The sequence below is a fragment of the Pseudomonas umsongensis genome, from assembly GCF_002236105.1.
Classification (GTDB): Bacteria; Pseudomonadota; Gammaproteobacteria; order Pseudomonadales; family Pseudomonadaceae; genus Aquipseudomonas; species Aquipseudomonas umsongensis.
Genome location: NZ_NIWU01000006.1, coordinates 114213 through 226175, shown reverse-complemented (window position 1 = coordinate 226175; position 111963 = coordinate 114213). Strand labels below are relative to the sequence as shown.

The 111963-nt window shown below is 60.3% G+C and carries 109 protein-coding genes and 1 pseudogene (2 of these 110 running past the window's edge); 55 read left to right on the top strand and 55 right to left on the bottom strand.

The genetic code is table 11. From position 1 onward, the window contains the following. Positions 1-118: the end of a YfaP family protein gene (locus tag PSUM_RS25475; RefSeq protein WP_083349794.1), read on the top strand. Its footprint begins 695 nt before the window's first position; 118 of the gene's 813 nt are visible here — the last part of the coding sequence; its start codon lies off the left edge, out of view; it ends in the stop codon at positions 116-118. A 405-nt stretch (positions 119-523) separates the two neighbouring features. Here PSUM_RS25475 and PSUM_RS25465 read toward each other — a convergent pair whose 3' ends face one another. The 9 genes from PSUM_RS25465 to exaC all read right to left on the bottom strand — a co-directional run bounded on the left by PSUM_RS25465 (position 524) and on the right by exaC (position 9890). Beyond that, entirely contained in the window at positions 524-1270 is a 747-nt protein-coding gene (locus PSUM_RS25465; RefSeq protein WP_033045470.1) for a S24 family peptidase, read from the bottom strand. A gap of 229 nt (positions 1271-1499) precedes the next feature. Beyond that, positions 1500-2027 carry an inorganic diphosphatase gene (gene ppa, locus PSUM_RS25460; RefSeq protein ID WP_020796295.1) on the bottom strand — a complete coding sequence of 176 codons (528 nt, stop codon included), beginning with the start codon at positions 2025-2027 and terminating at the stop codon, positions 1500-1502. A gap of 113 nt (positions 2028-2140) precedes the next feature. Beyond that, positions 2141-2953 (bottom strand): M90 family metallopeptidase, encoded by an 813-nt coding sequence (locus tag PSUM_RS25455; protein WP_020796296.1) that lies wholly within the window; start codon positions 2951-2953, stop codon positions 2141-2143. Between the two features lie 4 nt (positions 2954-2957). Beyond that, positions 2958-3614: a DedA family protein gene (locus tag PSUM_RS25450; protein ID WP_020796297.1), complete on the bottom strand. Its 657-nt coding sequence runs from the start codon at positions 3612-3614 to the stop codon at positions 2958-2960. A 203-nt stretch (positions 3615-3817) separates the two neighbouring features. After that, positions 3818-4279: a GNAT family N-acetyltransferase gene (locus tag PSUM_RS25445; RefSeq protein WP_020796298.1), complete on the bottom strand. Its 462-nt coding sequence runs from the start codon at positions 4277-4279 to the stop codon at positions 3818-3820. A 116-nt stretch (positions 4280-4395) separates the two neighbouring features. Further along, entirely contained in the window at positions 4396-5232 is an 837-nt protein-coding gene (gene eutC / locus PSUM_RS25440) for an ethanolamine ammonia-lyase subunit EutC (protein ID WP_371106601.1), read from the bottom strand. After that, complete coding sequence (locus PSUM_RS25435; RefSeq protein ID WP_020796300.1) at positions 5229-6623, bottom strand: ethanolamine ammonia-lyase subunit EutB; 1395 nt, start codon at positions 6621-6623, stop codon at positions 5229-5231. The genes eutC and PSUM_RS25435 overlap by 4 nt, the downstream gene beginning before the upstream one ends. Positions 6624-6734: 111 nt before the next feature. Next, on the bottom strand, positions 6735-8105 hold the full coding sequence (gene eat / locus PSUM_RS25430) for an ethanolamine permease (protein WP_083349793.1): 1371 nt from the start codon (positions 8103-8105) through the stop codon (positions 6735-6737). Positions 8106-8369: 264 nt separating this feature from the next. Then, a complete protein-coding gene (gene exaC / locus PSUM_RS25425) occupies positions 8370-9890 on the bottom strand; it encodes an acetaldehyde dehydrogenase ExaC (RefSeq protein ID WP_083349792.1) in 1521 nt (506 codons plus the stop codon). A 386-nt stretch (positions 9891-10276) separates the two neighbouring features. Here exaC and PSUM_RS25420 point away from each other — a divergent pair, with 386 nt between their 5' ends. The 4 genes from PSUM_RS25420 (at position 10277) to PSUM_RS25405 (ending at position 14633) form a co-directional block, all read left to right on the top strand. Next, a complete protein-coding gene (locus PSUM_RS25420; RefSeq protein ID WP_083349791.1) occupies positions 10277-12190 on the top strand; it encodes a sigma-54-dependent Fis family transcriptional regulator in 1914 nt (637 codons plus the stop codon). A gap of 187 nt (positions 12191-12377) precedes the next feature. After that, positions 12378-13727, top strand: a complete 1350-nt coding sequence (gene mpl, locus PSUM_RS25415; protein WP_083349790.1) for a UDP-N-acetylmuramate:L-alanyl-gamma-D-glutamyl-meso-diaminopimelate ligase — start codon at positions 12378-12380, stop codon at positions 13725-13727. Continuing rightward, positions 13724-14356 carry a flavin prenyltransferase UbiX gene (gene ubiX / locus PSUM_RS25410; RefSeq protein WP_020798771.1) on the top strand — a complete coding sequence of 211 codons (633 nt, stop codon included), beginning with the start codon at positions 13724-13726 and terminating at the stop codon, positions 14354-14356. Before mpl ends, ubiX begins: the two co-directional genes overlap by 4 nt. Further along, positions 14349-14633: a YceK/YidQ family lipoprotein gene (locus PSUM_RS25405; protein ID WP_020798770.1), complete on the top strand. Its 285-nt coding sequence runs from the start codon at positions 14349-14351 to the stop codon at positions 14631-14633. The genes ubiX and PSUM_RS25405 overlap by 8 nt, the downstream gene beginning before the upstream one ends. Before the next feature lie 85 nt (positions 14634-14718). On the opposite strand, the gene PSUM_RS25400 is transcribed toward PSUM_RS25405, so the two are convergent. The 3 genes from PSUM_RS25400 to PSUM_RS25390 all read right to left on the bottom strand — a co-directional run bounded on the left by PSUM_RS25400 (position 14719) and on the right by PSUM_RS25390 (position 17674). Continuing rightward, positions 14719-15360 (bottom strand): oxidoreductase, encoded by a 642-nt coding sequence (locus PSUM_RS25400; RefSeq protein ID WP_033045415.1) that lies wholly within the window; start codon positions 15358-15360, stop codon positions 14719-14721. A gap of 27 nt (positions 15361-15387) precedes the next feature. Next, positions 15388-17106, bottom strand: coding sequence for a C13 family peptidase (locus PSUM_RS25395; protein ID WP_033045413.1), 1719 nt, complete (start codon positions 17104-17106; stop codon positions 15388-15390). A 112-nt stretch (positions 17107-17218) separates the two neighbouring features. Further along, a complete protein-coding gene (locus PSUM_RS25390; protein WP_020798767.1) occupies positions 17219-17674 on the bottom strand; it encodes a MaoC family dehydratase in 456 nt (151 codons plus the stop codon). A gap of 194 nt (positions 17675-17868) precedes the next feature. Between PSUM_RS25390 and PSUM_RS25385 the strand changes: the two genes are divergently transcribed. Genes PSUM_RS25385 through PSUM_RS25375 form a run of 3 tightly spaced genes read left to right on the top strand, consistent with a single transcriptional unit; the run spans position 17869 to position 19546 of the window. Further along, complete coding sequence (locus PSUM_RS25385; protein WP_020798766.1) at positions 17869-18231, top strand: CidA/LrgA family protein; 363 nt, start codon at positions 17869-17871, stop codon at positions 18229-18231. Beyond that, a complete protein-coding gene (locus PSUM_RS25380; protein WP_008065952.1) occupies positions 18228-18944 on the top strand; it encodes an LrgB family protein in 717 nt (238 codons plus the stop codon). The genes PSUM_RS25385 and PSUM_RS25380 overlap by 4 nt, the downstream gene beginning before the upstream one ends. Positions 18945-18955: 11 nt before the next feature. Beyond that, entirely contained in the window at positions 18956-19546 is a 591-nt protein-coding gene (locus PSUM_RS25375; protein WP_020798765.1) for an LON peptidase substrate-binding domain-containing protein, read from the top strand. A gap of 93 nt (positions 19547-19639) precedes the next feature. Here the strand turns inward: PSUM_RS25375 and PSUM_RS25370 are convergent, their stop codons facing one another. Both PSUM_RS25370 and PSUM_RS25365 read right to left on the bottom strand, forming a co-directional pair. Further along, positions 19640-20956, bottom strand: coding sequence for a bifunctional DedA family/phosphatase PAP2 family protein (locus tag PSUM_RS25370; protein WP_083349789.1), 1317 nt, complete (start codon positions 20954-20956; stop codon positions 19640-19642). A 159-nt stretch (positions 20957-21115) separates the two neighbouring features. Continuing rightward, positions 21116-21811, bottom strand: coding sequence for a DNA-3-methyladenine glycosylase (locus PSUM_RS25365; RefSeq protein WP_020798763.1), 696 nt, complete (start codon positions 21809-21811; stop codon positions 21116-21118). 189 nt (positions 21812-22000) lie between these two features. Between PSUM_RS25365 and PSUM_RS25360 the strand changes: the two genes are divergently transcribed. From PSUM_RS25360 to PSUM_RS25300, 13 genes are all read left to right on the top strand, one after another. After that, the gene (locus tag PSUM_RS25360; RefSeq protein ID WP_020798762.1) at positions 22001-23272 is read left to right on the top strand and encodes a glutamate-5-semialdehyde dehydrogenase; all 1272 of its coding nucleotides are present in this window, start codon (positions 22001-22003) and stop codon (positions 23270-23272) included. After that, complete coding sequence (gene nadD / locus PSUM_RS25355) at positions 23241-23963, top strand: nicotinate-nucleotide adenylyltransferase (protein WP_033044782.1); 723 nt, start codon at positions 23241-23243, stop codon at positions 23961-23963. The genes PSUM_RS25360 and nadD overlap by 32 nt, the downstream gene beginning before the upstream one ends. Before the next feature lie 73 nt (positions 23964-24036). After that, positions 24037-24531 (top strand): ribosome silencing factor, encoded by a 495-nt coding sequence (gene rsfS, locus PSUM_RS25350; RefSeq protein ID WP_020798760.1) that lies wholly within the window; start codon positions 24037-24039, stop codon positions 24529-24531. Between the two features lie 9 nt (positions 24532-24540). Further along, on the top strand, positions 24541-25008 hold the full coding sequence (gene rlmH / locus PSUM_RS25345) for a 23S rRNA (pseudouridine(1915)-N(3))-methyltransferase RlmH (protein WP_007937439.1): 468 nt from the start codon (positions 24541-24543) through the stop codon (positions 25006-25008). Between the two features lie 10 nt (positions 25009-25018). Continuing rightward, positions 25019-26914 carry a penicillin-binding protein 2 gene (gene mrdA / locus PSUM_RS25340; RefSeq protein WP_020798759.1) on the top strand — a complete coding sequence of 632 codons (1896 nt, stop codon included), beginning with the start codon at positions 25019-25021 and terminating at the stop codon, positions 26912-26914. 31 nt (positions 26915-26945) lie between these two features. Beyond that, a complete protein-coding gene (gene rodA / locus PSUM_RS25335) occupies positions 26946-28049 on the top strand; it encodes a rod shape-determining protein RodA (protein WP_050511646.1) in 1104 nt (367 codons plus the stop codon). Positions 28050-28066: 17 nt separating this feature from the next. Then, positions 28067-29077, top strand: a complete 1011-nt coding sequence (gene mltB, locus PSUM_RS25330; RefSeq protein WP_020798757.1) for a lytic murein transglycosylase B — start codon at positions 28067-28069, stop codon at positions 29075-29077. Then, the gene (locus tag PSUM_RS25325; RefSeq protein ID WP_033044785.1) at positions 29077-30087 is read left to right on the top strand and encodes a septal ring lytic transglycosylase RlpA family protein; all 1011 of its coding nucleotides are present in this window, start codon (positions 29077-29079) and stop codon (positions 30085-30087) included. Before mltB ends, PSUM_RS25325 begins: the two co-directional genes overlap by 1 nt. A gap of 183 nt (positions 30088-30270) precedes the next feature. After that, positions 30271-31428, top strand: coding sequence for a D-alanyl-D-alanine carboxypeptidase family protein (locus PSUM_RS25320; protein WP_020798755.1), 1158 nt, complete (start codon positions 30271-30273; stop codon positions 31426-31428). An 83-nt stretch (positions 31429-31511) separates the two neighbouring features. Beyond that, on the top strand, positions 31512-31787 hold the full coding sequence (locus PSUM_RS25315) for a DUF493 domain-containing protein (protein WP_020798754.1): 276 nt from the start codon (positions 31512-31514) through the stop codon (positions 31785-31787). Next, positions 31787-32434: a lipoyl(octanoyl) transferase LipB gene (lipB, locus tag PSUM_RS25310; protein ID WP_020798753.1), complete on the top strand. Its 648-nt coding sequence runs from the start codon at positions 31787-31789 to the stop codon at positions 32432-32434. Before PSUM_RS25315 ends, lipB begins: the two co-directional genes overlap by 1 nt. Positions 32435-32459: 25 nt before the next feature. Further along, the gene (lipA, locus tag PSUM_RS25305; protein WP_162276382.1) at positions 32460-33458 is read left to right on the top strand and encodes a lipoyl synthase; all 999 of its coding nucleotides are present in this window, start codon (positions 32460-32462) and stop codon (positions 33456-33458) included. Positions 33459-33628: 170 nt separating this feature from the next. Next, positions 33629-34576, top strand: a complete 948-nt coding sequence (locus PSUM_RS25300) for a S66 peptidase family protein (protein ID WP_033044786.1) — start codon at positions 33629-33631, stop codon at positions 34574-34576. 110 nt (positions 34577-34686) lie between these two features. Here the strand turns inward: PSUM_RS25300 and PSUM_RS25295 are convergent, their stop codons facing one another. From PSUM_RS25295 to leuS, 5 genes are all read right to left on the bottom strand, one after another. After that, a complete protein-coding gene (locus PSUM_RS25295) occupies positions 34687-36009 on the bottom strand; it encodes a lytic murein transglycosylase (protein ID WP_083349788.1) in 1323 nt (440 codons plus the stop codon). Positions 36010-36071: 62 nt separating this feature from the next. Beyond that, positions 36072-36236: an alternative ribosome rescue factor ArfA gene (arfA, locus tag PSUM_RS25290; protein WP_020798749.1), complete on the bottom strand. Its 165-nt coding sequence runs from the start codon at positions 36234-36236 to the stop codon at positions 36072-36074. Positions 36237-36388: 152 nt separating this feature from the next. Continuing rightward, positions 36389-37426, bottom strand: a complete 1038-nt coding sequence (gene holA / locus PSUM_RS25285) for a DNA polymerase III subunit delta (RefSeq protein ID WP_020798748.1) — start codon at positions 37424-37426, stop codon at positions 36389-36391. Between the two features lie 39 nt (positions 37427-37465). Then, a complete protein-coding gene (locus PSUM_RS25280) occupies positions 37466-38071 on the bottom strand; it encodes an LPS-assembly lipoprotein LptE (RefSeq protein WP_020798747.1) in 606 nt (201 codons plus the stop codon). Positions 38072-38159: 88 nt separating this feature from the next. Further along, positions 38160-40766, bottom strand: coding sequence for a leucine--tRNA ligase (gene leuS, locus PSUM_RS25275; protein WP_020798746.1), 2607 nt, complete (start codon positions 40764-40766; stop codon positions 38160-38162). A gap of 282 nt (positions 40767-41048) precedes the next feature. On the opposite strand from leuS, the gene PSUM_RS25265 reads away from it, so the two are divergent. Together PSUM_RS25265 and PSUM_RS25260 are read left to right on the top strand one after the other, a co-directional pair. Further along, positions 41049-41369, top strand: coding sequence for a hypothetical protein (locus PSUM_RS25265; protein ID WP_020798745.1), 321 nt, complete (start codon positions 41049-41051; stop codon positions 41367-41369). Positions 41370-41474: 105 nt separating this feature from the next. After that, positions 41475-42236 (top strand): YdcF family protein, encoded by a 762-nt coding sequence (locus PSUM_RS25260; protein WP_020798744.1) that lies wholly within the window; start codon positions 41475-41477, stop codon positions 42234-42236. Positions 42237-42335: 99 nt separating this feature from the next. On the opposite strand, the gene lnt is transcribed toward PSUM_RS25260, so the two are convergent. The 5 genes from lnt to miaB form a co-directional block, all read right to left on the bottom strand. Then, positions 42336-43859: an apolipoprotein N-acyltransferase gene (gene lnt / locus PSUM_RS25255; protein ID WP_033044580.1), complete on the bottom strand. Its 1524-nt coding sequence runs from the start codon at positions 43857-43859 to the stop codon at positions 42336-42338. A gap of 16 nt (positions 43860-43875) precedes the next feature. Further along, positions 43876-44715 carry a CorC family transporter gene (locus PSUM_RS25250; protein ID WP_020798742.1) on the bottom strand — a complete coding sequence of 280 codons (840 nt, stop codon included), beginning with the start codon at positions 44713-44715 and terminating at the stop codon, positions 43876-43878. 5 nt (positions 44716-44720) lie between these two features. Continuing rightward, positions 44721-45215 (bottom strand): rRNA maturation RNase YbeY, encoded by a 495-nt coding sequence (gene ybeY, locus PSUM_RS25245; RefSeq protein ID WP_020798741.1) that lies wholly within the window; start codon positions 45213-45215, stop codon positions 44721-44723. Further along, complete coding sequence (locus PSUM_RS25240; RefSeq protein ID WP_020798740.1) at positions 45208-46212, bottom strand: PhoH family protein; 1005 nt, start codon at positions 46210-46212, stop codon at positions 45208-45210. The genes ybeY and PSUM_RS25240 overlap by 8 nt, the downstream gene beginning before the upstream one ends. Before the next feature lie 183 nt (positions 46213-46395). Beyond that, positions 46396-47721, bottom strand: coding sequence for a tRNA (N6-isopentenyl adenosine(37)-C2)-methylthiotransferase MiaB (miaB, locus tag PSUM_RS25235; protein ID WP_162276370.1), 1326 nt, complete (start codon positions 47719-47721; stop codon positions 46396-46398). Positions 47722-47856: 135 nt separating this feature from the next. Between miaB and PSUM_RS25230 the strand changes: the two genes are divergently transcribed. Then, positions 47857-48186, top strand: coding sequence for a DUF1820 family protein (locus PSUM_RS25230; protein ID WP_008066015.1), 330 nt, complete (start codon positions 47857-47859; stop codon positions 48184-48186). A 104-nt stretch (positions 48187-48290) separates the two neighbouring features. Here the strand turns inward: PSUM_RS25230 and PSUM_RS25225 are convergent, their stop codons facing one another. From PSUM_RS25225 to PSUM_RS25210, 4 genes are all read right to left on the bottom strand, one after another. Next, positions 48291-48845 (bottom strand): tetratricopeptide repeat protein, encoded by a 555-nt coding sequence (locus PSUM_RS25225; RefSeq protein ID WP_020798737.1) that lies wholly within the window; start codon positions 48843-48845, stop codon positions 48291-48293. Between the two features lie 218 nt (positions 48846-49063). Further along, a complete protein-coding gene (gene hemL / locus PSUM_RS25220; RefSeq protein WP_020798736.1) occupies positions 49064-50347 on the bottom strand; it encodes a glutamate-1-semialdehyde 2,1-aminomutase in 1284 nt (427 codons plus the stop codon). A 15-nt stretch (positions 50348-50362) separates the two neighbouring features. Next, a complete protein-coding gene (gene thiE, locus PSUM_RS25215) occupies positions 50363-50986 on the bottom strand; it encodes a thiamine phosphate synthase (RefSeq protein WP_020798735.1) in 624 nt (207 codons plus the stop codon). A 30-nt stretch (positions 50987-51016) separates the two neighbouring features. Beyond that, positions 51017-51814 carry a hydroxymethylpyrimidine/phosphomethylpyrimidine kinase gene (locus PSUM_RS25210; protein WP_008052407.1) on the bottom strand — a complete coding sequence of 266 codons (798 nt, stop codon included), beginning with the start codon at positions 51812-51814 and terminating at the stop codon, positions 51017-51019. A 352-nt stretch (positions 51815-52166) separates the two neighbouring features. Between PSUM_RS25210 and PSUM_RS25205 the strand changes: the two genes are divergently transcribed. From PSUM_RS25205 to PSUM_RS25190, 4 genes are all read left to right on the top strand, one after another. Further along, the gene (locus tag PSUM_RS25205; RefSeq protein WP_083349786.1) at positions 52167-54551 is read left to right on the top strand and encodes a hybrid sensor histidine kinase/response regulator; all 2385 of its coding nucleotides are present in this window, start codon (positions 52167-52169) and stop codon (positions 54549-54551) included. A 74-nt stretch (positions 54552-54625) separates the two neighbouring features. Then, positions 54626-56275: an acyl-CoA dehydrogenase family protein gene (locus PSUM_RS25200; protein WP_020798731.1), complete on the top strand. Its 1650-nt coding sequence runs from the start codon at positions 54626-54628 to the stop codon at positions 56273-56275. A gap of 156 nt (positions 56276-56431) precedes the next feature. Beyond that, positions 56432-57931, top strand: a complete 1500-nt coding sequence (gene amn / locus PSUM_RS25195) for an AMP nucleosidase (protein ID WP_020798730.1) — start codon at positions 56432-56434, stop codon at positions 57929-57931. A gap of 69 nt (positions 57932-58000) precedes the next feature. Further along, entirely contained in the window at positions 58001-58636 is a 636-nt protein-coding gene (locus PSUM_RS25190) for a pseudouridine synthase (RefSeq protein ID WP_020798729.1), read from the top strand. Here PSUM_RS25190 and PSUM_RS25185 read toward each other — a convergent pair. Continuing rightward, positions 58631-58840 (bottom strand): DUF2788 domain-containing protein, encoded by a 210-nt coding sequence (locus PSUM_RS25185; RefSeq protein ID WP_007937369.1) that lies wholly within the window; start codon positions 58838-58840, stop codon positions 58631-58633. The two genes, PSUM_RS25190 and PSUM_RS25185, sit on opposite strands and share 6 nt — an antisense overlap. A gap of 208 nt (positions 58841-59048) precedes the next feature. Continuing rightward, the gene (locus PSUM_RS25180; RefSeq protein ID WP_007894448.1) at positions 59049-59528 is read right to left on the bottom strand and encodes an Lrp/AsnC family transcriptional regulator; all 480 of its coding nucleotides are present in this window, start codon (positions 59526-59528) and stop codon (positions 59049-59051) included. Between the two features lie 435 nt (positions 59529-59963). Between PSUM_RS25180 and PSUM_RS25175 the strand changes: the two genes are divergently transcribed. Then, complete coding sequence (locus tag PSUM_RS25175; protein ID WP_020798727.1) at positions 59964-60953, top strand: DUF6515 family protein; 990 nt, start codon at positions 59964-59966, stop codon at positions 60951-60953. On the opposite strand, the gene PSUM_RS25170 is transcribed toward PSUM_RS25175, so the two are convergent. Both PSUM_RS25170 and PSUM_RS25165 read right to left on the bottom strand, forming a co-directional pair. Beyond that, the gene (locus PSUM_RS25170) at positions 60935-61840 is read right to left on the bottom strand and encodes a cation diffusion facilitator family transporter (RefSeq protein ID WP_020798726.1); all 906 of its coding nucleotides are present in this window, start codon (positions 61838-61840) and stop codon (positions 60935-60937) included. The two genes, PSUM_RS25175 and PSUM_RS25170, sit on opposite strands and share 19 nt — an antisense overlap. Before the next feature lie 29 nt (positions 61841-61869). Continuing rightward, positions 61870-62289: a hypothetical protein gene (locus PSUM_RS25165; protein WP_020798725.1), complete on the bottom strand. Its 420-nt coding sequence runs from the start codon at positions 62287-62289 to the stop codon at positions 61870-61872. Between the two features lie 109 nt (positions 62290-62398). On the opposite strand from PSUM_RS25165, the gene hrpB reads away from it, so the two are divergent. Continuing rightward, positions 62399-64918, top strand: a complete 2520-nt coding sequence (gene hrpB / locus PSUM_RS25160; protein ID WP_083349785.1) for an ATP-dependent helicase HrpB — start codon at positions 62399-62401, stop codon at positions 64916-64918. Between the two features lie 9 nt (positions 64919-64927). Here the strand turns inward: hrpB and PSUM_RS25155 are convergent, their stop codons facing one another. Then, positions 64928-66007, bottom strand: a complete 1080-nt coding sequence (locus tag PSUM_RS25155) for an endonuclease/exonuclease/phosphatase family protein (RefSeq protein ID WP_033043170.1) — start codon at positions 66005-66007, stop codon at positions 64928-64930. 66 nt (positions 66008-66073) lie between these two features. Continuing rightward, a complete protein-coding gene (locus tag PSUM_RS25150; protein WP_020798722.1) occupies positions 66074-66748 on the bottom strand; it encodes a YciC family protein in 675 nt (224 codons plus the stop codon). Positions 66749-66926: 178 nt separating this feature from the next. Here PSUM_RS25150 and PSUM_RS25145 point away from each other — a divergent pair, with 178 nt between their 5' ends. From PSUM_RS25145 to PSUM_RS25135, 3 genes are all read left to right on the top strand, one after another. Then, positions 66927-67682, top strand: a complete 756-nt coding sequence (locus PSUM_RS25145; protein ID WP_033043172.1) for a DUF2076 domain-containing protein — start codon at positions 66927-66929, stop codon at positions 67680-67682. Between the two features lie 128 nt (positions 67683-67810). After that, positions 67811-68290 (top strand): LabA-like NYN domain-containing protein, encoded by a 480-nt coding sequence (locus PSUM_RS25140; RefSeq protein ID WP_007946629.1) that lies wholly within the window; start codon positions 67811-67813, stop codon positions 68288-68290. Positions 68291-68312: 22 nt separating this feature from the next. Beyond that, positions 68313-68918: a 3'-5' exonuclease gene (locus tag PSUM_RS25135; RefSeq protein ID WP_033043174.1), complete on the top strand. Its 606-nt coding sequence runs from the start codon at positions 68313-68315 to the stop codon at positions 68916-68918. Positions 68919-69048: 130 nt separating this feature from the next. Here the strand turns inward: PSUM_RS25135 and PSUM_RS25130 are convergent, their stop codons facing one another. Then, entirely contained in the window at positions 69049-69501 is a 453-nt protein-coding gene (locus PSUM_RS25130; RefSeq protein WP_033043175.1) for an Lrp/AsnC family transcriptional regulator, read from the bottom strand. A gap of 165 nt (positions 69502-69666) precedes the next feature. Between PSUM_RS25130 and yedA the strand changes: the two genes are divergently transcribed. After that, on the top strand, positions 69667-70608 hold the full coding sequence (gene yedA, locus PSUM_RS25125) for a drug/metabolite exporter YedA (RefSeq protein WP_020798717.1): 942 nt from the start codon (positions 69667-69669) through the stop codon (positions 70606-70608). A gap of 65 nt (positions 70609-70673) precedes the next feature. After that, positions 70674-72011 (top strand): RNA helicase RhlE1, encoded by a 1338-nt coding sequence (rhlE1, locus tag PSUM_RS25120; RefSeq protein ID WP_020798716.1) that lies wholly within the window; start codon positions 70674-70676, stop codon positions 72009-72011. 148 nt (positions 72012-72159) lie between these two features. Here the strand turns inward: rhlE1 and PSUM_RS25115 are convergent, their stop codons facing one another. Both PSUM_RS25115 and PSUM_RS25110 read right to left on the bottom strand, forming a co-directional pair. Next, entirely contained in the window at positions 72160-73401 is a 1242-nt protein-coding gene (locus PSUM_RS25115) for a TIGR03862 family flavoprotein (protein ID WP_083349784.1), read from the bottom strand. Between the two features lie 282 nt (positions 73402-73683). After that, on the bottom strand, positions 73684-74604 hold the full coding sequence (locus tag PSUM_RS25110) for a histone deacetylase family protein (RefSeq protein WP_083350195.1): 921 nt from the start codon (positions 74602-74604) through the stop codon (positions 73684-73686). Positions 74605-74679: 75 nt separating this feature from the next. On the opposite strand from PSUM_RS25110, the gene PSUM_RS25105 reads away from it, so the two are divergent. The 3 genes from PSUM_RS25105 (at position 74680) to PSUM_RS25095 (ending at position 76815) form a co-directional block, all read left to right on the top strand. Then, positions 74680-75249, top strand: coding sequence for a GNAT family N-acetyltransferase (locus tag PSUM_RS25105; RefSeq protein WP_083349783.1), 570 nt, complete (start codon positions 74680-74682; stop codon positions 75247-75249). Between the two features lie 106 nt (positions 75250-75355). Continuing rightward, entirely contained in the window at positions 75356-76225 is an 870-nt protein-coding gene (gene tesB / locus PSUM_RS25100; RefSeq protein WP_020798711.1) for an acyl-CoA thioesterase II, read from the top strand. Next, complete coding sequence (locus PSUM_RS25095) at positions 76222-76815, top strand: HAD family hydrolase (RefSeq protein ID WP_020798710.1); 594 nt, start codon at positions 76222-76224, stop codon at positions 76813-76815. The genes tesB and PSUM_RS25095 overlap by 4 nt, the downstream gene beginning before the upstream one ends. Positions 76816-76851: 36 nt before the next feature. On the opposite strand, the gene PSUM_RS25090 is transcribed toward PSUM_RS25095, so the two are convergent. The 5 genes from PSUM_RS25090 to PSUM_RS25070 all read right to left on the bottom strand — a co-directional run bounded on the left by PSUM_RS25090 (position 76852) and on the right by PSUM_RS25070 (position 82434). Further along, entirely contained in the window at positions 76852-77808 is a 957-nt protein-coding gene (locus PSUM_RS25090) for an alpha/beta fold hydrolase (RefSeq protein ID WP_020798709.1), read from the bottom strand. Then, entirely contained in the window at positions 77809-78702 is an 894-nt protein-coding gene (ypfJ, locus tag PSUM_RS25085; RefSeq protein WP_033043176.1) for a KPN_02809 family neutral zinc metallopeptidase, read from the bottom strand. Between the two features lie 148 nt (positions 78703-78850). Then, entirely contained in the window at positions 78851-79720 is an 870-nt protein-coding gene (gene ypfJ, locus PSUM_RS25080) for a KPN_02809 family neutral zinc metallopeptidase (RefSeq protein ID WP_083349782.1), read from the bottom strand. A gap of 148 nt (positions 79721-79868) precedes the next feature. Next, positions 79869-80702 carry an aldo/keto reductase gene (locus PSUM_RS25075; RefSeq protein WP_083349781.1) on the bottom strand — a complete coding sequence of 278 codons (834 nt, stop codon included), beginning with the start codon at positions 80700-80702 and terminating at the stop codon, positions 79869-79871. Continuing rightward, positions 80686-82434, bottom strand: coding sequence for an FAD-dependent oxidoreductase (locus PSUM_RS25070; RefSeq protein WP_083349780.1), 1749 nt, complete (start codon positions 82432-82434; stop codon positions 80686-80688). Before PSUM_RS25070 ends, PSUM_RS25075 begins: the two co-directional genes overlap by 17 nt. Before the next feature lie 176 nt (positions 82435-82610). Here PSUM_RS25070 and PSUM_RS25065 point away from each other — a divergent pair, with 176 nt between their 5' ends. The 4 genes from PSUM_RS25065 (at position 82611) to PSUM_RS25050 (ending at position 86510) form a co-directional block, all read left to right on the top strand. Next, positions 82611-83387, top strand: a complete 777-nt coding sequence (locus tag PSUM_RS25065; protein ID WP_020798704.1) for an IclR family transcriptional regulator — start codon at positions 82611-82613, stop codon at positions 83385-83387. A gap of 242 nt (positions 83388-83629) precedes the next feature. Continuing rightward, positions 83630-84685 carry a Gfo/Idh/MocA family protein gene (locus PSUM_RS25060; RefSeq protein ID WP_033043181.1) on the top strand — a complete coding sequence of 352 codons (1056 nt, stop codon included), beginning with the start codon at positions 83630-83632 and terminating at the stop codon, positions 84683-84685. Between the two features lie 2 nt (positions 84686-84687). Further along, positions 84688-85503, top strand: coding sequence for a sugar phosphate isomerase/epimerase family protein (locus tag PSUM_RS25055; protein ID WP_020798702.1), 816 nt, complete (start codon positions 84688-84690; stop codon positions 85501-85503). Between the two features lie 128 nt (positions 85504-85631). After that, positions 85632-86510 (top strand): DMT family transporter, encoded by an 879-nt coding sequence (locus PSUM_RS25050; RefSeq protein WP_020798701.1) that lies wholly within the window; start codon positions 85632-85634, stop codon positions 86508-86510. A gap of 6 nt (positions 86511-86516) precedes the next feature. Here the strand turns inward: PSUM_RS25050 and PSUM_RS32710 are convergent, their stop codons facing one another. From PSUM_RS32710 to PSUM_RS25040, 3 genes and pseudogenes are all read right to left on the bottom strand, one after another. After that, positions 86517-87305 carry a methyl-accepting chemotaxis protein gene (locus PSUM_RS32710; protein ID WP_428839170.1) on the bottom strand — a complete coding sequence of 263 codons (789 nt, stop codon included), beginning with the start codon at positions 87303-87305 and terminating at the stop codon, positions 86517-86519. Between the two features lie 66 nt (positions 87306-87371). Further along, positions 87372-88139, bottom strand: a pseudogene (locus PSUM_RS32705) (MCP four helix bundle domain-containing protein); the annotation flags it as partial. A 98-nt stretch (positions 88140-88237) separates the two neighbouring features. Further along, positions 88238-89575: an MFS transporter gene (locus PSUM_RS25040; RefSeq protein WP_083349778.1), complete on the bottom strand. Its 1338-nt coding sequence runs from the start codon at positions 89573-89575 to the stop codon at positions 88238-88240. Between the two features lie 595 nt (positions 89576-90170). Here PSUM_RS25040 and quiC point away from each other — a divergent pair. Both quiC and PSUM_RS25025 read left to right on the top strand, forming a co-directional pair. Beyond that, positions 90171-92072, top strand: a complete 1902-nt coding sequence (gene quiC / locus PSUM_RS25030) for a 3-dehydroshikimate dehydratase QuiC (RefSeq protein WP_020798697.1) — start codon at positions 90171-90173, stop codon at positions 92070-92072. Positions 92073-92174: 102 nt separating this feature from the next. After that, positions 92175-92852 carry a TetR/AcrR family transcriptional regulator gene (locus PSUM_RS25025; RefSeq protein WP_020798696.1) on the top strand — a complete coding sequence of 226 codons (678 nt, stop codon included), beginning with the start codon at positions 92175-92177 and terminating at the stop codon, positions 92850-92852. 94 nt (positions 92853-92946) lie between these two features. Here PSUM_RS25025 and PSUM_RS25020 read toward each other — a convergent pair whose 3' ends face one another. The 3 genes from PSUM_RS25020 to PSUM_RS25010 all read right to left on the bottom strand — a co-directional run bounded on the left by PSUM_RS25020 (position 92947) and on the right by PSUM_RS25010 (position 95361). Beyond that, on the bottom strand, positions 92947-93801 hold the full coding sequence (locus PSUM_RS25020; protein ID WP_033040935.1) for a shikimate dehydrogenase: 855 nt from the start codon (positions 93799-93801) through the stop codon (positions 92947-92949). Beyond that, on the bottom strand, positions 93798-94247 hold the full coding sequence (gene aroQ, locus PSUM_RS25015; RefSeq protein ID WP_020798694.1) for a type II 3-dehydroquinate dehydratase: 450 nt from the start codon (positions 94245-94247) through the stop codon (positions 93798-93800). The genes PSUM_RS25020 and aroQ overlap by 4 nt, the downstream gene beginning before the upstream one ends. A 202-nt stretch (positions 94248-94449) precedes the next feature. After that, positions 94450-95361 (bottom strand): LysR family transcriptional regulator, encoded by a 912-nt coding sequence (locus tag PSUM_RS25010; protein WP_033040933.1) that lies wholly within the window; start codon positions 95359-95361, stop codon positions 94450-94452. 105 nt (positions 95362-95466) lie between these two features. Between PSUM_RS25010 and PSUM_RS25005 the strand changes: the two genes are divergently transcribed. From PSUM_RS25005 to PSUM_RS24995, 3 genes are all read left to right on the top strand, one after another. After that, positions 95467-95673 carry a tautomerase family protein gene (locus PSUM_RS25005; RefSeq protein ID WP_020798692.1) on the top strand — a complete coding sequence of 69 codons (207 nt, stop codon included), beginning with the start codon at positions 95467-95469 and terminating at the stop codon, positions 95671-95673. 217 nt (positions 95674-95890) lie between these two features. Further along, positions 95891-96319 carry a hypothetical protein gene (locus PSUM_RS25000; RefSeq protein ID WP_033040932.1) on the top strand — a complete coding sequence of 143 codons (429 nt, stop codon included), beginning with the start codon at positions 95891-95893 and terminating at the stop codon, positions 96317-96319. Beyond that, entirely contained in the window at positions 96316-96762 is a 447-nt protein-coding gene (locus PSUM_RS24995; protein ID WP_020798690.1) for a DUF2442 domain-containing protein, read from the top strand. Before PSUM_RS25000 ends, PSUM_RS24995 begins: the two co-directional genes overlap by 4 nt. Positions 96763-96816: 54 nt before the next feature. Here PSUM_RS24995 and trmA read toward each other — a convergent pair whose 3' ends face one another. Then, entirely contained in the window at positions 96817-97896 is a 1080-nt protein-coding gene (gene trmA, locus PSUM_RS24990) for a tRNA (uridine(54)-C5)-methyltransferase TrmA (RefSeq protein WP_020798689.1), read from the bottom strand. Continuing rightward, positions 97893-99188 (bottom strand): NCS2 family permease, encoded by a 1296-nt coding sequence (locus tag PSUM_RS24985; protein ID WP_020798687.1) that lies wholly within the window; start codon positions 99186-99188, stop codon positions 97893-97895. The genes trmA and PSUM_RS24985 overlap by 4 nt, the downstream gene beginning before the upstream one ends. A 220-nt stretch (positions 99189-99408) precedes the next feature. Between PSUM_RS24985 and PSUM_RS24980 the strand changes: the two genes are divergently transcribed. Together PSUM_RS24980 and PSUM_RS24975 are read left to right on the top strand one after the other, a co-directional pair. After that, the gene (locus tag PSUM_RS24980) at positions 99409-99858 is read left to right on the top strand and encodes a DUF4879 domain-containing protein (RefSeq protein WP_020798686.1); all 450 of its coding nucleotides are present in this window, start codon (positions 99409-99411) and stop codon (positions 99856-99858) included. Between the two features lie 68 nt (positions 99859-99926). Next, on the top strand, positions 99927-100478 hold the full coding sequence (locus PSUM_RS24975) for a DJ-1 family glyoxalase III (RefSeq protein ID WP_020798685.1): 552 nt from the start codon (positions 99927-99929) through the stop codon (positions 100476-100478). Positions 100479-100484: 6 nt separating this feature from the next. Here PSUM_RS24975 and PSUM_RS24970 read toward each other — a convergent pair whose 3' ends face one another. Then, positions 100485-101723: an MFS transporter gene (locus tag PSUM_RS24970; RefSeq protein WP_083349777.1), complete on the bottom strand. Its 1239-nt coding sequence runs from the start codon at positions 101721-101723 to the stop codon at positions 100485-100487. A 400-nt stretch (positions 101724-102123) separates the two neighbouring features. Between PSUM_RS24970 and PSUM_RS24965 the strand changes: the two genes are divergently transcribed. The 3 genes from PSUM_RS24965 to PSUM_RS24955 are packed head-to-tail and all read left to right on the top strand — an operon-like array spanning position 102124 to position 104796. After that, entirely contained in the window at positions 102124-103560 is a 1437-nt protein-coding gene (locus PSUM_RS24965; RefSeq protein ID WP_020798683.1) for a cytochrome ubiquinol oxidase subunit I, read from the top strand. 3 nt (positions 103561-103563) lie between these two features. Further along, entirely contained in the window at positions 103564-104571 is a 1008-nt protein-coding gene (cydB, locus tag PSUM_RS24960) for a cytochrome d ubiquinol oxidase subunit II (RefSeq protein ID WP_008066100.1), read from the top strand. Positions 104572-104628: 57 nt separating this feature from the next. After that, positions 104629-104796 carry a DUF2474 domain-containing protein gene (locus tag PSUM_RS24955; RefSeq protein WP_083349776.1) on the top strand — a complete coding sequence of 56 codons (168 nt, stop codon included), beginning with the start codon at positions 104629-104631 and terminating at the stop codon, positions 104794-104796. Between the two features lie 75 nt (positions 104797-104871). Here PSUM_RS24955 and PSUM_RS24950 read toward each other — a convergent pair whose 3' ends face one another. Both PSUM_RS24950 and PSUM_RS24945 read right to left on the bottom strand, forming a co-directional pair. Further along, positions 104872-105996: a methyltransferase gene (locus tag PSUM_RS24950; protein ID WP_083349775.1), complete on the bottom strand. Its 1125-nt coding sequence runs from the start codon at positions 105994-105996 to the stop codon at positions 104872-104874. Positions 105997-106161: 165 nt separating this feature from the next. Beyond that, complete coding sequence (locus PSUM_RS24945) at positions 106162-106893, bottom strand: helix-turn-helix transcriptional regulator (protein WP_083349774.1); 732 nt, start codon at positions 106891-106893, stop codon at positions 106162-106164. 344 nt (positions 106894-107237) lie between these two features. Here PSUM_RS24945 and PSUM_RS24940 point away from each other — a divergent pair, with 344 nt between their 5' ends. After that, positions 107238-108014: a ferredoxin--NADP reductase gene (locus PSUM_RS24940; RefSeq protein WP_020798679.1), complete on the top strand. Its 777-nt coding sequence runs from the start codon at positions 107238-107240 to the stop codon at positions 108012-108014. A 31-nt stretch (positions 108015-108045) separates the two neighbouring features. Here PSUM_RS24940 and mscL read toward each other — a convergent pair whose 3' ends face one another. Then, a complete protein-coding gene (mscL, locus tag PSUM_RS24935) occupies positions 108046-108459 on the bottom strand; it encodes a large-conductance mechanosensitive channel protein MscL (protein ID WP_020798678.1) in 414 nt (137 codons plus the stop codon). Between the two features lie 624 nt (positions 108460-109083). On the opposite strand from mscL, the gene radA reads away from it, so the two are divergent. Then, on the top strand, positions 109084-110451 hold the full coding sequence (gene radA, locus PSUM_RS24930) for a DNA repair protein RadA (protein WP_020798677.1): 1368 nt from the start codon (positions 109084-109086) through the stop codon (positions 110449-110451). A 134-nt stretch (positions 110452-110585) separates the two neighbouring features. Here the strand turns inward: radA and PSUM_RS24925 are convergent, their stop codons facing one another. Then, complete coding sequence (locus tag PSUM_RS24925; RefSeq protein ID WP_083349773.1) at positions 110586-110954, bottom strand: PilZ domain-containing protein; 369 nt, start codon at positions 110952-110954, stop codon at positions 110586-110588. 160 nt (positions 110955-111114) lie between these two features. Between PSUM_RS24925 and PSUM_RS24920 the strand changes: the two genes are divergently transcribed. After that, positions 111115-111963, top strand: partial view of a carbon starvation CstA family protein gene (locus PSUM_RS24920; protein WP_083349772.1) — the start only. Its footprint extends 1218 nt past the window's final position; the window shows 849 of its 2067 coding nt (coding positions 1-849); the start codon lies at positions 111115-111117; its stop codon lies beyond the right edge, outside the window.

The window sequence follows — 111963 nt, the reverse complement described above, 5'->3', positions numbered from 1 at the left end:
GGCGCAGGTGACGGTGATTACGGAGGAGGGGACGCCGAGTGAGAAGATGGAGACGTTTCTGGTGCCGATGCGGGCGGTGGGGGAGCTGACGTTGGTGAAATCGTTTAGTTATCCGTGAGAGAAAGGGGCGGGATGACATTATTACGGGCATTAAAAAGCCGGCTTGTGGCCGGCTTCTCGGGGACTGGCTTGGTTCATTTTTGGTAAACCGCGCCAGCCTTCAAAACGTACACCCGGATCTTGCGTCCGGCTGTGGGACTTGGCGAGAAAGTCATCTGCCTTGTCGGTGCGATCAGGGCCGCTTGGCGGGTCGATGCGCAAATGTGGGGCGCAGCATACTGATTTTTTTGTGAAATTCCCAGCTTGGTGTGTGAGATGGGGTTCCTGGGTGGGCGAATTGGGTGGTCTGGTGTTTGTTCGCTAGCTCTTGTAGGAGCGAGCATGATCGCGAAAAACCGGAGAACGCTGCGGGGTGCCAGATTTCCCGCGTAATCGTTGACGTCCATCGCGAGCATGCTCGCTCCTACAGGAACGGCAGCGGTGGCCGACGTTTGTTCAGTGTCGACCACCAGAACACCCAGCCCAGTACCCTGATGTTCTGCTCTTCGATTTGCGCGGGCCTGAAGATTTCATCCGGGTAGTCCGCGCGGTTATGGCTGCGCAAGCGCAGGGAGTTGCCCGGCAGTCGGTGCAGGTATTTGATTCGCAGCATGCCGTCATGTTCGATAGCGTAGATTTCGCCATCGACAATCTGGGTCAGCCCGCGATCGATCGCCAGGGTGGAGCCGTCATCGATTTTCTCGGCCATGCTGTTGCCGATCATCGCGGCGCCGATGGCGTCGGTGTGATTGATTTCCAGGAAGTCGAGGTGGCTGCGGGGCAGGCGCAGGCATTGTTCGCGGTCTTCGATGACGTGGGTCTTGTTGGAGCCGGGGGCCGTGATCACTTCCTTGTAGAACGGCAATTCGATGTCGATGGGTTCGACCACGGTGTAGACACCTCGGATCGCCTGGGCGTCGAAGGTGTTGCCGGAGTCGTCGAGGAGGCGCAAGTGCCTGGCGTCTTTCAAGCCTTCGCCGGTTTTCAGCCAGTCGCTGTTGACCGAGAGTTTCCTGGCGACTTCTTCCATGCAGTGGGCGGGCACGCCGCGGCTGTACCAGTTGTGTACATTTTGCGGAGCCGTATCCAGGAATTCGGCGAATCCTGTCGTCGTGATGTTCGCTGCTTCAAGGAGCGCTTTAAACCGAGGGCCGCTAGTGTTCTTTTTCATGACCGGGAGTCTACTGGCGCCGGTCAGGGGTTTGAATAAACGTCCCGTTCAAATTTCGCGGGAAATTTACGACTGGATGTGAGACGTGTTGGGTAAAAAATAAACATGAAAACCTTGGGATGTGGCGAGATAAACAAACTGTTTAAAGCGGCTTTACAGGCGCCCAAAAAAAACCCCGGATCAACCGGGGTTCTTCTTGAAACTGATGGCTCAAAGCCTGCAGCTGCTCTTAACCTTTATAGTTGGCAACCGACTGGGTGATCGCAGCACGGGCGGCGTCTGCGCCGTCCCAGCCTTCGATTTTCACCCATTTGCCTTTTTCGAGATCTTTGTAGTTCGCGAAGAAGTGCTCGATTTGCTGGATCAGCAGTGGAGGCAGGTCGGTGTATTCCTTCACGTCGACGTACAGCTGGGACAGCTTGTCGTGTGGAACCGCGATCACTTTGGCATCGCCGCCGCCATCGTCGGTCATGTTCAGGATGCCGACTGGGCGAGCGCGGATCACCGAACCTGGAGCAACCGGGTAAGGGGTTACGACCAGCACGTCGAGGGGGTCACCGTCGTCTGCCAGGGTGTTCGGGATGTAACCGTAGTTGGCCGGGTAGAACATAGGGGTGGCCATGAAACGGTCAACGAACAGGCAATCGCTGTCTTTGTCGATTTCGTATTTGATCGGCGCGTGGTTGGCCGGAATCTCGATCGCGACGTAGATGTCGTTCGGCAGGTCTTTGCCAGCCGGAATCTTGCTGTAGCTCATTGGGCGTTGCCCCCGTTAGTTGACCAGAAACACTTGGCCGGATTGACCAAAAAGTGGCGGCGATTATAGGCATATTCCTACGGCGACGCCACGTACCAGAGGTCGTGTAGACCTTAGTCGTGTGCCTGATAGACCGGGTTCTCGGCCAGAAGTTGCCGCAGCCTCGCCAGCGGGTCCTGGCGATAGAACAGCTTGAGTTGCTCGTAGACCTGTGGATAAGCCTCGTGCAGCAAATCCGGGGCACTGAAGAAGTATTCGCTGGTGACGGCAAAAAACTCGGCCGGGTTTTCCGCGGCATACGGATCAATGGCAGTCTCGGCGTCTGGATTGCGCTCCAGTTGGCGGTCGAGGTCGTCGTAGGCCTCTTGCATGATCCTGGCCCAGTCGCTGACGCGCATGTTCGCGTGCAGCGGGGGCAAGCCGTTGGCATCGCCATTGAGCATGTCGAGCTTGTGCGCCAGTTCGTGGATCACCAGATTGTAGCCCTCCCAGCCACCGCTGGCCATGACCCCGGGCCAGGCCAGGATGATCGGCCCTTGCTGCCAGGCTTCACCGCTGTGCTCGCCGTCCCATTCGTGCACGACCCCACTGGCGTCGCGATGGCGCTGGGGGCTGAGGAAGTCGTCGGGGTAGAGGACGATTTCGTGAAAGCCCTGATACCAGTTCAGGTCGCCCAGATGCAGCAACGGCAGTTGCGCCTGGGCGGCGAGCAGCAAGCGTTGTTCCTGATGCAGCTCGACACCGGGCAGGGCGGTCAGGTGTTTGTCTTGCAGAAACAGTACGCAGGCTTCACGCAGCCACTGGTCTTCGGCGGCGCTGATGCCATCCAGGAAACTCAGGTGATGACGCACCCGCTGCCACATGTCGTCGGCTATCGGGTGCCTGGCCAGGATGCGTCGACGTCGCCAGGCGGCAAGGGACCACATCCTGTCAGCGCGATGCGGTTTTGGAGTTCGAACTGCCAAAACGGCTGCGCACGACACCAATGATCATCGGCACCAGCGACAGCAGGATGATGCCGACCACCAGCAGCGAGAGGTTCGATTTGATGAAGGGTACGTTGCCGAAGAAGAAACCCAGGGTGACCAGGCCGCCGACCCAGAGCACCGTGCCCAGCACACTGAAGGCGAAGAAGCGCGGGTAAGGCATTTTCGCGACGCCGGCGACGAAGGGGGCAAAGGTGCGGATGATCGGCAGGAAACGCGCCAGGGTCACGGTTTTGCCGCCGTGTTTGTCATAGAAATCGTGGGTTTGTTGCAAGTAGTCGCGCCGGAAGATCTTCGAGTTCGGGTTGCTGAACAATCGTTCGCCCGCCGTTCGTCCGATGATGTAGTTGGTGCTGTCACCGAGGATCGCCGCGAGCATCAGCAAGCCGCCCAGCAATACCGGGTCCATCCCGCCACCGGCCGCGACGGCGCCAGCGATGAACAGTAGCGAATCGCCCGGCAGGAAAGGCATGACCACCAGGCCGGTTTCACAGAAGATCACCAGGAAGAGAATGGCGTAGATCCATGGCCCGTAGTTGTTGACCAGCAAATCGAGGTAGACATCGAGATGCAGGACGAGATCGAGCGGGTTGAAATCCATGGACGGCACCTGTGGTAACGGCCCGGTTCGGCAGGCCTGCGGATGACTTCGCGTAAGACTACAGACAGGAGGTAGTTTTTCTTACAAGCCGGAAAGAACGGAATTATACGGGCTGGGAAGTGAAAAGCGCGTAGGGTTTGTAGCAGGGGATTTCTGCGAGAACCAGATCGCAGCCTTCGGCCGAACGCTGCGATCTTTTTTCCTTACAACTCGTCGCTGATCGGCAATACGTAGTTCTTGAACTCGGTGTCTTCCTTGAATCCGATGGATTCGTAGGTTTTTTGTGCCACTTCGTTGTTGCTGCTGGTGGACACGCGCATGCGCACCGCGTTGGTTTCCTTGGCCATTTTCTTCGCGGTGCGGATCAGGTTGTCGGCGACCAACTGGCGGCGGGCGTCTTCGGCGACGTAGATGTCGTTTAGGATCCAAACGCGCTTGAGCGAAAGCGAAGAAAAGCTGGGGTACAGCTGACAGAAGCCCAACAGTTTGTTGCTGTCGTCATCGGACAGTGCCAGGTAGATCACCGATTCCTTGCGCCGCAGGCGTTTCTCGAGGAACGCCCGGGACGAGTCCGGGTACGCCAGGGAGCCATAAAACTCGCGATATTTGACGAACAATGGGGTGAGCAGGTCCAGGTGTTCGAGGGTCGCTTGAATAATCCGCATGGTAGTTCTCGTCTTCAAGTGGCTGTCTTCACGTGCTTTGGCGGCAAAGGATACTCACTGGCAGCCGTGCATCGATCCTGCCTGAAAAGGATGAGAAAGTGCAATGCGGAAGCGGTTCAGGCTTGCGGTGAATCCAGTAGGAAATTTCCTTTAATGTCCGCTCCTGCGTCTGACTCCAGCGTTTGCACCTGCGCTTCGTCCTTCAGGTTGACTCCGGATAACTGTCGCCGGCACGCCTCGCGCATCAAATAAAGCAAACGGTGTGCCGCCATGCCGTAAGTCAGGCCTTCGAGGCGTACATTCGAGATGCAGTTGCGATAGGCGTCGGTCAGGCCGACCTTTGGATTGTAGGTGAAATATAATCCCAGGCTGTCTGGAGAGCTCAGGCCAGGGCGTTCGCCGATCAGGATCACGGTCATTTTTGCACCCAACAGTTCGCCAATTTCGTCGGCTACCGCGACCCGGCCCTGTTCTACCAGTATCACCGGTGCCATAGACCATCCGTCGGCTGAACTCTGCTCTGCAAAGCGTGCCAGGAACGGCAGTGTGTGGCGATGCACAGCCAATGCCGACAGCCCATCGGCGACCACGATGGCGAGATCGACTCCCCTAGGATTGGCTGCGGCGTATTCACGCAGTTTTTTTGCCGACTCCACGCTCAATTTTCGCCCCAGATCGGGGCGTTGCAGATAGCTGTTGCGATCAGTTGCAGCGCTATGCAGCAACAGGCTGTCACGACCGCATTCGGCCAATTGCTCGCTGAGGGCGACATGATCGAACGGCAAGTGCACCGCGTCTCGCGCCTGGGCGTGGGCAAACTGAAAGTCCAGTTGTGCGCGGGTCGGCAGGCTGGTGCCGGTGCGGCCCAGGGCAATGCGTGCGGGGGTCAGCCGTCGCAGTTCCAGCCACGGGTTGTGCGGATCAAAAGGTGGTTTTTCCATATCGACACTCATCCCAATTGCGCCAAGGCCTGGCGGAAGGCCGGCGGCAGGCTGTTACCGAAGAGGACCTTGCCGTCCGGCTGCGTGAAGATGCCCATTTTCGCCAGCCATTGCTCGAACTCCGGTGCAGGCTTGAGCCCCAGCGTCTGGCGGGCGTACAGCGCATCGTGGAACGACGTGGTCTGGTAGTTGAGCATGATGTCGTCGGAACCGGGGATGCCCATGATGAAGTTGATCCCGGCGACCCCGAGCAGGGTCAACAGGGTGTCCATATCATCCTGGTCGGCCTCGGCATGGTTGGTGTAACAGATGTCGCAGCCCATCGGCACGCCCAGTAGCTTGCCGCAGAAGTGGTCTTCGAGGCCGGCGCGGATGATCTGCTTGCCGTTGTAGAGGTATTCGGGGCCGATGAACCCGACTACGGTGTTCACCAGGAACGGCTTGAAATGGCGGGCCACGGCGTAAGCCCTGGTTTCGCAAGTTTGTTGGTCGACGCCGTGGTGGGCATTGGCCGACAGGGCGCTGCCCTGGCCGGTTTCGAAATACATCAGGTTCTTGCCGAGCGTACCGCGGTTGAGGCTCAAGCCGGCGTCGTATCCTTCCTGGAGTACATTGAGATTGATGCCGAAGCTGGCGTTGGCCGCCTCGGTGCCAGCGATCGACTGGAATACCAGGTCCAGGGGGACGCCGCGATTGACCGCTTCGATCGAGGTGGTGACATGGGTCAGCACACAAGCCTGGGTCGGGATTTCGTAGCGTTGGATGATCGCATCGAGCATTTCCAGCATGGCGCAGATCGAGGCGATGCTGTCGGTGGCCGGGTTGATGCCGATCATGGCATCACCGTTTCCGTGCAGCAGGCCATCCAGAATACTCGCGGCAATGCCGGCCGGTTCGTCCGTCGGGTGGTTGGGTTGCAGGCGGGTAGACAGGCGACCGCGCAGGCCCAAGGTGCCGCGGAACTGCGTAACGACCCGGATTTTCTGCGCGACCAGCACCAGGTCCTGTACGCGCATGATCTTCGACACGGCAGCCGCCATTTCCGGGGTCAGGCCGGGGGCGAGGGCGCGCAGGACCTGTTCGTCGGCGGCGTCGCTGAGCAGCCAGTCGCGAAAACCGCCGACAGTGAGATGGCTGACCACTGCGAAAGCCTGTTTATCGTGGGTGTCGATGATCAGTCGGGTGACTTCATCGGTCTCATAGGGAATCAGGACTTCCTGCAGGAAGTGGCTCAGCGGGATGTCGGCCAACACCATCTGCGCAGCGACGCGCTCGCCGTCATTGAGGGCGGCGACGCCGGCCAGATAGTCCCCGGAGCGTGCCGGGGTGGCCTTGGCCATCACTTCCTTGAGGTTTTCAAAGCGGTAGGTCTGGGCGCCGACGGAATGGGCATAAACGGCCATGGGCGGTGTCCTCTAAATAACTCAAATTCACTGCTTATCCTTTGTAGGCGCTGTCGAGTGCAGCGCCTACAGGGGGGGTGGTATGCACCTTAATAGGGCGGTGCCGGGCTGCTAGATACCTTCGAGCATAGCGTCCGCCGGTGCTTCGGAGCGCTGCCGCGCGGTCAATTGGAAATACAGGTAGCCGGCCGCCATGAAGCCAAGGAAGACCAGGCCGATCAAGGTGTTGAACCACGCCATCGCGACCAGGCACACCAGCGCCAGGAACAGCGCGATCCCTGGTACGATCGGATAACCCGGTGCGCGGAAGGTGCGCTCGAGGTTCGGCTCGGTTTTACGCAGTTTGAACAGGCTCAGCATACTGATGATGTACATGACGATGGCACCAAATACCGACATGGTGATCATCGCCGCCGTCAGCGACATGCCTTGCAGGTTGACCAGGCCATCGCTGTAGATCGCTGCAATGCCGATCACGCCACCGGCCAGGATCGCCCGATGTGGGGTCTGGAAACGCGAAAGCTTGGCCAGGCTGCGTGGCAGGTAACCGGCGCGGGCCAGGGCGAAGAATTGCCGCGAGTAACCGAGAATGATCCCGTGGAAACTCGCCACCAGGCCAAACAGGCCGATCCAGACCAGCATGTGCATCCAGGTCGAATTGTTGCCGACTACCGCTTTCATGGCCTGGGGCAGCGGGTCATTGATGTTTGCCAGTTGACGCCAGTCGCCGACGCCACCGGCCATTACCATTGTGCCGATGGCCAGGAATACCAGGGTCAGGATGCCGCTGACGTATGCCCGGGGAATTGTACGTTTCGGGTCCTTGGCTTCCTCGGCGGCCATGGCGGCGCCTTCGATGGCGAGAAAGAACCAGATGGCGAAGGGAATGGCGGCGAAAATGCCGGGAATGGACGCAATAGTGAATTCACTGGAGCCAGACCAGCCATTGAGCACGAAATTGCTGAAACTGAACCCAGGCGCGACCACACCCATGAACACCAGCAGTTCGGCGACGGCCAGCACGGTCACCACCAGTTCGAAGGTGGCGGCGATGCTGACGCCGAGAATATTGAGGGTCATGAACACGAAGTAGGCGCCGACGGCGGCGATTTTCGGGTCCAGTTCCGGGTATTGCACATTCAGATAGGCACCGATGGCCATGGCGATGGCCGGCGGCGCGAAAACAAACTCGATCAGGGTCGCGATACCGGCGATTAATCCGCCTTTTTCACCGAAGGCTCGCCGACTGTAGGCAAATGGCCCGCCGGCATGGGGAATCGCCGTGGTCAACTCGGTGAAACTGAAGATGAAACAGGTATACATCGTTGCCACCATCAGGGCGGTGACGAGGAACCCCAAGGTCCCGGCGGTGCCCCAGCCGTAACTCCAGCCAAAGTACTCGCCGGAAATCACCAAGCCAACGGCAATGCCCCATAAATGCAGGGTGCCGAGTGTGGGTTTGAGCTGTGTCGAAGAAGTCATAAGTCCTCGCTGTCTTTTATTTTTTGATCTTTTTGGACTTTCGGGAGCTGCGTTTGGGTGAGGTGCGGGCACGCAAAGCCCGTGCCAGAACGGCCAGGCCAGTTGTGCGGTGTCATTGAGGACGCCTTCGCGAGCAAGCCCGCTCCCACAATGGACTTGTGTCGACCCATTCCCTTGGATTCACACAAAACCCCTGTGGGAGCGGGCTTGCTCGCGAAAGCAATTTGGAAGGCGATACAGGGATGCCTGTATCGCCTCGATTTTTTAGAAGAAGCCCAGCGGATTGATGTCGTAGCTCACCAGCAGGTTCTTGGTCTGCTGATAGTGGTCGAGCATCATCTTGTGGGTTTCACGGCCGACGCCGGACTTCTTGTAGCCACCGAACGCAGCATGCGCCGGGTACAGGTGGTAGCAGTTGGTCCACACGCGACCCGCCTTGATCGCCCGGCCCATGCGATAGGCGCGGTTGATGTCGCGGGTCCACAGGCCGGCACCGAGGCCGAACTCGGTGTCGTTGGCGATGGCCAAGGCTTCGGCTTCGTCCTTGAAGGTGGTGATGCTCACCACCGGGCCAAAGATTTCTTCCTGGAACACGCGCATCTTGTTGGTGCCCTTGAGCAGCGTCGGCTGGATGTAATAGCCGCTCGCCAGGTTGCCCTCGAGTTTTTCCACCTTGCCGCCGGTCAGCAGCTCGGCGCCTTCGCCCTTGGCGATTTCCAGGTAGGACAGGATCTTGTCGAATTGCTGCTCGGACGCCTGGGCGCCGACCATGGTGTCGGTGTCCAGCGGGTCGCCACGTTTGATCGACAAGACTTTTTTCATCACCTCTTTCATGAAGTCGTCGTAGATCGATTCCTGCACCAGGGCGCGGGAAGGGCAGGTGCAGACTTCGCCTTGGTTGAAGAACGCCAGCACCAGGCCTTCGGCAGCCTTCTCGATGAAGGACGGTTCGGCCTGCATGATGTCTTCGAAGAAGATGTTCGGCGACTTGCCGCCCAGCTCCACGGTGGACGGAATGATGTTCTCGGCCGCGCATTTCATGATGTGCGAGCCGACCGGGGTCGAGCCGGTGAAGGCGATCTTGGCAATGCGCTTGCTGGTGGCCAGGGCTTCGCCGGCTTCTTTGCCGAAGCCCTGCACGATGTTCAGCACGCCGGGTGGCAACAGGTCGCCGATCAGCTCGACCAGCACGGTGATGCCCAGCGGGGTTTGTTCGGCAGGCTTGAGCACCACGCAGTTACCGGCGGCCAGGGCCGGGGCGAGTTTCCAGGCGGCCATCAGGATCGGGAAGTTCCACGGGATGATCTGCCCGACCACGCCCAGGGGTTCATGGATGTGATAGGCCACGGTGTTGCCATCGATTTCGGCAGCGCTGCCTTCCTGGGCGCGGATGCAGCCGGCGAAGTAGCGGAAATGGTCGGCGGCCAGCGGGATATCGGCGTTGAGGGTTTCGCGCACGGCCTTGCCGTTGTCCCAGGATTCGGTGATTGCCAACAGTTCCAGGTTCTGCTCGATACGGTCGGCGATTTTCAGCAGTACCAGCGAACGCGCCTGGGCAGACGTGGCGCCCCAGGCATCGGCGGCCGCGTGGGCGGCGTCCAGGGCTTTGTCGATGTCTTCAGCCGTGGAGCGCGGGAATTCGGCAATCGGTTGGCCATTTACTGGCGAGGTATTGGTGAAGTACTGACCTTTGACAGGCGCGACGAACTCGCCGCCGATGTAATTTCCATATTTGCTCTTGAACGAAACGATAGCGCCTTCAGTACCGGGGTGAGCGTAACGCATGATGGTTTCTCCTTGGGTTCTTGTGCTTATAAGGAAGACGCGCATGTGCGCTTGCTTTAAGCGTAGAGCAAAGGCCGGGCCACTGCGTTGCAGGTCAGGTAAATCAAGGTGTTGCGCGTTTTTTGTCGGACGGGCGGGAGGCGCCTGTGACGCTTTCGGTACAGTCCCTGTGACACTTTGTACCGGTTCTGGTGCGGCCTGTGACTGAACGGTCTTGCCAGCGTTGCAATGCGGCCCAGGCTGGAGGATGCTCAGACGCTGCATCACCCTGTAGGAGCTGCCGCAGGCTGCGATCTTTTGATTTTTTTAAGATCAAGATCAAAAGATCGCAGCCTGCGGCAGCTCCTACAGGGAACGTGAACCTTTCGGGGGGAGAATAATAAGAAATGCACGACAACCATTTGAGTCGCCATGCCCAGCAAGTGTTGACCGTGACCCAGGGCAAAGCTCACCTGCACGGCCCTGGCAGCGACCCGTCGATCGCCCGTTCCTGGCTGCGCTGCCTTGAGGACTACCACCTCGACCCGGCCTTGAACATGGCGCCGACGGTGCTGGAACATGGCCGCGTGCTGGAAAGTCGCGAACGCTTGCAGCAAGTGCTACACATCGCCGGCAATGAAATGACCAGTCTGCATCAGCAGCTCTCCGGTGCCGGCCATGCCGTGCTGTTGACCGATGCTCGCGGCGTGATCCTCAATTGCGTGACGGCGCCGGCCGAACGCAAGATTTTCGAACGTGCCGGCCTCTGGCTGGGTGCCGACTGGAGCGAGGCCTGTGAAGGCACCAATGGCATCGGCACCTGCCTGGTGGAGCGCCAGTCGCTGACCATTCATCAGGACGAACATTTTCGCGGGCGGCATACCGGCCTGACCTGCTCGGCGAGCCCGGTATTCGATCCGCACGGCGAACTGCTGGCTGTACTCGACGTGTCTTCTGCCCGGCACGAGGTATCGCGGCAAAGCCAATTCCATACCATGGCTTTGGTCAATCTGTCGGCGAAGATGATCGAGAGCTGCTATTTCCTGCGTTGTTTCGATAATCAATGGCTGCTGCGTTTTCATCTGCAGGCCGAGTCCGTCGGCTTGTTCAGCGAAGGGCTGCTGGCGTTCGACGGCGAAGGGCGGATCTGCGCGGTCAATCAGAGTGCACTGAACCTGCTGGGGCATATCCGTGGCGGTTTGTTGGGCAAGCCGGTGGAGGCATTTTTCGACTGCTCGCTGGACGAACTGCTCGGCCGCGCGAGCGTCAATGCCAGCGCGAGCTGGCCGCTGCGTACCCGGGACGGACGCCATCTGTTCGCCGTGTTACGCGGGCAAGCGCGAAAAGTCCCGGTGCCGCTGGTGCAGGGGCCGGTGGCTGAAGAGCGCCCGCAGTTGTCGGGCATCTGCCTGGGTGATCCGATCTTGCAGGCGGATTTCCGCAAGGCCCTGCGTGTGTACGAACGGGACGTGCCATTGCTGATCAACGGCGAAACCGGTTCGGGCAAGGAAGCCTTTGCCAAGGCCGTGCACCAAGCCAGCCAGCGCGCGGAAAAAGCCTTCGTCGCCCTCAACTGTGCGGCCATCCCCGAAAGCCTGATCGAGAGCGAGCTGTTCGGTTACCGCGGCGGCAGCTTCACCGGCGCACGCAAGGAGGGCATGCGCGGCAAGCTGCAGCAGGCCGACGGCGGGACGTTGTTCCTCGATGAAATCGGCGACATGCCCCTGGCCTTGCAGACCCGTTTGTTGCGCGTGCTGGAAGATCGGCAAGTGGTTCCGATCGGTGGCGAGCCGGAATCGGTCAATGTGCGAATCATCAGTGCCACGCACCGCAACCTGCTGGAAAGGGTGCAGGACGGCAGTTTTCGCGAGGATCTGTATTACCGCCTCAATGGCTTGGAAGTCGCGTTGCCAGCGTTGCGCGAGCGCAGTGATAAATCGCAGTTGCTCGACTACTTGCTGGCCAAAGAGGCGCGCGGAGAAACCGTATTGATCGACGGGCCGGCGCGTGAGGTGTTGTTGGGATTTGCCTGGCCGGGCAACGTGCGACAGATGCGCAATGTGTTGCGCACGCTGGCGGCATTGTGTGACGGCGGACGAATCGCGCTTGAGGATCTGCCGGCGATGATTCGTCAGGCACGGCAAGTGGTCATGCCGAAAATTGAACAGCCTTGCGAGCATCCACTGGAGGATGCCGAGCGCCTGGCGCTGTTGAATGCGCTGGAGCATACGCGCTGGCATATGACGAATACGGCTGAACAGCTGGGAGTCAGCCGCAATACCCTGTATCGAAAACTTCGCAAGCACGGCATCGCCCGGTAATCCGCGGCGTGTCCATTCGCGAGCAGGCTCGCTCCCACAGGATGTTGGGTTGAACCCACAATTCGGGGGCTGACCCAGATCTACTGTGGGAGCGAGCCTGCTCGCGAATGGCGTCATTGAGGACGAAACAAAGGTGCGAATTTTTCCCCCCTAAGCTAACCTGCGGCCATGTTTTACGAGGTCGACTATGCACATTCATATTCTGGGTATCTGCGGCACTTTCATGGGTTCGATGGCAGTCCTGGCCAAAGAGCTCGGCCATCACGTGACCGGCTCCGATGCCAACGTCTACCCGCCAATGAGCACTCAGCTCGAGGCACAGGGTATCGAGTTGACCCAGGGCTACGACCCGGCGCAACTGGACCCGGCGCCTGACCTGGTGGTCATCGGCAACGCCATGTCGCGAGGCAACCCGGCGGTCGAGTACGTGCTGAACAAAGGCCTGCCCTATGTCTCCGGCCCGCAATGGCTGGCCGACCACGTGCTGCAAGGTCGCTGGGTACTGGCCGTGGCCGGTACGCATGGCAAGACCACCACCAGCAGCATGCTCGCCTGGGTGCTGGAGCACGCAGGCATGAGCCCGGGCTTCCTGATCGGTGGTGTACCGCAGAACTTCTCGGTGTCGGCACGCCTGGGCGACACGCCGTTTTTCGTGATCGAAGCCGATGAATACGACAGCGCATTTTTCGACAAGCGCTCCAAGTTCGTTCACTACCGTCCGCGCACGGCAATCCTGAACAACCTGGAGTTCGACCACGCCGATATCTTCCCGGATCTGCCGGCGATCGAGCGGCAGTTCCATCATCTGGTGCGGACTATTCCGAGCGAAGGCCTGGTGATTCATCCAACCACCGAGCCGGCCTTGCTGCGCGTCATCGAGATGGGCTGCTGGACCCCGGTGCAAACCACCGGTGCGGGCGGGCAATGGCAGGTCAAGCTGCTCAGAGACGATGGCTCGCAATTCGAAGTGATGTTCGAAGGCGTCGCTCAAGGCGTGGTCGAGTGGGACATGACCGGCCAGCACAACGTGGCCAACGCATTGGCCACGTTGGCCGCGGCGCGCCATGTTGGCGTGGCGCCGGCCCTGGGTATTGCCGCCTTGAGCGCTTTCAAGAGTGTGAAGCGACGGATGGAAAAAGTCGCCGAGGTGCGTGGCATCACCATCTATGACGACTTCGCCCACCATCCGACGGCCATTGCCACCACGCTCGACGGCCTGCGCAAACGCATTGGCGATGCGCCGTTGATTGCGATCATTGAACCGCGCTCCAACTCCATGAAGCTTGGCGCGCACCGTGACGGCTTGCCAGAGAGCGTGGTCGATGCCGACCAGGTGATCTGGTATGCACCGGCCAATCTCGGCTGGGATCTGGCAGGTACCGCCGCATTGTGCACGGTACCGTCGATAGTCAGCGACTCGCTGGAAGGCATCATTGAGCGGGTCAAGAGCCAGGCCCAGCCAGGCACCCACGTGGTGATCATGAGCAACGGCGGCTTCGGCGGCCTGCATGGCAAGCTGGCCGAGGCGCTCAAATGAGCAACGGTCCCGATCGCATCACGCTGGCGATGACCGGCGCTTCCGGCGCCCAGTACGGCTTGCGCCTGCTCGATTGCCTGGTGCGCGAAGACCGCGAAGTGCACTTCCTGATTTCCAAGGCCGCGCAACTGGTGATGGCTACCGAAACCGACGTCACGTTGCCGCCCAAGCCACAGGCGATGCAAGCCTTCCTTACCGAGTACACCGGTGCCGCCGCCGGGCAGATTCGGGTCTACGGCAAGGAAGACTGGATGTCGCCGGTGGCCTCGGGCTCCGGCGCGCCGGCGGCGATGGTGGTAGTGCCATGCTCTACCGGGACGCTGTCGGCCATCGCGACGGGAGCCTGCAACAACCTGATCGAACGTGCCGCCGATGTGACGCTCAAGGAGCGCCGCCAGTTGATCCTGGTGCCGCGTGAAGCGCCATATTCAAGCATTCACCTGGAGCACATGCTCAAGTTGTCGAACATGGGCGTGACGATTTTGCCGGCATCGCCGGGTTTCTATCATCAGCCACAAACCATCGACGACCTGATCGATTTCGTCGTGGCGCGGATCCTCAATCTGCTGAGCATTCCCCAGGACATGCTGCCGCGTTGGGGTGAATATCATCTGAGCAGCGATGAATAAGCTGCTGGTGATTGTGCTGGCGCTACAGCTGGCGGGATGTGCCACGGCGCGTACGCTGGATGCTGCCAAGCCGGGAGCGCCAGTGGTCTACTCCGGGACGCGGCTGGATTGGTATGCGCTCAATGGCGGCTGCTGCGCGATGGACCGTTTTGGTGCCGAGGCACCGAGCTATCCGGGTGTAGATCTGCCGGCCAGCGCGTTGCTCGACACGCTGCTGTTGCCGTTGTCGCTGCTGACTGTGATCGGGGTCAGCTTTCAGGCAACGGGTGGACTGTAAAGACAAAAGATCGCAGCCTGCGGCAGCTCCTACATTGGGAGTGTGTACACCCTGTAGGAGCTGCCGCAGGCTGCGATCTTTTGATCTATTTCCCCAACTTCCTCAACTCGTCCGACTCGACAATCCGCACCCCATCCTGCTCCTCCAGAGCGAGGCGCCACATCGCGCGGGCCAGTTGGCAGGCTTCAATGCCTCGGTATTTGCCGGGAATCAGTTTCGACAAAGGCCCGGCGAACTGCTCGCCCAGGCGTGGTTCAGTGCGTTCGCCCAGCAGCAACGATGGACGGCAGATGGTCAACTGTGGCCAATTCTGCGCGCGCAAGGCATGTTCCATCTCGCCTTTGACCCGGTTGTAGAAAATCGAGGATCTGCGATCGGCACCCAGGGCGCTGATCACGATCAGGTGCCGGGCGCCCATCTCCCGGGCACGTTTGGCGAAAGCCACCACCATGTCCAGGTCCACCGCGCGAAACGCCTCCTCCGAGCCGGCCTGTTTGATTGTAGTGCCCAGGCAGCAGTAGGCGATGTCAACGCGGCCGTTCAATTGCGGCAGAAACTCAGAGGGATCGCCCACCGGATTTTCCAAGTGGGGATGCTCGGCCAGTGGCCGGCGTGAAGGGGCCAATACTCGCGATATCGTTGGCTCGTTGAGCAAGCGATCAAGTAAGTGTTCACCGGTTAATCCGGTGGCTCCGGCAAGCAACACGTGCTGAGGCGTCAAGTACATAGTGTTTCTCCCTTGATACTGTTCAGCTTAGTTGTTCTTTGCATCCTTGTTGTCAATGGAAACACTTTGCAGGGCTTTTCTTGCCTGCTGCTTGCGTAACAGTTGCCAGTGCGAGAGCACGGTTCTAGGCGCCCAGATCTGCGGTTCGGAGGCTTCGAAATTGTCTGTCAGCTCGCGCTCGGCGACGGTGGCCTTGGCCAGTTTGAAGGCTTGTTCCAAGTCATCGGTCTGGTTCAGTGCCCGGGCAAACAGGGCATCGCCGAAGTAGGTGAAGTTGGCTTCTTCGGAACAACCGAAAGACACGCGGTCAGCGCGCGAGGCGGTCATGATCAGGGTGCGTTCGTCTTTCAGGGCGGGGATGAAACCGCCGGAGTAGCAGGACGAAATCACGATGATCTTGTCGCGGTTTTTCAGTGGGGCGAGGACGGCGGCAAGCTCGTCGGCCGGCAGATCGGCCAGTTCCATGCGCGGCTGGTCGAGCACCAGTTCGTGCTCGCTGGTGCCGTGACTGGTCAGGTAGATGAAAATCAGGTCTTCCGGGCCAGTGCGTTCGGCCAGCGTCACGGCGGAGCGCCTCAGGTTCTCGCGGGTGGCCATCGGCCGGTCGCCGAGGTGGTCGCGATGGTTCACCAGGCGGATTTGGCCATAGGCACCGAAACGGCTGGTGAGCATGTTCGCGACATAGTCCGATTCACGCAGGAAAACACTCTGCTTGCCATCGCCGCCAAGGGTCAGGGTGTACAGCTCTACCGCCGGGGTTGAGGCTGGGACGTTGGTAAACGCTTCTTCGAGCAAGCGTCCCTGGGCCAGCAAACCCAGCTCGAGGGTGTCTGGCAGTAATTTGCCTTCGGCGTCGCGCACGCGCTGGCCGTTGATCCAGGTGCCACTGAGCACGGCGCCGTCGGTGAGGACCAGGGTGCCGCGTCCGGAATAAGTGTCGTTGTCGAATTGGCCGGTGTAGAAACTACCGTCGGCCAGGTTCAAGCGACCTTGGCCGCTGAAGCGCCAGTCATTGAAGTGGCCGATGTAGTGGCTGCCGTCGGCGCCGATCAATTCGCCCTTGCCGTTTAGCGAGCCTTCCTTGAATTGACCCAGCCATACGTCGCCATCGGCATTTTCATAACGGCCCTTGCCGTGCAATTGGTTGTTTTTGAACGCGCCGACATAGATGTCACCTTCCGCACTGTTGAAGGTTCCGTTACCTTCCAGCTGACCGTCGACGAAGTGTCCGGTGAATTGATTGCCGCTGCCGTCGCTGCGCTGGCCCTCGCCGTTGGGCTTGCCGTGGGCGAACTGGCCCTGGTATGCACTGCCATCTTCGAGTTCCAGGCGACCGAGCCCTGAAAATTGATCGGCCTTGAATTCGCCACGGTAGATCATGCCGTTTTCTTTGAGGGTGCCTTCGCCGTCGCGACGGCCCAGCTTGAAACCGCCGTTGTAGCTGCCGGCGTTGGTGGTCAGGGTTCCCTGGCCGTCAAACAGGCCTTGCTTGAACTGGCCGCGATAAGCCTCGCCATTGCTGCCATGCCACTCACCCTGGCCATGCCATTGGCCCTGGTCGAACTCGCCGGCGTACCAGCTGCCGTTCGGGTAATCGATACGGCCCTGGCCCTGCAGCAATCCGTTGACCAGGTCTCCGCGATAGCGTCCGCCGTCCGGCAGGCGGGCGTCCGCGGGCAATAGCGATTCGCCGTCGCCGCAAGCGGTGAGCATCAGGGTCAAGGCGAGGAGTGCAAGTGGGCGCATAGCGGGTTCCGGGCAATTAGGCGACCGAGTATGCCGCAGCCATGTGTCCATATACAGCCGGTAGAAAAGCATCTGGTGCGAAACAGCGTGTGCTGCTTCGCACCGGCAGGGCTTACACGAAGCAGAGTGACAGGGATTCGGCGACGTACGCCGGTTTCTCCATGCCTTCGATTTCCAGTGTGGCGATGGCCTTGAGCAGCAATTGGCCGGGTTTTTTCTCGGTGACCTCGGACAGTTCGACCTTGAGGCGCACCTTCGAGTCGACCTTGACCGGCTGAATGAAACGCACGCTATCCAGGCCGTAGTTGACCACCATCTTCAAGCCTTCGGGCATGACGAGGATGTCTTCCATCAATTTTGGAATCAGCGACAGCGAAAGGAAACCATGGGCGATGGTGCTGCCAAACGGCGTTTGCGCGGCTTTGGCCGGGTCGACATGGATGAACTGGAAGTCCCCTGTGGCTTCGGCGAACAGGTTGATGCGTTCCTGATCGATGGTGAGCCATTCGGAACATCCGAGTTCCTTGCCGACATAATCTTTGAGCTCTGCAGCAGGTACAAAGGGCATTGAGACTCTCCTTGGGTTCATCGGTTTTATAGTTTTTAGGTGGGGGGATTTGACCTCCCGGATTACCACTTTAGATCACCATGGCAAAACGCTGCGGTCAACTGACCATGCTTATGGCGAATGCCGATCCATAGCGCAAGCGTGCTTATAATGCGTCGGCCAATGCGGGTGACGGATTTTGCGGGGGATCATTGATGTTGTTACGTGGCCTGACCTGGCTGGTGCTGTTCCAATTGCTCGGCACCGCGACCAACCATTTGTTTTTACCCTTCCTGCCGGGGCCGATTATCGGTCTGCTGCTGTTACTGATATTTCTCATCGGTCGTGGCCAGGTCGGCGAGCCGTTGAACCTTGCAGCCAGCAGCCTGCTGCGCTACCTGCCGTTACTGCTGGTGCCACCGGCGGTGGGGGTGATGGTGTACGCCGCGGACATCGCCGCCGATTTCTGGGCGATTGTCGGCGCGCTGGTGTTGTCATTGTTGCTGTCGATGGCGTTCGCCGGAGTCCTCATGCAGCGCATGGTCAAGCGCCATGTTCATCCTGGGGACGGCCAATGATCCTTGACTGGCACGGCGCCTGGACGTCAGTGATTCATCATCCGTTGTTTGGTATCGGCATCACGCTCGGTGCCTATCAGCTGGTACTGGCAGCGTTCGAGAAAACCCGCTGGATCTTTTTGCAGCCCGTGCTGGTCTCCATGTTGCTGGTGATCGGTGTGCTGGTGGGCTGCGGCCTGACCTACGCCGAGTACCGCAAGAGCACTGAGATCCTGAGTATTCTGCTCGGCCCCGCGACGGTCGCGCTGGCGGTGCCGCTTTACCTCAATCTGCGGCGGATTCGACAGTTGTTCTGGCCGATATTTACTACGCTGGTGATAGGTGGTGTGGTCGCCACATGCATGGGGGTGCTGTTGGGCTGGTGGTTCGGCGCCGAACACATGATCCTGATGACCATGGCGCCGAAATCGGTAACATCGCCTATCGCCATGCTGGTGGCCGAGCAGATTGGTGGTGTCGCCGCGCTGGCGGCGGTGTTCGTTTTGATCACCGGAGTGATCGGGGCTATCTTCGGTCCGAGTCTGTTGACCCGGCTCGGTGTCCACAGTCCAGAGGCTCGCGGCATGGCACTGGGCATGACCGCCCACGCGGTGGGCACTGCGGTAGCGATGCAGGAAAGTGACGAATGCGGCGCCTTCGCGGCGCTGGCGATGAGTTTGATGGGCGTGGCCACGGCGGTATTCCTGCCGTTGGCGGTGTCGATGGTGGTGTAAGGAATATGTCTATGAGTCTGCCGCTTTTTCCGCTGAACACGGTGTTGTTTCCTGGTTGCATCCTCGACCTGCAGATCTTCGAGGCGCGTTACCTGGACATGATCGGTCGCTGCATGAAACAGGGCGGCGGCTTTGGCGTGGTGTGCATCCTTGAGGGAAGTGAAGTCGGTATCGCGCCGCAGGGCTTTGCCATGGTCGGTTGTGAAGCGCGTATCACCGATTTTCAGCAGCAGGACAACGGCCTGCTGGGTATTCGGGTCGAGGGCGGGCGACGGTTCAAAGTGTTGTCTACCGAAGTCCAGCGCGACCAACTGATCCTGGCCGAGGTCGAATGGCTGGAAGACGAGCCCGAGCAACCCCTGCAGGACGAAGATGCCGACCTGGTGGCCTTGCTCAAGGCCCTGGCCGAACACCCGATGGTCGAAGCGCTGAACATGGGTACCGAAGCGGCGGGCCAGCAATCACTGGCCAACCAGTTGGCGTACCTGTTGCCCTTCGCCGAAGAGGACAAGATCGATCTGTTGCAACTCGATGATCCGCAGCAGCGGCTGGATGCGATTCAGGCGTTGCTGGATGAGTTGCAGGGCGAGTTGTTCGCCTGACGCGGCCAAAAGATCGCAGCCTGCGGCAGCTCCTACATGAATTTGGTATGCATTCTGTAGGAGCTGCCGCAGGCTGCGATCTTTTGCTTTTGGCTAATACGCGTACCGCAACATCGTATGTGGCAAATGCCTCAATACGAAGAACCCGAACAATGCCACCAGTGACGGCAGCACCAGCCACCAGACTTTTGGCGGCATGGCGTTCAGCGAGGTCTGGCGCTGGCTGAGCCACAGGCTCGCGGCGCAGACGCACGATGCCAGCATCGCTCCTGCCAGCACATCTGTCGGCCAGTGTGCGCCGAGGTAAACCCGCGACAGGGAAATTGCCAGCGCCGGCAGGCACGCCACCAACAGCCAGGTCAGGCGCATGCGCGGGGGTTGTCCGCGGCCGGCCAGTACGGCGAGGGTCAGGAACAGCGCGAATGACCCGGAGGCGTGGCCGCTGGGCATGCTGTAGCTGGTCAGCGGGTCGCTCAATACTTCGGGGCGCAGGCGGGCAAAGAAGTGTTTGGTCAGGGTGTTGCCCAGGGCGGTGCAAAGCAGGGTGGTGGTGGCGAAGATCAGCTGGCGCCATTGCCGTGTAACCAGCAGCAGCACCACCAGCAAGGCGCTGAAGATCAGCATGTTGCGGAATTCGCCGATGAGGGTGAAGACCACCGCCACTTCATCGAGCATCGGGCTGCGGTGTTCCTGCACCAGGGTCATCACGCCTTGGTCGAGGGCATTCAGATGCGGATAGCCGATAAACAGGCCCGCCAGAATCAGCAAGCTCATGCCGGCAATGAACACCGTGGCCTTGCGATGGCGGCGCAGGCTGCTGGTGGCGCTAAGCCCGATCATGAGTGTAATGCTGCCGGCGACGATGCCGGCTTCAGGCCAGAAGCCTTCGGGCAGTGGCAGGCGAATCGCCGCGCCCGTGGCCCATCCCGGTAGCAGGTACGCCACCGACCAGCCCGCACCGGCTAGCAGGCTGACCGCAAAGAACCGTGGGAACGGCATGTCGAACATCCCGGCGACCATCGGCAACATGGGGCGCAAGGGGCCGATGAAGCGTCCGACCAGCAGGCTGGCGATGCCATAGCGCTGGAAATACGCCTCGGCCCCGGCGATCCATTCCGGGTGATGACGCAAGCCGGGCAGGCGCCGGATGTTCTGATGGAAGTGTCGGCCGAGGAAATACGAGACCACGTCGCCCAGCACGCCGGCGAGAAACCCCAGCAGCAGCGTTTCACTCAGCGACAGCGCGCCGCTGCCGGCCAGTACCGCCACGGCGAACAGCAATACCGTTCCCGGCACGATCAGGCCGGCAATCGCCAGGCACTCGACAAAGGCCACGATAAATACCGCTGCCGCCAACCATTGCGGGTTGACCGTCAACCAACCGGTCACGCTATCGAGCCATGGGCCCATAAAAACAACTCCATTGAATTCAAGTGGCCCTTGGCGGGCGAACAAAATCTACACAACACCACAAACCTCTGTAGGAGCTGCCGCAGGCTGCGATCTTTTGATCTTGACCCTTTAAAAGCAAAAGATCGCAGCCTGCGGCAGCTCCTACAGGCACCGGGCTCACAGCAGGATGTAGTCGCGACCTTCGACCTGGCCCCGCCGCAGCGGGTTCCGCGTGCAATAGGCGGCATAGGCCGCGTCAACGAAGCGGTACATCAGGTGGTCGTCGCGCCCATGGGGAATGCCCAGGCGCGTGGCCTGGATAACATGGGCGGGCGTCTGGCCGACGTCTTCCACCAGCAGCACCTCATGGTCGAAGCGCTTGGCGTCCCAGACCGGCACTTTCAGGCCCAGGGCCTTGCACAGCAGCGTTTGCCCCGCGCAAAGCTTTTGCGACGGGCGAGGGCGGCCCTGGGCGTCGGGGTTGTTCAGCAGCATCTGCGCCAGGCTCGAAGGTCCGCTCAGTTCATCGACCCAAGGGTAGGCGGACTTGATCAGCACTGCGTTACCCGGGCCCTGGGCGCTGAAGTTCAGCGAGTCACCTCCGCGGGCGTAATACATATAGATGTGCCCGCCATCCAGAAATAAAGCCTTACGCTTTTCCGTATAGCCGAGGGAGGCGTGGCTGCCTTTTTCTGCGCAATAGTAGGCTTCTGTCTCGATGATCCGCGCGCTGAGCCACAGATCACCGACCCGATGACGAATGACTTTGCCCAGCAAGTCGCGGGCGAGAATTTGCGCGTCGCGGTCGAAAAACGCGTCTGGGAGGCCCTTGGGCAGGCTCGCGGAGGACACATGAACAGGCAAGTTGGACATGGTGGGCAGCGTTTATCAAGGCTGAGTGAGTCGTGATGATAACAATTTGCTGCTTAATCCCGGCTGAACGTCGGCAAATTGCCCTCGATTTCGACCATCCGCCCGTCACCGCTGTTAGTCGGCGGACGCGACAGCTATAATCTGCCGCTTTACTCTTTACCAAGACCTAATCAAAGACCACTCCAGACCATGACTGAGTCCGTTCTTGACTACATGACCCGTTTGGGTCGCGCCGCCCGCGAGGCTTCCCGCGTCATCGGCCGTGCCAGTACCGCGCAGAAGAACCGCGCGTTGCAGGCCGCTGCCAATGCGCTGGATGCTGCCCGCGGCGAATTGACCGCTGCCAATGAGCTGGACTTGGCGGCTGGCCGCGCCAATGGTCTGGAACCGGCCCTGCTCGAGCGCCTGGCGCTGACCCCGGCGCGAATCGACGGCATGATCGTGGGTCTGCGACAGGTCGCGGCGCTGCCCGACCCGGTCGGTGCGATCCGCGATATGAGCTATCGTCCGTCGGGTATCCAGGTGGGCAAGATGCGCGTGCCGCTGGGCGTGATCGGGATCATCTACGAATCGCGACCGAACGTGACCATCGATGCCGCCAGCCTGTGCCTGAAGTCCGGCAACGCGACCATCCTGCGCGGCGGCTCCGAAGCCATTCATTCCAATCGTGCCATCGCCGCCTGCATCCAGCGCGGCCTGGCCGAGGCCGATCTGCCGGCCGCCGTGGTGCAAGTGGTCGAAACCACCGATCGCGCTGCCGTCGGCGCGCTGATCAGCATGCCTGAGTTCGTCGACGTCATCGTGCCCCGTGGTGGCCGTGGCCTGATCGAGCGCGTCAGTCGTGACGCTCGAGTGCCGGTGATCAAGCATCTGGACGGTATCTGCCACGTCTACGTGGGCGAGCACGCCGATCTGGCGAAGGCCCAGCGCATCGCATTCAACGCCAAAACCTACCGTTATGGCATCTGTGGTGCTATGGAAACGCTGCTGGTCGATCAAACCGTTGCGAAAGATTTCTTACCGGCGATGGCTGCCCAGTTCCGCGAAAAAGGCGTCGAACTGCGCGGCTGCGAACGCTCCCGGGCAATCATCGATGCCCTGCCGGCCACGCAAGAGGACTGGAGCACCGAGTATCTGGCGCCTATCCTGTCGATCCGCGTGGTCGATGGGCTTGACCAGGCCATCGAGCACATTAACCATTACGGATCCCATCACACCGATTCGATTGTCAGCGAACACCAGGGCGACACCCGGCGTTTCGTGGCTGAAGTCGATTCTTCGTCGGTGATGATCAACACCCCGACCTGCTTCGCCGATGGCTTTGAATACGGATTGGGTGCCGAGATCGGCATTTCTACTGATAAGCTGCACGCCCGCGGCCCGGTCGGTCTCGAAGGTTTGACCTGCGAGAAGTACGTGGTAGTGGGTGATGGCCAGTTGCGCGGACAGGAGCCGGCCTGACTTGGGCGACTTCGACCCGTCAGCCCCGGTAACCGCCAGCGCGCCTCGACCCAGACGCATCGGTGTACTGGGCGGGACCTTCGACCCGGTGCACATCGGCCATTTGCGTGGTGCGCTGGAAGTCGCCGAAACCCTGGCGCTCGATGAACTGCGCCTGACGCCAAATGCGCGGCCGCCCCACCGGGGTACGCCGCAGGTATCGGCCAAGGACCGGCTGGCGATGGTCAAGTGCGCGGTAGCCGGAGTGGCACCGTTGGTGGTAGACGCCCGCGAATTGCAGCGGGACAAGCCGTCCTACACCATTGATACCCTGGAGTCGATGCGCGCCGAAATGCCCGCCGAGACCCAGGTTTTTCTGCTTTTGGGTTGGGACGCATTTTGCGGCCTGCCCACTTGGCACCGCTGGGAAGAGTTGCTCCAGCATTGCCATATCCTGGTGTTGCAACGCCCGGATGCCGACAGCGAACCGCCGGATGCCTTGCGCAACCTGCTGGCAGCGCGCTCGGTGAGCGACCCGCTGGCCCTCAAAGGGTCGAGCGGACAGATTGCATTCGTCTGGCAGACGCCGCTCGCGGTATCCGCCACCCAGATCCGTCAACTGCTGGCCAGCGGTAAGTCGGTACGTTTCCTGGTGCCCGACGCGGTCCTGGCCTACATCGATGCGCACGGGCTTTACCGTGCGTCGAACTGAATAGGAGTGCCTCAAGGCACGTGGCAACAACGTGTATTGAAGCGCCCGAACATACGAGCAAAACGAGTTTTATATGACGAACAACGACGTAAACAAAGTTAAGCGTAAAGGCACGTTCAAGAGCGCCCCGCTGCCTGAGAAGGTCCTGGCAGCCGAGCCGCCAAAAGGCGACGAGCTGGTCAAGATCGCCGTCGCTGCCCTGGAAGACGTCAAGGCCCAGGACGTGCTGGTCATCGACGTTCGTGACAAGCAGAGCATCACCGACTACATGATCATCGCCACCGGTACCTCCAACCGCCAGATCGGCGCGATGCTGGACAAGGTCCGCGAAGCGGTCAAGGCCCTGGGCATCAAGCCACTGGGTGAAGAAGGCAAGGGCGACAGCGACTGGGTCCTGTTGGACATGGACGACGTGATCGTCCACATGATGACCTCCAATGCCCGCCAGTTCTACGACCTGGAGCGCTTGTGGAAAGGTGCCGAGCAGAGCCGTGCCGCCGATGGCAAACACCACAGCCCTGAAGTTGGTCACGAGCATTTCACCAAGCTCAACAAAGACCAGGAATAAGGAACGGCTGTGCGACTGCGACTGATCGCCGTCGGTTCACGCATGCCCAAATGGGTGGAAGAAGGCTGGCATGAATATGCCAAGCGTCTTCCGTCCGAGCTGGCGCTGGAACTGGTGGAAATACCGCTCAATACCCGTGGCAAGAACGCCGACGTGGCACGCTTCATCCGTCAGGAAGGCGAAGCCATGCTGGCCAAGGTCGGGCCCAATGAGCGCGTTGTCACCCTCGAAGTCCATGGCAAGCCCTGGAGCACCGAGCAGCTGGCGGTCGAGCTCGATCGCTGGCGGCTGGATTCGCGCACGGTAAATTTCATGGTCGGCGGTCCTGAGGGGTTGGCGCCGGAAGTCTGCGCCCGTGCCGATCAGCGCTGGTCGCTATCACCGCTGACGTTGCCGCACCCGCTGGTGCGAATCCTGATCGGCGAGCAGCTGTATCGTGCCTGGACAGTGTTGTCCGGTCACCCTTACCACAAGTAGTTCTGCCCTCATGTCCCAACCGATCCGCATCAAGGACCACGAAAAAGACGCCCGTCTGGTGCGTGGCCGCGTCGTGTTCGGGGCTATTGCGGTGGTGCTGCTGATTGGTGTGCTGATTGCGCGCCTGTATTTCCTGCAGGTCATCCAGTACGAATACCACTCGACCCTGTCGGAAAACAACCGCGTCCATGTGCAGCCGATTCCGCCGACTCGCGGGTTGATTTTCGACCGCAACGGCGTAGTGATTGCCGACAACCGGCCCAGCTTCAGCCTGAGCATGACCCGCGAGCGCTCCGGCGACTGGCAGCAAGTGCTCGATGTAATCGTCGAGGTGCTGGAGCTGACGCCCGAGGACCGGGTGATTTTCGAGAAGCGCATGCGCCAGGGGCGACGGCCGTTCGAGCCGGTGCCGATCCTGTTTGAATTGACCGAAGAACAGATCGCCCGCATTGCCGTGAACCAGTTCCGGCTGCCCGGGGTGGAAGTGGTCGCGCAGCTGGTCCGTCACTACCCGCAGGGGGCGCACTTTGCGCACTCGGTGGGGTACATGGGACGGATCAACGAGAAAGAGTTGAAGTCGCTTGATCCGGTCAATTACAGCGGCACTCACCACATCGGTAAAACCGGCATCGAGCGTTTCTACGAGCCGCAATTGCATGGCCAGGTGGGTTACGAGGAAGTCGAGACCAACGCTCGCGGCCGTGTGTTGCGAGTGCTCAAGCGCACCGAACCGATTTCCGGCAAGGACATCGTCCTGAGCCTGGACATCAAGCTGCAGGAAGCCGCCGAAGCTGCACTCGGTGGTCGTCGTGGCGCGGTAGTGGCACTGGATCCGAAAACCGGCGAAGTGCTGGCGATGGTCAGCCAGCCGAGTTTCGACCCGAACCTGTTCGTCACCGGCATCAGTTTCAAGGCCTATTCCGAGCTGCGCGACTCCATCGACCGACCGCTGTTCAACCGTGTCCTGCGTGGCCTGTACCCGCCGGGCTCGACCATCAAGCCGGCCGTTGCGATCGCGGGGCTGGATGCGGGTGTGGTGACTGCTTCATCGCGGGTGTTCGACCCGGGTTACTACATGCTGCCCAACTACGACCACAAATACCGCAACTGGAACCGTACCGGCGACGGCTTCGTCGACCTCGATACGGCAATCATGCGTTCCAACGATACGTACTTCTATGACCTGGCCCACAAGCTGGGGATCGATCGGTTGTCGGCGTACATGACCAAGTTCGGCATTGGCCAGAAAGTCTCCCTGGACATGTTCGAAGAATCGCCAGGGCTGATGCCGACCCGCGAATGGAAGCGTGCGACCCGCCGACAAGCGTGGTTCCCGGGTGAAACGTTGATTCTGGGGATCGGGCAGGGCTACATGCAGTCGACGCCATTGCAGTTGGCCCAGGCCACGGCACTGGTGGCCAACAAAGGCGTATGGAACCGTCCGCACCTGGCCAAGACCATCGAAGGCGAGAAGCCGGTGGATGAGAACCCGATGCCGGACATCATCCTGCGTGACCCGGCGGACTGGACGCGGGTCAACCATGGCATGCAACAGGTCATGCACGGTGCCCGAGGCACCGCGCGCAAGGCCTCGATCGGCGCGCAATACCGGATTGCCGGCAAGAGTGGTACGGCCCAGGTGGTGGCGATCAAGCAGGGCGAGAAGTACGACCGATCCAAGGTCCAGGAACGTCATCGCGACCACGCCCTGTTCGTTGGCTTCGCGCCGGCCGACGATCCGAAGATCGTGGTCTCGGTGATGGTCGAGAACGGTGAGTCCGGCTCCGGCGTGGCCGCGCCGGTGGTGCGTCAAATCATGGACGCCTGGTTGCTGGACCAGAACGGTCATCTCAAGGCCGAATACGCCAGCCCTACTACCGCAGAGGCTACCGCCCGTGATGAATAATTTCGATCGCATGCTCTCCAGCGAGGATGTGATGCGCCGCCGTGCCACGCTGTTGCAGCGCCTGCACATCGATGGACCGTTGCTGATCCTGTTGCTGACCCTCGCCGCCGGCAGCCTGTTCGTGCTGTATTCGGCCAGTGGCAAAAGCTGGGACCTGCTGGCCAAGCAAGCCACTTCGTTCGGTATCGGCCTGGTGTCGATGATCGTCATCGCCCAGTTCGAGCCGCGATTCATGGCGCGGTGGGTGCCGCTGGGTTATGTGGTCGGGGTGATGTTGTTGCTGGTGGTGGACATCATGGGGCATAACGCCATGGGGGCCACACGCTGGATCAACATTCCAGGGGTGGTGCGCTTCCAGCCTTCGGAATTCATGAAGATCCTCATGCCGGCGACCATCGCCTGGTATCTGTCCAAGCGCACGCTGCCGCCGCAGCTCAAGCACGTGGGTGTCAGCCTGATGCTGATTGGCGTGCCGTTCATCCTGATCGTGCGCCAGCCCGATCTCGGCACGTCGCTGCTGATCCTGGCGGGCGGCGCTTTCGTTCTGTTCATGGGCGGCTTGCGCTGGCGCTGGATTCTCAGTGTGCTGGCCGCCGCCGTGCCCGTGGCGATCGCCATGTGGTTCTTCATCATGCATGACTACCAGAAGCAGCGAATCCTGACGTTCCTCGATCCCGAAAGTGATCCGCTGGGGACCGGCTGGAACATCATTCAGTCCAAGGCCGCGATCGGTTCCGGCGGCGTGTTCGGCAAGGGCTGGTTGCTGGGCACCCAGTCACACCTGGATTTCCTGCCGGAAAGCCACACCGACTTCATTATTGCGGTGCTGGGCGAAGAGTTCGGCCTGGTGGGCATTTGCGCGCTGTTGCTGATCTACCTGCTGTTGATCGGTCGCGGGCTGGTGATCACCGCCCAGGCGCAGACATTGTTCGGCAAATTGCTGGCAGGCGCCTTGACCATGACATTTTTTGTGTATGTTTTCGTCAACATCGGTATGGTCAGCGGCCTGTTGCCGGTGGTGGGGGTGCCGTTGCCGTTCATTAGCTACGGAGGAACTTCGCTGGTGACGCTGCTGTCAGCGTTTGGGGTTTTGATGTCGATCCATACCCATCGCAAGTGGATCGCGCAGGTTTGAATAAGGTGAAGAGTTCAATGCAAGTAATGCGTGGCTGGGCGACTCGATACGCGCCATGGGTCGGCCTGGTAAGCATCCTTGGTACTGCGCAGCAGGCGGTGGCAGGCGATTACGAAGGCTCGCCCCAAGTGGCCGAGTTCGTTGGTGAGATGACTCGCGACTATGGCTTCGCCGGTGAGCAATTGATGGGCGTGTTCCGCGAGGCGCAGCGCAAGCAATCGATCCTGGACGCCATTTCGAAACCCGCCGAGCGGGTCAAGCAATGGAACGAATACCGGCCGATGTTCATCACCGATGCGCGTATTGCCCGTGGCGTTGATTTCTGGCGTCAGCATGAGGCAGTGCTGGCCCGTGCCGAACAGGAATACGGCGTACCGGCGCAGGTGATTGTCTCGATTATCGGCGTTGAAACGTTTTTTGGCCGTAACACCGGAAATTTCCGGGTCATCGACGCGTTGTCGACCCTCGGTTTCGACTATCCTCCCCGTGCCGAATTTTTCCGCAAGGAATTGCGTGAATTCCTGTTGCTGGCCCGGGAAGAGCAGGTCGACCCGCTGACCCTCAAGGGTTCCTACGCCGGTGCCATGGGCCTGCCGCAGTTCATGCCCAGCAGCTTTCGCGCCTATGCGGTGGACTTCGACAGTGACGGCCACATCAATATCTGGAACAACCCGGACGATGCCATCGGCAGCGTTGCCAGTTATTTCAAGCGACACGGCTGGGTCGCCGGCGAACCGGTGGTCAGCCGCGCCGATGTGCGCGGCGAACAGGTGGACGAAGGTTTGACCACCGGTATCGAGCCGACTAAAACCGTTGGAGAGTTGCGGGCCCTGGGCTGGTCAAGTCATGATGCGCTGCGCGATGATATGCCGGTTACCGCCTTCCGCCTGGAAGGCGACAATGGCCCTGAATACTGGATGGGCCTGAAGAATTTCTACGCGATCACGCGTTATAACCGCAGCGTGATGTACGCCATGGCCGTACATCAACTGTCTGAACAGCTGGTCCAAGCACGGGGCGTCAAGTAATGCGGGCATTGCCTATGAATAAACCCCTGAAGCTGATGGCATTTGCCGCGTTGGCTATGCTGGTTGCCAGTTGTTCCACCAGTCGTGCGCCAACGCAGAAGTCGTCCACCGCCGTACGCTCGGCGCCGGGGCTGGACATCAACCGTGCCCACAAGGATGGCGCGCCATGGTGGGACGTCGACGTTTCACGCATCCCGGACGCCACGCCAACCCTGCACACCGGCCCGTACAAGGCCGCCCCTTACTCGGTACTGGGCAAGACCTATTTTCCGTTGCAAGAGTCCAAGACGTACGTACAGTCGGGTACGGCGTCCTGGTACGGCACCAAGTTCCATGGCCAGAACACCGCAAACGGCGAAGTCTATGACCTGTACGGCATGAGCGCCGCACACAAAACCTTGCCGTTGCCGAGTTACGTCCGGGTGACCAACCTGGACAACAACAGGACTGTGATCCTGCGGGTCAATGACCGCGGCCCGTTCTATTCGGACCGGATCATCGACCTGTCGTACGCCGCCGCCAAGAAGCTCGGCTACGCCGAAACCGGCACCGCGCGGGTCAAGGTCGAAGGCATCGACCCGCAGCAATGGTGGGCTGCCAAGGGCCGTCCGGCGCCTTTAATGCTCAACGAACCGCAAGTCGCGCAGAATAACGCCCCGGTCATTACGGCTTCGGCCGGCACCATCGAGCAATGGACACCTCCGCCGCAGCAGCACGCCGCCGCAGTCGTCCCTGTTCAACTTGCCGATGCAAAAAAAAACGCTTCTGCACCAGCGTCTGGCCAGTATCTGCAGGTGGGCGCGTTCGCCAACCCGGACGCTGCCGAGTTGCTGAGGTCCAAGCTCAGCGGGATGGTGAAAACTCCGGTGTTCATCAGCTCGATCGTGCGCAATCAACAGACACTGCATCGAGTGCGCCTGGGGCCGATCGGTTCGCCGGGTGAAATCCAGCAAGTGCAGAACAGCGTGCGCCTGGCCAACCTGGGTTCGCCCAGCGTTGTGACGGAGTAATACGTAGAACTTGATTGACGGTTCATCTGCGGTTTTGGGGGGTGGACCAGGTTGTTGGCTCTATGAAGAACAAAAGCCCGGCAAGGGTTACAGAGTGAGCAGCTGAATACGCGATGACTCGTTAGAAAGTCATCTGATTAGTTTTGCCTTCGGGCAGTTTCCATTAGCGATTTCGAGAGACGGATGAACATCACCACCTTTGCCAAACGCCTGTGCCTTCTAGTCCCGCTGCTCCTCTCGCCTGCCGCATTCGCGGTCGAGATGATGCCGTCGCCACCGCAACTGGCCGCCAAGGCCTACGTGCTCATGGACGCCAGCAGCGGCAACGTGCTGGTCGAGAACAATGGTGACCAGCGTCTGCCGCCAGCCAGCCTGACCAAGCTGATGACCGCGTACATCGCGACCCTCGAAATCCGTCGTGGCCAGATCGGTGAAAACGATCCGGTGACCGTCAGCGAAAATGCCTGGCGTACCGGCGGTTCGCGGATGTTCATCAAGGTCGGCTCGCAAGTGACCGTCAGCGACCTGCTGCACGGCATCATCATCCAGTCGGGTAACGATGCCAGCGTTGCACTGGCCGAACACATCGCCGGCAGCGAAGACGCGTTTGCCGACATGATGAACAAGACCGTGGCCGACCTGGGCATGACCAACAGCCACTTCATGAACCCGACCGGCCTGCCGAACCCGGAACACTACTCGTCGGCTCACGACATGGCAGTGCTGGCCCGCGCGATCATTCACGAAGACCCGGCTCACTACGCGATCTACTCGCAGAAAGAGTTCTTCTGGAACGGCATCAAGCAACCGAACCGCAACCTGTTGCTGTGGCGCGACAAGACTGTCGATGGCCTGAAAACCGGCCACACCGACGAAGCCGGCTACTGCATGGTGTCTTCGGCCGTGCGTGACGGCATGCGCCTGATCGCCGTGGTGTTCGGCACCAACAGCGAAGTGGCTCGCGCCGCCGAGACCCAGAAACTGCTGACCTACGGTTTCCGTTTCTTCGAAACCCAGACCTTCTATCAGAAAGGTGCGGAGCTGGCCCAGGCGCCTGTCTGGAAGGGTTCCACCAATCAAGTCAAGGCCGGCCTGGCTGAAGACCTGACCATGACCCTGCCGAAAGGCCAGCTGAAAAAGCTCGCCGCCAGCATGACCATGAACCCGCAACTGGTTGCGCCAATCGCCAAGGGCGACGTGATCGGTAAAGTCGAAGTCAAGCTGGAAGACAAGGTGGTGCACAGCGCCGACCTGATCGCTCTGGATGGCGTCGAAGAGGGTGGTATCTTCCGTCGCATGTGGGATAGCATCCGTCTATTCTTCTACGGCTTGTTCAACTGATAGTGTGCTCCTGCAAGGTCTCGTGCTGATCCGGCGCGGGGCCTTGTCGTCGCCACGGCTTACGCTTACGAGGCCGTTACGCCATGACCGATACCGAAGTAAAGGCGCCTAAGATCGAATTCCCCAACGTTGATTACCCGGTTAAGGTGATCAGCGATACCGGTGTAGGCAACAAAGACAAGATCATTGCGATCGTCAAGAAGCATGCGACGATCAACCATGACCGTGTGGATGAACGCCAGAGCACCAACGGCAAATACACCACGATCCAGTTGCACATCGTTGCGACCGACCAGGACCAGCTGTACAACATCAACAGCGAACTGCGGGCCACCGGTTTCGTGCACATGGTGCTGTGATGTCCGGCACGCTGGGCTTTCGCGAACTTGGCCAGATGGCTTACGAGCCGGTCTGGCATGCCATGCAACGCTTTACCAACGAACGTGGCAGCGATGCCGCCGACGAGATCTGGTTGGTCGAGCACCCGCCAGTCTTCACCCAGGGCCAAGCCGGCAAGGCCGAGCACTTGCTGGTGCCGGGAGATATCCCGGTGGTGCAGGTTGATCGCGGTGGCCAGGTGACGTATCACGGCCCCGGGCAGTTGGTGGCCTACCTGTTGCTGGATGTGCGCAAGCTGGGGTTCGGCGTGCGTGACCTGGTGACTCGCATGGAGTCATGCCTCATTGAGTTGCTCGCCAGCTACGGTGTGACGGCGGCGGCCAAGCCCGATGCACCGGGCGTGTACGTCAATGGCGCGAAAATCGCCTCCCTGGGTCTGCGGATCCGCCACGGTTGTTCCTTTCATGGGCTGGCCCTGAACGTGGACATGGACCTGGAACCGTTTCGACGGATTAATCCCTGCGGCTACGCCGGGCTGGCGATGACCCAGCTGAGCGATCACGCAGGATCGATTGAATTTGCCGAGGTAAGTGCCCGGCTGCGCGCGCAGCTCGTCAAACACCTCGACTATGCTGAGCAGACGACCCTCACGGGCGGAATCGACTGATATGACTACTGATGCAGTGCAAACCATGATCCCGACGCTCGATGTCACTGAGCGCCCGGCCCCGCGTCCCAAGGTTGAAGCCGGCGTCAAGCTGCGCGGCGCCGAGAAGGTTGCACGCATCCCGGTAAAGATCATTCCGACCACCGAGCTGCCGAAGAAGCCTGACTGGATTCGTGTGCGTATTCCGGTCTCGCCGGAAGTCGACCGTATCAAGGCGTTGCTACGCAAACACAAGTTGCACAGTGTGTGCGAAGAAGCCTCCTGCCCGAACCTGGGTGAGTGCTTCTCCGGCGGAACCGCGACCTTCATGATCATGGGTGACATCTGCACCCGTCGTTGCCCGTTCTGTGACGTTGGCCACGGCCGTCCGAAGCCACTTGACGTCAACGAGCCGGAAAGCCTGGCCATCGCCATTGCCGACCTGAAACTGAAATATGTGGTAATCACCTCGGTAGACCGCGACGACCTGCGTGACGGCGGTGCCCAGCACTTTGCCGATTGCATCCGCGAGATCCGCAAGCTGTCGCCGAACGTGCAGCTCGAAACCCTGGTCCCGGACTACCGTGGCCGCATGGACATCGCCCTGGAAATCACCGCCGCCGAGCCACCGGATGTGTTCAACCACAACCTGGAGACCGTGCCGCGCCTGTACAAGGCCGCGCGCCCGGGTTCGGACTACCAGTGGTCGCTGACCCTGCTGCAACGCTTCAAGCAGATGATGCCGCACATCCCAACCAAATCCGGTTTGATGCTGGGTCTGGGTGAAACGGATGAAGAAGTCATCGAAGTCATGAAGCGCATGCGCGAGCACGACATCGACATGCTGACCCTGGGGCAATACCTGCAACCGTCGCGCAGCCACTTGCCGGTGCAGCGTTTCGTGCACCCGGACACCTTTGCCTGGTTCGCCGAGGAAGGTTACAAGATGGGCTTCAAGAACGTTGCTTCCGGCCCGCTGGTACGCTCTTCCTACCACGCCGACGAGCAGGCCAAGCTGGTCAAGGCCGAGTTGATGTCGTCCTGATTCGGTCATGAAAAACAGCCCGCAACGTTCTATCGGCCTTGCGGGCTTTTTTTGCCTGTCCCACAGCGACATCAGTCTTTTCCTGCGACTGCGCAATGCTTGATCCGCTTCTGTTTGTCTACGTTCCTGACTAATGTGTGTTTGATGTTTTCACGCAGGGAGATCCATGGATGAACGCAAGACCTGACCCGACGCTGCTTCCTCACACGCCTGTACCGGCTTTGCCGATGAAAGGCCTGATCGCTGTTATCGCGCCTGCAGGTCCGGCCGCGCTGGACACTAAAAAAGCCATCGCCTGGATGCGTGCTCGTGGGTATTCGCTGCGGATATTTCCCGGAGTGTTCGAAAAGGACGGCTATCTTGCCGGAAGCGACGAAGTGCGACTCAATGACCTGCACGCCGCGTTCACTGACCCTGAGGTCGATGCCATCATTTGCCTGCGCGGTGGCTACGGTACGCCGCGGTTGCTTGATCGCATCGATTTCCCGCTGCTACGCCAAAACGCCAAGCCATTCATCGGTTACAGCGATATTACCGCGCTGCACCTGGCAATCAGCCGTTATGCGGGTTTCGTAACCTTCCATGGCCCGCTGCTCAATGCCGATCTGCTGGGTGAGCGGCTACCACCGACCGAGTCCTCCTTCTTCAACATGCTCAGGGGCCAGTACAGGGCCGGCATGGTGCTTGCCCATCCGGTTGGCCGGCCCTTGACGACGATCGTGCCGGGTGTCGCCCATGGGCGCCTTCTGGGCGGTAACCTGTCGATGATTGCTGCAACCATGGGCACGCCTTACGAGATCGATGCAGCAGGTGTCATCCTGTTTATCGAAGACATCAACGAGCCGCTGTACCGCATCGACCGGCTGCTGACCCATCTACGCCTCGCGGGCGTGCTGCACAAGCTGCGTGGGGTTCTGGTAGGTGATATAGCGGGGGTAGAGGCCCAGGCCCTGGACCGATTGCTCAGGCAGACCCTGGAACCCTTGTGCATCCCGGTACTGGCCGGGTGGCGCAGCGGGCACTGCAATCCGAACCTGACTCTGCCGATGGGCGCTTTGGTGAAGCTGGATGCGGGGAGCCAGCAACTGTTTCTGGAGCAGAATGTCGTAAGGCGGTAGGTAGGAGCGAGCATGCTCGCGATGGTCGTGAACGATAATGCGGGAAATCTGACACCCCGCGGTGTTCTCGGGTTCATCGCGAGCATGCTCGCTCCTACAGCGATAAAGCTTTAGCGGTTACGCAACCCTTCCAGCAATTTGTGCGTCGGATACCCGTCTGCCGGCCAGCCAAATGACTGCTGGGCGCTGCGGATCGCCTTGCGGGTGTTGGCACCAATGATCCCGTCGGCAGTGCCCGCATCGTAGTTCTGCGCACTCAGCAGGTTTTGCAGTTCGATCCGTTCGGTGCGGCTCAGGGGTAGATCATCCTTGGGCCACGTGCCGCTGATCAGCCCTGCGCCATTGAATCGCTCGGACAGCAGGCTCACCGCCAGGGCGTAGGACGACGAGTTGTTGTACTTGAGAATCGCGCGGAAGTTGTCGAGCACCAGGAAGGCCGGGCCGCGGTAGCCTGCTGGCAACAACAGCGCCGCGGACAATTGCTCGGAGCCTGCCGGGAACTGGCCGCCGTTTGGCAGCACTACGCCCATTTGCCGCCATTCGGCAACGCTCTTGCGAATCGAACCATCGGCGAGAACGTAGTTGAAGTTGCCCGGCAACTGCACTTCGAAGCCCCACGGCTGGCCTTTTTGCCAGCCGGAGCTTTGCAGGTAGTGGGCGGTCGACGCCAGGGCGTCGGTGGCGCTGCCCCAGATATCGCGGCGACCGTCGCCATCAAAGTCCACGGCGTGAGTGTTGTAGGTGGTCGGGATGAACTGGGTCTGGCCCATGGCGCCCGCCCAGGAACCCAGCATTTTGTCGGGTTCGATATCGCCTTGCTGGAGGATTTGCAGGGCGGCGATCAATTGTGCGTGAGCGAAGCCTGGGCGGCGGCCTTCGTAGGCCAGGGTTGCCAGGGAGTTGATCACCGACTTGCTGCCCTGGAACTGGCCGAAGTTGCTTTCCATGCCCCACACCGCGACCAGCGCCTGGCGGTCGACGCCGTAGCGTTGTTCGATGCTTTGCAGGATGCCAGCGTACTGGTCGACCAATGCCTGGCCTTTGCGAACGCGCAGCGGCGACAGGGCGCCATCGAGGTATTCCCACACCGGTTTTGCGAATTCCGGTTGGCTGCGGTCGGCACGGATCACGGCCGGGTCGAAGCTGACATTGGCGAAGGCGCGGTCGAACAGGTCGGCACTGATACCGGCGGCCAGGGCGTCCTTGCGAAAACCCGCCTGCCATTCAGCGAAGGTCTGGGTTGGCTGGATGTCGAGGTTTTCACCGCTCGGAACCACGGGCGCGGTGACCGTCGGGGCGGTGGCGACAGGGAGGGTCTGAATTGGCTGGGCGTCGGCGGCGGTGGGTTTTTCCGCGCAGGCGACTAGCAAAATGAGGCTGGAGGCAGCAATCAATTGGCGAAACTGCCAACGACGGGAAAGACAAAGGGGCATGCACGGGTCCAGGGCAAACGAATCAGGTACAGACCTTAACATGTTGAGCGAATGCTTGCCTTTCAGGCCGCCAGAAAGTAAGAAGCCTCCCAGTTGTCAGACTGGAAGGCTTCGCGGCGGTAGCTGCCTTTGCCTTTGCCGGCGCGTTCCTGGCGGCTGCGGAACAAGGGCTGGGCGACGATGGATTTGGCCTTGTTGGGGCCATGTTTAGATGGCTTTCTGCTCATGATGGGCTCTCGCAAGTGGAGTGGTTTTTGCGGGGCAAATCATCGGCCGAATTTGGGGTTCTGTCTAGTCCCTACAATATGTAGGACCTTTCGGACGCCTTCCCTGTTGGAGCGAGCATGCTCGCTCCAACAGGGAACGAAGGCGCCAAGCCTTATTCTGCGGGCAACGACAGTTTCTGCCCAGCCATCAACAGCGTCAGGCGACTCAAGCTCATCCACGGCGAACCCGCCGCCTGGCCCTTGATCTGTGCGTCGATGCGCTGGGCTTCGAGCAACAATTGCGCCCAGCGTTGTGCCGAATAACGTTGCAGGGCTTTGCTCATCAGCGGTTTACGCTTGTCCCACACCGGCGGCCTGGCCTGGCTGAAGGCCTTGTCCAGTGGGGTACCCTGGCTGTATTGCAACGAAATATTGGCCAGCAGGCGTAGTTCCCGGGCCAGGGCCCACAGAATCACCGGGGGCTCGACACCTTCACCGCGAAGTCCTTCAAGCATGCGCAGCGCATGGGCGGCTTCGCCATTGAGAATGGCGTCGGTCAAGCCGAAAACATCGAAGCGCGCACTGTCGGCCACCGCGGCCTGTACGGTTTCGATGGTGATCTGGCCGCCTTCGGCCATCAGCTTGAGTTTTTCGATTTCCTGGGCGGCGGCCAGCAAGTTGCCCTCCACCCGTGCGGCGATCAGCTCGACGGCGTCCTGGCTGGCGGATAGCCCGGCCTGGGACAAACGTTGCCGGATCCAGCTGGGCAACTGGTTGGCATCCACCGGCCAGATCTGGACGAACTGGGTCTGCTGGCCTTCGACCAGCGCCTTGCCCCATTTGGTTTTCTGCGCACTGCCATCGAGCTTCGGCAGGCTGATCAACAGCACCGTGTCTTCGGCCGGGCGCGAGCAGTATTCAATGAGTGCAGCGGCACCTTTGTCGCCGGGTTTTCCGGAAGGCAGGCGCAGTTCCAGCAGGCGTTTTTCGGCGAACAGCGACATGCTGGCGCCGGCTTGCAGCAAGGTACCCCAGTCGAAACTGGCGTCGGCGGCGAACACCTGGCGTTCGTCGAAGCCTTGTTGGCGAGCCGCCGCGCGGATGGCGTCGGCGGCTTCCTGGCACAGCAAGGGGTCGTCGCCACTGATGACGTAAACCGGCGCGAGGGCGCCTTGCAGGTGTTTGGCGAGTTGGGCGGGAGCGAGCTTCATAAGAGAGGGCAAACGGGGCGCCTCAGCGCCCCGTAAGTCTTACTGCCGAGGCAGGTCGATGGGCGACTGACGCGGCGTGTTCGCCTCAGCCTTCTGAGCCGCTTCCAGTGCCGCGGCTTCCGCCTTGGCCTTGGCTTCGGCAGTCTGCTGCAACTGGTCCAGCTGGGCCGGGGTAAATTGCTGCAGGCGCAACATCATGCGTTGAACCAGCTCGCGACGCATTTCCTTGCGAGCGTCGGCGGCTTCCTGGTCGGAACCTACCAGGTTGTTGCCGTCATGGATGAACACCTTCTGCACTTCGAGCTTGTCGTTGAGCAGGGGCAGGTTGCCCTGGCCGCGAATGTCATAGCTGAGCACCGTGCTCAGTTGATATTCGCCCGTACGACCGGCGCCAGCGTAGCTGAGGATGCGCTGGGATTCCTGCTGGTCGGTCAGGATGAGTTTGTAAGGGGCGCCGTTGTAGACCTTGACGCCGCTGCTCACCAGCATCTGGCGCAGTTGCGTCACGGTATCGCCGTAGGCGTCGCGGGCGCTCAGGTCAAGTTCCTTGAGTGCCAGGTCGGTGGTGCCGGTGCCGCGCAGCTGGAAGCCGCAGGCGCTCAACAGGACCGCGAGCCCTATCACCAGCAAGTTGCGTTTGATCATTGTGTTGCTCCCCTTGAAACCATGTGGGCCAATCGAGCGGCCCGTAAGGTTTTGTTCGGCGCCCGGCACGGCCAGGCGCCTGATCCAATTAGCTGGCGACGATGTTGACCAGTTTTCCGGGCACCACGATCACTTTGCGAATGGTCAGACCATCGACGAAACGCAGCACGTTTTCGTTGGCCCGTGCGGCGGCTTCGACTTCTTCGCGAGTGGCGCTGGCCGGCATTTCGATCTGGCCGCGCAGCTTGCCGTTCACCTGGATAACCAGCGTCAGGCTGTCTTGCACCAGCGCGCTCTCGTCCAGCACGGGCCAGCCGGCATCGATCACCGGATCGGCGTGACCCAGGCGATGCCACAGCTCGTGGCAGATGTGCGGCGTGATCGGTGCCAGCAGCAGGGTCACGGTTTCCAGGCCTTCCTGAACCAGCGCGCGATCCTGCTCGGTGCCTTGTGCGGCTTTTTCCAGCACGTTCATCAGCGTCATCACCTGGGCGATGGCGGTGTTGAACTTATGGTTCTGGCCGACGTCGTGGCTGGCCTGCTTGATCGCCTGGTGGATCGAACGACGAATGGCTTTTTGCTCGTCGTTGAGGCCGGCAACGTCCAGCTGGCCCGGCAGGCCCTGGGTGACGTGCGCTTGGGCCAGGCGCCAGACGCGCTTGAGGAAGCGGTGTGAACCTTCTACCCCGGAATCGGACCATTCCGCGCTCATGTCAGGCGGCGAGGCGAACATCATGAACAGGCGGCAGGTGTCGGCGCCGAACTGGTCGATCATCGACTGTGGGTCAACACCGTTGTTCTTCGACTTGGCCATCTTCTCGGTGCCACCGATTTCCACCGGCAGGCCGTCGGCGATCAGCTTGGCGCTGATGACTTTGGCCTTGCTGTCGCGCTCGAGCTCGACGTCCGCCGGGTTGAACCAGGTGTAGGCGCCGTTGGCTTCACGACGGTAGTAGGTCTCGGCGATCACCATGCCCTGGGTCAGCAGGTTCTTGAACGGCTCGTTGGAACTGACCAGGCCTTCGTCGCGCATCAGTTTGTGGAAGAAGCGCGCGTAAAGCAGGTGCAGGATCGCGTGTTCGATGCCGCCGATGTACTGATCCACCGGCAACCAGTGGTCGGCTGCGGATTTTTCTACCAGGCCACCCTCGAAGTGCGGCGAGGCGTAGCGGGCGTAGTACCACGAGGACTCGACGAAGGTGTCCATGGTGTCGGTTTCACGCTTGGCAGGCTGGCCGCATTTCGGGCAGCTGCACTCGTAGAACTCGGGCATGCGCGCCAGTGGCGAACCGGCGCCATCGGGAACGACGTCTTCCGGCAGTACGACGGGCAATTGATCTTCCGGCACCGGCACGTCACCGCAAGTAGTGCAGTGGATGATCGGGATCGGGCAGCCCCAGTAACGCTGACGGCTGATGCCCCAGTCGCGCAGGCGGAACTGGGTGCGCGAAGCGCCGAGTTCTTTCTTGATCAGTGCGACTTCGATGGCGTCGAAGGCGCCGACGAAGTCGAGGCCGTCGAACTCGCCGGAGTTGATCAGCGTGCCGTGCTCGCCGTAGGCGTCTTGCCACGGGGCAGGGTTGGTGTCGCCTGCACTTGTACGAACCACGGATTTGACCGGCAGGTTGTACTTGTGGGCGAACTCGAAATCGCGTTCGTCGTGCGCCGGAACCGCCATGACTGCGCCGTCGCCGTAATGCATCAGCACATAGTTGGCGACCCATACTGGCAGTTTTTCGCCGGTCAACGGGTGCTCGACGAACAGGCCGGTTGGCAGGCCTTTTTTCTCTTGGGTCGCAACGTCGGCTTCAGCAACGCTGCCACCCTTGCATTCAGCAATGAACGCTTGCAGCTCGGGGTTGTTTTGCGCGGCCAGGGTGGCCAGGTGGTGCTCGGCGGCCACGGCAACGTAGGTCGCACCCATGAGGGTGTCCGGACGCGTAGTGAAGACTTTCAGGGTGCCGGCTTCGCCGATGGAGTCGACGTTGTACGGGAACTGCACTTCCATGCCGCGGGATTTGCCGATCCAGTTGCGCTGCATGGTCTTGACCTGCTCAGGCCAGCCAGTCAGTTCGTCGAGGCTCTCCAGCAGCTCATCCGCGTAGGCGGTGATCTTGAAGTAGTACATCGGGATTTCGCGCTTTTCGATCAGCGCGCCGGAACGCCAGCCGCGGCCGTCGATCACTTGCTCGTTGGCCAGGACGGTCTGGTCGACCGGGTCCCAGTTAACGGTGCCGCTTTTTTTGTAGATCACGCCTTTTTCGAACAGGCGAGTGAACAGCCATTGTTCCCAGCGGTAGTAATCGGGCTTGCAGGTGGTCACTTCGCGCGACCAGTCCACCGCCAGGCCCAGGCTGCGCAACTGGCTTTTCATGTAGGCGATGTTTTCGTAGGTCCACTTGGCGGGCGCTACGTTGTTCTTCATCGCGGCGTTTTCCGCCGGCATGCCAAAGGCGTCCCAACCCATGGGTTGCAGGACGTTCTTGCCTTGCATGCGCTGGTAGCGGGAGATCACGTCGCCGATGGTGTAGTTGCGCACGTGCCCCATGTGTAGCTTGCCGCTGGGGTAAGGGAACATCGACAGGCAGTAGTAAGTCTCCTTGCCTGGCTGTTCACTGACTTCAAAGGACTTTTGCTCATCCCAGAATGACTGGGCGGCGGCTTCGATTTCACGGGGCTGATATTGTTCGTGCATGGCTACTTTTGAACTGAATAGGGGTGGCCTAATCCTCTTCAATGCGACGCTGGACGGTGATCACGCCAATTTGGCGTTTTTCGTTGCCCAGAGGAGCTGGAAGTGGAGTTACAGGAAGCGCCGTAGCATACATGACCGCACTCTATCGAGGGAAACCCTGATTACTGCCGCGCGTCTCGTGAAAACCGCTGCGAGGGCCGTTGGTCGCGGCGTCCAGCCGGTTTGTCGATGGAAGCTAAGCTCTAACTGGGGAGTAGTTCTTATCTTCCAATGAGGTGAGGGATGGTTGAGTCACGGCAAAAAGTTACAAAACCGGAGCTGTACGAAAGACTGATTGACCGTCTTGGAATGGCCCTGGATGCGGCGAAAACCGCTGGCCGGTTGCGTGATGAGCGTCCACTGGAGCTGGAGTTGCGTGGCCTGAGCCCCGCAGAGTTTGCATTGGTCAAGGCGTACCTCGATCGCAGTGAGCGTGAGACACACGGATGCTTGTCTGAGGCAGTGAAGCAACTCGACGCACCACGCACAGCCAAAATTATCTGGCTCAAGGACAAAGTAGCTGGCAGAGACGCGGTAAAGGTCCGGTCCCTGCAGTGCAAATAAGGCATAGAGCCATGCTCCACGGTATTTTGAAGCATAGTCCTTGCGTATTTATTGTCGCATTGCGTCAACCCACTTAGGCTTCGGGCATCTTTAAGGAGATGCCCGATGCCTTTTCGCTATTTCGTCAAACACCTTCTGATGCCGCCCGGCGTTCTTATCCTGTTGCTGGTGCTCGCCTGGTGGTGGCGCCGCTCAAGACCGCGACTTGCCGCTGGGTGCTTCGCCCTGGGCGTGGGTGGTTTCTGGTTGATGAGCCTGCCAGTCATGGTGCAGTGGGGCGCCGGGCTTCTTGAGCGTGAGGCACCCTTGGCACGCGACGAATGGGCAACGTTGGCCCAGCGCGCCGATGCGATCGTAGTGCTGGGCGCCGGGCGGGAGCGGGGCGACCTGGCGTGGGGCAGTGATCAACCCACCGGGGTGGCACTTGAGCGAGAGCGCTATGCCGCTCGCTTGGCAAAGGCTTCGGGCTTGCCGATCCTGACCAGTGGCGGATTGCACTATGGCACGCCGCCCACCGAGGCCAAGCTGATGGCGGACTCATTGCACGATGATTTTGGCGTGGCGGTGCGTTGGCAGGAAGGGCGAAGTCGCACCACCTGGGAGAATGCTACGTTCAGCGCCGAGGTCTTGTTGCCTGAAGGCATCAAGCGCGTGGTGGTGGTTACCCAGGCCTGGCACATGCCGCGAGCGGTCTGGAGTTTTCAGAAGGCCGGGTTTGAAGTGGTGCCGGCGCCAGTGGGATTCTTGAGCGTGGACAACGCCGAGCCCCTGGGCGGATGGATGCCGGAGTTCAAGGCGATCTGGCGCAGTGGGCAGTTGTTGAATGAGGCTGCGGGGCAGGTCGGGTATTGGTTGTTCTACCGCTGAAGATCAAAGGATCGCAGCCTTCGGCAGCTCCTACATTTGGAATGCAATCCCCTGTAGGAGCTGCCGCAGGCTGCGATCTTTTGCAGGCGCCACAAATATTCAGACGGTCTTGGCCATCCGGCTGGCAATCAACGCCCAGCCAAACAACAGCACACACACAATGATCAGCGGCCATGAACGCCATTGCAGGTACGGTGTGAGGTTGTGCATGGGCACCACTTCGCCGTACAGGATGCCGCGTTCGAACTGCGGGATCTGCGTGGTGATCTGGCCGAACGGGTTGATCAGGCCGGTCACGCCATTGTTAGTGGCGCGGATCATCCAGCGGCCGGCCTCGAGCGCGCGCATTTGCGCCATCTGCAAGTGCTGCAGCGGGCCGATGGACGTGCCGAACCAGGTATCGTTGCTGATGGTCAGCAGCAGGTCGCTTTGCGCGGCAAGGCCGGCGGCGAACTCTGGATACACCACCTCGTAGCAGATAAACGGCGCAATCTGGTACCCCTTGGCCTGCAGCATGGCCTGGTCGGAAGGGCCGCGGGCAAAGTCCGACATGGGCAGGTCGAAGAACGCGATCAGGCCACGCAGCACATCCTGCAAAGGCACGTACTCGCCAAACGGCACCAGCTTCTGCTTGAGGTAGGTGCCATCGCCTTCGCCGACCACGGTAATGCCGTTGTAAAAGCGTTTTTCGTGATGGACCATTTCGCGGATCGGCACGCCGGTGATCATGGCCGAATCCCGTTCGGCGGCGAATTTGCCCATCATGTCCAGGTAGCCATGGGCAGACTCCTTGAGCACCGGGATTGCGGTTTCCGGCCAGATCAGCAAGTCGACCCGTTTCGAGCTGAAGCTCATGTCGCGGTACAGTTCCAATTGCGCGTTGAGCTGCGCCGGGTCCCACTTCATGCTCTGTTCGATGTTGCCCTGAAGCGCCGCGACACTCAGTGGCGCGCCTGATGGGCTGGTCCAGGCGTATTGCTTGAGCGCCATGCCGGCCACCCATGGGCCAGCGAGCAGCGCAATGCCCACGGCGATGAAACCTTTGCGTCCGGTGCGCACCAGGCGCATGGCGTTGTAGATCAAGGCGGCCGTCAGGGCCAAGGTAAAGGATATCAGCCACATCCCGCCGACAGGCGCGAGGCCGGACAGCGGGCCGTCAAGCTGGCTGTAGCCGGAGTAGAGCCATGGGAATCCGGTCAGGAACCAGCCTCGAAATGCTTCCTGGCCGACCCACAGCGCCGCAAATGCCAAGCTGTCCGCCAGCGGTGCTTCGTTGCGTCGCAGCCAGCGCGCCCAAATCCAGGCAGGCAGGGCGAAGAACCAGGCAATCGCCGCGGTGAAGATCAACATCAGGAAGCCGGCCAGCAGCACCGATGCACCACCGAAGTGATGAATGCTGTAATAGATCCAACTGGTACCGGCGCCAAACAGGCCGAAGCCGAAACACCATCCACGGCCCAAGGCCTGCCGGGGATTCAGTTCACGCAAGCCGGCATAGAAAAGCCCGACCGCCAGCAGTGCCAGTGGCCAGATATCGAACGGCGCCAGGGCCAGGGTGGTGATTGCACCGGCCGCCACGGCCAGCAGGTTACCGGGCCAGCCGGGGCGGGTTGTCCAGCGCATTTCAATCCTTAGGTTTTTACCGGGCGATAGGTGTCAGTCGCAGCAAATGAATCCGCCGACTGTCGGCGTTCAGGATGCGAAAGCGATAGGCGCCGATTTCGGTGATTTCGTTGCGTTTTGGCAGGTGCCCGAACGCGCTCATCACCAGGCCACCCACGGTGTCGAACTCATCGTCGGAAAATTCGCTGTCGAAGAACTCATTGAAGTTCTCGATCGGCGTCAGGGCCTTGATCAGGAAGTCGCCGCTGGGCAGTGGCTTGATGTAGCTGTCTTCTTCGACGTCGTGTTCGTCTTCGATGTCGCCGACGATCTGTTCCAACACGTCTTCGATGGTCACCAGGCCTGCCACGCCGCCGTATTCGTCAATGACGATGGCCATGTGGTTGTGGTTGGCGCGGAACTCACGCAACAACACGTTCAGGCGTTTGGATTCCGGCACGAAGGTAGCCGGGCGCAGCAGGTCCTTGATGTTGAAGCTGTCGCCGTTCTCCCTGAGGATCAACGGCAGCAAGTCCTTGGCCAGCAGCACGCCCATCACGTCATCGTGGCTTTCGCCGATCACCGGGTAGCGGGAGTGGGCCGAATCGACCACGGCAGGCAGGAACTCGCGGGGTGTCTGGGTCGCCTTGATGCTGATCATCTGTGAGCGCGGGACCATGATGTCCCGTACTTGCAGGTCGGCAACCTGGATAGCGCCTTCGACGATGGCCAGCGCTTCGCTGTCCAGCAGTTTGTTCTGATGTGCATCGCGCAGCAGCTCCAGCAGCTCCTGGCGGTTCTTCGGCTCGTGGGCAAAAGCCTGGGTGAGCTTACCCAGCCAAGACTTCTGCCCGTTGCTCGATCGATCTTCGCTCATAGCGATTACTCTGAATCCTTTGTTGTTTCGGTAGGGGATAAATCGGTTTCGTCGTCCGCGTACGGATCGCGATAGCCCAGTTCTGCAAGCAACGTTCGTTCCAGTGCTTCCATCTCTTCGGCTTCGTCGTCATCTATATGGTCGTAACCCAGCAGATGCAAGCAGCCGTGAATCACCAAGTGCGCCCAATGGGCCTTAAGCTCCTTGCCCTGCTCGACGGCTTCTCGCTCGACCACGGCCACGCAGATCACCAGGTCGCCCAGCAGCGGGATGTCGAGGAACTCGTCCGGCACATCGGCAGGAAACGACAGGACGTTGGTGGCGTAATCCTTTTGTCGCCAGGTGTTATTCAGTTCGCGGCCTTCGGCTTCGTCGACCAGGCGAATGGTCATCTCGGAGTCGGCGCTGCGCTGGCGCAAGGCCAGTTCGCACCATTGGCGGAACTCGGCTTCGCTGGGGGCGGGCGCTTGAGTCGCAATTTGCAGATCAAGCTCAAGCATCGCGTCGGCTGTCCTTTGGCGTTTCATCGATGGCACGATTTTCGAAACGCTCGTAGGCCTCGACAATGCGCTGCACCAGCGGGTGACGCACGACGTCCTTGGGCATGAAATGGGTAAAGCTGATACCCGGAACATCCTTAAGCACTTCGATCACGTGGTGCAGCCCGGACTTGGTGCCTTTAGGCAGGTCGACCTGGGTGATGTCACCGGTGATGACGGCGGTGGAGCCGAAACCGATCCGGGTCAGGAACATTTTCATCTGTTCGACCGTGGTGTTCTGGCTTTCGTCGAGGATGATGAAGCTGTTGTTCAGCGTACGGCCGCGCATGTACGCCAGTGGGGCCACTTCGATCACCTGGCGCTCGATCAGCTTGGCGACGTGTTCGAAACCGAGCATTTCGTAGAGCGCGTCATAAAGCGGGCGCAAATACGGGTCGATTTTCTGCGACAAGTCACCGGGCAGGAAGCCGAGCTTTTCACCGGCTTCGACCGCCGGGCGCACCAGCAGGATACGCCGGATCTGTTCACGCTCCAGGGCATCCACTGCGCAGGCGACGGCCAGGTAGGTCTTGCCGGTACCGGCCGGGCCGATGCCGAAGTTGATGTCGTTGCCAAGGATTTCCTTCACGTAGCGCACTTGATTCAAGCCGCGAGGGCGAATCATGCCTTTCTTGGTGCGCAGGGCGACGGAGGCATCGGCAGGCGAATGGTTGTCCAGCTCTTCGACGGCCGATTCCTGCAGGAACAGGTGAACCATGTCCGGCGACAACTCGGTACCCTTGGTTTCCCGGTACAGGCGGCGCAGCAGGTTTTCCGCGGAGGTGGTGTGCTTACGCTCGCCGATCAGTTCGAACTGGTTTCCGCGGTTGCGGATCTCGATAGTCAGGCGCTGTTCTATCAAGCGCAGGTGCTCGTCGAACTGCCCGCACAGATTGGCAAAGCGGCGGGCCTCGAAAGGCTCGAGGATGAAACGATGTGGTTCGATGGGTGCGTTCAAGGTCGTATTTAGCCGCCCTGGGGCAATTGGGATGATTCAAGGATAGCGCCAGTGGCGCGGGTGCGAAAGCTCTTAAATATCGCAACGCAAAACACCGCCCTGTAGGAGCTGGCTTGCTGGCGATAGGGGCGCCACGGTACATCAGGCGCACCGCGTTATCGTTCATCGCCAGCAAGCCGGCTCCTACATCAACGAGCCCCGCAGCGAGTGCGGCTGTGCGGCGTCGATGTGCACATCGGCAAACTGGCCGATCAGGGTCGGATTGTCGCAGCGGAAGTTGACGATACGGTTATTCTCGGTTCGCCCTTGCAGCTCGCCAGGGTCTTTCTTGGAGTAATCGGTTACAAGAATCCGCTGAGTCGTACCGACCATTTGTCGGCTGATTTCAAAGCCCTGCTGGTTCAGGCGATGTTGCAGGGCGTTCAAGCGCTCTTTTTTCAGATCTTCCGGGGTTTCATCGACCAGGTCGGCGGCCGGAGTGCCCGGGCGCTGGCTGTAGACGAACGAATAGGAGAAGTCGAAACCGACGTCCTGAATCAGCTTCATGGTTTGTTCGAAGTCTTTCTCGGTTTCGCCGGGGAAACCAACGATGAAGTCCGAACTGATGCAGATGCCCGGCACGGCAGCGCGCAACTTGCGCAGTTTGGATTTGTATTCCAGCGCCGTGTGGTTGCGTTTCATCGCCGCGAGGATGCGGTCCGAACCCGATTGCACCGGCAGGTGCAGGTGTTTCACCAGCTCCGGTACTTCGGCGTGGGCCTGGATCAGGCTGTCGGAGAATTCCAGCGGGTGCGAGGTGGTGTAGCGGATGCGGTCGATGCCATCGACTGCGGCGACCACGCGGATCAGTTCGGCCAGATCCGCCAGGCGACCGTCATGGGTCTTGCCGCGATAGCCGTTGACGTTCTGCCCCAGCAGCGTCACTTCGCGCACGCCGTGTTCGGCCAGGTGAATGATTTCGGCAATCACGTCGTCGAACGGGCGGCTCACTTCTTCACCGCGGGTGTAGGGCACCACGCAGAACGTGCAGTATTTGCTGCAACCCTCCATCACCGACACGTAGGCGCTCGGGCCGTCGATGCGTGGCTCGGGCAAGTGATCGAATTTTTCGATTTCGGGGAACGAGACGTCGACTTGCGGCAGCTTGGTGATGCGCGCGGCGTCGATCATTTCCGGCAGGCGGTGCAAGGTCTGCGGGCCGAATACCACGTCGACATAGGGCGCACGGTCGCGAATGGCGGCGCCTTCCTGGCTGGCTACGCAACCGCCGACGGCGATTACCATGTCCGGGTTGGCCAGCTTCAGCTCGCGCCAGCGGCCCAGTTGGGAATAGACACGGTCCTGGGCGCGCTCGCGGATCGAGCAGGTGTTGAGCAGGATCACGTCGGCGTCTTCAGCGCGCGCCGTGACTTCCAGGGCCTGGTGTTCGCCCAACAGATCGACCATGCGCGAGCTGTCGTACTCGTTCATCTGGCAACCGTGGGTTTCGATGTAAAGCTTCTTGGCCATGGATAGAGTCATCACGTGATTCAAAGAACCGCGCATTATAGGGAACATGTACTCAGGTTCCTACCGCTGCGCGTCCGGCGGCTATGCTATAGTTCGCGCCCTCATTTTTATCCCCCGATGTGTTGCTCGCCCACCATGACCAAACGTGAAGCTCCAATCTACAAGGTGATTTTCCTCAATCAGGGCCAGGTGTTCGAAATGTACGCCAAGCAGATCTATCAAAGCGATCTGTGGGGCTTCCTGGAAGTGGAAGAGTTCGTCTTTGGCGAGCGCACACAGGTAGTCGTAGACCCGAGCGAGGAGAAGCTCAAGGCCCAGTTCGAAGGGGTCGTGCGCAGTTTCGTGCCAATGCATTCGATCGTGCGCATCGACGAGGTCGAGCGCCTGGGTACACCGAAAATCAGCGAAGCCCGCGGCACGGTCGGCAATGTGATGCCGTTTCCGGTGCCGATGCCTGAGAAGTAGTCTTCAAGACCGAGTCGCCTCATTCGCGAGCAGGCTCGCTCCCACAATAGATCAACTGTGGGAGCGAGCCTGCTCGCGAAGGGGCCGTCAGATCAATACTGAAGTCAGGGAAGCGGCGCGAACGGCGTCCGCCCATCGGCACTCTGCAATTCCATCAGGTATTTACGGAAGATTTGCCCCAGCACCTGAGTGGCGACTTCCAGTTCCTGGCGCGGCATCTTCTCGGCGACTTCGTCGGCCGTGTCCAAGGCTTCTTCCGCACCGTTGACCGCCGCCATCTTCAGTACGATGTACGCCTGAATATTATTGGCCGGTACGCCCTCGCCGTGAAAGAACATGGTGCCGAGTTTGAATTGGGCCTGCGCATGGCCTTGCAGCGAGGCTTTTTCGAAGTAATTCAGGGCTTTATTGAGATCGCGTGGCGCGTTATTCCCATCGTAGTAGAACTCACCCAACTCGTATTGCGCTTGGGCATCCCCTTCATCCGACGCTTTCTGGCAGGCAGCCAGTGCCTGTTCCAGGTCTTGCGGCTGGGTATTGAGGGTGCAGCGACCCATCGCTGGGATTAACAACGAGTTACCGCCTGCTTGTGCGAGCGCGAGCAGGGGCTGAAGGAGCAACAGGCAGCCCAGTGAAAGGGCGCGGCCGGTGCGGTTCATGGGAATCGACTTACCTCTGAGGGGCGCGCGGACCCATCGAGGGGATCCAATAAGCGCGCATTATGAAATAAGCAGGGCCAACCTTACAAAGTCTTTACTCGTTTTTCTGCTGCGCGGGAAATATATCGCCCACTTAACAGGGATTATTAGCAGATGAGCAGGAAAAAGGGCAGGAGTGAAGGCTGACGCCGGCAATGGCCAGCGTCAGCGCTAAGGCGTTACTTCAGTGCAGCAAAGGCGCGCTCGGCGGCATCCAGGGTCAGTTTCAGCTCGGCTTCGCCGTGGGCGATCGAGGTGAAGCCGGCTTCGAAAGCGCTTGGCGCCAGGTATACGCCACCTTCGAGCATCAAGTGGAAGAAGCGGCCGAACAAGGCGGCATCGCTGGCCATCACGTCATCGAAGGTCACAATGTCGTCGGCACCGCTGAAGTACAGGCCGAACATGCCACCGGCCTGGGTGGTCACGAAGGGAATACCAGCCGCATCGGCACGCACTTGCAAACCGTCGAGCAGGCGGGTGGTGTAGTCGGTCAGTTCGTCGTGGAAGCCCGGACGGCTGATCAGGCGCAAGGTGGTCAGGCCCGCCGCCATCGCCAGCGGGTTACCCGACAATGTACCGGCCTGGTATACCGGCCCCAGCGGGGCGATACGCGACATGATTTCACGCTTGCCGCCAAAGCAACCGACCGGCATGCCGCCGCCAATGATTTTGCCGAAGGTGGTCAGGTCCGGTGTCACGCCGTAGTGAGCCTGGGCGCCGCCAAGGGCAACACGGAAACCGGTCATCACCTCGTCGAAAATCAGCACCACGCCGTGCTTGTCGCACAGGGTTCGCAGGCCTTCGAGGAATCCTGGGGCCGGCGGCACGCAGTTCATGTTGCCGGCGACCGGTTCGACGATGATGCACGCCACGTCCTGACCGACTTCGGCAAGCATGGCCTCGACGGCATCAATGTCGTTGAATGGCAGGGTCAGGGTGTGTTTGGCGAACGCCGCGGGTACACCCGCCGAGCTCGGCACGCCTTGGGTCAAGGCCCCGGAGCCGGCCTTGACCAGCAGGCTGTCGGAGTGGCCGTGGTAGCAGCCTTCGAACTTGATGATGCTGTCGCGACCGGTAAAGCCACGGGCCAGGCGGATCGCGCTCATGGTCGCTTCGGTGCCGGAGCTGACCATGCGCACCATTTCCATCGACGGCACCAGCGAGCAGACGAGATCCGCCATCTGGGTTTCCATCTCGGTCGGCGCGCCGTAGGACAAGCCGTGTTCAAGCTGCTTGCGCACGGCATCCAGGACTTGCGGGTGACTGTGGCCCAGGATCATCGGGCCCCAGGAACCGACGTAGTCCACATAGCGCTTGTCGTCTTCGTCGGTGACGTAGGCGCCTTCGGCATGCTTGAAGAACAACGGCGTGCCGCCAACGCTCTTGAATGCACGGACCGGCGAGTTCACGCCACCGGGGATGTGTTTCTGGGCATTGGCAAACAGGGTTTCGGAACGAGACATGATCGGGCTCTCAAATCAGATTTTCAGTAATTCGTTAAAGGCGCGGGCGCGGCGGGTCACTTCAGCCGTGCTCTCGGCGCCAAACAGGCCATGTACCACGGCGAGCAGATCGACCCCATGGGCCACTAGCGGGGCGGCGTTGTCGAGGGTGATGCCGCCGATCGCGCAGATCGGCAGATGCAGTTTGCTGCGGGCCTGGTCGAGCAGGTCGAGACTGCAGGTCGGGGCGCCGGGCTTGGTGTTGGAATTGAAGAAGCGGCCGAACGCGACATAACTGGCGCCTTCCCTGGCGGCTTGCTCGGCCAATTCAAGCTGCGCGTGGCAGGTCGAGCCGATGATCGCTTTGGAGCCGAGCAGGGCGCGGGTCGGCGACAGCGGGCCATCGGTCTGGCCCAGATGCACGCCCACGTTCAGGCGGGCCGCCAGCTCGGCGTCGTCGTTGATGATCAACTGGGTCTTGTAGCGTTCGCACAGGTCGCGCAAGGCTTCGGCTTCACGCAAACGACGGGCCTCATCGCTGCTCTTGTCGCGGTATTGCAGCAGGGTGACGCCACCTTCCAGCGCCGCCTCCACGTACGAAAGAAATTTACCGGCCAGCAACTGGCTGTCGGTAATGGCGTACAGGCCACGTAGTTTCATCAAGCAAGCCTCACCGCAGCTAATAGAGAGTTACGAACAGAAGTCCAGTGGCAGGCGGCGTGGCACGAATTGGCCTTTGCCCAACTGCTCCGCATCGCGCAGGGTGCGCCACGTGTAGTTAAGTGCAGTCTGTACGGCGCTGGCGAGGTTTTCACCTTGGGCCAGACGGCCGGCAAGCGCACTGGCCAAGGTGCAACCCGAGCCGTGATAGCTGCCCGGCAAACGTTGACAGGTGTAGGTTTCGCGCAAGCCGTCGCGGCTGTACAGGCGGTTGTGGATTTCGGTTTCGTCGCCATGGCCGCCGGTGATCAGCAGGTGTTTGACGAACGGCAGGAGTTTTTCAGCGCACTCATCCGCGGTGCCTTCAGGCAGTTCGGCGAGGATACGGGCTTCGGGAAGGTTGGGGGTGGCGATGATCGAGAGCGGCAGCAGGCGTTCGCGCATGGCGTAGCCGACTTCGTCCTTGCCCAGTCGACCTCCGCCACCGGCGCGCAGTACCGGGTCACAGACCACCGGCAAGTGCGGGTGCGCCGAAAGCAGTTCGACCACGGTGTCGACCATTTCCAGGGAGCCGAGCATGCCGAGCTTGACCGCCGCGACTTCGGAATCGTTGAGCACGGCATTGGCCTGGGCCAACACCCACTCACGGTCGAGCACGCGAAAGTCAGTGACATTGACGGTGTCTTGCACGGTCAGGGCGGTGACGGCCGGAGCCGCATGGCAACCCTGAGCGAGCAAGGCTTCGATATCTGCCTGCAAGCCGGCGCCACCACTTGGGTCGTGGCCGGAGAGACAGAGGACAACGGGGCGAGAGCTGTAGATATTCATGGTGCGCGAGCTTACCACCAAACATCTTTTTTCGAAGCCCGCCGCGCGACAGTCAAAAGATCGCAGCCTTCGGCAGCTCCTACAGGGTCTTCAGATCGACGCGAAAACCGTAGGAGCTGCCGAAGGCTGCGATCTTTTGATTTTGTGACCAAACCAAACGCTCTATCTCAATAATTTTCGCTGGAACTACCGTTCTAGAGCCTTTGTGTGAAAAATTTCGGTAGTGCTCATTAGCCATCAACGGCTATGCTAGAGTGGATCCAAACCAATAACAGGTATCACCGGTTTTACGTCTGCTCAAAAGGAATGGGGGGCTTCCTGACAGGACCGGACAGGCCATGCTGGGGCATAAATGCGCTATTTGCTGATGTTTGTGTTGTGTTTGCCCCTCTTGGCGAACGCCGTTGAGTTCAATGAACTCACCCGAAGCCTTCCCCTCGGGCGAACCCTGCAAGTGTTTGAAGACGCGGGTGGTCAGGCGACTGTCGCGGATATTCGTGCGCAGGCGGCAGCTGGCAACTTCAAGGCGCATGACAAGACCACCCTTAATGCCGGCTATTCGCGCTCGGTGTTCTGGCTGAAAATCGACCTGCATTACCGCCCTTCAAACCCGACTGCGCAACGGACGTGGCTGCTGGAGTTGGCTTACCCACCGCTCGATCACCTTGACTTGTATCTGCCTGACGCGAGCGGCAACTATCAATTGGCCAGGCAAACCGGCGACGCCTTGCCGTTCGCCAGTCGTGAAATACGCCAGAATAACTACCTGTTCACGTTGGATTTTACGCCTGACCAAGTGCAAACCCTGTACTTGCGCCTGCAAAGCCAGGGGTCGATCCAGGCGCCAGTTACGTTGTGGTCCAGCACGGCCTATCTCGAAGACCAACCGGTGCGCCTCTATGTGTTGGGGCTGATCTACGGTGTATTGCTGGGCATGCTGGTCTACAACCTGTTCATTTACCTCAGCGTGCGTGATACCAGCTATCTCTACTACATCTTCTACATCGCCTCGTTTGGCTTGTATCAGCTGTCGGTGAACGGCGCGGCCGTGCAGTATTTCTGGCCAGACAATCCCTGGTGGGCCAACGCTTCGACGCCTTTTTTCATCGGTTGTGCCGGATTGTTCGGTAGCCAGTTCGCCCGCAGCTTTCTGCAGACCGCCACCCTCAGCCGCTGGATGGACCGCTTGCTGCTGGCGTTGGTGGCATTCAGCGCGTTGGTGGTCGGGTTGTCCCTGATGACCAGCTATGCCTTGGCCTTGCGTCTGGCCACTACCCTGGCCCTGACCTTCACGGTGGTGATTTTTGCCGCGGGGATTTTCGCCTGGTTGCGCGGGTTGCGGGTTGCGCGCTATTTCATCATTGCCTGGTCGGCGTTTCTGCTCGGCGGCATCATCAATACATTGATGGTGCTCGGTTACCTGCCGAATGTGTTCCTGACCATGTACTCCAGCCAGATTGGCTCGGCCATCGAAGTGGCGCTGCTGTCCATGGCCCTGGCCGACCGTATCAACGCCATGCGCGAGCAGCAGGCGCAAACCCTGCTCGACGCCGGGCAAAAACTTGAGGCGCTCAACCAGCAGCTGGCACACAGCAACAAGCTCAAGGACGAATTCCTCGCCACCCTGACCCACGAATTGCGTACGCCCATGAACGGCGTGATCGGATCGCTGGAGCTGATGCAAACCGTCGAGATGGACCCTGAGCTGGAGCAATATCAGCAAACGGCCGCCGGATCGGCGCGGGACATGATGCGCATGGTCAATGGCATTCTCACCCTGACCGAACTGCAGGCGGGCAAGCTCAAGGCTTCTGCGACCACCTTCAGCTTGCGCAACGTGGTGGAGGCATTGCGTGCCCAGTTCTACGGCAATGCCGCGAGCAAGTCGCTGGACTTCAAGGTCGACGTGGCACCGGATGTGCCGGATCGCTTGGACGGCGATAGCGCCAAGCTGGCGCAATGCCTGGAGTGCCTGCTGGATAACGCCATCAAGTTTACCCGGGTCGGCGGGCTGGCGTTGCGGGTCACCGGGAAACCAGTCAACCCAGAGCGACTGGCGTTGTCCTTTGCGGTGATCGACACCGGTATCGGCTTCACTGACCTTGGAGAGGCGACGATGTATCAGCGCTTCTTCCAGCTCGATGGTTCGATGACGCGCGAGTACGGCGGCCTGGGTGTCGGCCTGGCCATCTGCCGGCAACTGGTGGAATTGCTTGGCGGACGCCTGACGCACCGCTCCGAGCCCGGGCGCGGCAGCCGTTTCCAGCTTGATGTCGAATTTGACATTGCCACACCGCAGCGACCTGCCACACCGATCGCGACGCGTGAATCGCCACGGCTGCGCCAGCCTCAGGATTGCAGCGTATTGCTGGTGGATGACAACAACGTCAACCAGTTGGTGATGCGCGGCATGTTGCTCAAGCTCGGGTTTCGCGTGCGCACCGCCGACAGCGGCCTGGCCGCGCTGGATTTTTTGCAGCGCGAAACCTTCGATGCGGTGCTGGTCGATTGTCAGTTGCAAGCGCTCGACGGTGTTTCCGTGTGCTGCCGGATCCGGGCATTGCCCGGTTACGCGCAAGTGCCGATATTCATAATCGCCCTGGGGACTGAGCTGGAGCGCTGCGAGAGCGGCGCGATGATTGACCATTTGAGCAAGCCGGTGAAATTTGAGGACTTGCAGGTCGCGCTTTATCGTCGCGTGCTCTGTTCCGAGCAGGGCGAAAGCGCCGACAGTTAGGCAGATATGACACTTTGATCGGCCAAGGGGCGGTGCTTAACTGAAGTCCCTTGGCTGAGCAAAGGAGCCCCGTCATGAACCTGCATCAGTTCGCCGAAACCCACGAAGTCACCAACCAGCCACCCTCGCTGGATGGCGCCAACCTGTATCGCATCGACCTGCCCCTGCAGGAGTGGGCGCGGCGTTTCGGGGCCGGTTGGGCCGAATCGCGGATCGATGCATACGGCGCGCTCGCCGGCGGACCGTTGATGGCGGCGGGTTTCCTGGCCAATCAGAACAAGCCGATTTTCAGCAGTCATGATCGCTATGGACATCGTATCGACCTGGTGGAGTTTCACCCGGCCTATCATGAATTGATGCGCGCAGCGATCGAGCATGGCCTGACCTCGTTGCCCTGGGCGCATCCGCAGTCCGGTGCGCATGTCGCCCGCGCCGCCATGACCTACCTGCATAGCCAGGCCGAAGCCGGCAGCGGTTGCCCGTTGACCATGACCTTCGCCAGCGTCCCGGCACTGCGCCTGCAACCGGACCTGGCGGATCAATGGCTGCCGAAGATCCTGTCCACGGAATATGACCCGCGCAATGTCGGCATGGCCCACAAGGCCGGCGTCACGATTGGCATGGCCATGACCGAGAAGCAGGGCGGCACCGATGTCCGCGCCAACACCACCAAGGCTTATCCGGTGGGCGCCAGCGGTCCCGGCCAGGCGTACGAACTGGTGGGGCACAAGTGGTTCTGTTCGGCGCCCATGTGCGATGCCTTCCTGACCCTGGCGCAGACGGACAAGGGGCTGACCTGTTTCCTGCTGCCGCGGCATCGTCCGGACGACACGCGCAATCAGTTCTACATCCAGCGCCTGAAAAACAAACTCGGCAACTGTTCCAACGCCTCCAGCGAAGTGGAGTTTCGCGGGGCCTTGGCGTGGATGGTCGGTGAGGAAGGGCGCGGCGTGCCGACGATCATCGAGATGGTCGCCATGACCCGTTTCGATTGCATGGTCGGCTCAAGTTCGTTGATGCGCCAGGCGCTGACCCAGGCCAGCCACCACTGCGCCCACCGCAAGGTTGGCGGCAAGTTGCTCAGCGAACAGCCCCTGATGCAGAACGTGCTGGCGGACCTGGCGTTGGAAAGCGAAGCCGCCCTGGCCTTGAGCCTGCGCATGGGTCGGGCGCTCGATCATCTGGACGACTCACAGGAAGCCAAGTTCGCCCGGCTGGTGACAGCGGTGGGCAAGTACTGGATCTGCAAGCGCGCGCCGGCCATGATCAATGAAGCCGCTGAATGCATGGGCGGGGCGGGGTACGTGGAAGACAGCATCTTGCCGCGCCTGTATCGCGAGGCTCCGGTGAACTCGACCTGGGAGGGCTCCGGCAACGTGCAATGCCTTGATGTGCTGCGCGCCTTGTCCAAGGAACCGGGCGTGCTCGATGCATTGTTCAGCGAATTGGGTGATGGTCATGGCGATAAACGCCTGGCCGCGCACATCGCCCAATTGCAGTCGGCCTTCAAGGATACCGACGATATTCAATACCGTGCCCGGCAGTTGACCGAAGGCATCGCCCTTGGGTTACAGGCGAAGCTGTTGCTGGAGGCGGGGAATGTGGCGGTGAGTGATGGGTTTATCGCCAGTCGCCTGAATGGCGGTGGGCGGGTTTATGGCGGGTTGCCGCGTGGGTTGAATGTGGAAGCGATTGTTGCTCGTTCGACTCCGCAAGGTTTCTGAACTGTGGGAGCGAGCCTGCTCGCGAAAGCGATCTGTCAGCCACATCGATATTGGATGTGCCATCGCCTTCGCGAGCAGGCTCGCTCCCACAGGGGATCTGCGGCGCTCCCTGCATTTGTGTCGCCACTGTTCCCGTGAAGCGACGATACAGGCAAGATGAAGGCCTGCAAGTCAGAACACAGGATGCTGATCGTGACCGAAGCTTTTATTGTCGTTCAAACCGCCGAGCAAGCTGTAGACCGGCTTGCGCTCTTGCACAATCGTGCAACCACCGCTCTGAGCCAGGCGCTCAAGCGTTATCTCAAGGATCGTGTCGAGCCGGACGCCGAACAGCGGGCAATGTTTCGTTATCCCGAACTGCGTCTGACCTACCACTGCCAGGGCGAAGTCCCGCAGACCACGCGGGCCTACGCCAAGGTCCAGTTGCCAGGCACCTACAGCGTCACCGTCACCCATCCCGCTGCCTTCCGTAAATACCTGCTGGAGCAACTCGTGCCGTTGATGCACGACTTCACCGTGACCGTGGAGGTCGGTGTCAGCCAGCAGAACATTCCTTATCCATACGTGGTCGAGCAGGGCGATGAGTTGGCCGGCTCCGGTGTCACCGCCGCCGTGCTGGCGCGGGTGTTCCCGAGCACCGACCTGTCGGCGGCGACCGACGGTATTGCCGACGGCTTGTACGATTGGGAAAACACCGATCCGCTGCCCTTGGCGCTGTTCGATGCCGCCCGGGTGGATTTTTCCCTGCGCCGTCTGGTGCATTACACCGGTAGCGACTGGCGGCATGTGCAGCCATGGATCCTGCTGACCAACTATCACCGTTACGTCGACCAGTTCATCGTCCATGGCCTGGAGCAACTGCGCAAAGATCCGCGCTTCGTGCGCATGGTGCTGCCGGGTAATGTAATCATCGAAAAGAGCATGGATCACGGTGAAGCCTCGGCGATTGCCGCAGGTGTGGTCTGGCATCGCTACCAGATGCCGGCCTACCACCTGATTGCTACTGATGGCCACGGCGTGACCCTGGTCAATATCGGCGTCGGCCCGTCCAACGCCAAGAACATCACCGACCACCTGGCGGTACTGCGTCCGCATTGCTGGCTGATGATCGGCCACTGCGGTGGGTTGCGTCAGTCCCAGACCATTGGCGACTACGTGCTGGCCCACGCCTATATGCGCCGTGACGGCATTCTCGACCGGGTCGTGCCGCCAAATATTCCGATTCCGGCCTTGGCCGAAGTGCAGCTCGCACTGCAACAGGCGGCGGCCAACATCACCGGCGAGAAGGGCGACGAGCTGAAAAAGCGCCTGCGTACCGGCACCGTACTGACTTACGACGACCGTAACTGGGAGCTGCGCTGGGCTCAGGAGCGGCCGTTGATCAACTTGTCCCGCGCCGTGGCAGTGGACATGGAAAGCGGTACGATCGCGGCCCAGGGTTATCGCTTGCGGGTGCCTTACGGCACGTTGCTTTGTGTGTCGGACAAGCCCCTGCACAGCGAAATCAAGTTGCCTGGCTCAGCCAACGCCTTTTATGAGCGCGCGGTCAGCCAGCACCTGAAAATCGGTATCGAAGCCGTGGACTTGTTGCGCACAGAGCTCAACTCGTTGCACTCGCGCAAACTGCGCAGCTTCGACGAGCCGCCGTTCCGCTGATTTGGCGATGGTCATTTAACGGTCGGGCTACTAGCATTAGCAGCCCTGACCGTTAGATGTTCCTTCACCATGTCCCGTGTGCAACGTCCTGTTTCCCGCCGCCCTGGCGCAAAGCCATCCCCAGCAGCCCCGCGCCGTGTCGCCAAGGCGCCTCCCGCTGCGCCCAGGCTGATCCTGTTCAACAAACCCTTCGATGTGCTGACGCAATTCAGTGACGCAGAAGGGCGCGCGACCCTCAAGGACTACATCGATGTCCCGGGGATCTACCCCGCAGGACGGCTGGACCGCGACAGCGAAGGTCTACTGCTGCTGACCAACGACGGCCAGCTCCAGGCACGCATCGCCGACCCGAAACACAAACTGGCCAAGACCTACTGGGTGCAGGTTGAAGGCGAGCCGAGTGCCGAACAGTTGCAGCGCTTGCGTGACGGTGTCGAATTGAACGATGGCATGACCTTGCCTGCGCAGGCGCGGCAACTGGATGAGCCGCCGTTGTGGCCGCGTAACCCGCCGGTACGCTTTCGTAAAAGTGTGCCGACCAGTTGGCTGGAACTGGTGATTCGCGAGGGTCGCAATCGGCAGGTGCGGCGGATGACGGCGGCGGTCGGGTTGCCGACGTTGCGGTTGGTGCGTGTCAGGATCGGCGACTGGACGATCGAAGGGCTCGATCAGGGCCAGTGGAAGGAAGTGCCAGCGCGCTTATAAAGTGCCGGATTCGATCAGGCCAATGACCACGCTCTTGATCACAAATGCAGCAACGCCAAGGCCCAGCACGAAAAACAGAATAAACGAGCCAAACCGTCCGGCCTTGGACTTCTTCGCCAGATCCCAGACGATGAAACCCATGAAAATGATCAGGATGCTGACCAGGCCGGTCATCATCCACTCTTCGAAAACTGCAGGATCCATTGAACATCTCCGCGCGGGCGAGGCTAAAAGGGCGCGGCGAGTATACGTCAATGGATGTTGGCAATGAGTTGACCTGCGGCAGCGTGTCGCAGCTATTCGTCGCCCGACCTGCTCTCGTAGGAGCTGCCGAAGGCTGCGATCTTTTGATTTTGCTTTTAATAAACAAGATCAAAAGATCGCAGCCTTCGGCAGCTCCTACAGAAGCAGTTCAGCTGCGCAGATGAGTGAGCGGTAACTCAGTGCTGTTTAAAACCTGATTGAGCACAAAACTCGAGCGCACACTGGTCACCCCTTCAATTCGCGTCAAATGCCCCAGCAGCAATTTCTGGTAATGGTCCATGTCCGGCACCACGACCTTGAGTTGATAATCGGCATCCATCCCGGTCACCAGGCTGCACTCCAGCACCTGCGGCAAGGTGCGAATGGCGGCCTCGAAGTTTTCGAATCGTTCCGGCGTGTGCCGATCCATGCCGATGAGCACATACGCCGTCAGGCTCAGGCCAAGCATCTTACGGTCGAGCAGGGCGACCTGGCGGGTAATGTAGCCGTCGTCTTCCAGTTGCTTGACCCGCCGCGAGCAGGGGGAGGGCGACAGGCCAATGCGTTCGGCCAACTCCTGATTGGAGATGCGCGCATCGCGCTGCAATTCAGCCAAAATGCTCAGGTCATATCGGTCAAGTTTGCTCATCGAACGGTCCCTTGTCATAACTATTGCGACAGATTATCTATCCAGGGTTAAAAATTGCGCAAGTGATGTTTATTTGAGCAATATTCGCAATCCTCTGCCGGTGCTCCGGGCCTATTCTTATCACCAGAATCACTGCTCGGACAAACAGTCCAATGCGGCCCGCCGAATCAGGCCCGCCGCGGTCGCCACCCCCACAGGGGATGTGCTGGCCCCCGAGCTGCACACTGTCCAGAAGACGGCGTGAGGTGAGCCGACGTCAAAAGCGTCGAGCACGGACGAAGTTCTCAAGGGGAGGCCGACGGGTCTCCCCTTTTTCTTGCCTGTCATTTGGCACCCGCCCTCAATAAATAAGTTCCGCGACTGATAACCTGTTGCAGAACCGGCCTGTGCATTTCCAGTCTTACCTACAGGCCCTGACCCGTATAGAGGAAAAGCATGAGATTGCGCATCTGGCGGTTGGCCGGTGTTGGGCTGTTGTGTGTCAGTGTCACCGCGCAATCGCTGGCCGACCAGCCGCAAAACCGCGGTCCGGATGGCGGACAACACGAGGGCGGTGGCCATCAGGGCCATGCTGGCAACAACCCGCCGCGTCCGCAAAATGGCCAGCAACCGAATCAGCACAACGGCCAGAACCAAAATCAAGACAACGGCCAATGGCAGACCCGTCCAGCGCCGGACTACAACAGCCGGGTGCGTTCGCCGCCACCACCGCCGCAACTGCCGGCCAATGACCTGCCCATCCAGCCACGACCCGACACCGTGCAACAGACCCAACAGCCTCGGCGTGGTTACTATCAGGACGAGCCGCGGCGCAACGATCCCAACCCGCACTGGAATGGCTATATCGGCGCACCTTCCAACGACAGCAACCAGTGGCAGGGCCGTCCCAGTGGCCACGGCAACGGTTGGGGCCCCGGCCCGCAGTATCGTCCGGGGCACGTGATCGACCGCTTCCCGGATCGCGACTACCGTGTGCCCTATGGGGGCCGGGATTACTACTACTCCGGCGGCTACTGGTATCGCCCGCAAGGCCCGCGCTATGTGGTGGTTCAGCCGCCGCGCGGGATTCGCGTCCAGTACCTGCCTGATTATGCCCGTGAGGTCTGGATCGATGGCTCATTGCTGTTCCTGGTAGCCGGCGCCTACTACGCCTATCAGGAAAACACTCAGGACTACAGGGTGGTCGAGCCGCCTGGCCAGCCGTTGGCCACCGGCAATGGTTACGACGTGGAGGCTTATCCGGCCAACGGCCAGTCACCGGAGCAGATCAACCAGGATGGATACGATTGCTATCGCTGGGCGGTCGAGCAGAGTGGTTTTGATCCGAGGGTCGACACCTGGCAACCGGACCCGGCGGTGGTGCAGGCCTACCGCCAGGCCCAGGGTGGTTGCCTGGATGGTCGCGGTTATCGGGTGACGTTCTGAGCACCGGCCTTGACGACTTCCTGCGGATCGGCGTGCACCAGCACTTCGGCCCGCGGGTAGGCGGCGTGAATGGCGTCGGCGGCCTGGTCGCTGATGCCATGGGCGACTGACAGGGTCAGTTCCCCCGGCAACTCCAAGTGCAGCTGCACAAACCACTGGTTGCCGGAAATCCGCGTGCGCAAATCATGGGCGCCCAGTACCCCCGGTACTCCGCAGGCCAGCTCCAGCATGTGCTGGCTGACATCCGGCGGCAGCTCCTCATCCATCAAGACCGCAAAGCTTTCCCGAGCGATCGTCACCGCGCTCCAGAAGATGTAGGCGGCAATGCCCAGGCCGAACCACGGGTCGACCTGATGCCAGCCAAACCCGGCCAGCACCAGCGCCACCAGGATGCTGCCATTGAGCAGCAGGTCCGAACGGTAATGCAGGGAGTCGGCGCGCACCGCGTTGGAGCCGGTGGCCTTGACCACGCGATGCTGCACCATCAGCAGCGCCAGGGTCAGGCCCAGCGAGAACACGATCACCCCGATGCTGATCCACGGTGCACCCACCGGTTCCGGATGCTTGAGCCGATCCCATGCCTGTAGCGCAATCAACACCGCACTGCCGCCGATAAACAGCGCCTGGGCCATGCCGGCCAATGACTCGGCCTTGCCATGCCCGTAGCGATGGTCGTCGTCGGCCGGGCGCAAGGCGTAGTGCACGGCCAGCAGGTTGAGCAGCGAAGTCACGCCGTCAAGCGCCGAGTCGGTCAACCCGGCGAGCATGCTCACCGAGCCGCTCAGCCACCAGGCGATGGCTTTGGCGACGATCAGTGTGCAAGCCACCGCCACCGAGGCACGGGTTGCCAGCCGCAGCAGGCGGGCGTGTTCGACGCTTGAGATCATGGGTGCGGATTTTCCTTATCGTGCCCCGATTACGCGGCGGGTTGCAGGCCGAACATGGCCAGTTGCTGGGCGCTGCCCTTGTGCTGGATCAGGCGTGGATCGTCCAGCGGCAAGCTGCGGCCCGTTTCACGCTCCAGGATGGTCTGCAACTTGAGGTTATCGACCTTGCCGTCGGCACCGATGGCTTCCTTGAGTTTTTCCGGCGCCACCTGTGCGGTTTCGCCCGGTGCGTAGTAAATCGCGCCGGTGGCGAAATCCACGGCGAACGCGATCAGGCCGGGGATGATATAGAACAGCAGGCCCACGGCATCGAGCACGGCAATGGCCGGGTCGATCTTGCCGTCGATCTGGCCACGGCGATCAGGGTAGAAAATCGAACCGCATGCGGTGATCTGCGTTAGCAGGGTCGCGATCAATACACCGCCAATCAGGCGAAAGGGAACACGCATGTGAAATCTCCTGGGTAATTTCAAAACGAAGCGTAGTCGGTAGAAATTAAGACCCTGACGAACGCCCCGCAGTTCGCCGTTATACTCGCCGCTCTGTTTGGGAGCCAGCATGATTTCTTTGCCGATTGATGAAGTTTTACCCGCTCTGCGTGAAGCCCTCGCTGCACGCCACGAAGCCGTGCTCGAAGCACCGCCCGGTGCCGGTAAGACCACCCGTGTGCCCTTGGCCTTGCTGGATGAGCCGTGGCTGGCCGGGCAGACCATCCTGATGCTCGAACCGCGCCGCCTGGCCGCGCGGGCGGCAGCGGAGCGCCTGGCCAGTGAGCTGGGCGAGAAGGTCGGCGAAACCGTGGGTTATCGCATCCGGCTCGACAGTAAGGTCGGCCCCAACACCCGAATCGAAGTGGTTACCGAGGGTATTCTCACCCGGCGTTTGCAGGACGATCCGGCGCTCGAGGGCGTGGGCCTGTTGATCTTCGACGAGTTCCACGAACGCAGTCTCGACGCCGACCTGGCGCTGGCCTTGAGCCTCAATGGCCGGGAACTGTTCCGTGACGATCAGCCGCTGAAAATCCTCTTGATGTCGGCCACCCTGGAAGGCGAACGGCTGGCCGGATTGCTCGACGACGCGCCGATCCTGCGCAGCGAAGGGCGCATGTACCCGGTGGCAATGCGCTGGGGCCGGCCATTCCAGGCAGGCGAATTCATCGAGCCACGGCTGGTTCAGACCATTCTCGAAGCCTTGAGCGACGAAACCGGCAGCGTGCTGGTGTTCCTGCCGGGGCAGGCCGAGATCCGTCGCGTGCATCAACAACTGGCCGATGCGCTGGGCGATAACACGCAAATCCTGCTCTGCCCATTACACGGTGAACTGGACCTCGCCGCGCAACGGGCGGCGATTGATCCGGCGCCGCCGGGTCAACGCAAAGTGGTGCTGGCCACCAACATCGCCGAGACCAGCCTGACCATCAATGGCGTGCGGGTGGTGATCGACGCCGGGTTGGCGCGGGTGCCGCGCTTCGATCCCGGCAGCGGCATGACCCGTCTCGATACACAACGGATTTCCAAAGCCAGTGCTACCCAGCGTGCGGGCCGGGCAGGGCGACTGGAACCGGGTGTGTGCTATCGCTTGTGGTCGCAGGATCAGCACGAACAATTGGCGGCTTATGGCAGTGCGGAAATTCTTTCGGCGGATCTCGCCGGGTTGGCGCTGCAGCTGGGGCGTTGGGGCGTGACACCGGGCCAGTTGGTTTGGCTTGATGTACCCCCGGCAGCCGCTTATGCACAAGCTCAGGACTTGCTGGTTCGTCTGGGCGCGCTGGAGGGCGAAGCACTGACACGCCATGGTCAGGCCATGGCCGAGCTGCCAGCGCATCCTCGTATCGCGCACCTGTTGTTACGTGGACAGGCGCTCGGCTTGGCGGACATGGCTTGCGATGTCGCGGCCTTGCTCGGCGAGCGCGATATCCTGCGTGGCGCCGGTGCCGACTTGCACAGCCGATTGGCGCTGTTGTCCGGCGAAGCGCGCGGCGCTCGTGGCGCCCAGGGTGGCGTACAACGGGCCCGGCAACTGGCGCGGCAATATCGCGGTTATCTGCGCGCCAAGGCGTCGGAGCCGGTCGCCGATCCAGATCATCCACGCTGGCTCGGTGCGCTGCTGGCCTTGGCCTATCCCGACCGCGTCGCCCAACAGCGCCGTGCCGGCGGTGCCGAGTATCGCCTGGCCAACGGTCGCGCCGCGCTGTTCGCCGAGGCCGACAGCCTGATGAAGCAGCCGTGGCTGGTGATCGCCGATCTCGGCAGCCGTCAGGGCCAGCGTGAGGAGCGGATTTATCTGGCGGCGGATTTCGATCCGGCGTTGTTCGACTCGGTACTGGCCGAACAGGTGCGATGCGTCGATCAGCTGGATTGGGATGAGCGCGAAGGTGTGCTGCGGGCCGAGCGCCAACGCAAGGTGGGCGAGCTCATCCTCAGCCGCGAACCGCTAACCGGTCTCGATGAAGCCGCCCGCAGCCAGGCGCTGGTCAACCTGGTGCGACGCAAAGGCCTGGAGCTGCTGCCGTGGACTCCGGAGTTGCGCCAGTGGCAGGCACGGGTGGCGTTATTGCGCCAGCTGGACCTGGGTGGAAAGGGCGAAAGCGATTGGCCAGATGTCAGCGATGCTGCGCTGCTGAACACCCTTGAGCATTGGCTGATGCCGTATCTGGGCAAAGTCTCGCGCCTCAGTCATTTCGCCAATCTCGACCTCTCGAGCATCGTTCACAACCTGTTGCCATGGCCGCTGCCACAACGCTTGGACGAGTTGGCGCCGCACCACCTGAGCGTGCCATCGGGTTCATCGATTCGTCTGGATTACAGCGAGCAGCCGCCGATTCTGGCCGTGCGCTTGCAGGAGCTGTTCGGCCTGGCCGAAACCCCACGCATCGCCGGTGGCCGGCAGGTGGTCAAGTTGCATTTGCTGTCCCCGGCGCGAAGGCCCGTGCAGGTGACCCAGGACCTGGCGAACTTCTGGCGCAGCACTTACGCCGAGGTGAAAAAAGACCTCAAGGGACGCTACCCGAAACATTACTGGCCGGACGACCCGCTGGTGGCCGAAGCCACGGCACGGATCAAGCCGCGCAAGCCATGACGCCGCGATCTACGGCGCGGCGGGCAGCAGGAACCGTGCAATCACCGGCAGATGATCGGAGATGCGCAGGGTATCGTCTTGCCGCACCGTCGCCTCGACCCGTTTGATTCGCGGGCTGTAGAACAGATAGTCGACGGTCCGGTCCGGGCCGTTCAAGCCGGTATCGTTGGGGTAATGGGTCAGCCAGCGCGCGCGGTCGATGCCACTGGATTCGTTGTTGGTGGGAATCATCGGGTACTTGTCCCACAACAGATGCAGGGCGCTGTCGGCGGAGTAGGGGGTGCGCTGTTCGCTGGGCAGGCGCTGGTATTGCCCCAGTGGCAGCAGGTTGAAGTCGCCACCGATCAGCCAGGGCGTGCCGCGGCTTTCGAACTTATCGAGAACCTTGGCCACGGCCGCGATCTGTGCCTGCAGCGTCTCGTCAGGTTGGGTCGCTCGCTCCAGATGGGTATTGAGGACGGCGAGCTGGCCGCCGTCGCTCAATGGCAGGTACGTCACCAGCAAGGCGTTTTTCGGCTGGAACTGGCGACTGATCGGGTTGGCCGATGCGATGGGCAATTGCAGGCGTTCGGCGTGCTCGATCCGATAGCGACTCAGGGTCGCCAGTTGCCGGCCGACGCTGCCGAAAATGTGCGGGTTGGGCACGAAGTCAGCCTTCCAGTCGAAGGCATGGGCGCTGCACGGATACAGGTCGGCGAGCCGCTCCTGCAGCAGTTTGAGCTGGTTCTGGTAATCGCTGGCTTTGGCGCCGTCATCGAGTTCCTGCAGCAGCACGACATCCGGCTGCTCGTCGCGGATCACTCGCGCCACTTCGTCGAGGCTGAAGGCCATGTCTTCCGGTGTTGGGGAATCGTCGTTGCCGGCGGCCAGGTCATTCCAGAAGACATAGCGCTTGCCCGCCAGGTACTGGACGTTCCAGGTCATGACCTTCAGTGCCTGGCCGGGTGCCAGCCCTGGCGCTTGAGTACTGCACGCGACCGGCGCTATTTCCCTGGCTTCGGGGCGCCAGGTCAGGCTGTACGTCATTACGCAGACTACGCCGATGACGATCAACAGTCCCAGCAAGGTGTAGCGCAGTAGTCGGGTCATGGCTCGGCTTATCGCGTTACGGAAGTTGCCTCCGAGCATACCCGACTGACGAGCGGTCGCCCACGGTCAACGTGGTCCATCGATTTTTTCCGGTACTTCGCTGATCAGCATGAACAGGCGGAACAGCACCACGCTGGTGAACAGTTGCAAGAAACTGTGGGCACTGTCGATCAGCATTGAGATAGCCGGGTTTTGCGGCTCAGGGTACGCCGCCAACGTTGCACCCTTGAGCAACCACAACGGCCCCATTACACACAGGATGCACACCAGGATGCGCATGAAGTGGCCACGGGTCAGGCGCAGGCTTTCCTTCATGGCCTGCAATGGCGCCAAGCCACGCAGCACCAGCAGGTACTCGCCGAAAGCCAGGGTCACCATCAGCCAGATGCCCGGCAGGAAGTACAGCGACAAGCCCAGCAGGATCAGCAATGTGTTCAGGGCGGTCAGCAAGGCGAAACGCGGCCACAGATAGGCGGACCTCGACAGCAGCTCGCGGTTACTGGGCGATTCGCCTCGGCTGCGGGCATCGAGGAACAGGATCAGGGCGGCGGTGTACAACGGATAGACCAGCAAGCCGACGATCACACTGATACCGGGGAAACTGTCCGGCTCGGTGGAATGGTCGACCACTTGTTGCAACAGGGCCTCGATGATCACCAGTGGCAGGCACAGCTGCACGATCTGGCCCAGATTGCGTTTGAAGAAATACAAGGAGTCACGCAGTACATCGAACGGATTCATCGGTTGGTATCGCTGGTTGAAAGCAGTGGCCCACTTTAACCGATGATGCGCGGGAGGGCGCAAACGTAAACGTTCGGTAAAGCTCATTGAAACAACTTGTTTCAGCCTCCATTAAGGTCGAGCGCCTTATCCTCTATGGGCAAAGGCAACGATTTTCCCGGCAATCTACGAGGTCGCCATGAACAGCGAAGAACAAACCCTGATCGATGGACTGTTTTCCCGGCTGCAACAGGCCGAGACGGACTCAGCCCCGCGCGACGCCCAAGCCGAGGCGCGGATCAAGGAACACCTGGTGCGCCAACCGGCGGCCGGTTATTTCATGACCCAAGCGATTCTGGTGCAGGAGGCGGCGATCAAGAGCCTCGACGGGCAGAACCAGCAGCTGACTGCGCAAATCCAGAAATTGCAGGCCGAACTGCAGCAAGCCAAGGCGCAAACGCCGGCCCCTGCGTCGAGCGGCGGCTTTTTGTCGAGCATTTTTGGTGGTAGTTCGCAGCCTGCGCCCACGCAAAGTGCGTCGGTGTCTGGCGGTGGTGGCTGGCGCGAGCCGGCGCGGCCTTCGTTCAACACGCCGCCGCAACAGAGCTTCGGTGCATCTCCACAGCAGGGCTATGCACCCCAGCAACAGGCCCCCGCAGCGAGTAGCGGCTTTCTCGGTGGGGCGCTGAAGACCGCGGCCGGTGTGGCGGGTGGCGTGATGCTGGCACAAGGCATCAGCAGTCTGTTCCACCACAACCAGGCACCGCAGGAAGTCGTCGAAGTCATCAAGGAAGAACCGGCCCAGGTCAACGACCAGGGCAACAATGGCTGGGGCGATGACCAGCGCATGGCTGGCAATGAGCCCTATGCCAACGACCAGGGCGGTTTTGCCGATGCTGACTACAACGATGACAGCTCATCGTTCTTTGGCGGCGACGACGACTCCTTCGTCTGATTCACCATTCGTCCGGGGCGCTGCGGCGCTTCGGGCCGATTATTCGCGAAACTCTGCTTTTGGCTGGCATACTGGGCGACTTTTCGGGCCTGGTGCCTGATCCTGCCTGCGCTTTATCGAGGTGTCCGGTGAAAAAAATCGCAGTGTTCGCCGATGTCCAGAACCTCTACTACACCGTACGCCAGGCTTATGGCTGCCACTTCAACTATGCCGCGTTGTGGGCTGATATCAGCAAGCAAGGCGAAATTGTCGAGGCCTACGCCTACGCGATCGATCGTGGCGACAGCAAACAGCAGCAGTTCCAGCAGATCCTGCGCAACCTTGGTTTTACCGTGAAGCTCAAGCCCTATATCCAGCGCAGCGACGGCTCGGCGAAGGGCGACTGGGACGTGGGTATCACCCTCGACATCATGGACGCGGCCGACCATGTCGATGAAGTGGTGCTGGCCTCTGGCGACGGTGATTTCGACATGCTGCTGGAACGCATCATCAGCAAGCACGGCGTGCAAGCGGTGGCCTACGGCGTACCGGGCCTGACGGCCAACTCGCTGATCCGCGCCGCCAGCCGCTACGTGCCGATCGAAGGCGCGTTGCTGCTCAAGAATTGATTTTTACGGAGTTCAAACAGGTTTGGAACGCATAGCAGTCATCGACTTTGAAACCACCGGGATCTCTCCGAGCAGCAGTTGCCGGGCCACGGAAATTGCCGTGGTGATCCTTGAACAAGGGCGCATCGTCGAGCGTTACCAGAGCCTGATGAACGCCGGCGTGCGCGTCCCGGGCTTCATCGAACAACTGACCGGAATCAGCAACGCCATGCTGCGCACCGCGCCTTCGGCCGAGCAGGTGATGAACGAGGTCAACGAGTTTGTCGGCACCACGCCATTGCTGGCCCATAACGCCGCGTTCGACCAGAAGTTCTGGGACTTCGAACTGGGGCGGATCAAACGCACGCGCCTGCAGAACTTTGCCTGCTCACTGTTGCTGGCCCGACGCCTGATGCCTGCGGCACCTAACCACAAGCTCGGCACCCTCACCACCTTCGCCAACCTGCCCCACACCGGCAAGGCTCACCGGGCTATGGCCGATGCCGAAATGGCGGCTAACCTGACGGTGCACCTGGCCGAAGAACTGCGGCACAGGCATGGCCTGAGCGAGCTGTCCCATGATCTGTTGTGCAAATTGCAGAAAGTGCCGGCGGCGAAGGTGGGCGAACACCTCAAGCGCTGCCGCTGATTCCGAACACACCACTATTCAAATGTGGGAGCGGGCTTGCTCGCGAAAGCGATAGATCAGTCAATATCAGTGTTGAATGATCAACCGCTTTCGCGAGCAAGCCCGCTCCCACACTCGACCGCAATCGACTTCAGACCGGCTTCATTTCCAACTGCCCCAACGGCACCCGCTTCTCTATCGCACTCGACAACACGATCGACGTCTTGCTGAAGCCAAACGTGGCAATCCGGTTGATCAACTCTTCCAGCTCAGGCATCGACCCCACCGCCGCTTGCATGATCACGCAAGGATCACCAGTCACGCGGTGGCATTCAGTCAGTTGCGGGATCTTGATCAGGTCGTCGTAGGCTTTCTGGTTGCCGTGCTGGTTCAGGCGCAGTTCAATCACACACTGGATCGGCAGGCCGAGCTTGGCCATGTCGACTTTCGCCTGGTAACCGGTAATCACGCCGCTGGCTTCGAGTTTGGCCACGCGTTCGGCCACGGCCGGGGCGGAAAGGTTGACCTTGCGCGCGAGGTCGGCGTAGGACGCGCGTCCGTTTTCCAGCAGGGCGCTGAGCAGCATGCGGTCGTACTTATCCATCGAGGCAGCTCCTGAAAATGACCGACTTTCGAAAGCACGGTTTATAGCGCTGAACTCCGTGTTTTGAAAAGTGTACCGGCGGTTTAAACAGGTTTTGTAACTTATTTTCCAGCGTTAGCCTTTCTAGAATAGCCGTTCACCTGTTCTGCCTGTGAGCTGCCCATCATGTCCGGCCTACGTCGCTTCCCCTTACCGTTGATCGCTGCCTTTTTCGCGCTGTACGTGATTTGGGGCTCGACCTACCTGGTGATCCGCATCGGTGTGGAGTACTGGCCGCCCTTGCTGCTCGCCGGCATTCGCTTCGTGATCGCTGGGAGCCTGATGTACGCCTACCTGCGCTGGCGCGGGGCGCCAGCGCCGACCTGGGCACAATGGAAAGCTGCGGGGATCATCGGCGTATTGTTGCTGGCGTGCGGCAACGGTGCGGTCAGCGTGGCCGAGCACACGGGCGTGGCTTCCGGCGTGGCCGCGCTGGCGGTGGCGACGGTGCCGCTGTTTACCTTGCTCTGTGGCTATTTCTGGGGCGCGCGTAATACCCGTCTTGAATGGGCGGGTGTTGCACTCGGGATGATTGGCATCGTCATGCTTAATCTCGGCTCCAACCTGCAATCGAGTCCTTTGGGAGCGGCATTACTGATCTTTGCCGCGGCAACCTGGGCATTCGGCTCAGTGTGGAGCAAACACTTGCCGTTGCCTCAAGGCGCAATGGCCAGTGCCGTGGAAATGCTGGTGGGTGGCGTGGTATTGCTGATCGGCAGTGCGGTAAGCGGCGAGCACCTGGAGCAGGTCCCGCCCATCGAGGGTTGGGCAGCGCTGGCGTACTTGACCGTGTTCGGCTCGATCATTGCCTTCAACGCCTACATGTATCTGCTCAAGCATGTGCGTCCGGCGGCGGCCACCAGTTATGCCTACGTCAACCCGGCGGTGGCCGTGTTGCTGGGGATCGTGTTTGTCGGAGAAACCATTGGCATCGAAGAAGCATTGGCCATGTTGGTGATCATCAGTGCCGTGGTGCTGATTGGCCTGCCGCAGTGGCGTCGCACACCGGAGCGGCCAGTGGTGAAGTTGGAGCCGACGGCGGTGCCGACAGAATCCCGTGTGAATTAGGGTAAACTGCGCGCCATTGCAAACATGTTTCGCGTAATCGCGCTGATTTTTCCTACGGTACTCCCATGACTTTCGCCACCCTTGGCCTGATCGAACCCTTGCTGCGCTCCCTTGAGACGCTCGGCTACCAGACTCCGACGCCAGTTCAGGCGCAAGCCATTCCGGCGGTGCTGGCCGGTCGCGACCTGATGGCCGCCGCCCAGACCGGCACCGGCAAGACCGCCGGTTTCGCGCTGCCACTGCTGCAGTTGCTGGCCATGGAAGGGCCGAAAGTCACCGCCAACTCGGTGCGTGCGCTGATTCTGGTGCCGACCCGAGAGCTGGCCGAGCAGGTTCACGAAGCGGTTCGCCAATACGCCGAGAACCTGCCGTTGCGCACCTACGCGGTGTACGGTGGCGTCAGTATCAACCCGCAAATGATGAAGCTGCGCAGCGGCGTCGACTTGTTGGTGGCGACCCCGGGCCGTTTGCTCGACCTGTTCCGCCAGAACGCACTGAAGTTCAATCAGCTGCAAACCCTGGTGCTGGACGAGGCCGATCGCATGCTCGACCTGGGTTTCTCCGAGGAACTGGCGAATATCTATCGGGCACTGCCCAAGAAGCGCCAGACGTTGCTGTTCTCCGCCACGTTCTCCGACGACATTCGCCTGCTGGCCGGGCAAATGCTCAATGACCCGCTGAGTATCGAAGTCAGCCCGCGCAACGTTGCCGCCAATACGGTCAAGCAATGGATCGTGACGGTGGACAAGAAGCGCAAGCCGGAGCTGTTTGTGCACTTGATGCGCAAGGGCAAGTGGAAGCAGGTGCTGGTGTTCGCCAAGACCCGCAACGGCGTGGACGCGCTGGTGGAAAAACTCCAGGGCCTGGGCATCAACGCCGATGGCATCCACGGCGACAAGCCGCAGGCGACCCGTCAGCGCGCGCTGGACCGCTTCAAGCTCAGTGAAGTGCAGATACTGGTCGCCACCGATGTCGCGGCCCGCGGCCTGGATATCGAAGACCTGCCGTTGGTGGTCAACTTCGATTTGCCGATCGTGGCCGAGGATTACATCCACCGTATCGGTCGCACCGGGCGTGCCGGCTCCACGGGCGAGGCGATTTCCCTGGTGTGCGCCGATGAAGTGAATCTGCTGTCGGCCATCGAGATGTTGACCCGCCAGACGCTCAAGCGTCAGAACGAACCGGACTTCGAGCCAGAGCATCGCGTGCCGGACACCGACGCCAGTGGTCAGGTAATCAAGAAGCCGAAGAAACCGAAGAAGCCAAAAACGTCGGGTGGTGGCGGTAAGCGCAATCTCGGCAAGTGGGTCGATAGCGGGGAGGCTGCGCCAGCGGAGCCTTCGATCAAGCCTGTGCGCAAAGTGCCGGTGTTCAACACTGGGCCGCGTAAGCGTAAGCCTTGATTAGCGGCGGCGTCTGTTAGGCCGCCTTCGTCGGAGCGCCGCCCGGAGCTAGCTCGCTCCCACATTGATCTTCTGTGAACACTGTATTTGTGTACGACACAGACCCATTGTGGGAGCGAGCCTGCTCGCGAAGGGCGCGCCCTGGTCTTCAGCCCTTGCGCTGCAACCACTCCACCATCCCCAATCCCGCCGCACGCCCACTGGCGAAACACGCCGTCAGCAGATAGCCGCCCGTTGGCGCTTCCCAATCGAGCATTTCCCCCGCGCAGAAAACCCCAGGCATTTGCTTGAGCATCAATCGTTCATCCATCGACTCGAACTTCACACCGCCCGCGCTGCTGATGGCTTCGTCCAATGGTCGGGTCTTCACCAGGGTTAGGGGCAACGCCTTGATCGTTTTGGCCAGCAATGCCATGTCGGTAAAGGTTTCGGCAGATGTCAGCTCCCGCAACAACGCCGCTTTCACCCCATCGATGCCCAACTGACTGTGCAAATGTTTAGCCATCGAGCGTGAGCCGCGCGACTTGCTCAGTGCAGCCTGGATTTTATCCACAGGCCGGCCTGGCAGAAGGTCCAGGTGAATGATCGCCGAGCCGTGCTGGTTGATCGCTTCACGGATCGCTGCCGACAGGGCGTAGATCAGGCTCCCTTCAATCCCGGTCGCAGTGATCACACATTCACCCAGCCTTGGTGCGTCATCATTGAGGCCGATCGCAATGTTTTTCAGCGGCGCACCAGCGAATTTGCTGACCATCAAATCACTCCAGGCCTGCACCTCGAAGCCGCAATTACTTGGCTGCAGCGGCGCGAGTCCTACAGCCTTTTGCTCCAGTGGCAGCATCCACCCGCCGTCCGAACCCAGGCGCGACCAACTGCCGCCACCCAGGGCGAGCAAGGTGGCATCGGCTTGAACGGTTTTTTCGCCATCGGGACAGTCGATGCGCAAACCGCCGCGATCATCCCAGCCGAGCCAGCGGTGGCGGGTGTGGATAACTACGCCGCTGTCGCGCAGGCGTTTGAGCCAGGCACGCAACAGCGGCGCGGCTTTCATGTCAGTGGGGAATACGCGGCCGGAGCTGCCGACGAAGGTGTCGATGCCCAGTCCGTGAATCCACTGGCACAGCGCATCGGCACCGAAGGCGCGCAGCAGCGGCGCAATCTGTGGGGCGCGTTCGGCATAGCGCGAGAGGAAGGCCGGGTAGGCTTCGGAGTGGGTGATGTTCATGCCGCCGACGCCGGCCAGAAGGAATTTTCGCCCCACCGAAGGCATGCCATCGTACAGGTCGACCTTGATCCCGGCCTGGCTCAACACTTCAGCCGCCATCAGCCCGGCGGGGCCGCCGCCGATGATGGCGACATGGGAAGGGGAGGAGGTTGAGGATTGGGTCATGGGGTGCACTGCGGTTTTCGTGAATGAAGCCGGGCATTCTACCAGCCCAGTCCCCGGTGGGAGCGAGCCTGCTCGCGAATGCGTTATGTCAGACGCATCATGGTTGGATGTGCTGCCGCCTTCGCGAGCAGGCTCGCTCCCACAAAGGTTTCGTTGGCGTTATTGAGGCTGGTTAAAAAACAACCACCGCTCCGCAGCCCACACCCCGCATGGTCTGTAGTCCCTTTCACTCAGGTTATCCACAGGCGGTTCCACAGGCATTGTGGGTAAAGCATCCACAACTCAGTGACAGCCTGATGACTGCCAGACCCGCTCGGCGCTGTGATGCAGGATGCCATGGCGGCGGGCGAGGGCCTGGCGGTCCTTGCTGTACCCGCCGCCGATCACGCCGACCACCGGGATATCGCGGCCCAGGCAATGGCGCATGACGGCTTCATCGCGAGCGGCGACGCCTTGGTCTGTCAGCTTCAGGTAACCGAGCGCATCATCCTTATGCACATCGACACCCGCGTCATACAGCACCAGGTCCGGCTGATAGAGGGGCAAGAGGTAGTTGAGCGCATCGTCCACCACTTTCAGGTAATCGGCATCGCCCATGCCGTTGGGAAGCGGGATGTCCCAGTCACTTTCGGCCTTGCGTGTGGGAAAGTTCTTTTCGCAGTGCAGGGAAACGGTCACCGCCTCTGGAGTGTCATGCAGAATACGTGCAGTGCCGTCGCCCTGATGCACGTCGCAGTCGAAGATCAACACCCGATTGACCCGGCCACTCTCCAGCAGGAAACGGCTGATCACCGCCAGGTCGTTGAAGATGCAGAAGCCAGCGGGGTAATCGTAATGCGCATGGTGGGTGCCACCCGCCAGGTGGCAGGCCAGGCCATGTTCCAGCGCCTGCTCCGCCGCCAGCAACGAACCGCCGACCGCGCGCACCGTGCGTCGGGCCAGGGCTTCGCTCCAGGGCAGGCCGAGCCGCCTCTGGTCCTCGCGGGACAAGTCGCCACTCATGTAGCGCTCGATATACGAAGGGTCATGGGCGAGGGCGAGAATGTCCGCCGGGCACAACTGTGGGCGCAGCAGGTCGGCGTCGCGCGTGAGACCGCTGTCCACCAGGTGATCGCGCAGCAGGCGAAACTTGTCCATGGGAAAGCGATGATCCGCCGGGAACTCGGGACTGTAGTCTTCGTGGTAGATCAGCGGCAGTGGCATGATGATTTCGTTGCGCAATGAGTGAAGGATCCTAGCAGCGTTGTAGACTGGCGGCATGGAATTGGGGAGGGAACGATGGAGCCGATACTCGAACTGGCGAGCGCTCGATTGCTATTGCGGCAGTGGCGCGATGAGGATTTGCCGGAGTTTGCCGCGATGTGCGCCGATCCACAGGTCATGCGCTATTTTCCCGCACCCTTGAGTCGATTGGAAAGTGCCTCGTTGATTGGCAGGGTTCGCGAGCACTTTGCCGAGCACGGTTTTGGCTTCTGGGCGCTGGAGCGCAAAGACACCGGCCAGTTCATCGGTTTTACCGGTCTGGGCGTGGTCGGTTTCGACGCGCCTTTCACACCGGCCATTGAAATCGGCTGGCGCCTGGCGCGCGAGCATTGGGGCCTGGGTTATGCCAGCGAAGCGGCATGGACCGCTCTACGCTGCGGGTTTGATCGCCTGGTTCTGGATGAAGTCGTGTCCTTTACCACGGTCGGCAACCTGCCTTCGCAGAAAGTCATGCAGGCGATCGGCATGCAACACGATCCGGCCGATGATTTCGATCATCCCAGGCTTGCCCTCGATCATCCCCTGCGTCACCACGTGCTGTATCGCATCAGCCGCGAACAATGGCTGCAAACCTTGCATGGATAACCTGGCACGGACGTTTACAATGGCCCCTATGTTGGCACGGGCCAGAAAGTGAATCGACCGACGCAGCCAGGACTGCGCGGCATTGCGTTGTGTGAGGAGAGTCTGAATGAGCCAAGTGTTGGATGATCTGGTTGACCTGCTGAGCCTGGAATCGATCGAAGAAAACCTGTTCCGCGGCCGTAGCCAGGACTTGGGTTTTCGTCAGCTGTTCGGCGGCCAGGTGCTCGGTCAGTCGCTGTCGGCAGCCAGTCAGACCGTTGAAGAGGCGCGCCATGTGCATTCGCTGCATGGTTATTTCCTGCGCCCGGGCGATGCCAAGTTACCAGTGGTTTATTCCGTGGACCGCGTGCGCGACGGCGGCAGTTTCAGCACTCGCCGGGTCACGGCGATCCAGAAAGGCCAGCCGATCTTCACCTGCAGTGCCTCGTTCCAGTACGACGAAGAAGGTTTCCAGCACCAGACCCAAATGCCGCAAGTGGTCGGACCGGAAAACCTGCCATCGGAACTGGAACTGACCCAGCAACGCGCTCACCTGATCCCCGAGCACATGCGTGAAAAACTGCTGTGCCCGAAACCGATCGAATTCCGGCCCGTCACCGCGGAAGATCCCTACAACCCGAAAGCCAGCGATCCGATCAAATACGTCTGGTTTCGCGCCGACGGCGCCTTGGCCGACTCTCCGGCATTGCACAAGTATCTGCTGGCCTACGCCTCGGACTTCGGTCTGCTGACCACCTCGATGCTGCCCCACGGCAAATCGGTCTGGCACAAGGACATGCAGGTCGCCAGCCTCGACCACGCATTGTGGTTCCACGCCGACCTGCGCGCCGATGACTGGTTGCTGTATGCGATGGACAGCCCATGGGCCGGCAACTCTCGCGGCTTCTCCCGTGGCAGCGTGTTCAACCGCGCCGGGCAACTGGTGGCCTCGGTCACCCAGGAAGGCCTGATTCGCCATCGCAAGGATTGGGCATGAGCCTGGCCGACGTACGTCATTGGGTGTTCGACATGGACGGCACCCTGACGGTGGCTGTGCATGATTTCGCAGCGATTCGCATCGCGTTGGCGATCCCGCCTGAAGCCGACATCCTGACGCATCTGGCGGCGCTGCCGGCCGATGAAGCCAGCGCCAAACACGCCTGGCTGCTCGAGCACGAGCGCGATCTGGCGCTAGGTTCGAAACCGGCCCCGGGGGCTGTGGAGTTGGTGCGTGAATTGGCCGGGCGCGGTTATCGCCTGGGCATTCTCACGCGCAATGCCCGTGAACTTGCGCATGTCACGCTGGAGGCTATCGGCCTGGCCGACTGCTTTGCGGTAGAAGATGTGTTGGGTCGCGATGAGGCGCCACCGAAGCCGCATCCAGGAGGATTGCTGAAACTGGCCGAAGCCTGGAAGGTGTCGGCCAGCGATATGGTGATGGTCGGTGATTACCGTTTCGACCTTGATTGCGGTCGTGCGGCGGGAGCGCGGACGGTGTTGGTCAACCTGCCGGATAATCCGTGGCCGGAGTTGACCGATTGGCATGCGAGCGATTGTGTCGAGTTGCGGCAGATGCTGTCGGTGTGATTTTTAAGGGGCAAAGATCGCAGCCTGCGGCAGCTCCTACGGAAACAACGCCTGCTGCCCCTGCGGTGAAGTAAACATCCCATCTCCGTTATGCCCGACCCCGGGCACTTCAATCAGTTGCTGCTGCAACCCTTGCGGTTGCAGCCGCTTCAGGTAAGCGAAGTAGTAGCGCCCTCGGGCCAACCGATACGGCCCCTGGGCCTTAGCCTCGCAGGATTTATCCAGCGCCGGGTGGTTCGGGTCGACGTCCTGCTGCCCCAGCAGATAAACGATGTTGCGCTTGAGGTACTTTTCCTGCAGCAGCGCGGCAGTTTGTCCTTCTGCGTAGGCAGGTAGATCTGTCAGACCGTATTTCCAGCGGTTGAATTGCGGGCAACCCGCATGACTGAAGGCCACTGGCCGACGCTCATCGAAATAGGTGTAGGAAGAGGGGTTAGCGATCACGTAGCGCACCTGCACGCCGGCGGTTTCCAGGGCGGGCTGGTCGTGGCCCAGCAAGGCGTAGCGCTGAACCACTTGAGCGCCCGCCGAATGACCGGCAATGACGATTTGCTTCAAGTCCGGAAATTGCTGGCGATCACCCAGGCGGGCAATGATTTCGTCCAGCGCTTCGTAGGAACTCAGGCGAAAAGGGGCTGTGGATTCACCGCCCGCCATCCACTCATTGCCTTGCCAGCGCAAGACGGTGTCCGCTACCGGGTGCTGTGCAACGTCGTCTTCATTAAGAAATTGCGGCGCGATCACCAGGGTCGTAGCGCTTTGCCCGGCCAGTTCGGCCGCGCGTTCGGCGCTCTGGAGGTAGGTCTGCGCATTGCGCAAGCGCCCATGGACGATGATCAATACCCGCTCGATTTTTGGCGGGGCCGGGCTGATGCCCACCGCTATTTCACCGGACTTTAACAACAGGCGCCCGGGGCTGATTTCCTTGACCCCATGCTCCGCAGCCTGGGATGTTGTGCAGGTAAACAGTAAGACTAACCACCACTTTTTCATTTACAGATTTTTCGCAGCAAAGGTATCGCACTGGCCAACCTGGCCCTGGGCGAATCCGGTTTTGAACCAGCGCACCCGTTGCGCTGACGTACCATGGGTAAACGAGTCCGGCACCACACGGCCCTGACCTTGTTGCTGCAAACGATCGTCGCCGATGGCGTTCGCAGCGTTTAACGCTTCTTCAATATCGCCCGGCTCCAACCAGTTCAGGCGCTTCTGCGCGTTGTTGGCCCAGACTCCGGCCAGGCAATCGGCTTGCAGTTCCTGGCGCACCAGCAACCCACCATCGCCTTCCATCTGCCGGCCTTGCTGGCGGGCAGCCTGGATCTTTGCCGAAACACCGAGCAAGGTTTGTACGTGGTGACCGACTTCGTGAGCGATCACATAGGCCTGGGCGAAATCGCCCGCGGCGGCAAAACGCTGCGACATCTCCTGGAAGAAGGTCATGTCCAGATAAACCTTCTGGTCTGCGGGGCAATAGAAGGGGCCGGTTGCCGATGTCGCCAGTCCGCAGGCCGAATTGACCCGATTGCTGAACAGCACCAGGGTCGGATCCTTATATTGCCGGTCCGCCTGCTGGAAAATCTGGCGCCAGGTGTCTTCGGTATCACCGAGAATTGAGCGGACGAACTCGGCCCCTTCATCAGTGGCCGGTGGCGCCTTGCGCGTCTGCGACGTGGTGGGCGCCGATTGTTCGCTCATCTGCCCGGTCAGTTGTCCGAGAATCTGCATCGGATCCTGGCCGGTGATCCAGCCGATGCCCACGATCAGCAGGATCGCCGTCAGGCTCAGGCCCTTGCCGCCACCAAAACGCATCCCGCCGCCACCGCCGCCGACATCATCGCCACGGGCATCGACCACGTTGTCGCTGCGTCGGCCTTTTTTCCATAGCATGTGGGAATCCTCTGATGTTGCGGGTAAAGAACCGTGGGATGAGTGTTGCTGCTCAGTTGGAGCGGCGCCAGTCCGGTCGTCAGACAGCCATGAGCGGCAGCGGTTCTATCCAGGCCGCGACATTAGAGGCTTCATTGACGGGCGGGTATCACAGCACGTCGGCGGCGAAGGTGTCACAGGCCTCCGGCAGGCCTGTGGCGAAACCGGTCTTGAACCAATTCACGCGCTGCAGAGAAGTGCCGTGGCTGAAGGTCTCTGGGCGAATCTGGGCATTGCGCGCTGCCTGCAACTGGTCGTCTCCGAACATTGCCGCGGCATGCAGTGCAGCTTCAATATCCCCCAACTCCAGCCAGTCCAGGCGCTGTTGCGCATGGTGCGCCCAGACACCGGCCAGGCAATCGGCCTGCAACTCCGCACGCACTTCCAGCCCGCCATCGCCACTGACGGGTTGTTGCTCGAGCAAGGCTTTTTCGAACGGTCCGGAAAGGCCCAGCTCAAGCTGCACGTGATGCCCGATTTCGTGAGCGATGATGTAGGCGCGCGCGAAGTCACCGACCACTGAAAACTGCTGCTCAAACGTGCGGAAAAATTCGAGGTCGAGGTACACCTGCCGATTGCCCGGGCAATAGAACGGGCCACTGCCGGAGCTGGCGAAACCACAGCCCGAGACCACACCATTGTTGAACAGTGTCAGGGTGGGATGTGGATATTGCCGGCCCATTTGCGCGAACAGTTGGTTCCAGGTGTCTTCGGTATCGCCCAGTACCGACTGGACAAACGTTAACTGCAGATCTACTTCAGGCTCGATCGATGGTTGAGGGAGGGGGCGATCCAGGGTGTACGAGGGTTCGAGCTTGGTAATGTCTGCTGGCGTGTCCTGTGTCGAATAGAGCCCGGCGCTGGCCAGGGCGACGGCGGCCAGCCCAGCGGCCAATGTGGTCCCTGTAAGCGTGCGGGCATCCTTGCCCTTGCGTATGTCGTTCACGTTTTTGCTGCGTCTTGCCTTGTTCCATAGCATGTTGACGGTCTCTCATAGATTGATGGGGCGTATAGCGCCGGTCTATGAATAACCGCACTGGCAAAGGCGTGTGGGTGAAATGTGTAAGGTTTGGTGAGGCCACAGTCATTGCGGCAGGTGTCGCACAATGAAAGTGGCTTTTTCGCGGTTATCGATCGAACGCGTCCCACACCGGTGCAAAGTCCGGACTGACCAGACGCTCGCGCTTGGACAGGCCGGCGATCAGCGCACGGTCCTGATCATCCAGGTTGACGGCAAGCGCTGCCAGGTTGGCCAATTGGTTGGCCTCGCTACTGGCCTTGGGGATAGCTGCCACGTTGGGTTGATCCAGCAGCCATTTGAGTGCGACCTGGGTCGGCGATACCCCGTGCTTGGCGGCGATCTGTTGGATAACCGGAACCTCCGTCACCCTGTTGCGTGCCAGCGGCGAATAAGCCGTCAGTGCCAGATCGTGTTGACGGGCGTAGTCCAGCAGTGCGTTTTGCCCAAGCAGCACGTGGTACTCGACCTGAATGGCGGACAACGGCGCGGCGAGTTCCTCGACGACGGTGCGCAGCAGGGGGAGCGGAAAATTCGCCACGCCAATATTGCGCGCCAGCCCTTGCTCCTTGAATGACACCAGGGTTTCGATCGTACGCGGCAAGTCCCAATCGGTGCTGGGCCAATGGATCATGAAAAGGTCGATGTAGTCGCTGTGCAAGGCCTTGAGGCTGCGGTCCATGGAATGGCGCATGGCGTCGGGTTGTAACTGGTCCCACCAGACCTTACTGGTGACGTGGATTTGTTCTCGGGGTGTCGGACTGTTCAGCAGCGCCTGACCGACAGCGTCCTCATTGTTGTAGGCAGCAGCGGTATCGATGTGTCGATAACCCAGCGCCAGGGCCTGTTCCACTGCTCGCGTGCACGCTTCACCGAGCATCGGCCAGGTGCCGAGGCCGAGCTTGGGCATGTTCAAACCCTGTGCGTTAACGATGTGCTGCATAGTCGATCTCCTTTTCATAAGCAGTGACGCCGGCGATATGACGCGCGGCGATGTAGCCGAACGTCAGCGCCGGCCCCAGGTTGATGCCGCCAGCAGGGTAGTGGCCGCCCATGATGCTGGCCATGTCGCCTCCCGCCGCGTAAAGGCCGGTGATGACCTGGCCCGAGTCGTCGAGGACCTGGGCGTGTTGATTGACCTTGAGCCCGGCAAAGGTGCCGAAACAACCCGGTTCGACTTTCACCGCATAGAACGGTCCTTGCTCGATCGGCGCAACGCAAGGGTTGGGCTGCTGCAGCGCATCACCCTGTTTGCGGTTATAGGGCGTTGAGCCGCGTCCGAACTGCGGGTCCTGGCCGTTGCGCGCGTGGCGGTTGTAGTCCGACACGGTGGTGCGCAAGCCGACCGGGTCGATGCCGCAAGCCTGTGCCAATTCCTCCAGTGTCTTGCCGGTTTTCAGATAACCACTGCGGATAAAGGATGACAGCGGCACCGGAAACGGCCGGGAAATACCCAGGCCATAACGTCGTTGAAAGCCATGGCTGCAGATCAGCCAGGAGGCCACTTCTTCGCCGGGCGGGGCGCTGGCGACCATGGCTGTCACATAGTCGTAGTAGCCGTTGGCTTCGTTGACGAAGCGTTGACCGTTGCTCAGCACACCGATGATTCCAGGCTTGCCGCGCTCGATGATGTGCGGGAAGTGGCCGATACTGCCATCACGGTATGGCACTCGTGAAACCGGAGCCCAGGCCACCGGCGATGCCTGGTTGGTATCGACTTTGGCGCCGGCGCTCTCGCCCAGCCGCAGGCCATCGCCAGACACGCCGAGGGGCGGCAGTGCCAAGTGTTCGTGTCCGGTTGGTGTACGGGGGAAGAGGGACTTGCGCCGTTCGACGTCATTGGCAAAACCGCCGGCCGCGAGCACCACCGCCCTGCTTGCGTTGATACGGATCGAACCCTTTGCAGTGCGAACCACCGCGCCTTGTACCCTATCGTTGGTGCGCAACAACTCAGTAACGGGGGCTGATTCCCACAGCAACACGCCAAGATCGTCGGCGGATTTGGCCAGGCGCGCTACAAGCGCCACGCCGTTGACCAGTTGCATCGCCCGGCCATGCACGACAAGGTCGAGCAGATGGCGAGTGAAACGTCGGGTAACGTGCCAGGCCGCCGGCAACGAACGGGTCAGGTTGAGAAACGCGGCAAGGTCTGCGCCCGCCATGATCGGCATGCCCATGAAGGAAGTTTCGCGCATGGTTTTGCGCAGGCGCTTGAGCAGCTTGCCGACGTTGCGCGCGTCATAAGGCGCGGCGATCACCGAACGCCCACCGGTACCGGCGCCCGGCGTGTCGCCGTGAATGTCGGCAATCGCGTTGCCATCGGCGAATTGCAGCGAGGTGTGCTGTTCGAAGAACGTGACCATGCGCGGAGCGGCTTCAAGGAAGGCGTCGATCATTGCCGGGTCATAGCGATCACCCAGTTCGTGTTTCAAGTAAGTGCGCGGTTGTTCAACGTCTTCGACGATGCCGGCCCGTCGGGCCAGGGGATTGCACGGTACCCACGCCCAGCCACCGGACCAGGCGGTGGCGCCGCCAAAAACCGGGTCCTTTTCCACCACTATCACTTTCAGGCCATGCCAAGCGGCCGTCACGGCTGTTGCCAGGCCCGCCGCACCGGAGCCGACAATCAGCACATCGCAATCGATGTCGGGGGAGCAGTACGGTTGGGCAGGCATGGTTTGAAACTCCGCTGTGGTTTATTTTGGAATTGAATTCCATAAAATATATGAGGCAGAAAGAGGGACGGCAAGACTGAACTGTATAAAACGGGCGGTTATCGCACGGGCAGTTCCAGATTTCGCATTCCTCAGGTTCTCTTCTAGAATCGAACAAATTTTGCGTGGACATCCCCATGGCTGGCAGTCAGATCGAACGTGTTTTCAGTGTGCTGGAAAGCCTCACCAGCGACCCTCGTGGCCTGCCGATGCAGGTGCTGGCGGAGCAGTTGGACATCCCCAAGAGTGCTACCCACCGCTTGCTTGCCGAGCTGATCCGCCTCGGCTACGTGCGGCAGAATCCAGAAAATTTGCGCTACCACTTGTCGACCCGGTTGGTGGCGATGGGTTTCCGCTATCTGTCGAGCAGCGGCGCCGATATCGTGCAACCGGTGCTCGACCGGTTGGCTCAGGAAACCGGCGAACTGGTGCGTCTGGGAGTGATCGAAGGCGAGCGCCAGACCTGGATCGCCAAGTCCCAGGGGGCTCGTTCCGGCCTGCGTTATGACCCCGATATGGGCCGGGATGCGCCGCTGTTCTATACCGCTTCCGGCCATGCCTGGCTGGCGTGCATGAGCGATGCCGAAGCGTTGTCGCTGGTGGAGCGCCAGGCAGCGGCCCCGCCGCTGGAGCTAGGCCCGAATGCCCCAAGGTCCAACATTGAATTGCTTGAACGCTTGCGTCTGGCACGGGAGCAGGGCTACGCCTGTGTCGAGGAAAGTTCTGCGGTAGGTACCTCGGCGATTGCCGCGGTGGTGCGTCATCCCGGTGATGGCCGGGTGATCGGCGTGCTCAGCATCGCCGGGCCGAGTGCGCGGATGCCGGGGGCGCGGCTGCATGAATTGGCACCGTTGTTGTTAGCGTTTACCGAGGAGTTGTCGGCCGCGAGTCTGGCCTCAGAACTATTTAGCTAAAGCCTCTACAAAACCCCTGTGGGAGCGGGCTTGCTCGCGAACGACGGAGCGTCAGTCAATATTTAAGCTGTATGACACACCGCATTCGCGAGCAAGCCCGCTCTCACATTTGATCTGTGTTGAGCTTTTTAAAGCTGTGCGCTGTTCGAACACTTTCAATGTGCGCGTGTGTAAGAATCTGGAACTCGGTTCTAAATTGTTGATGTCGAACCTTTCAACAACAATCACAAGAGGACCGCACCTTGAGTTCACCATTGCGAATAGCCCTTATCGGCACTGGCAATATGGGCCAACAGCATTACCAGCAGCTGAAAACCCTCAATGAAGCGACTTTGTGCGCAGTGGCCGACCCCGGTCCGCACGCATCGGGTCTCGCGAAGGAATGGGGGGTGGAGTATTTCGCCGATCATCTTCAGATGCTGGAGCAGGCGAAGCCTGCGGCCGTCATTATCGCCAACCCGAACGTGCTGCACGTCAACACCGCACTCGATTGCCTGGCTGCCGGCGTACCGGTGTTGCTGGAAAAGCCGGTGGGCGTGCACCTGGATGAGGCCCGTGAGCTGGTGACTGCCTCTAAATCGAGCGGTGTTGCGGTGTTGGTCGGTCATCATCGACGCCACAATCCGTTGATCGTCCGCGCCCATGAACTTGTCCACAGCGGCGCGTTGGGCCGATTGAGCACCGTCACCGCTCTCTGGCAATTGCGCAAGCCCGATAGCTATTTCGAAACGGCCTGGCGCCGTGAACCCGGTGCGGGCATGTTGTTGACCAACCTGATCCACGACCTGGATCTGCTCAGGCATCTGTGTGGTGAAGTTCGCCAGGTGCAGGCCATCACCAGTAATTCCGTTCGGGGGTTTGCCAATGAGGATTGCGCGGCGGTGCTGTTGCAATTCGACAACGGTGCGCTGGGCAGCCTGACCGGGTCCGATGCGGTGGCGGCACCCTGGAGCTGGGAGCTGGGCTCGGGGGAGAACCCGGTGTATCCACGCCAGGCCGATCAACCGTGCTATTTGCTGGCGGGAACCGCTGGGGCGCTGAGCATCCCGCAGCTCAAGCATTGGCACTACACGCAAGCGGACGGTGGATGGCATCAACCCCTGGTCTCGACTGACGAGCCTTTCAGTGTCGATCAAGCGCTGCGCTTGCAGTTGCAACACTTCGTGCGCGTTGCACGTGGGGAGGTCGAACCGCTGGTGAGTGCCGCCGATGCAGCCCGCACCCTGGCGCTGGTCGAGGCGATTCGCCAAGCCGCTGAAACCGGGCGCGCCTGCGCACCGGCCTTGATCGAGGATTGACCATGAGTGAACGAATCTTTTCCCTGGCCAGTCTGACTGTGCTGGAGTTGTCACCACCGGACATGGTCGAAGTCGCGGCACGGGCCGGTTACAGTCATGTCGGCTTACGCCTGGTGCCAGCGACGCCAGAGGAACACCATTTCGCGTTGGTGGCCGATGAAGAGCTGCGGCGCCAGACCCTGGCACGTCTGCGCGATACCGGCATTCGTGTCCTGGATGTCGAGATCCTGCGGCTGAAACCGGACACCGTTGTTGCCGATTTCGAGCGGGTGCTGGCAGTGGGTGCCGAATTCGGTGCCAGTGAATTGCTGGTGGCGGGTAACGATCCTGACGAGCAACGAATGACAGAGAATTTTGCCCGGCTGTGTGATCTGGCGGCGCCTTACGGGTTGCATCCGCACCTGGAGTTCATGCCCTGGACCGACGCGCGCGATTTGCAGCAAGCCGTGCGCATCGTGGAAAAGGCTGAGCGCGAAAACGCGGCGGTGCTGGTCGACGCCTTTCACTTCGATCGCTCTGGATCGCGGCTGGAAGATCTGGCCAGGGTTGCCCCCTCGCGGTTACGGTATGCGCAGTTGTGTGACGTGGCGGGTCCCAGGCCGCAAGACATGGCAGAGATCTTGCGGCAGGCGCGTAATGAACGGCGTTTTCCCGGCGACGGCGATTGTGATCTGCCGGGGCTGTTGCGGTGTTTGCCGGCTAACATTCCATTGAGCCTGGAGATTCCCACCGTGCGACTGCTTGAGCAGGGCGTGAGCGGATTGGAACGAGCGCAAATGGCGTTGGATAAAACCCGCGAATTGTTGGCGCGGCTGTAAGCGGTGCTGCGCACCTATCGTCGGAGTGCCGCCCAGGCCAAGCCACGCTCCCACAGATTCTTTGCTGATTCCTGGGGGCGTGGCTTGCCTGTGAGGCTTTGACTTTTGATGTACACAAAGGAACCCCAATGACCGTCAGCACCCCGCTTTCCGGCGTCAACAAACCCTTCAAAGGGATCCTGCTGATCGTTGTCGCAACCTTCCTGTTTTCCAGCCATGACGCCATATCGAAGTACCTTTCCGGGTTCTATCCGATTGTCATGGTGGTCTGGGCGCGTTATGTGGTGCATACCTTGCTGATGGCGGGGATATTCCTGCCGCAATCCGGGCTGCGTGTGCTGCGTACCAAGCGGCCGCTGCTGCAACTGGTTCGGGCGTTGTGCCTGCTGGGTACCAGCCTTTTTTTCACCACGGGGTTGATGTACATCCCGCTGGCCGAGGCAACCTCGGTCAACTTCCTGGCGCCGGTGCTGGTCACGGCATTGTCGGTGCCGTTGCTGGGGGAGAAGGTCACCCGAGGCCAATGGCTGGCGGTGATTTGCGGGTTTATCGGGGTGCTGGTCATCGTCCATCCCGGTGGTGATTTGTTCACCCCGGCGGTGCTGCTGCCATTGTGCTCGGCGCTGTTTTTCTGCTTCTACCAACTGCTGACCCGCAAGCTCAGTGAGATCGACAGCCCGACCACCAGCAACTTTTTTGCCGGGCTGTGCAACACCTTGGTCATGAGTGCACTGGTGCCGTTCTTCTGGCAGGTGCCGACCTTGCTGCACGGCGCAATGATGCTGGCGCTGGGTGCCTGCGGCATGACCGCGCACCTGTTCTTGACCCAGGCCTTCCGCCATGCGGCGCCGGCCTTGCTGGCACCCTTCAGCTATTGCCAGATCGTGTTTGCCGGCCTGCTGGGCTGGCTGCTGTTTTCCCACACGCCGACCCTGACCACCATCGTCGGGATCGCCATAATTTGCTGCAGTGGCCTGGCGGCGGCATGGCAACAAAGCCGCCGTTGAGGTCACTCAGAACCTGAAGCGCAGCACCAGGTTCTGCAGGCCTGCAGCCAATTGCGACAGTTGTTGGCTGGTGGCGCTGGTGCGGGTCGAAGCATCGGCACTTTGCAGTGACAGGTCGCGGATGTTCAGCAGATTCCTGTCCACTTCGCGGGCCACGGCGGATTGCTCTTGCGATGCGCTTGCGATCACCAGGTTGCGCTCGTGGATCTGCTCCATGGCCCGGGTGATTTGCGCCAGCGCGAGGCCAGCTTCTTCGGCAATCGACAGGGTGGCGGCGACGCGCTGACTGTTGCCATGCATCGACTGCACCACACTCTCGGTATCGCCCTGGACCCGGCCGATCATCTGTTCGATTTCCCGGGTCGATTGCTGGGTGCGATGGGCCAGTGCGCGCACTTCATCGGCGACCACCGCAAAACCACGCCCGGCTTCCCCGGCCCGTGCCGCCTCGATCGCGGCATTGAGCGCCAGCAGGTTGGTCTGTTCGGCGATGGCGCGAATCACGTCGAGCACCTTGCCGATTTCCCGGGATTGCTCGGCCAGGGTTTGTACCTGTTGCAGGGCGATGCCGGCATCGGCGCTCATGGCCTGAATCGAGTCCAGTGTCTCGATGACCCGCACCTGGCCCTGGCTGGCCTGCTGTGTCGACTGACGCGTGCTGTCAGACGTCGACACGGCATTGCGTGCGACTTCTTCCACCGCGACCGTCATCTCATTGACCGCGGTGGCGGCTTGTTCGATTTCGTTGTGTTGCTGCTGCAGTCGCCCGGAATCCTCGTGGGTGCTCTGCTGCATTTGCTCGGCGGCTGCATTCAACTGGTTCGACGCGGTGCTGATTCGCTGCAGGGTTTCGCGCAGGCTGGTCTGCATGATCGACAGGGCGGTGAGCAGGCGCGCGGTTTCATCGCCACCCTGGCTGTGTATCGGTGTGCCGAGATCGCCGGCCGCCACTTGCTCGGCCACTGCCACCGCCTGGCGGATGGGCGCCACGATACTGCGGATCAGCAGCCAGGCGAGCATAACGGTCAGCAGCGACACGCCCAGCAAGGCCCCGATCACCGTGATTTTCACCTGGCCATAGAGCGTGTCGGCTTGCGCGGCGGACTGACTGACTTCGTCGGCGGTAAGCGCGACCAGTTCGGCGAACTGGTCGCCGCTGCGAGTCGAGTAGTCCTGGATTTCGCCATTGAGCAGTGCGGTCATTTCGTCGAGGCGGTTTGCCTGCGACAGGCGTTCGTATTGCGCCAGCGCCTCGCGGTAGCGGGTGACCGTCGCCACGAAATTTTCGTACGGCACCCGGTTGTAGTCGCCTACGAGCGGGGTGAACTTTTCCAGTGCCTGGGCAAGCCAGCCCTGCACTTGATGCAGGCGCGTGACGGTCGCGTCGAGCACCTTGGGCTCGCGATTGAGCGCCATGCGCAGGCTGAGTACGCGAATGCTCAGGACGTAGTCGCGAATTTCACCCAGATAACGGGTGCTGGGCAGGGAGACGTTCTCGGTGTGCTGGCCGGTGGCGCGTACTTCGGCGACCTGCTTGAGAGCGAACAAACCTTGCAACAGGACCAGCAAGGCGATTAGGCCGAAGCTGATCGTGGCGCGCTTGGCGATGCTCAAGTGACCTGGCGACATGGTTTCACCTCCTTGGCGATGAACGAACATTCACGGATTCATAAAAAACAGGCACAAAAAAAGCGCAGGCCCGAATCCGGGCCTGCGCCGAGGGAACATCAGTCTTCTACTTTCGGGATCTTGCGCGGTGCCATGAAGTACATCCAGGTCAGCGCGATGAAGTACATCGCCGGGATCAGGGTGAACAACACGGTGTAGTTGTTGTTGGTGATGGTCAGGATGTGGCCGACCAACTGGGTCATGAACATCCCGCCAATCGCCGCACACATGCCGCCGAAGCCGAACACGGTACTCATCATGTGCTTGGGCGTGTAGTCCATCACCAGGCTCCAGATGTTCGCGGTCCAGGCCTGGTGCGCACCGATGGCCAAGGAGATCGCGGCTACCGCCACCCACAGATTGCTGGAGCCGGCGGCCATGATCACGCCGATGATGCAGCAGGCGAACAGGAACATGGACATCAGGCGCGCCTTGATTGGGTTGACGCCGCGACCGATCAGGAACGAGGACAGGATCCCGCCGCCGACACTGCCGAAGTCGGCGGTGAGGTAGATGATGATCAGCGGAATGCCCATCTGGGTCACGTTGATGCCCAGGTTGTATTGCTGATTGAGGAACGGTGGCAGCCAGTACAGGTAGAACCAGAACACCGGCGCCGTGATCGAGTAGGCGAGGGCGAAGGCCCAGGTGCCGCGCATGCGCAGGATCTTCGAGAAGGGTACGCGGGCTTGTTCCGGTTCCACTTCGTTCTGGATGTAGTCCAGTTCCGATTGTTTGACGCGTGGGTGATCTTCCGGGTTGAAGTACTTCAGGCCCCAGAACACCAGCCAGATCCCGCCCAGCGCCGACATGCACAGGAACGCAGCCTGCCAGCCCCAGACATGGAGGATCAGCGGCAGCAGCATCGGAGTGAACATCGCACCGACGTTGGTACCGGCGTTGAAAATGCCGGTGGCCACGGCGCGCTCGCCAGCCGGGAACCACAGGCGCGTGGTTTTCACACAGGCCGGGTAGTTAGCGGCTTCAGTCAGGCCGAGAATGAAGCGGCAGACCATGAAGCCGACCGCCGAAGTGGCCAGGCCGTGGGCGCCCGTCGCCAGGCTCCACAGCAGCACGGCGCAGAAGAATACGCGCTTGACGCCGACCCGGTCGATCAAGCGGCCTTGCAGCACGAAACCGATGGCGTAGCCGACCTGGAACCAGAAGTTGATGTTGGCGTAGTCCATCGCCGTCCAGCTCATTTCCTTGGCCAGGATGGGCTGCATGACGCCGAGGGCGGCGCGGTCGATGTAGTTCAGGGTAGTGGCGAAAAACACCAGTGCCAGCATGCCCCAACGGGTTTTGCCGACAGCCATGGCGCCGCGGATTTTGTCGCCGATGCCGCCAGAGGCAGCGCTCATGGCCGGAGCCATGCGTGAGCTAGGTGCAGGATTCATATGTGCCATCCGTTCAATGACTGACAAGCAAGGCTCGTCGGGACTTCAAGGGCGCGTGATCAATCGATGGCGATGGGCGCAGGACTGATCGGCTGGTTTCGTCGGCTGACGGTTTATTCAGCGAGCGGCACGGGAGTGCCGGCGGTGCGCAAGGTTCGGATGGACGCCAGGCAGGGCGTAATGACGGTGGTTCGAGTGAACGAGGCGTTGAATGAGCGCATGAGCATATACCCGGTTTTTGAAATTTTTATGTGGTGTTCAGGGTCGTTGGTAACTGAGGCCGTCGGTGGTTGACCGGACTCAATGTGGTGTTGATGTTGCGCATTGAGCAAAAAATCGTCAATTCGCTAAAGCCCATTTTGTTCGATAATCGCACGCAAAACTAACTGGGTAGTACACTTTAAATTGCTGTGTGAGATCGTGCAGCCAATAATTCACTCAAAGCTAAACGCGATCTCCGTAGGAGCTGCCGAAGGCTGCGATCTTTTGATCTTAATAAGCCAAGTCAAAAGATCGCAGCCTCCGGCAGCTCCTACACAGAGCCAAGCGTGCGATGCCCCTAACAAGATTGCCTCCACCACCGGGAGTCGAAAAAATGCAGCGTTCCATTGCCACCGTGTCCTTGAGCGGTACCCTGCCGGAAAAACTCGAAGCCATTGCCGCCGCCGGTTTCGATGGCGTCGAGATCTTCGAGAACGACCTTCTCTACTACGACGGCAGCCCGCGGGAAATTAAACAGATGTGTGCCGATCTCGGGATCGCCATCACCCTGTTTCAACCGTTTCGGGACTTCGAAGGCTGCCGCCGTGATCGCTTGTCACGCAATCTGGAGCGGGCCGAGCGCAAGTTCGACCTGATGCAGGAGCTGGGCACCGACCTGGTGCTGGTGTGCAGCAACGCCTCGGCCGATTCCATCGGTGATGAACAGGTTTTAGTCGATGATTTGCGCCTGCTGGCTGAACACGCTGGCGCGCGCGGTCTGCGCATCGGTTACGAAGCGCTGGCTTGGGGGCGTCACGTAAACACCTACCAGCAAGTCTGGAACATCGTCCGTCAGGCCGATCACCCGAGCCTCGGCGTGTTGCTCGACAGTTTCCATACGCTGTCGCTCAAGGGCGATCCGAGCGCTATCGCCGAGATTCCCGGCGACAAGATTTTCTTCGTGCAAATGGCCGATGCACCGATCCTGGCCATGGATGTGCTTGAGTGGAGCCGGCATTTCCGTTGCTTCCCGGGCCAGGGCGAATTCGATTTGCCTGGTTTCCTCGCGCCGATCATCAAGAGTGGCTACACCGGGCCATTGTCGCTGGAGATCTTCAACGACGGTTTCCGCGCCGCACCGCCACGGGCCAACGCTGCTGACGGCTTGCGCTCGTTGCTGTACCTGGAAGAGAAAACCCGCGAGCGCCTGGCCCAGGAGGCCAAGCCTGCCGGCAACCCCGAGATCCTGTTCGAGACACCGAAGGCCAGCGAATACAACGGCATCGAGTTTCTCGAATTCGCCGTGGACGAAAGCCTCGGCGCCAAGCTCTCCCATTGGCTGGAGCGGCTGGGTTTCGTCAAGGCCGGGCAGCATCGCTCCAAGAGCGTCAGCCTGCTGCGCCAGGGCGATATCAACCTGATCCTCAACTCGGAACCTTACTCGTTCGGCCACAGTTTCTTCGAGGCGCACGGACCATCGCTGTGCGCCACTGCCGTGCGAGTCAAGGACAGTGCCAGCGCGCTGGCCCGGGCGGTGGCCTACAAAGGCCAGCCGTATCGCGGACTGGTCGGCCCCAATGAACTGGAACTGGCCGCCGTGCGCGCGCCGGATGGCAGCCTGATTTACCTCGTCGATCAAGACGCCGATGTCTATGGGACCGACTTCAACCTGCAGCCGGCTGCGGTGAGCAGCGGCGGCCTCAAGCGCATCGACCACATGGCCATGGCGCTGCCCGCCGACAGCCTCGACAGTTGGGTGCTGTTCTACAAGAGCCTGCTGGATTTCGAGGCTGACGACGAAGTGGTGCTGCCCGATCCCTATGGTCTGGTGAAGAGCCGCGCGCTGCGCAGTCGCGACAGTTCGATCCGTCTGCCGCTGAATATTTCCGAAAACCGCAACACCGCCATTTCACACGCGTTGTCGAGTTATCGCGGCTCCGGCGTGCACCACATCGCGTTTGATTGCGACGACATCTTTACCGAAGTCAGTCGGGCGAAAGCGGCAGGCGTGCCGCTGTTGGATATTCCGCTCAACTATTACGATGACCTGGCGGCACGCTTCGATTTCGATGACGAATTCCTTAGCGAGCTGGCCTATTACAACGTGCTGTACGACCGTGATGCCCAGGGCGGTGAACTGTTCCACGTGTACACCGAGCCGTTCGAGGGGCGGTTTTTCTTCGAGATCATTCAGCGCAAGAACGGTTATGCCGGTTACGGTGCGGCCAACGTGGCGGTACGCTTGGCGGCCATGGCCAAATCCCGCAGCGGTGCCGTGCGTCAGGCAAAGTTGTAGGAAAATCGTAACTACGCCGACAAACCGCTGCCGCACGGCTTCCTTCACTGTGCGGCGCGGCTCATAATCGCCAGCCTGTGCAGTGATGGCCGTGAGCCCGCAATGACAATAACTTCAGAACTCTCCGCAGCAACTGATCAACCGATTGCCGAGCCGCGCAAGAGTCGCAAGAACAACCCGGAGAAAACCCGGGAGAACATTTTGCAAGAAGCGATAGTCGAGTTCGTTCAGCAAGGGCTGTCCGGGGCTCGCGTCGATGCCATCGCTGAGCGCATCCACACGTCAAAGCGCATGATCTATTACTACTTCGGCAGTAAGGAGCAGCTCTACGTCGAGGTGCTGGAGAAACTCTACGGCGATATCCGCAGCACCGAAAATCGCCTGCACCTGGCGGAGTTGGCGCCGGTGGAGGCGATTCGGCGTCTGGTGGAGTTCACCTTCGATCACCATGATCGCAATGTCGATTTCGTGCGTATCGTCAGCATCGAGAACATTCACAACGCCGAATTCGTGAAACGCTCCGATGCGATCAAGGCGATGAACAACACCATCCTCGATTCACTGGGCGAGATCCTGCGTCGCGGTGCCGAACAGGGGCTGTTCCGCACCGGCCTCGACCCGCTGGACGTGCATTTGCTGATCAGTTCGTTCTGCTTCTATCGCGTGTCGAACCGCCATACCTTCGGCGAGATCTTCCAGATCGACTTGCCGGACGAAAGCATCAAGCAGCGTCATCGGGAGATGATTTGCGAGTCCGTTCTGAGATACCTGCAGGCGTAATTAAGCTGGGTGAATCTCCTTTATAGGAGCCGGCTTGCTGGCGATAGCGTCCGTATGATCGCCATCGCCAGCAAGCTGGCTCCTATAAATTGCATCAGCCATTCATGCTCTGGAAATGCTCCAGCATCCGCTGCGCATCCGGCACCACGCCGCTGAACAATTCGAACGCCTTCACCGCCTGGAACACGGCCATGTTCCCGCCATCGAGCGTACGGCAACCCAGTGCGCGGGCATTGCGCAGCAGTTCGGTTTCCAGTGGGAAGTAAACAATCTCCGCCACCCACAATTGAGCTCGAAGCAACTCGACCGGCACCGGCATGCCTGGCAGTTTTTTCATGCCCATGGGGGTGGTATTGACCAGGCCATCAGCCTCGGCCAGGGTTAGTGCCAAATCATGGCCGGCCACTGCGCGGTTACTGCCGAAATGCTGGTTGAGATTGTCAGCCAGGCTCTGCGCGCGACTGATTTCCACATCGAAAATACTCAATTGTCGTACGCCTTCGCTCAGCAACGCGTGAGCCACGGCCGCGCCAGCGCCACCGGCGCCCATTTGTACGACGCGCTCAACGGCAACGCCCTGCAAACCACGGCGAAAACCTTCGGCAAACCCCAGGCAATCGGTGTTGTGGCCGATGCGCTTGCCGTCCTTCAGCACCACGGTGTTCACCGCGCCAATGCCCCGGGCTTCTGGCGATAACTCGTCGAGCAGCGGGATGATCGCCTGCTTGCACGGAAAGGTGATGTTCAGGCCAGTGAAGTTCATGCGCTCGGCGGCCGTCAACAGGTCGGGCAGGGCGTTGCTGTCGAGTTGCAACTGATCGAGGTCGATCAGTCGATAGAGATAACGCATGCCCTGGGCGTCGCCCTCGTGCTCGTGCAGCGCCGGGGTACGGGACGCCTGGATGCCGGCGCCGATCAGTCCGGCCAATACCGTTTGGTTCTGGTTCATGCTGCTTGCCCCTTCAGACGCTGGCTGAAATGCTCCAGGGCCAGGCGATAGCCATGGCTACCGAAGCCAGCCATTACCGCCGTTGCAATGGCCGAGACGAAGGAGTGGTGACGGAAAGGCTCGCGGGCGTGAACGTTGGATAGGTGTACTTCGATCACCGGCAGTTCGCTGGCGACCAGCGCGTCGCGGATCGCCACCGAGGTGTGCGTCCAGGCGGCGGGATTGATCACGATCCCGGCACAACGGCCGCGGGCGGCATGAATCCAGTCGAGCAGTTCGCCTTCGTGGTTGGTCTGGCGAAACTCCACCGCCAGGCCGAACTCTTCGGCGGCTTGGCCGCACAGCGCGGAAACATCTGCCAGGGTTTCATGGCCATAGGTCGCCGGTTCGCGGGTGCCAAGCAGGTTCAGATTCGGGCCGTTGAGTACCAGAATGATAGGGGGCATCAGTGTTCTCCACATATTATTTTTGGCATTGGCCGATGTTTCAGCCTGTGGAGATAAAATGTACCAGATGGTTAATATGGTCAATTGGACAGCCCGCTGGTGGGCGTAATGTGTGCGGTGATCGGACAAAAAAGATCGAAGCCTGCGGTGCCTCTATATTTGAAACCCGTTCCCTGGAGGAGCTGCCGCGGGCTGCGATCTTTTAACGAGGCAAATGCTCGACCAGGAAATCAATGAATGCCCGTAACCGCAGGGGCATGTGGCGACTTTGCGGGTAGAGAAGGGTAAACGGCCGGGAACGCCCCCCATAAGGTTTGAGCACTTCCACCAGCGAGCCATCGGCCAATTCCTTTTCGACGATAAAGCGATAGGTCTGAAACAACCCTGCACCATGTTTCGCCAGGGTGACGCCACCTAACACATCGTCGGAACAAACGAAGTTGCCCTCGGCCAGAATCTCCCGTTGCACGCCGTTGTCGCTGAACAACCAGGCAATGCGTCGGCCACTGCTGGGCAGTTCGTACTGAATGCATTCGTGCTGTTGCAGGTCGTCGAGGGTTTGCGGCGTACCGGCACGCTTGAGGTATTCAGGGCTGGCAATCATCACCAGCGCGGCGTCTTCCAGCTGCCGCGCGATCAGGCCGGAATCGGGAATCGCGCGCACGCGAATCGCCATGTCATAGCCTTCACCAACGAAATCGATGTTGCGGTTACTGATGTGCGACTCGACCTTCACCGCCGGAAAACGCGCACGAAAGGCAGGTAGCAACGGCAGGATGCGGTGATGGGCATAGGTGGTCGGGATACTGATGCGCAGGGTGCCTGACGGTACCTGTTGCTGGCCCATGACTTCGCGCTGGGCTTCCACCAGTTGCGCCAATGCCTGGCGGCATTCTTCGTAGTAGCGCCGACCACTGTCGGTCAGGTTTACGCTGCGAGTGGTGCGCGCAAACAGCCGCACGCCCAGGCGTTCTTCCATGCGCGACACCGAGCGGCTCACCGCGGCCGGCGTGACCCCTGCCACCAGCGCTGCGGCAGTGAAGCTGCCAGCTTCGGCAGCCAGGCAAAACAGCTCGATGCTGCCCAGTTGAAGATCGTCGAATTGTCGCTGCATGATTGATTACACCGGGGATCAAATGAAGTCTGTGAATGAGTATTTATCAAATGCCCGTACGCAGATACAGTCATCTTCACTTAATGAGCGAGCAGGAGAAGCAGCATGCCTTTCGTCAGCGTACGCATCACCCGTGACGGCGTAACCCGGGAGCAGAAAGCCCAAGTCATCGCCGAGATCACCGAGACCTTGCAGCGCGTCCTCGGCAAGCCGCCGGAGCTGACCCACATCGTGATCGAGGAAGTCGATACCGATAACTGGGGGTATAAGGGGATTACCACGACTGAATTTCGGAAAAATCAGCCGGGGTGATTGTGGGCCCGAGACTGAAAAGCCGTCCTTTGTGACGGCTTTTTTGTGGGGGCAAGGAAAGGATTGCTTACGATTCTTCGGAGATGTTCATCACGCCGATCGCAAGCTTGAGCGCTAGGCTCAGACGAGAACTCAGTACTCAGCGCCAGGTGCCGGTGGTCGGATTTACCAGGGAATGTCGAGCCTGCTGGCTCAATAACCTAACGGATGGGTTAGAATGAAGATATACAGCTACAAGGGGCTTTCAGTCCGGATCATGTTGCGTGATGAACATTGTCCACCTCATGCGCATGTGAAGGCTGGAGCGTGGAGTGCGCGATTCAAGTTCAGCTTTTGGCACAACAATGTCGAACTCTGGGACGTCATTCCGTTATCGCGCCGGCCACCCGCTGCGGTGCTTGAGGGTTTGCGTCAATCGCTCAAACAACCTGTCCATTTGTTGCGCGCGCGTGGCATCTGGTGGCGAAAGATCGGAACGGTCTGTCTTGAAAATCAATTGTGGGATTGGCAGAGCAACGAAGTCGTTGTGGTGAAGGGAATTGTCAGTACAACCAACATGATTGGATCAGCTCACTACGAATCTGAAACGAACAAGACGCGCTTATCTCTGATAGGTATGCACGAAGTTGTGGAGATCGAGTTATGAAAACGGTAAAGGCCAAAGTTCAGGCAGACACGCCGATAACAGAACGTGGCGTGGACGAAGCCATTGAGCGGGGGAAATCACGCAGGAGCTCTGGCCTGCAAGCAACGGCGGTTACCTTCCTGGCACCGTATCTGGCGATAACCTTCGAAGATGGCGGTGGCATCTTGCTGCCCGTTGCGAATTATTCTGAGTTCGATGATTTCGAGGCCAAGGATTTTGCCGGCCTGACTGTTGGTTTCGACGGTACTGCTCTGTGTCATGAAGAAAAAGACCTGGATGTCTCTCTCGCAGGCATGATTTCGGCGAGCCAGTCTTTGATGGCCATGGCAGCCTCGGTAATTGCCTCACGCAATGGCCGACAGATTAGCAGCGCAAAATCCGAAGCCGCTCGGGCCAATGGCAGAAAAGGTGGACGTCCACGCAAGGCCGATGTCGTCCTTTGAACAGGCACAAAAAAGCCGTCGTGATGACGGCTGATTTGTTTGTGGCCTCTGCAATCACCGACGGGTCAGCAACACCCCGGATTCCATGTGATGCGTCCACGGGAACTGGTCGAACATTGCGCATCGGGTGATGCGGTGGGTGTCGTGCAGTTGGGCGATGTTGTCCGCCAGGGTTTGCGGGTTGCAGGAAATGTACAGGATGTTGTCGAAGCGTCGGGTCAGCTCGCAGGTGTCCGGGTCCATGCCGGCACGGGGCGGGTCGACGAAGACACTGCCGAACTCATAGCTCTTGAGGTCGATGCCGTGCAGGCGACGGAACGGTCGCACTTCGTTCAGCGCTTCGGTCAGTTCCTCGGCAGACAGGCGCACCAGGGTGACGTTGTCCACAGCGTTTTCACTGAGGTTGCTCAGCGCGGCATTGACCGAGGTCTTGCTGATTTCGGTCGCCAGCACTTTGCGCACGCGAGTGGCGAGCGGCAGGGTGAAGTTGCCGTTGCCGCAATACAGTTCCAGCAAATCGTCTGCGCGATCACCCAGCGCGTCGTATGCCCAGTTGAGCATCTTCTGGTTCACGGTGCCGTTTGGCTGAGTGAAGGCACCTTCGGGCTGGCGATAGCTGAAGGTGCGGCCGCCGACTTCAAGTTTCTCGACGACGTAATCGTGACCAATGACTTCGCGTTTGCCCTTCGACCGACCAATCACGCTGACGTTGAGCTCGGCAGCCAGTTTCGAGGCCGCTGTGTGCCAGTGCTCGTCCAGCGGGCGGTGGTAGCACAGGGTGATCATCGCATCGCCGGCCAGGGTGGTCAGGAACTCCACCTGAAACAGCTTGTGGCTCAGGGCGGCACTGGCTTGCCACGCGGCCTTGAGCTGCGGCATCAACTGATTGATGCGTTGGCTGGCGATCGGGAACTCTTCGATCAGGATTGGCGTGCGCTTGTCTTCCTGGGAAAACATCGCGTAGTGACGCTCACCGGCTTCGCGCCACAGGCGGAACTCGGCGCGCAGGCGGAAATTCTGCAGCGGCGAGTCGAAGACGACCGGCTCCGGTGCATCGAATGGTGCCAACAGGTCACGCAAACGCGTGACCTTGTCTTCGAGTTGGACGGCGTAGGCCTGGGAATCAAAAGTCATGCGTTGAACCAACCGAGCTTGATCACGAACAGGATCGACAGGATCACCAGCGCCGAATTCAGCTCACGGCCACGACCGGACATCAGCTTGATGGCGGTCCAGGCAATGAAACCGAAGGCGATGCCATTGGCAATGGAATAAGTAAACGGCATGGCCAGCGCGGTGATGACGACCGGCGCGGCGACGGTGATGTCGTCCCAGTCTATTTCGGCCAGGCCAGATGTCATCAATACGGCGACGAACAGCAGTGCCGGCGCCGTGGCGAACGCGGGAACGCTGGCTGCCAGCGGCGAGAAGAACAGTGCCAGCAGGAACAGGATCGCCACGACGATGGCGGTCAGGCCAGTGCGACCACCCGCACTCACGCCAGCGGCGGATTCGATGTAGCTGGTCGTGGTCGAGGTGCCCAGCAGGGAGCCGGCCATCGCGGCGGTACTGTCGGCGATCAGTGCGCGGCCCATTTTCGGCATGTGGCCATCCTTGCCCATCAATCCGGCGCGCTTGGCGACGCCGATAAGGGTGCCGGAGTTGTCGAACAGGTCGACGAACAGGAAGGCGAAGATCACGCTGACGAGACCGATGTCCAGTGCGCCCTTGATGTCCAGTTGCAGGAAAGTCGGAGCCAGCGACGGCGGCATCGACATCACGCCGCCGAACGGCGTGAAGCCCATCAGGATGGAAACAATGGTCACCACCAGAATACCGATCAGCACCGCACCACGCACGGCGAGGGCTTCAAGGGCAACAATCAGGGCGAAGCCGAGGGTCGCGAGGATCGGTGCCGGTTGTTTGAGGTCACCGAGGCCGACCATGGTCGCCTGGTTGCTGACCACGATGCCGGCGTTGTGCAGGGCGATCAGCGCCAGGAACAGGCCGATACCGGCGGCAATGGCCGAACGCAACGGCAGCGGGATACTGTTGATGATCCACTCACGGATGCGGAAGATCGACAGCAGGAAGAAGCACACGGCCGAGATGAACACCGCACCCAGCGCCACTTGCCAGGTATGGCCCATGTGCAGGACTACGGTGTAGGTGAAGAAGGCATTCAGGCCCATGCCCGGCGCAAGCGCGATCGGGTAGTTGGCAATCAGGCCCATGACCGCGGAGCCAATGGCGGCTGCCAGGCAGGTGGCGACGAACACCGCGCCCTTATCCATGCCAGTCTCGCCGAGGATGCTCGGGTTGACGAACAGGATGTAGGCCATGGCCAGGAAGGTGGTGACGCCCGCCAGAATCTCGGTCCGCACGTTGGTGTTATGTGCCTTGAGTTGAAACAGCCTTTCCAGCATGTCTGCTCCCCGTGGCGCGCCCGGCGCCGTGAATGTATCGACCTCAACAGCAAAGCACAGACCGCTGAACGCGCCTGGGAAATTACTGTGGGCCGGAAAAAGCCGCGCATCATACCAGCAGCTTGGGGTTATGGCTGCCTATGGCGGTGATCGTCGTCGATGTTTTGCGTTTAATCCAAACCAGCCATACTGCGCGCTGGTTTTTTGTGGTGGTAACGGGATGACAAAGCGTCTGGAAATCATGTCCGGTGTCTTGATGGCATTGTCGCTGGTGGCACACCCCGCGACGGCGGCACCGGCACCGCCGTTGACCGAGGTAAAGGTGCTTAAGGTCGAGTCGCCAGGCTGTGGTTTTGAGACGATTGACAAAGGGCAGGCACAGACCCGCTGCAACCACGCGGGCCCGAACATCAGGATCTACGTACTGGAAGTCGGCTACGGGCGCAGCCAGCCCCACGTCGCGCTGGATGGCTTCGAAGTGGATGGAACCCGCACACCGGTCTGTGCCTATGACAACGGCAACCTGACCGACTGCTCGCAAAGGACCAAGGTCGTCGGCAACCTGTACATTTTCAATCTGGCGGGTAAGCAGGAGGGTACGTTCACCTTCAGCAACACCTCGATCAACGCACCGGGCAACACAATGTCGACCCAGCTTTACATCAAGTAACGACAGGGGCCCGAACAAGCGTCAGGAAAGCTGACTACGCTTTAGGAACTATTCCGTGGATTGTTCCCATGACTTTTCGAGCCTTGATTACCCTCGCCGAGGGCACCGATGACCTGCAGACCGTGACCTTGATCGATGTATTGCGCCGCGCCAAGGTCGAGGTGGTGGTCGCCAGCATCGAAGGGCGGCGCATGCTCACCTGTGCAAGAGGCACGCGCTTGACGTGCGATGCCATGCTGGTGGATTTGCTGGCCCAGCCGTTCGACCTGATCGTCCTGCCAGGCGGTGCCGTAGGGACGCAACATCTGACCGCCCACCAACCCCTGCAACAACTGATCAAGGACCAGGCCGCGGCGGGGCGCCTGTTCGCCGGTATTGCCGAAGCGCCCGCGGTAGCCCTGCAAACCTTTGGCGTACTACGCCAGCGGCGCATGACTTGCCTGCCCTCGGCCAGCCATCAACTGTCGGGCTGTACCTTCGTCGATCAACCGGTGGTGGTCGACGGCAACTGCATCACAGCCCAAGGCTCGGGTGGCGCTTTGGCATTTGCCCTGACGCTGGTGGAGCAGCTATGCGGCAAAGCCACGCGGGCGATGGTGGCGGGGGAGTTGTTGGTGTAACGAGCCTCAGGCCTTCACCTCTTCCATCGGCACATGCATCCGGTCGCGGTTGGCCAGGGTCGGGAATAGCTTCATCCAGGTCCCTGTCACCACCAACGTGCCGATACCGCCCATGACCACTGCCGGCACGGTGCCGAACCAGTGGGCGGTCAGGCCGGATTCGAATTCGCCCAACTGGTTCGAAGCGCCAATGAACAGGCCATTCACGGCGCTCACCCGGCCGCGCATTTCGTCTGGGGTTTCCAGTTGCACGAAGGATGCGCGGATCACCATGCTGATCATGTCAGCGGCGCCCAGCACCACCAGGACGGCGAGGGAAAACCAGAACGAGGTCGACAGGCCGAAGGCGATCGTCGCCACGCCGAACACGCCCACAGCGGTGAACATTACCCGCCCGACATTGCGTTCCACCGCAAATCGCGCCAGGAACAGCGACATCAGCAACGCGCCCACCGCCGGTGCCGATCGCAACAGGCCCAGCCCCCAAGGCCCGGTCAACAGAATGTCCTTGGCAAACACCGGCAGCAACGCGGTCGCACCTCCCAGCAGGACCGCGAACAGGTCAAGGGAAATGGCCCCGAGAATGTCCGGGCGACTGCGGATGAAACGGATACCCGCCAACAGTGAATCCAGTGTGGCCTTGCCCTTGTTCAGGGGCGTTTGCCGGGCGGGCAGGTTGAGCATCAGCGCGCAGGCAATGATGTACAGGATCACCGTCGGGCCATACACCCAGACGCTGCCGAAGGCGTAGAGCAAACCACCGAGTGCCGGGGCGACGATGGTTGCCGATTGCTGGGCCGATTGCGCGGCGGCCACGGCGCGGGGGAACAGTGCACTGGGCACGATGCTCGGCAGCAAGGCTTGAGTGGTCGGCATTTCGAAGGAACGTGCGGCGCCGAGCAGGAACGCGAGGATGAAGATCATTTCCCGGGTGACATGGTCGGTTGCGCTGCCGATCGCCAGCGACAAGGCGATCAGCGCTTGCAACGATTGGCAGATGGCCGCGACCTTGCGTCGATCGTAGCGATCGGCGACATGCCCGGTGTGCAGCATGAACAGTACCCGCGGTGCGAACTCCACGAGCCCGACCAGGCCAAGGTCAAGTACGTTGCCGGTCAGTTGATAGAGGTTCCAGCCAATGGCCACGGTGAGCATCTGAAAGCCGCTGGCGGTAAAGACCCGGGCCAGCCAGAAGGCGATGAAAGGGCGATGGCGACGTAACAGCAAGGGCTCTTGGCTCGGCATTTGAAGGCAAGTCTTGGAAGGGAAAGGGCGAGGTTATCACCAACCTGTAACAGGAAGTTGCCATGGGAAAAAAATTCGTTAGCCAAACATCGATTTCGCCAGCCGTTTGCCAACTGCTCCTTGGGCATTCATTTCAATCTGTTTCTGAAGCCGTGAGGCAACTTGTCACGCGGCAAAAGACCACGCGGGTCAACCTCGCAAATGGGACTACTCTTTCATCGTTGCTTGATCCAGATCAAAACCCACAAAAGGAATTGATCCGGCGGCCGGTTGGCCAGACTCCCTGCGTTGTGATGCGTACAAAAAAAGAACAAATAGAGATTCGCCACACTCCATATCCGTGGGGGCCGTGGGTGCAGGCTTCGAGCCCGCAGCCGTACTACCTGACAGAGGAAAACTTATGTTCGGTTTAGAGGCACTTGATCTCGCCCGAATTCAGTTCGCGTTCACTATCTCGTTCCACATCCTGTTCCCAGCCATCACCATCGGCCTGGCGAGTTACCTGGCGGTACTCGAAGGCTTGTGGCTGAAAACCCATAACGACACCTACCGCGACCTCTACCATTTCTGGTCGAAGATCTTTGCCGTCAACTTCGGCATGGGTGTGGTCTCGGGACTGGTCATGGCCTATCAGTTCGGCACCAACTGGAGCCGTTTCTCGGACTTCGCCGGCTCGGTGACCGGGCCGCTGCTGACCTATGAAGTGCTTACGGCTTTCTTCCTCGAAGCCGGATTCCTCGGCGTCATGCTGTTCGGCTGGAACAAGGTCGGGCGCGGCTTGCACTTCTTCGCCACGGTCATGGTTGCCATCGGCACGCTGATCTCGACCTTCTGGATTCTCGCCTCAAACAGCTGGATGCAGACCCCGCAGGGCTTTGAAATCGTCAATGGCCAGGTCATTCCGACCGACTGGCTGGCGGTGATCTTCAACCCGTCTTTCCCTTATCGCCTGATGCACATGGCCACGGCGGCCTTCGTTGCGACAGCATTCTTCGTCGGCTCCTCGGCGGCCTGGCACCTCTTGCGCGGCAAGGACAACCCGGCAATCCGCAAGATGTTGTCCATGGCGATGTGGATGGCACTGATCGTCGCGCCGATCCAGGCCGTTATAGGGGACTTCCATGGTCTCAACACGCTGAAACATCAGCCGGCAAAAATCGCTGCGATCGAGGGGCACTGGGAGAACCACGGAAACGAGGCGACTCCGCTGATCCTGTTCGGCTGGCCGGACATGAAGGAGGAGAAAACCAAGTTCGCCGTCGAGATTCCGTACCTGGGCAGCCTGATCCTGACTCACTCGCTGGACAAGCAGGTGCCGGCGCTCAAGGAGTTTCCACCCGAGGACCGACCGAATTCGACCATTGTGTTCTGGTCGTTCCGGATTATGGTCGGCCTGGGGTTCCTGATGATCTTCACCGGTCTGTGGAGCCTGTGGCTGCGTAAACGCGACACGCTCTACACCTCGCGGCCGTTCCTTTACCTGGCGTTGTGGATGGGGCCGTCCGGCCTGATTGCGATTCTCGCGGGCTGGTTCACCACTGAAATCGGCCGTCAGCCTTGGGTAGTCTACGGATTGATGCGCACGGCGGACGCGTCTTCAAACCATAGCGTGATGCAGATGAGCATCACCCTGATCCTGTTCGTCGTGGTGTATTTCGCCCTGTTCGGTGCTGGCCTCGGCTACATGATGCGCCTGGTGCGCAAGGGGCCGAAGATCGACGAAGGCAAGGAAACCACTGAGGGTGGCCCCGGCAAGAAACGCACACCCGCTCGTCCTTTGTCCGCAGCCGACGACGAGCAAGCCGATGCCGACCCCATCGTGACCAAGGAGATTTGAATCATGGGTATTGATCTTCCGCTGATCTGGGCCGTGATCATCATCTTCGGCATCATGATGTACGTGGTCATGGATGGATTTGACCTGGGCATCGGCATTCTCTTTCCGTTCATTCCCGGCAAGACCGACCGCGACGTCATGATGAACACCGTGGCCCCGGTCTGGGACGGCAACGAAACCTGGCTGGTACTGGGTGGTGCGGCATTGTTCGGGGCTTTCCCGCTGGCCTATTCGGTGGTGCTCTCAGCGTTGTATCTACCGCTGATTTTCATGCTGATCGGGCTGATTTTCCGCGGCGTGGCGTTCGAGTTTCGCTTCAAGGCCAAGGATGACAAGCGTCACCTGTGGGACAAGGCGTTCATCGGTGGCTCGATTGCCGCAACGTTCTTCCAGGGTGTGGCATTGGGGGCATTCATCGATGGCTTGCCGGTGGTAGACCGGCAGTTTGCCGGCGGCTCGCTGGATTGGCTGACACCCTTCACCCTGTTCTGCGGCGCTGCACTGGTGGTCGCGTATGCGCTACTGGGTTGTACCTGGCTGATCATGAAGACCGAGGGCAAGTTGCAGGAACAGATGCACGACTTGGCGCGACCCTTGGCGTTCGTGTTGTTGGCGGTGATCGGTATCGTCAGCATCTGGACCCCTCTGGCTCACGCCGAAATCGCCGCCCGCTGGTTTACCTTGCCCAACCTGTTCTGGTTCCTGCCCGTGCCGATCCTGGTGTTGGTGACGCTCTATGGCCTGATCCGTGCCGTGGCCCGCAACGCGCACTACACGCCATTCCTGCTGACACTGGTGCTGATCTTCCTCGGCTACAGCGGCCTGGGGATCAGCCTGTGGCCGAACATCGTGCCGCCGTCGATCTCTATCTGGGACGCTGCAGCACCACCGCAAAGCCAAGGCTTCATGCTGGTGGGCACGTTGTTCATCATCCCGTTCATCCTGGGCTACACCTTCTGGAGCTATTACGTGTTCCGCGGCAAGGTTACCCATGAAGACGGATACCACTAGTCACGCACCCGCGTTGGCGTCGGCCACGGCGCCATCGATCGCAAGGAGATCGAAGCAATGACCGGTAAACATTCCCTGCGCGACATTGAGCAAGCCGAAAAAAAACCGCTGTGGCAGCGGCTCGGCTGGTTGGCCATGATCTGGGCTGGCAGCGTCGGTGCGCTGTTCATCGTGGCCAGCCTGATGCGGATGTTCATGAGTGCCGCAGGCCTCAGCACTCCCTGAAACAATCGACATCCCATCGCGCAGCCTCAGGTGCGCAAGAAAAACCCTCCCGAGCGGGAGGGTTTTTCTTGCGCGTTATTTGCGCGCCTTGAGGATCACGAATTTCGGGGTGGCTGCCACTTGCTCGACCCCGCGGAACAACCGCGCCAATTTGCTGTGATAGCCCAAATGACGGTTGCCGACGATGTACAGCGCTCCGCCCACCACCAGCGCCTCCCGGGCCTGCTGGAACATCCGCCAGGCCAGGAAATCACCGACGACCTGTTGTTGGTGAAACGGTGGATTGCACAGCACCACATCCAGCGACTGGGGTTCCTGCCCCGCCAGGCCATCGCCGGCCCGCACGATCACTTCCCGCTCACCCAGCGTGGCGCGCCAGTTCTCGGCGGCCGATTGCACTGCCATGAAGGATTCGTCTACCAGCGTGTAGTGCGCTTGCGGGTTTTGCAGGGCACTGGCGATGGCTAGCACGCCGTTACCACAACCGAGATCGGCGACCCTTGCGCTGCCGAGGTTCTTCGGCAAATGCGGCAAGAAGGCTCGCGTGCCGATGTCCAGGCCTTCACGACAGAACACGTTGGCATGATTGATCAGTTCGATCGCAGGCTCATCGAGTCGATAGCGGGTCGGGTAGGGGGATACAACCGCGGCTTTGGCTTGGGCCGTGGCGATCAACAGACGGGCTTTCTTTACCGCCAGCGAGGCTTGCACCGGGCCGATATAGCGTTCGAGCAGATCGCCGGCTGCGCGCGGCAGATGCTTGATCATTGCCCCGGCAATCACCTGGGCGCCGGGAGCCAATTGGCCTTGCAGGCGGATCAGTTGTTCTTCCAGTAATGCCAGGGTCTTCGGCACCCGGAGCAGGACCCTGTCGAATGGCCCGGTGAAAGGTTCGCTGGCCGGTACGTGAGGCACAGCGTCAAACGCCTGGCCATTACGGGCCAGGTTCTTTTCCAGGCCCTGCAAGGCCAGGAACGAATCACCGCTGCTGGTCACATTGACCTTGCCTGCCAGGCTGACGGCCAATGCACCAAAACTGTCGTTCAGCACGAGCACCCGCGTATTCGCCGTGGGCAGTTGTTCAGCCAGGTGATTGAGCAGGTACTCATCTGCAGCATCAAAGGCTTGCAGTGGTTCGTTTTGCTGTTCGGGCTGGCGGATCAGGTCGAGCTGGGCGAACGGGGTTTCGAGCAAGGGCATCGGGCAGGAGACTCTGATAGATGGACAAAGATGTTCCGCGGCCCTGAGGCGTTGTTGCGGGTGGGACCTTGCGAGTGAACGGCGGCATGACTTTTTACACGTCATCACTCAAGGGGGGTGTAAATGTTACGTTTTTTTCTTTTGGATTACTCGCAGGTTTTGTGATCAGCGCATCGCACCGCTGCCGAGATAACCGGCCTTGACCGCGGCAATGACTGCCGAAATCTTGTTGTTCACACCAAGCTTGTCAATCGCACTCTGCACATGGAAATTGATGGTACGTGCACTGAGATTGAGGATCTTGGCGCTTTCCTCGGCCGTCTTTCCATCGGCGGCCAGTTTCAACACGTCAATTTCCCGCAGCGACAAATGTGCGACAGTCAATTTTGGGCACCGCTTGGGAAGCGTTTGTACAACCAATGCATGCAGATGCCGGCCCATGAAGACGGAAAAGCCGAGTGTCTCGTACAGCTCAAATGCACTGATTGGACAATGGCTCCTGGCCAGGCTCAGGATGCTGCACAAACCGCTTTCATCGTCATGCACCGATTGCGACCAGCCATGCTGGAGTCCTTGCAACCCAAGCGCTTCCCACATCGATGGGATCTTGGAAAAAAGCTCTTCACTCCAAAGGATGGGCAGCATAGATTGATTGCAATAAGCCACTACCGGGTCGATATCTCTGAGTTGTTTCTCTTCATATTCGTTATTCCAGCTGGCGGGGTAATTATTGAATTTGAGTGTCTTTGTCTTGTCCGGTTTGGTTATATAAGTTGCTGAAAATTCGAAATATTTATATCCGATATTTTTCGCGAAGCTGAGTGACCCTTGGTAAGCGATGTCGATCTCAGTTGCGCTGGCTATCTGTTTTAGCTGTGATTCCTTCCACCTTTCCATTTTTCAACTCCAATGTGTATTCGCTCGAGTGCTTGGATCCATGCCCAATAGGATCGGAGTGTAGGATTTTTCTTACGGCGCCGTGAGAACTTTTTTGTCCTAGATGAAGTTGTGACAAAGGGTGTGGGTTCTAAAGAGAAGTTTGTGTGAAAGATGGTTGTTAAATGTCGATGTTAATATGTTGGCGTCCTGGCTAGCGGTTATTAACTGGTTAGTTAGGGAGGGGGTGAGGCGGCTTGTATATCTATGTATTCGATATTGCTGCTTTAAAGACACTACAAATCGCCGGTGTTTCTGGGTGCCGCTTTGCGAGACACTGCGGCTATGTGTTGAAGGAGCACCCCATGACCGCCAGTGAAGAGAAATTTACCCGCCAGACCTTGCTCGACGTCCAGCCATTGACGCCGAACCTGTTCACCCTGCGCGCCACGCGGGATGCAGGTTTTCGCTTTCGCGCAGGGCAATTCGCCCGGCTGGGTGTGATCAAGGCTGATGGCAGTACGGTGTGGCGTGCCTATTCGATGGTGTCTTCACCCTACGACGAGTTTCTCGAGTTCTTTTCAATTGTCGTACCCGGCGGTGAATTCACCAGCGAGCTCAGCCGGCTGGGCATTGGCGACACGTTGTTGGTCGATCGACAGGCGTTCGGGTACCTGACCCTCGACCGCTTCGCTGATGGGCGTGACTTGTGGTTGTTATCCACCGGTACAGGCCTGGCGCCGTTTCTATCGATCCTGCAGGACTTCGAGGTCTGGGAAAAATTCGAGCGAATCATCCTGGTGTACAGCGTCCGGGAGACCAGGGAGCTGGCTTATCAAGCGCTAATCGCTGGCTTGGCGCAGCGTGATTATTTGAAGGAATTCGCCCACAAATTGCAGCTGATCAACACTGTGACCCGCGAGCGGCATCCGGGCGCCCTCAACGGACGGATCACCACCTTGATTGAAAACGGCGAACTGGAGCGGGCGGCTGGCGTGGCGCTGACACCAGAACATTCCCGAGTGATGTTGTGCGGAAACCCGCAAATGATCGATGACACGCGCAAATTGCTCAAGCAGCGCGACATGCACTTGAGCCTCAGCCGGCGGCCAGGTCAGGTGGCAGTGGAAAACTTCTGGTAAAAAAAACGGCGCCTTGCAAGCGCCGTTTGATTCAGGGTCGATTGTTCTGGGCCCGGAGCAAGTCGCGAATCTCACCGAGCAACTCTTCTTCCTTGGTCGGAACCGGCGGCAGGGTGGGTGCGACGGCTTCTTCGCGCTTGAGGCGGTTGATGGCCTTGATGCCCATGAAGATCGCAAAGGCGACGATGACGAAGTCAATCAGGGTCTGGATGAATTTACCGTACGCCAGGACCACCGCAGGAACATCGCCTTGGGCAGCCTTGAGTGTAATGGCCAGGTCACTGAAGTCCACGCCGCCGATCAGCAAGCCAATGGGAGGCATGATCACATCGCCAACAAACGACGTCACTATCTTGCCGAAAGCAGCGCCGATGATGATACCGACGGCCATGTCGATCACATTGCCTTTGACCGCGAAGGCCTTGAACTCGTTTAACACGCCCATAGGTCATTTCCTTGTTACAGATGAGGTTGGTGAACGCAGTGTAAATCAGCAAATCGCATCCTGCTCGAAACGACTGCGTGCGAGGTTCGCCTGCAAAGGACCGGACCTTTGGCAAAAAGTTTACAAAATGCCGGTTATCCATGCGCAATCATTGCTTCTCGGCCGCTTCTCGGATTTGGCGATCTGGCGAGTGACTGGCGAGAAAGTCGCAATGATTTGCGCTGTGTGATTTACCTTTGAATATTGCGACGCCTGTCATCTGGTTGCCATTTTTTAGACGGGTGTTTCCATTTGATAAAATCACCCGGCACCAAAAGCAGATGACAAGATTCGTGTGGCGATTTTCAACAAGCTGTTGTTGTACGTTTAAGTCGTTAATGGTTAGTGTTTGTACAGGTTTTTTTGCGCTTATTAACGGGAAGGAAGGTGTTTTTGGTGTTTGTGTATAAGTAACTAGTGCTTGGTGCTTAGATTGTGTGTAGTTATAGATGTGTGCTTGAGTCGTGTCGAGCAAGTTTGGAAGCGTTGATTTGAAACTTATTCATTCAAGACAGGCCGGCATCGATCGTAACGCACCGAGGCGGCTGACCTGAGCTATCATCGCGGTTTTTGCCGGGAGTTCAGATGGCCAAGGCCAAGCGCATGTACGGCTGCACCGAGTGCGGCTCAACCTTTCCCAAGTGGGCCGGACAATGTGGTGAGTGCGGCGCCTGGAACACACTCACCGAAACCATGGTGGAGAGCGGCGGGGCAGCGGCACCCAGCGGTCGCACTGGCTGGACCGGTCAGCAGGCGCAAATCAAGACCTTGGCTGAAGTCAGTGTCGAGGAGGTCCCGCGTTTTTCCACGGCTTCCAGTGAGCTTGACCGGGTGCTCGGTGGTGGCCTGGTGGATGGCTCGGTGGTGCTGATCGGCGGTGATCCCGGAATTGGCAAATCCACCATTCTGTTGCAAACCTTGTGCAATCTCGCCAAGAGCATGCCGGCACTGTATGTCACGGGTGAAGAGTCGCAGCAACAGGTGGCCATGCGTGCCCGACGCCTGGGGCTGCCACAGGATCAGCTGCGGGTCATGACCGAAACCTGCATAGAAACCATCATTGCCACCGCCCGGGTGGAGAAGCCCCGGGTCATGGTGATCGACTCGATCCAGACGATTTTCACCGAGCAACTGCAATCTGCACCGGGCGGTGTGTCCCAGGTTCGTGAAAGTGCGGCGCTGTTGGTGCGGTACGCCAAGCAGAGTGGAACCGCGATTTTCCTGGTGGGGCATGTGACCAAGGAGGGTGCGCTGGCGGGGCCCCGGGTACTGGAGCACATGGTCGACACCGTGTTGTATTTTGAAGGCGAATCAGACGGGCGCCTGCGCTTGTTGCGGGCGGTTAAAAACCGTTTCGGCGCGGTTAACGAACTGGGCGTGTTCGGCATGACCGACAAGGGCCTGAAAGAAGTCTCCAATCCTTCGGCTATTTTTCTGACCCGCGCGCAGGAAGAAGTCCCGGGCAGTGTGGTCATGGCGACATGGGAAGGCACACGGCCGATGCTGGTGGAAGTCCAGGCACTGGTAGATGACAGTCACCTGGCCAATCCACGCCGGGTAACGCTGGGCCTGGACCAGAACCGACTGGCAATGTTGTTGGCCGTCTTGCATCGGCACGGCGGCATACCCACCCACGATCAGGATGTATTTCTCAACGTGGTCGGAGGGGTGAAGGTACTGGAAACGGCATCTGACCTGGCATTGATGGCAGCCGTCATGTCCAGTTTGCGCAACCGGCCGCTGCCCCATGATCTGCTGGTGTTCGGTGAGGTCGGCCTTTCCGGCGAAGTGCGGCCGGTGCCAAGCGGTCAGGAGCGCCTGAAGGAAGCGGCAAAGCATGGCTTCAAACGTGCCATCGTGCCCAAGGGCAATGCGCCGAAAGAGCCGCCTGCGGGTTTGCAGATCATCGCGGTCACCCGTCTGGAGCAGGCCCTCGACGCCCTCTTCGAATAACACCAATCCCCTGTAGGAGCGAGCATGTCGAATCGTCGCGCCGTCGCGATGGTCGTTAATGATAACGCTGGGAACCTGGCACCCCGCAGCGTTCTTGAGTCCATCGCGAGCATGCTCGCTCCTACAGGGGGCATTCAGATTTCGATGAGCGCGCCCAGTTCGCGTTCAAGCTCGTGCGGATCGCCCAGATTGAATTCAATCAATCGCCGCAGGCGTTCAATGGACTCCAGGCTGATGTGCCTGCACACGAAACCCAATTGACCATGGTCTTCATGGGTCAATTGCACATCCATCGCAATGTGGTTGTCTTCGCTCAATTGGATGTCGACAGAAAAATCCTGCTGCGCGTTGCCAAGCCACGGCTCCGGTCGCTCGATCAGCAAGCCCTTGAGCGACAGATCGATCAGCTTCACCGGCCAGGTGAACGCTCCTTGGCTCAGATCGGTTCTGGCATCGAACGCAATACGTTTGAAGCGGCGACGTTCGGAAGGGTGCTCGCTCATGGCGCGATCCTCGGAAATGTACGCTGACTATAGACTGGCCTTGCAAAAGGCTGCCAGCGCCGGCAGGTGTCTAGACCAACGTCAGGGTATGGCCTTTGCTGTCAGGCGAGCTAAACTCGAGGTGGCTGTCTTTCTTGTCCACTCTGGCTGGAATAATAAAATGAAAAATAATAATAGCCCGCTACGCCACTTACCCTGGCTGCTGCTGGCAATCGTTGGGGCGTGCGCCCTGGGCGTGGTGGCACTGCGCCGAGGTGAGGCGATCAACGCTTTGTGGATTGTGGTCGCTTCCGTGGCCATCTATCTGGTTGCGTATCGTTACTACAGTCTGTTTATCGCTAACAATGTCATGCAACTCGATGCGCGACGGGCTACCCCGGCCGTGCTCAACAATGACGGTCTGGATTATGTCCCGACCAACAAGCATATTCTCTTCGGTCACCACTTTGCGGCCATCGCTGGCGCGGGGCCGCTGGTCGGTCCGGTACTGGCGGCGCAGATGGGCTACCTGCCCGGCACGCTGTGGCTGATTGCCGGCGTGGTGCTGGCCGGTGCCGTGCAGGACTTCATGGTCCTGTTCATGTCCACCCGCCGCAACGGTCGCTCCCTGGGCGACATGGTCCGCGAAGAAATGGGCCGCATCCCCGGCACCATCGCGCTGTTCGGCTGCTTCCTGATCATGATCATCATCCTCGCGGTGCTGGCACTGATCGTGGTCAAGGCCCTGGCCGAGAGCCCGTGGGGGATCTTCACGGTGATGGCGACCATCCCGATCGCGATGTTCATGGGCATCTACATGCGCTACATCCGCCCGGGTCGCATCGGCGAAATTTCGGTGATCGGCGTGCTGTTGCTGCTGGGGTCGATCTGGCTCGGCGGGCAGATTGCCGCAGACCCGGTGTGGGCCAAGGCCTTTACCTTCACCGGTGTGCAGATTACCTGGATGCTGATTGGTTACGGTTTCGTGGCAGCCTCTTTGCCGGTCTGGCTGATCCTGGCTCCGCGTGAC

What these genes read in the sequence shown, in the direction of transcription:
- PSUM_RS25465 (WP_033045470.1), bottom strand. Translation starts at nt 1,270, where the DNA reads ATGAAAAAGAACACTAGCGGCCCTCGGTTTAAAGCGCTCCTTGAAGCA.
- ppa (WP_020796295.1), bottom strand. Translation starts at nt 2,027, where the DNA reads ATGAGCTACAGCAAGATTCCGGCTGGCAAAGACCTGCCGAACGACATC.
- PSUM_RS25455 (WP_020796296.1), bottom strand. Translation starts at nt 2,953, where the DNA reads ATGTGGTCCCTTGCCGCCTGGCGACGTCGACGCATCCTGGCCAGGCAC.
- PSUM_RS25450 (WP_020796297.1), bottom strand. Translation starts at nt 3,614, where the DNA reads ATGGATTTCAACCCGCTCGATCTCGTCCTGCATCTCGATGTCTACCTC.
- PSUM_RS25445 (WP_020796298.1), bottom strand. Translation starts at nt 4,279, where the DNA reads ATGCGGATTATTCAAGCGACCCTCGAACACCTGGACCTGCTCACCCCA.
- eutC (WP_371106601.1), bottom strand. Translation starts at nt 5,232, where the DNA reads ATGAGTGTCGATATGGAAAAACCACCTTTTGATCCGCACAACCCGTGG.
- PSUM_RS25435 (WP_020796300.1), bottom strand. Translation starts at nt 6,623, where the DNA reads ATGGCCGTTTATGCCCATTCCGTCGGCGCCCAGACCTACCGCTTTGAA.
- eat (WP_083349793.1), bottom strand. Translation starts at nt 8,105, where the DNA reads ATGACTTCTTCGACACAGCTCAAACCCACACTCGGCACCCTGCATTTA.
- exaC (WP_083349792.1), bottom strand. Translation starts at nt 9,890, where the DNA reads ATGCGTTACGCTCACCCCGGTACTGAAGGCGCTATCGTTTCGTTCAAG.
- PSUM_RS25420 (WP_083349791.1), top strand. Translation starts at nt 10,277, where the DNA reads ATGCACGACAACCATTTGAGTCGCCATGCCCAGCAAGTGTTGACCGTG.
- mpl (WP_083349790.1), top strand. Translation starts at nt 12,378, where the DNA reads ATGCACATTCATATTCTGGGTATCTGCGGCACTTTCATGGGTTCGATG.
- ubiX (WP_020798771.1), top strand. Translation starts at nt 13,724, where the DNA reads ATGAGCAACGGTCCCGATCGCATCACGCTGGCGATGACCGGCGCTTCC.
- PSUM_RS25405 (WP_020798770.1), top strand. Translation starts at nt 14,349, where the DNA reads ATGAATAAGCTGCTGGTGATTGTGCTGGCGCTACAGCTGGCGGGATGT.
- PSUM_RS25400 (WP_033045415.1), bottom strand. Translation starts at nt 15,360, where the DNA reads ATGTACTTGACGCCTCAGCACGTGTTGCTTGCCGGAGCCACCGGATTA.
- PSUM_RS25395 (WP_033045413.1), bottom strand. Translation starts at nt 17,106, where the DNA reads ATGCGCCCACTTGCACTCCTCGCCTTGACCCTGATGCTCACCGCTTGC.
- PSUM_RS25390 (WP_020798767.1), bottom strand. Translation starts at nt 17,674, where the DNA reads ATGCCCTTTGTACCTGCTGCAGAGCTCAAAGATTATGTCGGCAAGGAA.
- PSUM_RS25385 (WP_020798766.1), top strand. Translation starts at nt 17,869, where the DNA reads ATGTTGTTACGTGGCCTGACCTGGCTGGTGCTGTTCCAATTGCTCGGC.
- PSUM_RS25380 (WP_008065952.1), top strand. Translation starts at nt 18,228, where the DNA reads ATGATCCTTGACTGGCACGGCGCCTGGACGTCAGTGATTCATCATCCG.
- PSUM_RS25375 (WP_020798765.1), top strand. Translation starts at nt 18,956, where the DNA reads ATGAGTCTGCCGCTTTTTCCGCTGAACACGGTGTTGTTTCCTGGTTGC.
- PSUM_RS25370 (WP_083349789.1), bottom strand. Translation starts at nt 20,956, where the DNA reads ATGGGCCCATGGCTCGATAGCGTGACCGGTTGGTTGACGGTCAACCCG.
- PSUM_RS25365 (WP_020798763.1), bottom strand. Translation starts at nt 21,811, where the DNA reads ATGTCCAACTTGCCTGTTCATGTGTCCTCCGCGAGCCTGCCCAAGGGC.
- PSUM_RS25360 (WP_020798762.1), top strand. Translation starts at nt 22,001, where the DNA reads ATGACTGAGTCCGTTCTTGACTACATGACCCGTTTGGGTCGCGCCGCC.
- nadD (WP_033044782.1), top strand. Translation starts at nt 23,241, where the DNA reads ATGGCCAGTTGCGCGGACAGGAGCCGGCCTGACTTGGGCGACTTCGAC.
- rsfS (WP_020798760.1), top strand. Translation starts at nt 24,037, where the DNA reads ATGACGAACAACGACGTAAACAAAGTTAAGCGTAAAGGCACGTTCAAG.
- mrdA (WP_020798759.1), top strand. Translation starts at nt 25,019, where the DNA reads ATGTCCCAACCGATCCGCATCAAGGACCACGAAAAAGACGCCCGTCTG.
- rodA (WP_050511646.1), top strand. Translation starts at nt 26,946, where the DNA reads ATGCGCCGCCGTGCCACGCTGTTGCAGCGCCTGCACATCGATGGACCG.
- mltB (WP_020798757.1), top strand. Translation starts at nt 28,067, where the DNA reads ATGCAAGTAATGCGTGGCTGGGCGACTCGATACGCGCCATGGGTCGGC.
- PSUM_RS25325 (WP_033044785.1), top strand. Translation starts at nt 29,077, where the DNA reads ATGCGGGCATTGCCTATGAATAAACCCCTGAAGCTGATGGCATTTGCC.
- PSUM_RS25320 (WP_020798755.1), top strand. Translation starts at nt 30,271, where the DNA reads ATGAACATCACCACCTTTGCCAAACGCCTGTGCCTTCTAGTCCCGCTG.
- PSUM_RS25315 (WP_020798754.1), top strand. Translation starts at nt 31,512, where the DNA reads ATGACCGATACCGAAGTAAAGGCGCCTAAGATCGAATTCCCCAACGTT.
- lipB (WP_020798753.1), top strand. Translation starts at nt 31,787, where the DNA reads ATGTCCGGCACGCTGGGCTTTCGCGAACTTGGCCAGATGGCTTACGAG.
- lipA (WP_162276382.1), top strand. Translation starts at nt 32,460, where the DNA reads ATGATCCCGACGCTCGATGTCACTGAGCGCCCGGCCCCGCGTCCCAAG.
- PSUM_RS25300 (WP_033044786.1), top strand. Translation starts at nt 33,629, where the DNA reads ATGAACGCAAGACCTGACCCGACGCTGCTTCCTCACACGCCTGTACCG.
- PSUM_RS25295 (WP_083349788.1), bottom strand. Translation starts at nt 36,009, where the DNA reads ATGCCCCTTTGTCTTTCCCGTCGTTGGCAGTTTCGCCAATTGATTGCT.
- arfA (WP_020798749.1), bottom strand. Translation starts at nt 36,236, where the DNA reads ATGAGCAGAAAGCCATCTAAACATGGCCCCAACAAGGCCAAATCCATC.
- holA (WP_020798748.1), bottom strand. Translation starts at nt 37,426, where the DNA reads ATGAAGCTCGCTCCCGCCCAACTCGCCAAACACCTGCAAGGCGCCCTC.
- PSUM_RS25280 (WP_020798747.1), bottom strand. Translation starts at nt 38,071, where the DNA reads ATGATCAAACGCAACTTGCTGGTGATAGGGCTCGCGGTCCTGTTGAGC.
- leuS (WP_020798746.1), bottom strand. Translation starts at nt 40,766, where the DNA reads ATGCACGAACAATATCAGCCCCGTGAAATCGAAGCCGCCGCCCAGTCA.
- PSUM_RS25265 (WP_020798745.1), top strand. Translation starts at nt 41,049, where the DNA reads ATGGTTGAGTCACGGCAAAAAGTTACAAAACCGGAGCTGTACGAAAGA.
- PSUM_RS25260 (WP_020798744.1), top strand. Translation starts at nt 41,475, where the DNA reads ATGCCTTTTCGCTATTTCGTCAAACACCTTCTGATGCCGCCCGGCGTT.
- lnt (WP_033044580.1), bottom strand. Translation starts at nt 43,859, where the DNA reads ATGCGCTGGACAACCCGCCCCGGCTGGCCCGGTAACCTGCTGGCCGTG.
- PSUM_RS25250 (WP_020798742.1), bottom strand. Translation starts at nt 44,715, where the DNA reads ATGAGCGAAGATCGATCGAGCAACGGGCAGAAGTCTTGGCTGGGTAAG.
- ybeY (WP_020798741.1), bottom strand. Translation starts at nt 45,215, where the DNA reads ATGCTTGAGCTTGATCTGCAAATTGCGACTCAAGCGCCCGCCCCCAGC.
- miaB (WP_162276370.1), bottom strand. Translation starts at nt 47,721, where the DNA reads ATGGCCAAGAAGCTTTACATCGAAACCCACGGTTGCCAGATGAACGAG.
- PSUM_RS25230 (WP_008066015.1), top strand. Translation starts at nt 47,857, where the DNA reads ATGACCAAACGTGAAGCTCCAATCTACAAGGTGATTTTCCTCAATCAG.
- PSUM_RS25225 (WP_020798737.1), bottom strand. Translation starts at nt 48,845, where the DNA reads ATGAACCGCACCGGCCGCGCCCTTTCACTGGGCTGCCTGTTGCTCCTT.
- hemL (WP_020798736.1), bottom strand. Translation starts at nt 50,347, where the DNA reads ATGTCTCGTTCCGAAACCCTGTTTGCCAATGCCCAGAAACACATCCCC.
- thiE (WP_020798735.1), bottom strand. Translation starts at nt 50,986, where the DNA reads ATGAAACTACGTGGCCTGTACGCCATTACCGACAGCCAGTTGCTGGCC.
- PSUM_RS25210 (WP_008052407.1), bottom strand. Translation starts at nt 51,814, where the DNA reads ATGAATATCTACAGCTCTCGCCCCGTTGTCCTCTGTCTCTCCGGCCAC.
- PSUM_RS25205 (WP_083349786.1), top strand. Translation starts at nt 52,167, where the DNA reads ATGCGCTATTTGCTGATGTTTGTGTTGTGTTTGCCCCTCTTGGCGAAC.
- PSUM_RS25200 (WP_020798731.1), top strand. Translation starts at nt 54,626, where the DNA reads ATGAACCTGCATCAGTTCGCCGAAACCCACGAAGTCACCAACCAGCCA.
- amn (WP_020798730.1), top strand. Translation starts at nt 56,432, where the DNA reads ATGAAGGCCTGCAAGTCAGAACACAGGATGCTGATCGTGACCGAAGCT.
- PSUM_RS25190 (WP_020798729.1), top strand. Translation starts at nt 58,001, where the DNA reads ATGTCCCGTGTGCAACGTCCTGTTTCCCGCCGCCCTGGCGCAAAGCCA.
- PSUM_RS25185 (WP_007937369.1), bottom strand. Translation starts at nt 58,840, where the DNA reads ATGGATCCTGCAGTTTTCGAAGAGTGGATGATGACCGGCCTGGTCAGC.
- PSUM_RS25180 (WP_007894448.1), bottom strand. Translation starts at nt 59,528, where the DNA reads ATGAGCAAACTTGACCGATATGACCTGAGCATTTTGGCTGAATTGCAG.
- PSUM_RS25175 (WP_020798727.1), top strand. Translation starts at nt 59,964, where the DNA reads ATGAGATTGCGCATCTGGCGGTTGGCCGGTGTTGGGCTGTTGTGTGTC.
- PSUM_RS25170 (WP_020798726.1), bottom strand. Translation starts at nt 61,840, where the DNA reads ATGATCTCAAGCGTCGAACACGCCCGCCTGCTGCGGCTGGCAACCCGT.
- PSUM_RS25165 (WP_020798725.1), bottom strand. Translation starts at nt 62,289, where the DNA reads ATGCGTGTTCCCTTTCGCCTGATTGGCGGTGTATTGATCGCGACCCTG.
- hrpB (WP_083349785.1), top strand. Translation starts at nt 62,399, where the DNA reads ATGATTTCTTTGCCGATTGATGAAGTTTTACCCGCTCTGCGTGAAGCC.
- PSUM_RS25155 (WP_033043170.1), bottom strand. Translation starts at nt 66,007, where the DNA reads ATGACCCGACTACTGCGCTACACCTTGCTGGGACTGTTGATCGTCATC.
- PSUM_RS25150 (WP_020798722.1), bottom strand. Translation starts at nt 66,748, where the DNA reads ATGAATCCGTTCGATGTACTGCGTGACTCCTTGTATTTCTTCAAACGC.
- PSUM_RS25145 (WP_033043172.1), top strand. Translation starts at nt 66,927, where the DNA reads ATGAACAGCGAAGAACAAACCCTGATCGATGGACTGTTTTCCCGGCTG.
- PSUM_RS25130 (WP_033043175.1), bottom strand. Translation starts at nt 69,501, where the DNA reads ATGGATAAGTACGACCGCATGCTGCTCAGCGCCCTGCTGGAAAACGGA.
- yedA (WP_020798717.1), top strand. Translation starts at nt 69,667, where the DNA reads ATGTCCGGCCTACGTCGCTTCCCCTTACCGTTGATCGCTGCCTTTTTC.
- rhlE1 (WP_020798716.1), top strand. Translation starts at nt 70,674, where the DNA reads ATGACTTTCGCCACCCTTGGCCTGATCGAACCCTTGCTGCGCTCCCTT.
- PSUM_RS25115 (WP_083349784.1), bottom strand. Translation starts at nt 73,401, where the DNA reads ATGACCCAATCCTCAACCTCCTCCCCTTCCCATGTCGCCATCATCGGC.
- PSUM_RS25110 (WP_083350195.1), bottom strand. Translation starts at nt 74,604, where the DNA reads ATGCCACTGCCGCTGATCTACCACGAAGACTACAGTCCCGAGTTCCCG.
- PSUM_RS25105 (WP_083349783.1), top strand. Translation starts at nt 74,680, where the DNA reads ATGGAGCCGATACTCGAACTGGCGAGCGCTCGATTGCTATTGCGGCAG.
- tesB (WP_020798711.1), top strand. Translation starts at nt 75,356, where the DNA reads ATGAGCCAAGTGTTGGATGATCTGGTTGACCTGCTGAGCCTGGAATCG.
- PSUM_RS25095 (WP_020798710.1), top strand. Translation starts at nt 76,222, where the DNA reads ATGAGCCTGGCCGACGTACGTCATTGGGTGTTCGACATGGACGGCACC.
- PSUM_RS25090 (WP_020798709.1), bottom strand. Translation starts at nt 77,808, where the DNA reads ATGAAAAAGTGGTGGTTAGTCTTACTGTTTACCTGCACAACATCCCAG.
- ypfJ (WP_033043176.1), bottom strand. Translation starts at nt 78,702, where the DNA reads ATGCTATGGAAAAAAGGCCGACGCAGCGACAACGTGGTCGATGCCCGT.
- ypfJ (WP_083349782.1), bottom strand. Translation starts at nt 79,720, where the DNA reads ATGCTATGGAACAAGGCAAGACGCAGCAAAAACGTGAACGACATACGC.
- PSUM_RS25075 (WP_083349781.1), bottom strand. Translation starts at nt 80,702, where the DNA reads ATGCAGCACATCGTTAACGCACAGGGTTTGAACATGCCCAAGCTCGGC.
- PSUM_RS25070 (WP_083349780.1), bottom strand. Translation starts at nt 82,434, where the DNA reads ATGCCTGCCCAACCGTACTGCTCCCCCGACATCGATTGCGATGTGCTG.
- PSUM_RS25065 (WP_020798704.1), top strand. Translation starts at nt 82,611, where the DNA reads ATGGCTGGCAGTCAGATCGAACGTGTTTTCAGTGTGCTGGAAAGCCTC.
- PSUM_RS25055 (WP_020798702.1), top strand. Translation starts at nt 84,688, where the DNA reads ATGAGTGAACGAATCTTTTCCCTGGCCAGTCTGACTGTGCTGGAGTTG.
- PSUM_RS25050 (WP_020798701.1), top strand. Translation starts at nt 85,632, where the DNA reads ATGACCGTCAGCACCCCGCTTTCCGGCGTCAACAAACCCTTCAAAGGG.
- PSUM_RS32710 (WP_428839170.1), bottom strand. Translation starts at nt 87,305, where the DNA reads ATGCAGCAGAGCACCCACGAGGATTCCGGGCGACTGCAGCAGCAACAC.
- PSUM_RS25040 (WP_083349778.1), bottom strand. Translation starts at nt 89,575, where the DNA reads ATGAATCCTGCACCTAGCTCACGCATGGCTCCGGCCATGAGCGCTGCC.
- quiC (WP_020798697.1), top strand. Translation starts at nt 90,171, where the DNA reads ATGCAGCGTTCCATTGCCACCGTGTCCTTGAGCGGTACCCTGCCGGAA.
- PSUM_RS25025 (WP_020798696.1), top strand. Translation starts at nt 92,175, where the DNA reads ATGACAATAACTTCAGAACTCTCCGCAGCAACTGATCAACCGATTGCC.
- PSUM_RS25020 (WP_033040935.1), bottom strand. Translation starts at nt 93,801, where the DNA reads ATGAACCAGAACCAAACGGTATTGGCCGGACTGATCGGCGCCGGCATC.
- aroQ (WP_020798694.1), bottom strand. Translation starts at nt 94,247, where the DNA reads ATGCCCCCTATCATTCTGGTACTCAACGGCCCGAATCTGAACCTGCTT.
- PSUM_RS25010 (WP_033040933.1), bottom strand. Translation starts at nt 95,361, where the DNA reads ATGCAGCGACAATTCGACGATCTTCAACTGGGCAGCATCGAGCTGTTT.
- PSUM_RS25005 (WP_020798692.1), top strand. Translation starts at nt 95,467, where the DNA reads ATGCCTTTCGTCAGCGTACGCATCACCCGTGACGGCGTAACCCGGGAG.
- PSUM_RS25000 (WP_033040932.1), top strand. Translation starts at nt 95,891, where the DNA reads ATGAAGATATACAGCTACAAGGGGCTTTCAGTCCGGATCATGTTGCGT.
- PSUM_RS24995 (WP_020798690.1), top strand. Translation starts at nt 96,316, where the DNA reads ATGAAAACGGTAAAGGCCAAAGTTCAGGCAGACACGCCGATAACAGAA.
- trmA (WP_020798689.1), bottom strand. Translation starts at nt 97,896, where the DNA reads ATGACTTTTGATTCCCAGGCCTACGCCGTCCAACTCGAAGACAAGGTC.
- PSUM_RS24985 (WP_020798687.1), bottom strand. Translation starts at nt 99,188, where the DNA reads ATGCTGGAAAGGCTGTTTCAACTCAAGGCACATAACACCAACGTGCGG.
- PSUM_RS24980 (WP_020798686.1), top strand. Translation starts at nt 99,409, where the DNA reads ATGACAAAGCGTCTGGAAATCATGTCCGGTGTCTTGATGGCATTGTCG.
- PSUM_RS24975 (WP_020798685.1), top strand. Translation starts at nt 99,927, where the DNA reads ATGACTTTTCGAGCCTTGATTACCCTCGCCGAGGGCACCGATGACCTG.
- PSUM_RS24970 (WP_083349777.1), bottom strand. Translation starts at nt 101,723, where the DNA reads ATGCCGAGCCAAGAGCCCTTGCTGTTACGTCGCCATCGCCCTTTCATC.
- PSUM_RS24965 (WP_020798683.1), top strand. Translation starts at nt 102,124, where the DNA reads ATGTTCGGTTTAGAGGCACTTGATCTCGCCCGAATTCAGTTCGCGTTC.
- cydB (WP_008066100.1), top strand. Translation starts at nt 103,564, where the DNA reads ATGGGTATTGATCTTCCGCTGATCTGGGCCGTGATCATCATCTTCGGC.
- PSUM_RS24955 (WP_083349776.1), top strand. Translation starts at nt 104,629, where the DNA reads ATGACCGGTAAACATTCCCTGCGCGACATTGAGCAAGCCGAAAAAAAA.
- PSUM_RS24950 (WP_083349775.1), bottom strand. Translation starts at nt 105,996, where the DNA reads ATGCCCTTGCTCGAAACCCCGTTCGCCCAGCTCGACCTGATCCGCCAG.
- PSUM_RS24945 (WP_083349774.1), bottom strand. Translation starts at nt 106,893, where the DNA reads ATGGAAAGGTGGAAGGAATCACAGCTAAAACAGATAGCCAGCGCAACT.
- PSUM_RS24940 (WP_020798679.1), top strand. Translation starts at nt 107,238, where the DNA reads ATGACCGCCAGTGAAGAGAAATTTACCCGCCAGACCTTGCTCGACGTC.
- mscL (WP_020798678.1), bottom strand. Translation starts at nt 108,459, where the DNA reads ATGGGCGTGTTAAACGAGTTCAAGGCCTTCGCGGTCAAAGGCAATGTG.
- radA (WP_020798677.1), top strand. Translation starts at nt 109,084, where the DNA reads ATGGCCAAGGCCAAGCGCATGTACGGCTGCACCGAGTGCGGCTCAACC.
- PSUM_RS24925 (WP_083349773.1), bottom strand. Translation starts at nt 110,954, where the DNA reads ATGAGCGAGCACCCTTCCGAACGTCGCCGCTTCAAACGTATTGCGTTC.